Source organism: Paraburkholderia caledonica NBRC 102488 (genome assembly GCF_000685095.1).
GTDB classification, from domain to species: domain Bacteria; phylum Pseudomonadota; class Gammaproteobacteria; order Burkholderiales; family Burkholderiaceae; genus Paraburkholderia; species Paraburkholderia caledonica.
In genome coordinates this window covers 1-115,343 of the sequence record NZ_BAYE01000008.1, presented here as the reverse complement: position 1 = coordinate 115,343, position 115,343 = coordinate 1, and the positions used below count along the sequence as shown (strand labels likewise).

Sequence of the window (115,343 nt, the reverse complement as noted above, 5' to 3'; positions counted from 1 at the left end):
CATGCCATTGAACGACGCCGCGCCGCTGCTGCATGCAATTGCCGATGAGACGCTCGAGCGCGCCGGCGGCGTGCTCTTTTCAGGCTTCCGGGTTGATTCGATCGATGCATTTCAAGGTTTCGCGGCTTCGTTCGGGCATCCGCTGATCGGTTATGAATTCGCGTCTACGCCGCGCAGCCAGGTTGAGGGCGCGGTGTACACGTCGACGGAATATCCGCCGCATCGCTCGATCCCTTTGCATAACGAGCAGTCGTACACCCGCGAATGGCCGTTGCGGATCTGGTTTCACTGCGCGCTCGCCGCGCGTTCCGGCGGCGCGACGCCGATTGCGGACAGCCGCGCGATTTATCGCGCGCTCGACCCCGCGCTCGTCGAGCGTTTTGCGAGCCGCAAACTGCTTTACGTGCGCAACTTCGGTCAAGGGCTCGATTTGCCGTGGCAGCAGGCTTTCGGCTCGGACGATCCAGCCGTAGTCGAGCGTATTTGCCGCGCGCGCGGCATTGAATGCGTATGGCGCGACAGCGAAGACGGCGAGTTGCTTCTGCGCACCCGCGAGCGTTGCCAGGCGGTGGCGCGGCATCCGCGCACAGGCGAAAACGTGTGGTTCAACCAGGCGAACCTGTTCCATCTTTCGTCGCTCGATGAAGACATGCAGGACGCACTGACCGACTCCGTCGGTCTGGAAAACGTGCCGCGCAATGTGTATTACGGCGACGGCGCGCCGCTCGAAGCCGACGCCCTCGCACAGATTCGCGGCGTTCTTGACGAAGAGCGGGTCGTGTTCCCCTGGCGGACCGGCGACGTGCTGATGCTCGACAACATGTTGACGGCGCATGCACGCGACCCGTTCGAAGGGCCGCGCAAGGTGGTCGTCGCGATGGCACAGAGTTACCGTGAAGGCCAGACGGTGTAGCGCAGAAAGACAACCGCAGCGCCGTGGTCCGCACACAATTGCGCGGATGCGTTCGGCTCGGCGTTAATGCAAACTATTCGCATCTAACAAAATATCAGCGACCTGAGTCATCTATAAGACATATGTCTTCAGGCATAGGATAAATCGCTGAAAGCCTTGTCTGGTGGGCATCATCGCACTTTCGGCGGGTTCGCCGGCATGTTTGTTTAGCAGCGGATAGAGGAAAACGCGCATATACTCACGCTCGGGCCGTAAAAAGTAGTGCCGCGGGTCGCGCTGCGTTTTGCTGCTTCGTCGCAACTCGCTGGCTCAGCGCGTCCAACGCTCTGTCTCTCACTTCACCTAGCAAAGCATCAAACATGTCCACACCGCCGAAGATCATCTACACCCTCACCGACGAAGCGCCTGCTCTGGCGACTTACTCGCTGCTGCCGATCGTCAAGGCGTTCACGCGCTCGTCCGACGTGATCGTTGAAACGCGCGATATTTCGCTTGCTGGCCGGATCATCGCTGCATTTCCGGACTACCTGACCGCGGAACAGAAGGGTTCCGACGATCTGGCGGAGCTGGGTGGACTCACAACGCGCCCCGAAGCGAACATCATCAAGCTGCCGAACATCAGCGCTTCGGTGCCGCAACTGAAGGCCGCGATCACCGAATTGCGCGATCAGGGCTACAAGCTGCCGCCGTATCCGGACGTCGCCACGACGGAAACGGAAAAAGACGTCAAGGCACGCTACGACAAGATCAAGGGCAGCGCGGTCAACCCCGTGCTGCGCGAAGGCAACTCGGACCGCCGCGCGCCGCTGTCGGTGAAGAACTACGCACGCAAGCATCCGCACAAAATGGGCGCATGGGCTGCAGACTCCAAGTCGCATGTCGCTCACATGAGCGGCGGCGATTTTTACGGCAGTGAAAAATCGGCGCTGATCGCTGCGGCCGGTGCGGTCAAGATCGAACTGACGGTTGCCGACGGCACGAAGACGGTTCTGAAGGAAAAGACGCCGGTGCAGGCGGGCGAGATTATCGACGCGTCGGTGCTCAGCAAGAACGCGCTGCGCAGCTTCATCGAAGCGGAAATCGCCGACGCCAGGAGCAAGGGCGTGCTGTTCTCGGTGCACCTGAAAGCCACGATGATGAAAGTGTCCGATCCGATCATCTTCGGTCACGTGGTGTCGGTGTTCTACAAAGACGTGTTGACCAAGCACGCTGACGCGCTGGCGCAAGCGGGCTTCAATCCGAACAACGGTATCGGCGATCTGTACGCGCGCCTCAAAGACCTGCCGGCCGAAACGGCTGCGCAGGTCGAAGCCGACATCAAGGCTCAGTACGAACAGCGTCCGCAACTGGCCATGGTCAACTCGGACAAGGGCATTACGAGCCTGCACGTGCCGAGCGACGTGATCGTCGACGCGTCGATGCCGGCCATGATTCGCGAGTCGGGCAAGATGTGGGGCGCGGACGGCGCACTGCACGACGCCAAGGCCGTGATTCCGGACCGTTGCTACGCGGGCGTGTATCAGGCAGTGATCGAAGACTGCAAGAAGAATGGCGCATTCGATCCGGTCACCATGGGCACGGTGCCGAACGTCGGCCTGATGGCACAAGCCGCTGAAGAATACGGTTCACACGACAAGACGTTCCAGATTCCGGCGAACGGCGTGGTTCGTGTGACCGACGCAAGCGGCGCTGTGCTGATCGAGCAAACGGTGGAAGCGGGCGACATCTGGCGCATGTGCCAGACCAAAGACGCACCGGTGCAGGACTGGGTCAAACTCGCGGTGAACCGCGCGCGTGCCACCAGCACGCCGGCCGTGTTCTGGCTGGACGCGGCTCGTGCACACGACGCGCAGATCATCAAGAAGGTCGAGCAGTATCTGAAGGACCATGACACGAACGGTCTGGACATTCGCATCATGACGCCGGTCGAGGCAACGAAGTTCTCGGTCGAGCGCATCCGCGCCGGCAAGGACACGATCTCGGTCACCGGCAATGTGCTGCGTGACTACCTGACCGACCTGTTCCCGATCATGGAACTGGGTACCAGCGCGAAGATGCTGTCCATTGTCCCGCTCATGGCAGGCGGCGGCATGTTCGAAACGGGCGCGGGCGGTTCGGCGCCGAAGCATGTTCAGCAACTGGTCGAAGAAGGTTTCCTGCGTTGGGATTCGCTGGGTGAATTTCTGGCGCTGGCAGCGTCGCTCGAACATCTGAGCAGCGCTTATCACAACCCGAAGGCGCAAGTTCTGGCCAAGACGCTGGATCAGGCAACCGGCAAGTTCCTCGACAACGACAAGTCGCCGGCGCGCAAGGTCGGCGGTCTCGACAACCGTGGCAGCCACTTCTACCTCGCGATGTACTGGGCCGAAGCACTCGCCGCGCAAACGGAAGACGCCGCGTTGCAGGCGCAGTTCGCCGGCGTAGCCAAGGCGATGGCCGACAACGAAGCGAAGATCCTCGAGGAACTGCGTGCCGTGCAAGGCAAGCCGGTGGATATCGGCGGCTACTATCGTCCGAACGTCGAACTGACGAGCAAGGCTATGCGCCCGAGCGCCACGCTGAACGAAATCGTGGACTCGATCGCGTAAAGTGTTCAGCCATGTGCGGAAGCGTGAGAGGAGCGGCCCAGGTGACAAAGCACTTGTGCACGCTTTGAAAGACGCAGCCAGGCACACACCTGACGCGGCATAAAAGTAAGCGGTAATGTAAGCGGTAAGCACGACGATGGCGCTCTTGAGCGCCATCGTCGTTTCTGGCTGCATATCGCTGACGCGCGTAGTGCGATCCATCAAACGTGAACGATTTCCCAGTCGCTCAGTTTCTCCGGAATTTCCAGCGTCGAGGTGTCGACTTCGGACAGATGCGGACAGGTCAACCCGCGCGCGAGGTCGTCAGCCGCTTGTTGCGGGCTGGAAAACTCGCCAAGCTTGTCGTTGCCGTACGATGCTTCCCAGCCGCCCTGGCCCGGCAAAATGTAGAACGCTCCTTCGGTCGATCCAAAGCGAAAGCCTTTCATTTTTAATCTCCCAATTGCCAATAAAAACCGCTGTGCTCCGGCGGCTTCTTGCGTGGGATTCGGGGATTGTCCGAGACGGTTCTATCGCATCCAATCCACCGTACCGCATGAAGCGCCTGCTCTTGTAAAAGAGTCTATGTCAGCAGGCAGCGGAGCAAGCGGTCGTTGGGTGCTTAGTTATAGCGAAAAATATTCTTGAAAATCAGTGTGTTGTGTGTTTCATTTTGCGATGTGCAACGTGGGGCGGCATTGCGAAATGACGGGTTTGTGCCACGCACCACGATTTTTTACGAAGCAAGGCCGCGTGTCACATCGTGAAATTTTGCGTGTTTTGTAGATACACACCTGTATGCGTTCAGGAGCGGCCTCGCGACAGCACGCTCACGAACGCAATCATCGCCTTGTTGAACAGCGCCGGTTTTTGCAGCGGCGCGAAATGACTGACGCCGGGTAACACCTTCAATTCCGCACCGGGAATCGCGCCGGCCAGATATTCGGCGTGCTCCCGTTTGATGAACTCGTCGTGTTCGCTATGTGCGATGACAACCGGCACGCGGATTCGCGCGAGGTCGTCCGCGAAATAGTTAGGCTCGGTCTTCATCATTTCGCTCACCGCGGCGACGAATGCGTCGAAGTGGTCAGGCGTGGCGGAGAGGCGTTCGTAGTCTTGACGGTGCCGGCTGAAACAGCGGTCGATAACCGGCGTCGCTACAAATTCTTTGGTGCCGCTGGGGTCCATGTTGCAGCCGAAGAAGAACACGCCGGCGACGCGTTGCGGCGCCACCATGCCCAGCACCATCGCCACACACGCGCCGTCGCTCCATCCGACAATTGCCGCGCGTTCGAGCGCAAGCGCGTCCATTACGGCAAGCACGTCAGAAGCCATCAGTTCGTACTTATACGGCCGCGCGTCGCGTGTGCTGTGCCCGTGACCGCGGCTGTCGATCACCACTACGCGGTGTCCGGCAGCCAGGAGCGCCGGCACCTGGTAACCCCAGTTGCCGCTGTGACCAAGTCCGCCGTGCAACAGAATCACTGCCGTGCCGCTGCCGTGAGACGCGTACCAGATTCGCGCGCCTTCGTGCTCGACCCAGCCCGACTCGTTCGACGCAGGCAGCGGCGGCGCGCCGTGTGCTTCGAAGCGTTCAAGCGAGTCATCATCCGGTACCTGGAAAGCTGCCATCGCCGTTGTCTCCTCTTTGATTGCCAATACTGTCATCGCAAGCGACAGCGTGCCAGCACAGCAGCCCGCATCGCAACGAACCTACGAGATTCTGCTGCCTCTTGCCGCTTCGCCGATTCTCGGAAACACACCGCCAGCGCCCAACCGCCGTTCACTCCGAATCGAGCTTCTCGATCAGCATCGCGACGAACGTCTCCGTGACGCCGGGACGCACCACGAGTTCAGGTTCCGCCCTCACTTCGCGCGCCGACGCCGGCAGTATCGTCACGCCGAGCCCTGCACGAACCATGGCTACGGCGCTCATCATGTAGGTCGGCTCGCAGGCAATTTCCGGCACGCACCGCGCGTTCGAAAACGCGCTATCGACAACCGCCCTCACACTCGTGCCTTGCGCCGTCAACACCAGCGGCGTCGCCGCAAGGTCGCCAAGCGTGATGCGCCGCCGCTTCGCTAGCGGGTGCCGCTTCGGACAAACCACCACCAGCCTGTCGATGCCCGCATGTAGCACTTCCAGGTTCGCGTCGTCGAGAGCGCCGCCGGTCAATCCGATATCGGCCTCTTCATTACGCACCAACGCATTGACCATGCTAGCGACGACATCGCGCACCTCGAAACTCACGCGCGGCACACTTTTCTTCAGGTCTTGAACGAGTTCGGGCAGCGAGCTTGCCGCGAAAGTCGGCAGGCAGGCGATTCGCACGGTGCCGCTCGCGCCGTCGCCGAGTGCGCGAGCGTCGATCAGCACATGCTCCATGTCGTGCAGCGACTTTTGCAGAAGCGGCAGCAAATCCCGCCCCGTCGGCGTGAGCGCGACATTTCGGCTGTTGCGGTCGAAAAGCCGCAGGCCAAGGGTTCCCTCCAGGCGCCTGATCTGCACCGTCAATGCCGGTTGCGAAAGGTGCAGGCGCGCTGCAGCTTGCGTGAAGCTGCCCGTTTGCGCGACCGCGATAAACGCGCGAATGTCCCGAAGATTCAGATCCATGATCGTTTGTAATTGCTGCAATCAATTCATTTCAATTGATTTATCAGTGGGCTGAACTGACGCTGGATCGCAGTAAAAAACAACATTGGAGACAAGCACATGCTGCCATTACTGGGGCTGGCCACCATCGTCGTGCTGCTCGGCGCCATCCTGTCGAAACGCATGTCGCCTTTGGTGGCGCTCATCATCGTGCCGATTGCCGCGTCGTTGATCGGCGGGTTCGGCTTTCAAACGAGCAAGTTCGTGATCGACGGGCTCAAGGGGCTCGCGCCGGTCGTCGGCATGTTCGTGTTCGCGATTCTCTATTTCGGCACCATTACCGACGCGGGCACGCTCGATCCGATCATCGACCGCATTCTCCGCGCGGTCGGCACGCGGCCCACGCGCATCGTGATGGGCACCACGCTGCTCGCTCTGCTGATCCATCTGGACGGCTCCGGCGCGGTCTGCTTTCTCGTCACGATTCCCGCGATGCTGCCGCTCTATGACCGTCTCAAGATGGACCGGCGCGTCTTGGCGGCGGCCGTTTCGATGGCGGCCGGCATCAATTTCCTGCCATGGACCGGACCGATGATTCGCGCGTCCGCTTCGCTGCATCTGCCGATCTCGGCGCTGTTCAATCCGCTGATTCCGGTGCAGGCAATCGGGCTCGTTTTCGTGTTCGGCGTTGCATTCTGGCTTGGACGTCGCGAGGAAAAGCGGCTCGGTCTCGGCGCTGCGAGCGGTGCCGTGCCGATGCCGAAACGCGAACTGACGCCGGAAGAACAGGCGTTGCGGCGACCGAAGAATTTCTGGTTCAACATCGTGCTCACGATCGTCGTGCTCGGCACGATGGTCGTGATGGGCGAAAAAATTCCGCCCGCGATCATGTTCATGGTCGGCCTGTGTGTCGCGTTGATGGTCAATTATCCGAACGTGGACATGCAGCGCAAACGGATCGACGCGCATGCCCGCGCTGCATTGATGATGGCCGGCATTCTTCTCGCAGCCGGCGTGTTCACGGGCGTCATGCAGGGTAGCGGCATGCTCAAGGCGATGGCGCAAGCCGCAGTTGGCTTCGTGCCGCCTGCGATGGCGAGCCATATTCCGGTCGCGCTCGGCATCATGTCCATGCCGCTTAGCATGCTGTTCGATCCCGATTCGTTTTACTTCGGGGTACTGCCGGTTATCGCCGAAGTGGCGGGCCAGCTCGGCGTGCCTGCGGTGCAGGTCGGCCAGGCCGCGTTGCTCGGTCAAATGACGACGGGCTTTCCGGTCAGCCCATTGACGCCGGCCACCTTTCTCGTGGTCGGCTTGTGCGGGATCGAACTCGCCGATCATCAGCGGTTCACGTTCCCCCTGTTGTTCGGCGCATCCATCGTGATGACGATTGCGTGTGTCGGGTTGGGGATATTTTCACTGTGACTTTTACGGAAACAGGTGTGAGCAGCATGACAGCCACTCAGCATGGACGCCTCGTGCGAATCGGCGCGGGCGCGGGCTATTCGGGCGATCGTATCGAGCCCGCAGTCGAACTCGCGGAAGACGGCGTGCTCGATTACCTCGTGTTCGAATGTCTCGCCGAACGCACGATTGCGATTGCGCAGCAGGCGCGCAGCAAAGACCCCGAACTCGGCTACGACCCGCTGCTCGAGACGCGCATGAAGGCGGTGTTGCCAGCCGCGCTACGCAATGGCGTGCGCATCGTCTCGAACATGGGCGCGGCCAATCCGCTTGCGGCGGCGCACAAGACAGCGGAGATTGCGCGCTCGCTTGGTCTCGGCGACGTCAAGATTGCGGCGGTTACCGGCGACGACGTGCTCGATGCGGTGCGTGACGGCGCCTTCCGCTTCGAGGAATCCGGCGAGCTGGTAGCGGACTACCAGTCGCGTCTCGTCTCCGCGAATGCGTATCTCGGCGCGAGCGCAATCGTCGACGCGCTCGCGGCGGGCGCACAAATCATCCTCACAGGACGTGTGGCCGATCCGTCGTTGTTCGTGGCGCCACTGATCCATGAATTCGGCTGGCGCATGGACGACTGGCAGACGCTGGGTCAGGCGACGCTGATCGGCCATCTGCTCGAATGCGCGGGGCAAATCACCGGTGGCTATTTCTCGGACCCTGGGTTCAAGGATATTCCCGCGCTGGCGAGGCTCGGCTTTCCCATCGCGGAAGTCGGCGAAGACGGCGCCGTGGTCATCACCAAGCTCGCGCAGGCTGGCGGACGCGTGACCGAGGCGACGTGCAAGGAGCAGCTGCTGTACGAGATCCACGATCCGCAGCGCTATTTGCAGCCAGACGTGGTTGCTGATTTCTCGCGCGTGCACGTCGAGGAAGAAGCGCCAGACCGCGTTCGCGTGAGCGGCGGCGGTGGCGCGCCGCGCACGGGCACGCTCAAGGTCTCGGTGGCGTATTTCGACGGTTTTATCGGCGAGGGGCAAATTTCTTATGCGGGCCCCGGTGCGCTGACGCGTGCCCGTCTCGCACTCGATATCGTGCGCGAGCGGCTTGCGCTGACCGGAGTTCAGACCGAAGAGTTACGCTTCGACCTGATCGGCGTGAACGCCTTGCATGGCGAGACCCTTGCCGATAGTTCCGCGGAGCCGTACGAAGTGCGCGCGCGCGTGGCGGGGCGCACTGCGTCGTTGGAGCAAGCTGTGCGCGTCGCCAACGAAGTCGAGACTTTATACACGAACGGCCCGGCGGGCGGCGGCGGAGTCACGAAGTCAGCGCGCGAAGTCGTCGCGGTGCAATCGGTGCTGTTGCCGCGCGAGCTTGTGAAGCCGACGTTCACGATGGTGGAGGCGTGAGATGAAACTACGTGAGCTGGCCCATTCGCGAACCGGCGACAAGGGCAATACGCTGAATATCTCGGTGATCTGTTACGACGTACGGCACTACGAGCATTTGCTGGCCGTATTGACACCGCAGCGCGTGAAGGCGCATCTCGCGGATGTCGTGCGCGGCAATGTCGCGCGCTATGAACTGCCGGCCATTGCGGCGCTCAACTTCGTGCTCGGCGAGGCGCTGGGCGGAGGCGTGACGCGCTCGCTCGCGCTCGACGCGCACGGCAAGTCGCTCAGTTCCGCGTTGATGAGCCTTGAAGTCGAAGCGCCGCCGTCGCTATGAATTCGCCGGCGGCAATGCACCGCCGTTCGAGCTGTGCTACTCGCTTCGCGCACTCGACTCATGCGCGCGTCGCAGCCTCTCGCGGCTGTTGCTCAGATGCATGCGCATCGCGGCGCGGGCGTCGTCGGGGTCCTGGCGCTCAATCGCAAGGTAGATGAGTTGGTGCTCGTTGAGCACGTGGCGCAAGGTCTCGATCTGATCGAGTTCTGCAATTTCCGCTGAGCCGAGGCGCGTGCGCGGACTGACCGCGCTCCCCAACTGGCTCAGCACGTCGAAAAAATAGCGGTTGCCGCTTGCGCGCGCGATCTGCAAGTGAAACTCGACGTCGTGCGCGAGCGTGTCGGTGCTGCCGCGTTCGAGTTCGGACTCGAAGCGTGCGAGCGCCGCGCGCATCTGTCTCAGGCTCTGCTCCGTGCGCCGCGCAGCGGCGAGCGCTGCCGACGCCGCTTCCACATCGATACGGAATTCGATGATCGCCATCACGTCGAGCATGCTCGACAGGTCGGCGGCGGGCAGTTGCATGCTTTTTTCAGCGGCCGGCGCGAGCACGAACGTGCCGATGCCATGACGCGTTTCTACCACCCTGGCCGCCTGCAGCCGCGAGATGGCTTCGCGCACGACCGAGCGGCTGACAGAAAGCTGCTTCATCATCGCGACTTCAGTGGGTATGCGGTCTCCTGGTCTCAGGACGCCGCGGCGGATTTCATCGGAAAGGGTGGCCACCACTTTCTCAGTTAGGCTGCTCATTGCTGTGGCTTGTTGACTAATCGGCTGGAAACGCGCGGGTTGAGGGCGCGCGGGACGTCTGGTGACGTCTGGACATTAGCCATCATAGCGTCTGTCGTAAAAATTCATGGCTCGACGATGATGAAGAGGCGTTGGTCAGCGCAGCCGATTCTCGCCGCAGTCTTTCATGTCATCGGACGTCTTATTTTAACGGCTTTGCGGGCATGAAGCGCTGCCGGTGCGCCTTGACTTTCGTCCATGTAAGTTAGTTGTAGCCGAAAATAAAGGGTAAACACCACATTGGAAACCGCTGCAGATCGGCAGTAGACTGTCATCAGACAACATATCTGTGCATCGCCGTTCGACTGCTGACTATGCCAGCCGCACATGACGCCCAGATCAAGGCCGCTAGTCGGTCGCCACTGGAGACTCTCTTGACCTCTGCTCTCACCGCCGCACTCGATCCACTGGGGTCCGCCGTCTTGAAGGTGAAGCGGCACGTGTTGCCGCTTTTCCTGATCATGTTCATCGCGAACTACATCGACCGCGTGAACATCGGCTTCGTCAACACCCACATGAAAACCGACCTGGGCATCGGCGCGGCGGCGTATGGACTGGGGAGCGGGCTGTTCTTCATCGGCTACGCGCTGTTCGAAGTGCCGTCGAACGTATTGATGCAGAAGTACGGCGCGCGCGCGTGGCTGACGCGGATCATGGGCACGTGGGGCGTCGTTGCCGCGGCCATGGCGTTCGTGTCGAACGAAACGTCGTTTTACGTGTTGCGATTCCTGCTCGGCGTCGCGGAGGCGGGTTTCTTTCCGGGCGTGGTGTTCTATTTCACGCAGTGGCTGCCGCAAAAAGAACGCGGCAAGGCTGTGGCGATTTTTCTCTCGGGCTCTGCCATCGCTTCGGTGGTGTCGGGACCGATCACGGGGAGCCTGCTGTCCATTCGCGGACTCGGCCTGCACGGCTGGCAATGGATGTTCCTGATAGAAGGCGGCTTTTCTATCGTGCTGTGCGCGGTCAGCTGGATGTTCCTCAAATCGCGCATTCGCGATGCTTCCTGGCTCACAGCCGAAGAACAAGGCGTTCTCGAAAGCACGATCGCCGCTGAACAGGCGGAGCGCGTGGCGCACGGCGGCGCGCATCTGCCGGCAGTGAAGCTGTTGAAGGATCCGCAGATCGTGCTGTTCTGCCTGCTCTACTTTGCAATCCAGTTGACGATCTACGCGGCTACATTCTGGCTGCCGACCATCATCCGCAAGATCGGCGGCCTGTCGGATTTCGAAGTCGGCATGCTCAACGCGATTCCGTGGCTCATCGCAATGGTCGCGATGTACTGCTTTGCATTGCTTTCGGCTAAGTGGCGTTTTCAGCAGGCGTGGCTCGCTGTCGCGCTCGTGATTGCGGCGTGTGGCCTCTTTGCGTCGACCTCGGGTAACCCGCTTCTGTCGTTCGTCGCGATCTGCTTTTCGGCGATCGGTTTCAAGGCGGCGGCCTCGCTGTTCTGGCCGATTCCGCAGGGTTATCTCGATGCACGCGTCGCCGCGGCGGTGATCGCGCTGATCAATTCCATCGGTAATCTGGGCGGTTTCTTCGCGCCCGCCACGTTCGGGTATTTGCAGCAACATACCGGTTCGATCACCGGCGGACTTTACGGTCTTGGCGTGGCTTCGCTGATTGCGGCCGCAGCGGCTTTCCTCACGCGTAATCGGCGCGGCGACGGCAACCTGTTGCGCGATCCGCTGCAAGGCAGCGCACACTGACCGTTGTTTCTCTGGCTGCCTCTCATGAGCCATGCGCGCAAACAGTTTTCGTCCGGTACGGGTGGTGAGCGTATTTGCATATCGCGTTGCTCGCCACCGTCCGGCTCACTATCTCAATCGGTCTAGTTCATATGTCCACGAAGCCATCCATTTCTAACGATACGCCTACCGTTACTGAACTGCGCGTCGTGCCGGTTGCCGGCCGCGACAGCATGTTGCTGAACCTGAGCGGCGCGCATGGTCCGTACTTCACGCGCAACATTGTGATTCTGCGCGACAGCGCCGGTCATGTCGGTGTGGGCGAAGTGCCGGGCGGCGAGAATATTCGCAAGACGATCGACGACGCGCGTCCGTTCGTTGTCGGTCAATCGATCGGCAATCTGCAAGCTATCCTGAACAAGGTGCGCACGCAGTTCGCCGACCGCGATGCCGGCGGCCGCGGCCTGCAGACATTCGATCTGCGCACCACGATTCACGCCGTAACCGCGCTCGAAGCTGCGTTGCTGGATTTGCTCGGACAGCATCTCGGCGTGCCCGTTGCTGCGCTGCTTGGCGAAGGTCAGCAACGCGATGCAGTGGAAATGCTGGGCTACCTCTTTTACATCGGCGATCGCAACAAGACCGACCTGCCCTATGCAAGCGGCGCCGATGGACGCGACGACTGGGACCGCGTGCGCACCGAAGAAGCGTTGACGCCCGAAGCCGTGGTTCGTCTCGCCGAAGCCGCGCAAGCCCGCTATGGATTCAACGACTTCAAGCTGAAGGGCGGCGTGCTGCCCGGCGACGCTGAAATCGAAGCGGTGACCGCGCTTGCCGAACGCTTCCCGAATGCGCGCGTGACGCTCGATCCGAACGGCGCATGGTCGCTTGCGGAAGCGGTCCGCCTCTGTCGCGACAAGCACGACGTGCTCGCGTATGCGGAAGACCCGTGCGGCGCCGAGAACGGCTACTCAGGCCGCGAAGTGATGGCGGAGTTCCGCCGCGCGACCGGTTTGCCAACGGCGACCAACATGATCGCGACTGACTGGCGCCAGATGGGCCACGCGATCCAGTTGCAGTCCGTGGATATTCCGCTCGCCGATCCGCACTTCTGGACCATGCAAGGTTCGGTGCGCGTCGCGCAGATGTGCAATGACTGGGGCCTCACGTGGGGCTCGCATTCGAACAATCACTTCGACATCTCGCTCGCGATGTTCACGCATGTGGCAGCGGCCGCGCCCGGCAAGATCACGGCGATCGACACGCATTGGATCTGGCAGGACGGCCAGCGTTTGACGCGCGAACCGTTGCAGATCGTCGGCGGCAAGGTGAAGGTGCCGCAAAAGCCGGGACTCGGCGTCGAACTGGATATGGACGAGATCGAGAAGGCGCACGCGCTCTACCAGCAGCACGGCCTCGGCGCGCGCGACGACGGTGTCGCGATGCAGTACCTGATTCCCAACTGGAAGTTCGACAACAAGCGCCCGTGCCTCGTGCGTTGATTGCTTGCGACGCAGCTTATCGCCCGCTCATTCACATTTGACGATATTCACGCATATACAAATGACTTCACCGCAAGAACTCAAAGCGATCGTATCCGAAGGTCTGTTGTCGTTTCCCGTGACCGACTTCGACGCGCAAGGCGACTTCCGCGCCGACACTTACGCGCAACGGCTCGAATGGCTCGCACCGTATGGCGCGACCGCACTGTTTGCCGCAGGCGGCACAGGCGAATTTTTCTCGCTGACCAAAAGCGACTATACGAACGTGATTCGCACAGCGACTGAAACGTGCAAGGGCAAGGTACCGATTCTGGCGGGCGCGGGCGGTCCGACGCGCGTCGCAATCGAATATGCGCGGGAAGCAGAGCGCCTTGGCGCAAGCGGCGTCCTGCTAATGCCGCACTATCTGACCGAGGCTTCGCAGGAAGGGATTGCCGCGCACGTCGAACAGGTGTGCAACGCGGTGAAGAACATCGGCGTCATTGTGTATAACCGCGCGAATTCAAAGCTCAATGCCGATATGCTGGAACGGCTCGCGGATCGCTGCCCGAATCTGATCGGCTTCAAAGACGGCGTCGGCGAAATCGAGGCAATGGTGACCATTCGCCGGCGCCTCGGCGACCGTTTCTCGTATCTCGGCGGCCTGCCGACCGCAGAAGTTTATGCGGCGGCGTACAAGGCGCTGGGTGTGCCTGTGTATTCGTCGGCGGTATTCAACTTTATTCCGAAGACCGCGATGGAGTTCTATCGTGCGATTGCCGCAGACGATCATCCGACCACGTCACGGCTCATCGACGAGTTTTTCCTGCCGTATCTGGCGATTCGCAATCGTCGCGCAGGTTACGCCGTGAGCATCGTGAAGGCGGGCGCGAAACTGGTTGGTCGCGACGCCGGTCCGGTACGTGCGCCGCTGACCGATCTGACTGAAGAAGAGTGCGGGCAACTCGCTGCTCTGATCGCGAAACTCGGCCCGCAATAAGCGCGCTGCACCCGTTTTGCCGCGGGCCTGGTGCCTAGCCGCGGCGGAACACCACGTGCGAAATCCGCTGCACGAGCAAAGCAGCGGCGAGCGCCGCCACCGCGGTCAACCACACACCGATGTGAATGGACTGCACCAGCGCATCGCGCGCGGTGTCGATCAATGCGAGTGTGTTGAGTCCCGATGGCTTCATGTCCGCGATCAGCTTCAGGCGCGATGCTTCGTCGATCAGAATGCGCAGATCGACGAAGCGCGGCCGCCATTGCGACGCTGTGGGCTCACCGAGCACGCTCATCGTTCGCGTGACGACGTCGCGATAGTGGTGCTGCACGACGGTCGCTACGATGCTCGTGCCCAGCATGCCGCCCACCATGCGCGTCGATTGCAGCAGTGCGGTCGTGATGCCGAAGCGCTCGCGCCCCGCAATTTCCTGTCCGAACACGTTCAGATTGTTGAGAATGAAGCCGAGGCCGATACCGACCGCGGCCATCGGCAGTTCGATCCACAGGTGCGGTGTTTCCGGATTCGCAAATGCAAGGCCGATCGACGCAAACAGCAGCAATGCAAAGCCGATCGAGAGGATGCGCGTCGGCTTCTTCATGTGAATCACGATGCGCGTATTCAGCAGGCTGCCGAGTGCGATGCATGCGGCAATGGGCGTGGCGAGCAGGCCGGCCTGTTGCGGGGAAAGGCCGAAGCCGCCTTGCAGCAGCAGCGGCGCGAAGAAAATCAGCGAGAACATCACGAAGCCGGACAGCATGCCGAGCGTGAACAGCGTGACGAGCTGCGAGTCTTTGAACAGATCGAGCGGAATGATCGGATGCGTGGCGCGCTTCTCGCACACGAACAACGCAATGGCGCCGACGATCACACACACGGCAAGCGTGATGTTGGCGGCCGTCAAGCCGTCTTTCGGCACCGCTTCGATGAAAGCCTGCAGACCGCCGAGCACGGCGGCCACGAGCCCCGCACCGACCCAGTCGATTTTGACCTCGCCGTCGTGCGGCCGCTGAAAACTCGGCAGATGCACCCAGATGAAGTAGAGCGCCGCCGCACCGACCGGCAGGTTTATCAGGAACGTGGAGCGCCAGCCGAGGTGCTCGCTCATCCATCCTCCGAGCGAGGGACCCGCCGCCGTACCAATGCCGTAAGCCGCGGCCATCACGACTTGCCAGCGCACGCGGGCGCGCGGGTCGGGGAACAGGTCCGGTATCGACGCGAACGCGGTGCCGACCATCATGCCGCCCCCCACGCCTTGCAGCCCGCGCGCGATTACGAGAAACAGCATGTCGTTCGCGACGCCGCATAGGACCGAAGCTACCGTGAACGTGATCACAGCCGCAATCACGAAGCGCTTGCGACCGAAGTAGTCGCCAAGGCGTCCGAACACCGGCACGGTTACGACCGACGCCAGCAGATACGCACTGGCGATCCACGCGTAATACTCGAAGCCGTGCAGTTCCGCGACGATCGACGGCAGCGCGGTACTGACAACCGTTTGGTCGAGTGCCACGAGCATGTTGACGAGACCGATGCCGAGCATCGCGAAGAGGGCGTTCCGGAAAGGCAGCGCGGTAGCAGCGGCAGTGGAAGTCACGGATCTGGACTGAAAGGGCGATTAGGGTGAAGCACTAAGGGCGCGAGGTCTGGACAACCGACGTACTAAAGTTGTCTGACCACTTCTCGTCATTATACGGGTTTGCCCCTAGCTAAAACTATTCCTCTGCGCAAATGCCAATCGCTGCGGTTCAAGATCGCGAGCAATCCGCGCATTTCAGATGCAATCCGGCCTGGAGAGGGTTTGTCTCTACACATGCGGCCCGCATCGCTGCCGATAAATAAGCCGAGTGGTCGTGCGATGCTGCCGCGCCGCCTGAACGATTAGCGTGCGCGCAGCGGTCCCTCGGCCTCCTTCAACCGGACGAGACAGGAGCGAGCATGGATCGATTGAATTTCAGGCAGAAGCTCTGGGTGCCGCTTGTCGTCAGCCTGCTGGCGCTCCTCGCCGTGTCGGTGTCGGCGGCGTGGTTGTCGCGTCAGACGCGCGTTGAAGAGCGCAAGCACGACCTCGTGAATGTCGCGCACGTTGGACTCAGCATCGTGAAGGAATACGCGGCGCTTGCGCAGAGCGGCGCGCTAAGCGAGGCCGATGCGCGCAAGCAGGCACTCGAACGGCTGCGCGGCGTGCGCTACGGCGAGGACGGCTACTTCCTCGTGCTCGACTCCACGCCGCGCATGGTCATGCATGCGATGAAACCCGCCTTGGACGGCAAGGATCTCGCGGGCACTGCGGACGCAGACGGCCGCCACCATTACGTGACGTTTGCCGCGACGGCGCAGGCGCCGGAGGGCGGCTTCGTCGACTATGTGTTCCCGCATCCGGGCAGTCCACCGTCCGACGCAGTCGGCAAGATCGGCTACGTCGTGCGTTATGCACCGTGGGACTGGATCATCGCGACGGGGGCTTACGTCGACGATATCGACGCCGCGTTCAAAGATTCGCTTTACGTGCTCGGCAGCGTGGTAGGCGCGGTCGCGCTGTTACTGTCCGCGCTCGTCGCGTTCACCAATCGCAGCATCCAACGCACGATTGGCGGCGACCCGGCATACGTCGCGCAGGTCGCCGGCGAGATCACCAAGGGCAACCTCGTTATTCCGGTCGAGGCTCGTGAAGGCGATGAATCGAGTCTTCTGCATACCATGCGGCAGATGCGCGACGCCCTTGCAAAGACCATCGTGCAGATCGGCGGCGCGGCCGAGAAGGTCGCGACCGGCGCGCGGGAGATCGCGGAAGGCAACACGGATCTGTCCGCGCGTACCGAGAGCCAGGCCGCGTCGCTCGAAGAGACGGCGGCCAGCATGGAGCAGATGACTGCGATGGTCCGGCAAACATCGGAGAGCGCGCAGACGGCGAGTCAGTTGACGGCAAGCGCCGAGCAGATCGTCACGCAGGGCGGACAAATGGCGGCCGAGGCCGTTTCGACCATGCAGGAGATATCGACCGAATCGCACAAGATGGTCGAGATCATTGCAGTGATCGAAGGCATTGCGTTTCAGACCAACATTCTTGCGCTGAACGCGGCGGTAGAGGCGGCCCGTGCGGGAGACGAAGGGCGCGGCTTCGCCGTGGTGGCCGGCGAAGTGCGCACGCTTGCTCAGCGCAGCGCTTCCGCGGCGAAGGAAATCCGCACGCTGATCAGCCGCGCCGTGGGTCGCGTCGAAACCGGCGTTGAACTCGTCGACAAAACCGGTACGACGATTCAGGCGGCGAGCGACGCGATTGCGAAGTTGTCGGGCGTCATGCGCGACATCGCCGCGGCTGCCGCTGAGCAAAGCGCGGGCATCGATCAGGTCGGCGACGCCGTCACGCAGATGGACAGCGTCACGCAACAGAACGCCGCGCTCGTCGAAGAGGCCGCGGCGGTGGCGCAGACATTGACCGAGCAGGCGAGATTGCTGGAAGCGTCAATTCGTACTTTCCAGGTGCAAGACGATTCGCATGAGAGTGGCGTGGGGCGACCGGTACCGAAACACTCGCACCGGTTAGCCGTGGCAGTTTGAATGCGGGCTCCCACAGTGGCGCTATGCTAGCGGTTTCGTTCGGAGACCCGCATGCCACAAGCGACCCGCACCGCAGCCATTGCACTGCTATCGTGTCTTGCGTTGACTATCGGCACATCGGCGCAAGCCGACTCATCGTGCGATCCGGCATGCGGCGCTCGCGGCCAGCTTCTCGATCATCGGGTCACGTTGCGGCTCAGCGCTGCTGAATTGTCGGATCTGCTTGCGTCGAGCCCCTCGGGGCAGCACCTCATGCGAATGGCCGGTGCGCCCGCTTGCGGCGTCGAGGTCGTGTATTTCCGCTATCGGACTATTGGCGGCGCGGGTGAGCCGACCACTGCAAGCGGTGCATTGATGACCCCGCAAGGCGAATCCGCGGCGTGCGGGGGGCCGCGTCCGCTGATGTTGTATGCGCACGGCACCACCACCGACAGCAAATACAATCTCGCCGATATTGGGCGGACCGACGCGGACAACGAAGGGACCGGCGAAGGTCTCAGCGTGGCCGCGATGTACGCTGCTCACGGCTACATCGTGGCGGCCAGCAACTACGCGGGCTACGCCGGGTCCGATCTTCCGTACCATCCTTATCTGAACGCCGACCAGCAGTCCGCCGATATGATCGACGCGCTGCACGCGGCGCGGGCCATGTTGAACGGCGATGGTTCGCCCGCCGCCACGCGAGAGAACGGCAAGCTCTTCATTACGGGCTACTCGCAAGGCGGTTTCGTTGCGTTGGCGACGCATCGCGCGCTGCAAGCAGCAGGCGTGAAGGTGACCGCATCCGCTCCGGGCTCCGGGCCATACGCGCTTGCCGCTACCGCCGACGCCATCATTGCAGGCGAGGTCAGTCTCGGCTCGACGCTCTTCACGACGTTGGTCGTGACGGGCTATCAACATGCGTATAAGAACCTGTATCGCAAGCCGACGGAATTTTTCGAAGCCGCCTACGCGCACGATATCGAGCACGTGCTGCCCAGCGCACAACCTCTCGATACGCTTTTCTCGCAACGGAAATTGCCGTCAACGCACCTTTTCAGCAGTACGCCGCCGGCTGCGCGGTTCGCGTCGATGACACCGCCCGTCGCGCCGTTGCTTACGCCGCCCGCATTGACACCGCTATTCGCCGCAGGTTTCGGCGACGCCAACCTCGTGCGTAACGCCTACCGCCGCGCGCTTCTGGAAGACGCAGCCGCCAATCCCGACGGCGCTTTCCCCGATGCAAGCGCAAGCCTTGCGCCGGCGGCCGAGCCGCTGCATCCGCTGCGGCAGGCGTTCAAGCGCAACGATCTGCGCAACTGGGTTCCGAAGGCGCCGGTCCTGCTGTGCGGCGGCGGCTCGGACCCGATGGTGTTCTTCTTCAACGCCCGTATCGAGCAGGCTTATTGGCGCGGTGCCAATGTGCCTGCGGGGCTGACATCCGTGCTGGATGTGGACTCGTCCGCCACCGGACCCGACGATCCGTTCGCAACCGTCAAGCAAGGCTTTGCAAATGCGAAGGCATCGATCGCACGGCAGGCCATTGCCGGCGGCGCGACAGACGGGGGCGCCTCCGCTGTATTGCGTTCCTATCACGGAGGGCTCGTTGCGGGCTCATGCATGATTGCCGCACGAGCATTCTTTGCGAACTTCTGAGTGCGCCTGGCTTTAGGCCCTGCGACTACGCGAACGCCGTCAATTGCCGAACAACGAGCTTTGCGTGCCGCGGAGAGGCGCTGGACGTGTGCGCTTTGCGCCGACGTTGGCTGCGTCTGCGGGTGCTTGCGCCTGCCTGTCCGCGGCGGCTTCGAGCGACGTTTGCCCCGCTTCCAGCGACAGCAGCAACATCTTGTTCGCGAGGCCGCCCGCGAAGCCGGTTAGCTCGCCTGACGCGCCGATCACCCGGTGGCATGGCGCCACGATAGAAATCGGATTTCTGCCGTTGGCCGCGCCGACCGCCCGCACCGCGTTGATATTGCCGATCTGCGCAGCGATTTGTGCATAAGTGCGCGTCTGACCGAAAGGGATGGTCAGCAACGCGGCCCACACTTTCTTCTGAAACTCCGTCCCTTGAAACTGGAGCGCCAGATCGAATGCTTGCCTCTTGCCAGCGAAGTACTCATTCAACTGACGCTCGGCTTCGAGCAGAATCGGCCGATCGGCGGCTTGCATCGACTCTGCCAGGCGCACGCGGTTCGGCTTGTCGAATTCCCACAGAATGGCGGCTAGATGCTCGCCGTTGGCAACGAGCTTCAATTTGCCGACGGGAGAATCCATCAACTTGTAGGCGTAAGTCACTTATCTGCTCCTGCGAATTGAAGTGAGACAGCGCGGCACGCGAGTGGTGTCGCAATGACCCTAGTGTGGACTTCCCGCCTGCTGAAGACACTTCGGATCTTGCTGTCTGTTTCGTCGTCAAGTATGAAGGATTCGCGCGCGAGATGGTCAGTTATCGGGAAGCGGCAGCGTGGCTTCACGCTGCGCAACAGCACGTCACGATATGACTCAGTAGAATTGACCCTTCGTGCACGACGGGCGCGGACCACCGGATCTTCTTACGACTGTGACAACAACACTGGAACAACTGCGAGCGGGACAACTCTCGGGCGCACGCCGACTGAAACTCGCGTGCGGGCTCACTGAGTTTCCGCGCGAGATTTTCGAACTCGCCGACACGCTCGAAATTCTCGATCTCTCAGGCAATGCGATGTCAGCGTTGCCAGACGATTTCGCGCGGCTCCATAAGTTGCGCATTCTGTTCGCGTCCAACAATCCGTTCACCGAGTTGCCGGAAGTACTCGGGCAGTGCCGGCAATTGAGCATGGTTGGCTTCAAGGCGAATCGCATTGCTACGGTTGCCGGTAATGCGCTGCCGCCGCGGCTGCGTTGGTTGATTCTTACGGACAACCAGATCGACGCGTTGCCACCGCAAATCGGTGACTGCGCACATTTGCAGAAGTTGATGCTGGCGGGCAATCGTCTGCGCTTTCTTCCGGAAGAACTGGCCGCGTGTTCGCGGCTGGAGTTATTGCGGCTTGCGGCGAATCGGCTCGACGAATTGCCGGCGTGGCTGTTTCGCATGCCGCGGCTCGCGTGGCTCGCTTGTGCGGGCAATCCGTTCGGCGACGCATTGGAAGCGGCGGCGTTGACGGATACGCCGATCGCCGAAATCGACTGGGACGATCTGCGCCTGCAGGAGCAATTGGGCGAGGGCGCCTCGGGTGTGATCTACCGCGCCGAGCTACGTGAGCGGGATGGCGCATCGCGGCCCGTCGCGGTCAAACTGTTCAAAGGCGCGGTCACGAGCGACGGTTTGCCCGACTGCGAAATGGCGGCCTGCATCCGGGCCGGCGATCACGCGAACCTGATTGCGGTCGCGGGGAAAGTAAAAGATCATCCGGCAAACGCGCACGGCCTCGTGATGGAACTCATCGAACCGCAATTTCGCAACCTGGCGGGGCCGCCGAGCTTCGAGTCGTGCACGCGGGACATTTACGCGGTGGGCGCAAGCTTCAAAGCCGCCGACGTCGTGGATATGGCGCATGGCATTGCATCTGCCGCGTGTCATTTGCACCGGCGGGGCGTGATGCACGGCGACCTGTACGCGCACAACATTCTGCACGACGGTCGGGCACGTGTATTGTTAGGAGACTTCGGCGCCGCATCTTTCTATGCGACGGAAAACCGCGAACGCAGCGTTGCGCTTGAACGTCTCGAGGTGCGAGCGTTTGGTTGTCTGCTCGATGAATTGATCGAGCGTGTCGATGCGAGCGATTGTAGCGATCACGGTCATGGGCGCAATGAACTCGCCGTGTTGAGAGACAGTTGCCTGAGTGAAGACGTTCAAAGCCGGCCGCTATTCGAGCAGATCGCATCCGATCTCCGCGCGTTGAAGGCTCGGTGATGCTGAACTTGCAAGCCGCTTGCGGGCCGGTCAACCCGCATCCATCCGTTGGCGTCGATGCAGTTGTCGAGCGCTGCCAGCAAGGAGAGAAACCATGACGCAGGAAATGCGCCGCCGCGTGCTGATCGCCGGTGCTCTGGCTGCGGCCGGTCTCACACGAGCGGCCGGCGCGGCAACGGTGGAAGGCGGCGTGCCGAAAATCGCGCTCGTGCTGAAATCGATTAACGATCCTTTCACGGTCGCAATGGCTAACGCGGCAAAAAACTATCAGCAGCATTACGCGTCGCAATTCGCGTTGACGGTTCGCGGTACCGCGACCGAAGCCGACACGGCCGGACAGATCCGTATCGTCGACGATCTGATCAAGGCAAAGATGAACGCGATCGTGATTGCGCCGTCCGGCTCGAAACCACTGACGGCCGTGGTGGCGCGCGCAATCAAGGCGGGCATCATCGTGGTGAGCATCGACAATCCGCTCGACGACGCATCGCAGGACGCCGCGAAGATCTCCGTGCCGTTCGTCGGACCGGACAATCGCAAGGGTGCGACGCTGGTGGCGAACTATCTCGCCGAGCGGCTGCAGGCCGGCGACCAGGTGGGGATCATCGAGGGCATCGCCGCGGACCGCAACGCACAGGAACGCACGGCCGGCTACAGGGACGTCATGAGCACGGCGGGCATGCAAGTAGTGGCGAGCCAAGCGGCGGATTGGGAGTATGGCAAGGGCCGTGACGTCGCGTCGAAAATGCTCGGCCAGCATCCGCAGATTCGCGGCTTTCTCTGCGCGAACGACAACATGGCAATGGGGGCGGCGGACGCTGTTCGCGACGCGGGCCGAACCGGCGGCGTTTATATCACCGGCTACAACGCGATTGAAGCGATCAAACCGTTGATCGCCGACGGCCGCGTGCTAGCCACGGTCAATCAGTTCGCAGACCGGCAGGCCGTGTTCGGCATGGACGTCGCGTTGAAAGCCGTGACCGAGCAGAGAAAGCAGCGCGAGTTGTCGCGGACGATAGAAACGCCGCTGCAACTGGTGACGGCAGCGACGCGGTAAACCCGTTTGCCGCCAGGCAACGAAACGGCGAATGCGCGGCGCTCTGACAAGGCGAACGGCAGGCCGAAGGCTGCCGTTCGCCTCCACAGGCGCTCAACGCGGGATCAGGGTTAGAAAGTATTCCAGCCGTCCGTTCGGGTTGCAGCCGCAGCCCCAGCTCCAATGCTAGCCGTAGCAGCGATGGTGGGGCGCAAGGTGGCCGCCGCAGTGCGCCTGTTCGAGATCGCGCCGTTGTTCGCAGAGGCGCTTCGCGCGCGAGGCGCAGCGGAGGACGCGTGCGTTGCCGACAACGCGGCGCCTTCGAGACGGAAGAACGACACCGACTGATTCAACTGCCGGCCCTGATCTTCGAGCGATTTCGACGCGGCCGCCGCTTCTTCCACTAGCGCGGCATTCTGCTGCGTGACCTCGTCCATTTGCGTGATTGCCTGATTGACCTGCTCGATGCCGCGGCTTTGTTCCGCCGACGCCGACGCGATTTCGCCCATGATGTCGGTCACGCGTGCGACGGCCTGCGTAACTTCCGCCATTGTCATGCCTGCCTTGTCGGCGAGTGACGAACCGTCCTGGATCTTCTGCACGGACGTGCTGATCAGGTCTTTAATCTCTTTTGCCGCGCTCGACGAGCGCTGCGCGAGGTTGCGCACCTCGCTTGCCACCACCGCGAAGCCTCGCCCCTGTTCGCCCGCACGCGCCGCTTCGACGGCAGCATTGAGCGCGAGGATATTCGTCTGGAACGCAATGCCTTCGATCATGCCGGTGATCTCGGCGATACGCGTGGAGTTGGCGCTGATCTCGCCCATCGTCCCCACCATTTGCCCGACGACGCCGTTGCCCTTCAACGCGACTTCGGATGCATTGGCGGACAAGGTGCTCGCCTGCTGCGCATTCTCGGCGTTCTGTTTGACGGTGGCGGTCAACTCTTCCATGCTCGACGCGGTCTCCTGAAGAGACGACGCCTGCTGCTCCGTGCGCGACGACAGATCGACGTTGCCCGACGCGATCTGACTCGAGCCCGTTGCGATGCTGTCGGCCGCATTGCGAACATTGCCGATCAGACGAACGAGGCTTGACTGCATCTCGCCCATCGATGCAAGTACGCTGCCCGCCGGTGCAGTGCTCGCTCCGGGAACCGGGCGCAAGTCGCCCTCCGCGACGCGCCGCGTGACTTCCGCAAGCGCGACGGGCTCGGCGCCAAGCGCACGCAACAAGCCGCGCGTGATGATGATCCCGGCTCCGACAGCGAGGGCAATCGCACCGAAGCAGAAGACGATCAGCAGGTTGCGCTGATGCACGAACTGCTCCTCCGATTCCTGTGCCAACTGCATCGCACGTTCATGGGTGGCGTCGGCGTATGCATTCGAAGCCTTGATCAACGCGGCGAGTAACGGCCTGCACTTGACCGCGATCTCCGCGATTGCGGCGTCGCGTTGTCCGTCCACGGCGAGCCTGTCGATCTCCAGCGCAACCGGCCGGTAGAGCTGTTCGATCCGCGATATTTCGCCAGCCAGAGCACGGGCCTTGTCGGTCATGTCCGGTGCGCTCGCCACCATTGCATTGAATTTCTCGAGGTTGCTCTCCACTCGTTTCTCGGCATCGAGCACGGCGGCCTTTTCGAGTTCGAGGTCGGCAGATGAAGAGACCAGCACCAGATTGCGCACCGCCATCGCACGGTCGTCGACGGCGCTTCGCACCGACTCGGCCATCTGCGCGCGTGCATTGACGCCACTCATATAGCCGGTGAAGCGCTCGTTCGCATTGTTCAGCGCTTTCAGCGAAATGGCCGAGACGATCAACACGACGACGGCAAGGGAACCGAACGCAGCAGCCAGCTTTGCCTTTTCCGAGAGGTTATGAAAATTCATGATTTCTGGACTCCAGTCGACACTTTTCTGGCCGAGAACTAAGTAAGGCTTTCTATTTCCTTTAACGCGAGGGGCGGCAGCACTCGTCCCAATCAGTTGGCGCCGGTGCTAAACGCAATAACGGCCAGCAGTGCGCCGGCAATAGGGCGACTACTCTGCGCAATTCACGCGCAAAGGTTTGCGCATCATTGATATTCGCTATGAAGCGATTGCTCAATGAGAAATCGCGACGCTCGCGCTAGTTCCGAGGCAATATGACGCCCGCGTGACATGGTGACGGCGGCCATCGCGGCTTCATCTTCTGCTGGTAAATTGCGGGTTGTTAGAAACCGGAAGCGGAAGCAGGCAATGGACGACTTATGAAATCTGAACTTCTGCTGCAAACTTACGGCTCGGACTCGTCCGGCATCGTGTGCGGCTTTGTCTTCTCGTCGACGCAACCGGGCCGGCCCATCTCCGCCGATGACGCGCTCGAATGGCTACATGCGCAGCAAAGTTCGGATGCTGTGCCGCATACCGACGAATTCATATGGCTGCATTTCAACCTCGCACACAGCGCGAGTGAACGCTGGATGCGAGCGCAGCTCGATTTGCCCGAGACGTTTTTCGACGCGTTGCGGGAGGGTTCGCACTCGACACGTATCGAGCAGGCGGACGGCGCGCTGCGCGCGGTTGTCAACGACGTCATGTTCAACCTCGAGTTCATTCCGTCGGAGATCGCCACGTTATGGATTTACGCGCACCAGCGAATCATCGTGACGGCGCGTCTGAAGCCGCTGCGTTCCGTGGACCGGCTGCGCGCGTCAGTGAAAGAAGGGGAAGTTTTCCGCTCGCCGGTGGAACTGCTCGTCCATCTGATGCGCGACCAGGCCGACCTGCTCGTGCAGATTGTCCGCCGCACGAGCGCGGATATCGATCGTATCGAAGACCGCTTCCTCTCTCAGCGGCCCACGCAAAACCGGCTGGATCTGGGCGCGATGCGACGCATGCTGACCCGTTTGCAGCGGATGCTCGCGCCAGAACCTGGAGCGATTTTTCGCCTGCTCGCAAGACCGCCTCGCTGGCTTCACGCTGAAGACGTGCAGGATTTGCGCGAGTCGACGGAGGAGTTTTCAGTCGTGCTCTCCGACATGGCAGGTCTGATCGAACGCGTGAGACTGCTGCAGGAAGAGATCATTTCGCGGCTGGAAGAACAGAACAACCGTACCCTGTTCACGCTCACCTTGGTCACGGTTCTCGCCATGCCGATCAACATTGTCGCGGGGTTCTTCGGCATGAACGTGGGCGGCATTCCGTTTGCCGAGAATCGCCACGGCTTCTGGGTGATGGTGGTGCTCGTGGCCTGCTTCACGGGACTGACGGCGTGGTGGGCGTTTCGACGAAGAAAGGACCGATAGCGAGGCCCGCAAGCGCGACTTGCGCATACTCTTGCCGATGCACCGCTTGACGGCAGAGCGGCGGCATCGGAACGAAGTCTGTCCGTGCGGGGGCTGTGCCAACGGACGCTATAGAAAAATGAACGGCCGCACGCCGCATGTGCGGCGAACAATAATGCCAAAAGACCATGTCCAGTTCCCTTGCGCTGCTCGCCACCGTGTTCGTCTCGTGCCTTTCGAGCGCGGCCGTGCTGGGTTACCTTGCGCGATGTAAGGTCGCCGGATTACGCCGCTGGCTTGCCGCGCACTGCCTGTTCGCCGTCGCATCCGGAGTGCTGTTTCTCGTGCATGCCCGCCCTCCGGCGGCCGTGATGCTTGCATCGTGCATGCTCGTGCTTGGCGGCGCGCTGCTCATGCTGCAAGGTTGCCGCGCGTTCGTCGGCAAGCCGCCGTGCCTGACAGGCGAGCATCTCGCGTTAGGCGTGTGCGTGGGTGCCGTCATGTACTGGACGTGGGAGTCGCCGAACGTCAGCGCGAGAGCCGCGGTCATGTCGTTCGCGCTTGCGTATGCGCGCATCGCCGTAGGGTGGACGCTCTGGAGTTCGCGTGTGCGTGAGCGTCCGCAATACGGCCACTGGCTCGTGCTTTGCGCGGCGCTCGTCGGCGGAATCGTGTACTTCGCGCGCGGCGTTCTGAACACTTTCTTCGCCGATCCCGCGATAAGCTGGCCGACACACGTCGCTCCCGATTTCGCCTTTCTGGGCATCAGCATTCTTTCGTTGCCGCTCCTGTCGATTGGCCTCGTGATGGTGGCCAACGACCGGCTGATGCAACAGGTCGAAAAGCTGGCCACTTTCGACGAGTTGACCGGCGCCCTGGTGCGTCGCGCATTCATGATTCGCGGCACAACGCTCTCGCAGACGGCGTGCGCGGCGCTCACTGAATTGTGCGTCGCGATTATCGACATCGACGATTTCAAAACCATTAACGATCGACACGGGCATGCTACTGGCGACCGGGTTCTCGCCGATTTTGGCGCCGAAGTGCATCGGCACATGCGTGCCGGCGACGTGTTCGGTCGCCTGGGCGGCGAGGAGTTCGCGATACTTTTCCCGCAGACGTCGATGGCGGAAGCGGCTCGCCTGGTCGGCAGCATGCTCGCCGCGGTCAGCTGCCCGCAGCCGGCTACAAAAGGCAAGCTGGCGTATGCGTTCAGCGCCGGCATCAACGAATGCGCACAGGCGGAGAGTCTGAGCGACGCGCTGGCCGGCGCGGACGCCATGCTGTATCGCGCGAAACGAGCCGGCAAATGCCGGATCGAACTGGCGCGGACCGAACTCGCGAGCCAGCCTGCGGACGACATGGCGCGCTCGGCGTATTAGCGCCGTGCGTTGAATGTCTGCACGCGGCGCAGTGGGCCGCGCGCTGCGCTGCGTTGACGCGCTATCGCGAGTTTTCACGCTCCAGCGGCTCGCCCAACACGAACGGTCCACCTTGAAAGCGCTGCGCCGGGTCGTCGCGCGAGCCGTCAGGCGCCGTTGCGGGAAAGCGCTCTGCAAACGGCGCGGAGCTGTCGCGCGGATTGAAGCCAAGAAAACTGGCCTTGGTGTTGTCCCACCACTTGACCGGATTGTCCGACGCGCCGTAAACCACCACATGCCCCACGCGGTTCGTGAAAAGCGAGCAGCGCACGAGTTCGATGAAGTCGCGATAGCTCAGGTACGTGACGAGCATCCGCGGGTTCTTCGGCTCTTCGAACGACGAGCCGATGCGCATGCACACCGTCTCTATGCCGAAGCGATCGTAGTAGTAGCGCGAAAGCGCCTCGCCGAAGCATTTGGTCACACCGTATAAGGTGTCGGGTCGCTGCGGCGCATCGGCGTCGATTACTTCGGTTACCGGATGAAAACCGATCACGTGGTTCGAACTGGCGAACGCAATGCGCTTCACGCCGTGTTTGCGTGCCGCCTCATAGAGGTTGTACGTGCCGGCAATGTTTGCGCCGAGCAGGTCGTCGAAAGGGGCGTCGATTGAAATGCCGCCCAGATGCACGATTGCGTCCACTCCTTCCACCAGTTGCATGACGGCCTCCCGGTCCGCCAGATCCACCGCGCGCGTTTCCTCATGCGGCGCTGGCTCGCCCAGACTCGCAATGTCGGTCACACGAACCACATCGGCCCATTCTGCGAGCGCGCCGCGCAACTGGCGGCCGAGGTTGCCTGCGGCGCCCGTTAGAAGCAGGCGCCGGAACGGCTTGCGTGGTGCGGCATCGGGTTGGGTCATCGTTTGGCTCATCGGTGAAACTCCTGCAAGTAGCGTGGCTAGTTAGGTAAACGTTTTTGACAGCGAGCGAATCGACGCGAAGCCGAGCGTTCGTGAACGTCTCAGCGTGTCGGAAAGGCCCGCATATCAGGTCTTTTCTGCGACAATCGGTTAACAAAGAGAAAACGTTACCTTCGGGATGAAAAAACTTTCTCCGACCATTCGCGATGTCGCTGCCGCTGCGGGTGTCTCGGTCGCAACCGTGTCGAAGTACATGAACGGCGCGCAGCGCTTCTCCGCGCCGGTCGAGGCTCGACTGAAGTCCGCGATCGAAGAACTCGGCTACCGTTCGAACCCGCTCGCGCGATCCATGATCACCGGCCGCACGCGCGCAATCGGGCTGACGATTCTCGACATCAGTAATCCGCACTTCACCAACGTGGTGAAGGGCGCGAATCGCATTGCGCTGCGCCACGATTACACGCTGCTGCTCGTTGATACCGACGAGAACCAGGCGCGCGAACGGCCGTTGATCGAAGCCCTTGCGCAGCGCGTGGACGGGCTGATCCTCAGTTCGCGCATGTCCGACAGCGAGTCGCAATGGTTGCTCGATCTCGGCAAGCCACTCGTGCTGCTGCGGCACAGCGATACGTTGCCGATCCCGAGTGTGGGCATCGACAACCGGCTCGCCACCTACATGCTCGCGCGACATCTGCTAAATCTCGGACATCGACAAATTGCTTACCTCGGCTTTGGACAGGCACGCATCAACGACGAGCGGATTCGCGGCGCGCGCGAGTGTCTCGAAGAAGCGGGCCTGACGCTCGATGTCTACGACGCGCACGCGCCGACCTCTCATGCCGGCGAACATGCATGTTCGCGCGTCATGCTCGGCCCGCGCAGGCCGCATGCGGTGATCTGCTATAACGACCTGATCGCGCTTGGCTTCATGAAAGAGGCCGCGTCGCTGGGTATCAAGGTGCCGCAGGAGTTGTCCGTAACCGGCGTCGACAACGTTCCGTACGGCGAATACGCAGCGCCGGCGCTGACCACGGTCGATATCCAAAGCGAGAAGATGGGCGAGCTCGCGATGCAGAAACTGATCGACGCACTTGCGGGCCACGCCGACACAGGACATTCGATGTTCGAGCCGAGGCTCATCGTCCGTGAATCGACGGCGGCCTGCGGCTGACATGCGTCGCGCTCTCACTCGCGGTTTCACGCATTCACGCTTTCACGCCTCGAACTTCGCCGGCGCCATGCGCGGCGTCAGCATGTGCATCACGGCAAACGCGATGAGATAGGCGAGCGCGCCGATTGCGAACAGCACCCAGTAGTGACCGGTGCGTTGCAGCACCTGTCCGATCACTTCCGAAAACAGCACGCCGCCAATCGAACCAGCCATCCCGCCGATGCCGACGACCGCGCCAAGCGCGCGCTTCGGAAAGAGGTCCGACGCCGTGGTGAAGAGATTCGCGGACCAGCCCTGATGCGCTGCCGCCGCGAGGCCGACGATCGCAACCGCGCCCCATAGGTTGTCCACCTGCGAGACGAACGCGATGGGCAACACGCAACACGCGCAGATGAACATCGCCGTTTTGCGCGCGGCATTCACGCTCCAGCCTGCACGCAGCAACGCCGACGAAAGCCAGCCGCCGCCGATGCTGCCCACGGTCGTCATCGCGTAGATGCAAACGAGCGGCAGACCTATGTGCTGCATGTCCATGCCGCGCGACTCGTTGAGCCACTTCGGTAGCCAGAACAGATAAAACCACCACACCGGATCGGTCAAAAACTTGCCGATCAGGAACGCCCAGGTCTGCCGCTTGCGGATCAGCACGCCCCAACCGGGCGCACGGGCGTTGGCGTGGGCGGCATCGAGCGCTTCGACTTCGTCACGGGCTTCTTCGAGATCGTCGTCGTGCGAACTCGGTTCAGCCGAGCGGTAAAAAGCGAACCATACGGCGAGCCACACAATGCCCAGCGCGCCGATGATCACGAACGCCGAGCGCCAGCCGAACGCCAGTGCAAGCGGCGGGATGATCGCGGGCGCGAACACTGCGCCGATGTTCGCGCCTGAGTTGAAGATGCCGGTTGCCAGCGCGCGCTCGCGCCGCGGGAACCATTCGGCGGTGGTCTTGATCGCGGCCGGGAAGTTGCCGCCTTCGCCTATGCCCAGCAGCGCGCGCACCATTGCGAAGCCGGTTACCGAGCCTACCGCGGCGTGGAGCATCGCGGCGATGCTCCACACGAGCATGGCAAGCGCGTAGGAAATTCGCGTGCCGAGCCAGTCGACGATCCGGCCGAAGCACAGCAATCCCACTGCATAAAACGCCGAGAACGCGATCACGATGCGGCCGTACTGCACCTGGCTCCAGCCGATGTCGTGTTGCAGCAGCGGCGCGAGCAGACCGAGAATCTGCCGATCCATATAGTTGATGACCGTCGCGAAGAACAGCAGCGCGCACACCGTCCAGCGATAGCGGCTGGCAGTACGGGCTAGACCAAGTACAGCAGTTTGCATGGATGTCTCCGTCGCGCAGCCTCGCTCGTCGCGCCGCGCTTCATATGCCGGGCGACGAGCGCCCCAAGCCAGTCACGTGCGACGCAGTGCAACAGCGCCGAGTCGACGATTCGGACCTAATTAGGAAAACGTTTTTCTAAACATAGAAGCTTTGCGCGCTCTTTTCCAGTACTGAGTTTACCTAGGGTTGTGCGCAGTGGCGCAGTGGTGCGAGCATTTAGTCCTGACGAAAAGTTAATCGTTTTCGTAAGGTATTCGGAGGCCAGTTGTGCTCCATCCAATTCCAGTCAGGAGACAAACATGCGTTCCCCACTAGATCCGCGCGGCATGTGTGCCGCGAGTGCGCTGACACTTCTCATGACGGCCTGCGGAGGCGGCAGCGATACGATCCAGCCGCCTGCCGCCACGCCTACGCCTTCTCTTCATTCGATCGTCTACGGCGCGAGCGATACAAGCGTCCCAGCCGGGACCGATGTGCCCATTACGATGATGGGGCAGATGCGAGCGCTGTTCGACCTGATCAGGAAGGCGCCGGACTTTACGCAGGTCGTGACGGATCTCGGGGACGGCAGTCCGGTACACGTGCTCGACACCAACACCGGCGACAAGTTTCTGCCGGGCAAGCTGGCGCTCGGCCTTTCGTACATCCTGATCGATATGAAGGCCAAGGGCGACCCGAAGTACGCGGACTACCTGGCGACGTACCGGAAGATCACCACCGCGATGATGAGCCAGACGAGCGGCGCGGATTACCTGTATGCGAACACGTCCTGGGGCGAATATTATTACCTGGTTGCCCTGAACAATTTCAAGGCGCGCGGCATGTTGAATGAAGTATTCAGCGACGCCATGCTGGCTACGCTGCAAAACCGCCTGACGTTTTGCGACATGTTCGGCGCAGACTCCAGCGGCAAGACCAACACATGCCCTGCTGCCGGCGTGCCCATCGACGTTGCATCGCTCAACACCGCGCAGAATTATTACGCCGTCTCGTACGGTATTGCAGGACTACGGCAAAAGCTCGGGTGGAGCAATCCGACTTTCTCGTCTGCCACCGACCCGGCCGTTGCGACGATGAGCGCACGAGATGCCTTGTTGTACACGCTCGCCAACCATATTCGAAACGATTCGTCTGGCGGGTTTTCCGACGAAGCGTCGAACACGCACACGACCTATTACGACAAGGCGCGCTTCGACAGATACAGCACGTTGCTGATCGGCGAGGTGGTGGAGCGCACACTGGAAATGGGTAATGAGGCCAATCTCACGCCGGAATTGAAGGGCTATTTGAGAAAATCGGTGGATCTCATTCTTCCGCAACTGAATGCCGACGGCGAGGGCTTCAACTACGGGCGTTCAATCGGTCCTTATGGCGACTCGGCATTCATGGAAGTGCTCACGGCCGCGGCCAATGCGGGCGTGTTGACGCCGCAGGAAATGCAGATTGCCTATACGTTCATCTATAAGGCGGCTCGTCGCTACGAGACGTTCTGGTATGACCCGACGTTGCCGACTCCTTCGGTGAATATGTGGGTGAAAGGCCGTGGCACCGACACATACCGCGGCAAGCCGCGCGTAATGGGTGAGAACTTCAGCCTGCTGCATCAGTACATGTATGTGGATGCGTGGTGGAGCAAGCTCGGCTTCGGCGGCAAGGCGCCTATGCCGGATTCCGACTTCCAGGCCTGGCTCGATGCGAGGCCGCGTTACACGCTCACCTGGTACAACCAGCCTACCGATACCGCGCACCCGTACAGCGCGGCGCTTGTCACGGTACGCGACGGCAATCGGGTCATCAATCTGAACCTGAGCCAGGCCCCGGACTACAACTCGTACACGCCGTATTACCCTGTTCCTTTCTCCGACAAGCTCATTTACGGCACGACGGACCTCGGCTATGCACTGCTCATTCCGCAAGTGTCCTACAACGGCAAGACGTACATACCGGTCACGTACTATAAAAATCTGAGCGTCACGCAAAGCAATGGCCAGGTGATCGTGTCGTTCGACACCGCAAAGTTCAGACAAGCCACAAAGAACGCAGCGTTTTCCACTGACCTCGATTTGCAGGCTCACACCGTTCTCACATTCGGTCGCGGCACGCTGACGCGAACCGATACGCTAAGCTCGGCAACGCTGACCGGCAATCTGGCCGTCGAAACGGATTTCACTTCGTTCGCCGATTTCCAGAAGACGACAGCCAGCAGCGACGGCTTCTCGGTCAACTACGCCAACAGTAGCGCGACTGCTTACGGCACGACCGGCTTCGACGGTTGCGCGCTGTCGAACTTCGACACGGCGGGCGGCGTGACTAATCCATTGTCGACAACGCCAATCGGGCAGTTGCATTCGAAGTTTGCGTGTACCACGCAGCCCTTCACGCTGAACGCGGGCGGCAACCGTATGTTCACCTGGAGCCTGAAGTACACGAGCTAGTATCGTTCAGTGGGGCTGCTCGATCATCAGATAGCGAATCACCAGCGCAGGGTCGGCTATATCGAGTATCAGGCGCCGAAGGATGCGCTTGCGCATATGGTTCTCGTCGAGCAGCCACGGGCCGCCTGCGTCGCTCAGATAGCGGCACAGCGCGGCGGGCGTGTCGGCGTCGGAGGGCACGTTCAGGCGTACCGCGAGGAGCCCGGCGACCACGTCGTCGAGTTCCAGCGTCAGCGGACGCGAGTCGATGGTCAGCGTCAGTTCCATAGGTATTCGAACCTCACTCGAGGTGGCTGCGGCTGCTGCAAAAAGCGGCTCCGTCAGTCGCGAACCGACAGCGGAGCCGAACCGGAGCCGAACCGGAGCCGAACCGGATATAAACGCGGCAATGGCAGCCTGACTTTCTAGTAATCGAGTTCCGGCGCGGAGACCGCAGCCGTCGCCAGCATGCTGGCGGAAAGCGAAATAAGGATTTTCGGAGCGACTTCAAGAGGCTATTTGCGAGGGAGTTTGTAACAAGACTTTTCGACTGGCGAGATAGCCGGCGCGCGGGATCGTTGGCGAAACGCGTACTTGAAAAACCTTGGCCGTCGGCCTATTTTATTTTCGCTCAGCAGTCGCGTTGCACGCGCTGCGTGTTTCGATTTGTTTGTCAGTGGGTAGATTTCCCTGATCGGCGAGCTGGAGCGCGTGGTCCGGTTCGCCCCACAGGGCGAAGGAGCAACACCATGAGCGATAAGAAATGGAACCCGTTCAAGTTTCTGCGCGGCTCGGGCCGCAAGCCCGAGGCGGAGAATGCCTCGGCGAATACTTCGGCGCCGCCGTCGAGCGAGCAATGGCGGGCGGCGTGGCCTGACATTTCGCGGCTCTTTCCTCGCGATTCCTGGCGTGCCGTCGAGGAGTTCTTCCACGATCCATTCGCGGGCCGTGGCGCGCTCGAGCGATGGTTTGGCGACTTCAGTTCATCGCGCTTCCAGCCGCGTATCGACGTGGTCGACGAAGGCAAAATATTGCGCGTGACGGTCGAACTCCCCGGCATGGAGCGCGACGACCTGACGGTGAGCGCCGAGGACGGCGCACTCGTATTGCGCGGCGAGAAGAAGCAGGACGTGCATAGCGAGGAAGACGGCTGCTATCGGCTCGAACGTGCGTACGGAAGGTTCGTGCGCACCATCCCCATGCCGGAGAACGCCGATCCTGAGCGCACGCTGGCCAGGTTCGACAAAGGGGTGCTGACTCTAACGGTACCGAAGCAGGAGCCGACGCGGGCCGCGAGCTGCAACATTGAAATTGGCTAGCGCGATAGGAATCGCATCGCAGAGCGTCATACGCGCCTGGCGGCGGACAGGCGCGAGGGGACCGGGCCGTTAGCTCAGCTGGTAGAGCAGCGGACTTTTAATCCGTTGGTCGGCGGTTCGAATCCGCCACGGCCTACCATCCAGTTCCGGCTAACCGGACCGGAACCGGGCCGTTGCGCCCGAAAAGAGTGCGCGTTGGCGCATCGCAGTGCAGGTCGTCACCGCGCGAGGGCACAAAAGATGGCTGACACGCGGAAAAACAGCAACTTCTTCGTTGGCACGCTTCCCGCTTAAGAGAGTGGGCAAGGAGCCGGCGCATCAACCGGTTCGTCAAACAATTTGGAAATGGACGGCTAGGGTTCCGGCCTGCTTCGCGCAGGTGCTGGTCCGAGAGCTGTCGACCTCAGGCGAGGTTACACGGCGGGATAAAAGCCCGGGAGAGAACGCGATGTTTGCGCTGCTCCCTGCCGTCGCTAACCGTCCCCTCCGAGGTCAACCTCATGCGCAAGCTCGTTCGCTGTCTTGGCATTGCCGCCATCTCCCTCGCCACATTCGCCTCCAGTGCCGCGCTCGCCGCGGGTCGCAACGACTTCAAGGTTTGCTGGACCATCTACGCGGGCTGGATGCCGTGGGGTCAGGCGAAGACTCAAGGCATTGTCTCCAAGTGGGCCAAAAAATACGGCATCAACATCGATGTCGTGCAGTTGAACGACTATGTCGAGTCCATCAATCAGTACACCGCCGGCAAGTTCGACGGCTGTGCAATGACCAATATGGACGCGCTCACTATTCCCGCTTCGGGCGGTGTCGATTCGACAGCGTTGATCGTCAGTGACTACTCGAACGGCAACGACGGCGTGCTCATGAAGGGCAAAGGCAAACAGATTGCCGATCTGAAAGGACAGCAGGTCAATCTCGTGCAGTTCTCCGTGTCTCATTACCTGCTCGCCCGCGCATTGGAAAGCGCGCATATGAGCGAGCGCGACCTCAAGGTAGTGAATACATCCGACGCCGACATTTCAGGCGCTTTCGCGACGCCTGCCGTCCACAACGCGGTGACGTGGAACCCGATGCTCGCCGACCTGAGAGCACAGCCCAACGTGACCGAAGTCTTCGACTCCAGCAAGATTCCTGGCGAGATCATGGACATGATGGTCGTCAACACGAAGACGCTGCAGGCGAATCCCGCACTCGGAAAAGCACTGACCGGGGCATGGTTCGAAATGGTCGCGTTGATGCACAGCAACTCGGCAGAAAGCACCTCGGCTTTGACTGCAATGGCGAAAGCTTCCGGTACCGACCTCGCAAACTTCAGAGGTCAGCTTTCGACAACGGCGCTTTTCTACACGCCGAAGGCCGCACTGGATTTCGTAACCAGCCCTGACATGCCGAAGATCATGACGCGCGTCGCAAAGTTCTCCTTCGACCATGGTCTGCTCGGACAGGATGCCCGCAGCGCGGACGCCGTGGGAATGGCATTCGATAAAAACGTCGTGGTCGGCAACAAGAACAACGTCAAGCTTCGTTTTGACCCGACCTACGTCGAGATGGCTGCCGCAGGCAAGCTCTGACGCGGATATTCCCGGCTTAATGAGGCGGTCACCATGAGATTGATCAATCGACATCCGAGCCGGATCGGCGGCCTGATGCTACTTCTGCTGCCGTTCGTCGTGCTATTGGCTGTGTACTTCATGGGGTCCGCCGAGCGGCTCAAGCTCAATCCCGATGACAAGCTGCTGCCGGGCGTGGCGCAAATGAGCGATGCGGTGAAAGCAGTCGCATTCACCGAGGACAAGCGCACCGGTGAGTACCTGTTGTGGGCCGACACGCTGTCGAGCCTGAGACGACTTGGAATCGGCCTTCTCGTCAGTGCGGTGATTGCTCTTGTGGTAGCCGTGGCAACGGGCTCGTTTCCGGTGGTGAGTGCAACGCTCTCACCGTTCGTCACGGTGATCTCGATGGTGCCGCCGCTCGCGGTGCTGCCGATTCTCTTCATTGTGTTTGGACTCGATGAATTGTCGAAGGTGGTTCTCATCGTCATCGGTATCACGCCAATGATCATTCGGGACCTGCATGCTCGCGCGAGAGAGATTCCAGCGGAGTTGTGGGTCAAGGCTCAGACGCTTGGCGCAACGAGCTGGACGTTGATCTTGCGGCTCGTACTGCCGCAACTTCTGCCGCGGCTGCTTGCGGCGATGCGTCTTTCGCTCGGAGCCGCATGGCTCTTTCTCATCGCGGCTGAGGCGATTGCGTCGACCGATGGTTTGGGTTACCGCATTTTCCTCGTGCGGCGATATCTGTCGATGGACCTGATTCTGCCGTACGTCGCGTGGATTACGCTGCTTGCCTGGCTTACCGACGAACTGCTTCGCCGTATCACGCAGTGGTGCTTCCCCTGGTATGGCGGGGGCGCGCGATGATCGAAGTTCGCAACGTCTGGAAAGAGTATGGCGATCAGGTGGTGCTCGAGCGCCTGAACCTGACCGTCAAAGAGGGTGAGTTCTGTTCGATGGTCGGCGCGTCGGGATGCGGCAAATCAACCTTTCTGCGACTTCTGTTGGGGCAGGAGCAAGCGACGCGCGGCCAGATTCTGCTCGATGGACAACCGTTGCCGGGCGAGCCGGATGCACACCGTGGTGTGGTTTTTCAACGCTACTCGGTGTTCGATCATCTCACTGTGCTGCGCAACGTGACGCTCGGACTGGAGCTTTCACGAGCGAAGTTCACCGGGCGGCTCTTCGGCGCTCAACGACGTCGCGCCCGCGACGAAGCTGTCGCGATGCTCGAACGCGTGGGCCTTGGCGCCGCCGCTGACAAGTATCCGCAGCAACTCTCCGGCGGTATGCAGCAACGCCTTGCAATCGCTCAGGCGCTGATGATGAAGCCTCGCGTCCTGCTGCTCGACGAGCCGTTCGGCGCGCTCGATCCCGGCATTCGCCGGGACATGCACGAGTTGCTGTCTGATTTGTGGCGCGAATCGAAGCTCACCATCTTTATGGTCACGCATGACCTGAAGGAAGGGTTCACCTTGGGCAGCCGCGTACTCGTCTTCGACAAGGTTCGGGTGGACCCTCAAGCGCCCGGAGCTTACGGGGCACGCATTACCTACAACATTCCGCTCGACCGTAGCCGCGAATCCGTGTCCGCCGTTCACCTGGCCCAGGCGGCGGTGCAAGGCGCGTCGAGTTTCGAAGCAATCTCGGACTGAAGGGAACCCGGATATGAATCTGTTACTTGAAGAAACCGTGCCCGGCGGCGGTCATACGTCGCTCATCGTCAAACGCGGACAGTCGCTTCGCGTGACCGACCTGCACGGTGGCGCAAACGTCAGCGTCATGATGGTCAATGCAACGGAGAAGAGCGAGCGTCTCAACCTGCCCGATTCGCTGAAATGCCAGCACACCGCGAAGCTGACCGCCGGCCACTGCCTGTATTCGGACATGGGTCGCGTACTCGCCGCGATCGTGGCAGACACGTGCGGCTGGCATGACAGCATCGGCGGGGTGTCGAACGCCGACGAAGTCTTCGAGCGATACGGCAGCGGGCGCTACCAGGAATTGCGCAACGCTTTCTATCGCAACGGCACGGACAACCTGCTCGTCGAGATGAGCAAGTGGGGGCTCACCATCTCCGACTTGCTGATGACGCTGAACCTCTTCAGTCGCGTGGACGTTAGCGACGACGGAACACTGAGCTTCGTGAAGGGCAACTCGAAGACCGGCGATTACGTCGACCTGTATGCGCCGATGAACACGCTGGTCGTGCTCACTGCGATCCAGCATCCGCTCGACCCAAGCCCTGAATATTCACCGAGGCCTGTGAAGCTGGAATTGAGCGAGGCGGACCCGGGCGTGGCCGAAGCATGTCGCACCGCATGCGATGAGAACGTGCGCGGCTTTATCAACACCGAACGATTCTTTCTCTGAGCGGAGGGCTACTCATGACCAGCACACTCGTTGTCAGTGACAAACGTCCCGAAACGGCGGCTTTCCGTCAGACCGTTGCGGCGGGCGAACCCTGGCTTCACGAGGTGAAGGCCGGGCGCACATTGCGCATCGTCGATCTCGAAGGCAATCAGGCGGTCGACACGCTTTTCTATAGCCTTGCCGACCCTCGCGAGCGATTCGACCCGCAACGCACGCTGCGGCGTCAGAAAAACCTGTATCTGACGGCCGGTTCGGTTCTGTATTCGAATCGCGGCAACGCGATGTTGACCATCGTTGCCGACACCTGCGGCCGCCACGATACGCTCGGCGGTGCCTGTGCGCAGGAGAGCAACACCGTTCGTTATGCGCTCGAAAAGCGTTACATGCACAGCTGCCGCGACAACTTTCTGCGTGCTTGCGCGCATGACGGCCGTCTTTCCAAACAGGACGTCGGTGCGAACGTCAACTTCTTCATGAACGTGCCCGTCACTGCCGAAGGCGGTCTTACGTTTGAAGACGGCATTTCCGCGCCGGGCAAGTATGTCGAGATGCGCGCGGAGATGGACGTCATCGTGCTGATTTCGAACTGCCCGCAGTTGAATAACCCGTGCAACGCCTACAACCCTACGCCCGCGGAGGTGCTGATATGGGACTGAAGCGCGTTCGCAGTTTGATCTACTTCCTCTTGCTGGTTCGCTCCGGACGCTGCGTGACTTGCACTCGCGAACAACTGAATCTGGCAAATCGCTGATGCGACTTCGGCCGTGGACGACCGCGGCTGCAAATTCCCACGGCGGGACGGCCCGCCTTTGAATCCGGGTTCCTCCCATGTTTGAGAAGATCCTTATCGCCAATCGCGGTGCAATCGCTTGCCGCATCCTCAGAACGTTGCGCGAACTCAATGTGACCGGAGTCTCCGTCTTTTCGGAGGCCGACAGGGCGAGCCGTCATGTGAGCGAAGCGCCAATCGCGCACGAACTGGGCGACGGCCCCGCGGCGATGACCTACCTCGACTCGACGAAGATCCTCGAGATTGCTCGCCGCGAAGGCGTTCAGGCTATTCATCCAGGATATGGGTTCCTGTCCGAGAACGCAGCTTTCGGCGAAGCATGTGAAGCAGCGGGCATCGCTTTCATCGGCCCAACGCCCGCACAGTTGCGAGCATTCGGTCTCAAACATACGGCTCGGGAGATCGCGGGCAATCAGGGTGTGCCGATGCTCAACGGCACCGGTTTGCTGGAGGACTTGCCCGCAGCACTCAACGCAGCTGAAAGCATTGGCTATCCGGTGATGTTGAAAAGCACGGCCGGCGGTGGCGGTATCGGCATGCGAGTCTGTTGGCATGCGGATGAACTCGGTGCGCATTTCGATGCGGTCAAACGCCTTGGCGAGAACAACTTCAGCGATTCAGGCGTGTTTCTCGAGAAGTACATCGAAAGAGCCAGGCATCTCGAAGTGCAGGTTTTCGGCGATGGAAAGGGAGACGCGATTGCGCTCGGTGTCCGCGACTGCTCGGTGCAGCGGCGCAATCAGAAGGTGCTTGAGGAAACCCCTGCGCCTTGCTTGCCGGAAGGGATCGCACAGGCATTGTGTGACGCTGCCGTCAAGCTTGCAAAGGCGGTCGATTATCGTTCTGCCGGTACGGTGGAATTCGTGTACGACAGCGCTGCTCAGCAGTTTTACTTTCTGGAAGTGAATACGCGTCTGCAGGTCGAGCATGGTGTGACCGAGCAGGTTTGGGGCGTCGACCTCGTTCGCTGGATGATCGAGCTGGCAGCAGGAACGCTCGCGCCGCTGAATGAACTCGCCGCAGGTCTCACACCGCGAGGCCATGCGATTCAGGCTCGACTTTACGCTGAAGATCCGGGCCGCGATTTCATACCGAGTCCGGGCCTACTCACCGATGTAGCTTTTCCGCAGGCCGACGGAAGTACGCTGCGTATCGATACGTGGATTGAATCCGGTTGCGAAGTGCCGCCGTATTTCGATCCGATGCTCGCAAAGATCATCGCGTGGTCGCCGACGCGAGAAGAGGCGCGCCACGCGCTGAACGATGCGTTGCAGAACACACGTATCTTCGGGGTCGAGACAAACCGCGACTACTTGCGCCAGATTCTCGACGACGAGCCTTTTGCGTCTGGCGAACCGTGGACCCGCTGCCTGGAAGGCCTGAAGTATCGAGCGAGCACGATCGAAGTGGTGAGTGGCGGCACCCAGACCACGGTGCAGGATTTCCCCGGCCGACAGGGCTTCTGGGCAGTGGGCATACCGCCGTCCGGTCCCATGGACGACCGCGCGATGCGGCTCGGCAATCGCCTGCTCGGCAACGCGCCGGAAGCGGCTGCTCTTGAAATCACAATGAGCGGGCCGACGCTGAGATTCAACACCGACGCGGTTGTCGCGGTTACTGGTGCAGAGATTCCAGTGCTGCTGGACGACGTAACGCAACCTCTGAATACCAGCGTCTTTGTGCCAGCCGGTTCCGTGCTGGCACTCGGTACGATTCGGGGCGCCGGCGCGCGCGCATATCTGTGTGTGCGCGGCGGCCTCGACGTTGCGCTGTATCTGGGGAGTCGCAGTACCTTCACGCTGGGCCAGTTCGGTGGGCATGGTGGTCGCGCCGTTCGCGCGGGCGACGTGCTGCATCTTTATCCACTGCAGGATACGCAAGCTGGCGCGGCGCTCTCCAATGTGCCGACGCTGGAAAGCGTTCGCACAATACGGGTGATCTACGGGCCGCACGGCGCGCCGGAGTACTTCAGTGGCCGTTACATCGAGCAATTCCTCGATACGGAGTGGGAAATACATTTCAATTCGAGTCGCACCGGCGTGCGCCTCATCGGACCGAAGCCGGAGTGGGCGCGTGAAGACGGCGGAGAAGCCGGGCTGCATCCGTCCAACATTCACGACAATCCTTATGCAGTCGGTGCCGTCGATTTCACCGGCGACATGCCTGTGATTCTCGGGCCGGACGGTCCGAGTCTGGGCGGCTTTGTCTGTCCGGTCACGATTATCGAAGCGGACCTTTGGCACATTGGCCAACTCAAGGCAGGCGACAAGGTTCGTTTCGTTCCCGTGGAAATCGAACATGCACTCGAAGCTGCACGCGAGCGCATCCGCGAGCTGGAGAGCCTTGCGATTACGCAATGCGCGCCAGTCGAAAGACGCTCCGCGCTGACGTCTCCCATTGTTCTCGACTCGGGCGCTGCCGATGAAAGGCTCGTGGCACGCTTGTCCGGCGACACACATCTTCTTCTGGAGATTGGGCCGCCGGAACTCGACCTCGTATCGCGTTTTCGCGGGCATGCATTGATGCAGGCACTCGAAGCGAAAGCGCTGCCGGGCGTGATCGATCTCACGCCGGGAATACGCTCGCTTCAGATTCATTATCGGCCCGAGCATTTATCTCTTGCCCAACTGCTTGGCGTCGTAGGGGAGGCCTGGGAGCAAGTCCTGTTGATGAAGGACCTTCGCGTTCCGTCGCGCGTCGTCCACATTCCTCTTTCGTGGGACGACCCCGCGTGTCAACTCGCGATCGAAAAGTACATGACCACGGTGCGCAAAGACGCGCCGTGGTGTCCGAGCAATCTCGAATTCATTCGCCGTATCAACGATCTCGAGTCTATCGACGCAGTCAGGCGCATCGTCTTCGACGCGAATTATCTCGTGATGGGGCTAGGCGACGTGTATCTGGGCGCACCGGTCGCGACGCCACTCGATCCGCGTCACCGTCTCGTGACGACCAAGTACAACCCGGCGCGGACCTGGACCGCGGAGAATTCGGTGGGCATTGGCGGTGCGTATCTATGCGTCTATGGAATGGAAGGGCCCGGCGGCTATCAATTCGTGGGCCGCACGCTGCAAATGTGGAATCGCTATCGGAAGGTCGCGGACTTCGCCGGGCAGCCCTACCTGCTGCGCTTCTTCGACCAGATCCGCTTCTACGAAGTCTCGTCCGAAGAACTGCTGCGCATTCGCGCTGACTTTCCGCTCGGACGCTATCCGTTGCGGATCGAGGAGTCGGAGCTTTCTCTGCCGGACTATCAGGCGTTCCTTGCGAGCGAATCGGCCAGCATCGACGAGTTCCGGTCCCGACAACAGGCAGCATTCGAAGCCGAGCGTGAACGCTGGCGAGAAGCGGGTACATCGGAAGAGGCAATCGAGGCGCCCGTGGCCGAAGACGCTCAACTGGCGCCTCTGGAAGACGGCGAGGTGTCAGTGGACAGCGAGATCGCCGGGAGCCTCTGGCAGGTGAAGGTAAAGCCCGGCGACGTGGTTGCCGCAGACGACATACTGCTTGTTATCGAGTCAATGAAGATGGAAATATCGGTTTGTGCACCCTGCGCCGGAACCGTCGGCGAGATTTACGTGGGTCCGGGCTCGCCTGTGCGCGCCGGGCAGCGGATTGCAGTCATTGAACGTCACTGAATACGAGGACACACAGACATGTCGTCATTTGACCTGCGCCTTCCGGCACTGCGGAGTGCTTACCGTGCCGGAACCCTTGCGCCTCGTACTCTCGTCAATGAGCTTCTGCGGAAAGCGGCAGAGCTTAATGTAGAGTTCAACCTGTTCATCCATCTTCTGACCGAAGAAGAAGTCGCGCCATACCTCGATTGGCTCGATCGGCAGAACATCGAGAGCCTGCCGCTTTACGGCATTCCATTTGCCATCAAGGACAACATCGACCTCGCCGGTATTCAGACCACGGCTGCGTGCCCAGCTTTTGCGTACACGCCTACTGAGTCGGCGACGCTGGTCGCGCAACTGATTACACTCGGCGCGATCCCGCTCGGGAAGACCAATCTCGATCAGTTCGCTACCGGTCTCAACGGCACCCGCTCGCCTTATGGAAAGTGCCGCAACAGCGTGCATCCCGACTATCCCTCCGGCGGTTCGAGCGCTGGTTCGTCGTTGGCTGTTGCGCTCGGCGTCGCCAGTTTCGCGCTGGGCACCGACACGGCCGGTTCCGGCCGGGTGCCTGCGGGACTAAACAATCTCGTCGGACTCAAACCGACCAAAGGCATTCTGTCTACCGCGGGCGTAGTGCCCGCTTGCCGCACCCTCGATTGCGTCACGTTCTTCACCGCCACAGCAGAAGAAGCGAGCGAGCTGCTCTCGCTGACAGCGCTCACTGATCCTCGCGACGCATACAGTCGCAAGAATCCGCAATGGAATTCCGCGCGAGCCTTTGGCGCGCCGGCCGCTTTCCGATTCGGCGTTCCTTCGCAACTGGAATTTGCGGGATGTACAGAGAGTCCGGCGCTATTCGCCAAGGCTCGCGCGATGCTTGAAGCAGCAGGAGGCGAGGCTGTCGAGATCGACTTTGCGCCGTTCGTTGAAGCTGCAAATCTTCTTTATCAGGGGCCGTGGGTCGCGGAGCGTTACAGCGTGGTGGGCGAATTGATGTCGACGACGCCGGACGCGGTGCTTCCCGTCATTCGCGACGTGCTCGCCAAGGCGCCGGGCGCAACCGCTGTCGAATTGTTCCAGGCGCAATATCGCCTTCAGGCGTTGAAGGCTCGTTGCGATGCATTGATCGACACACTCGACTGCGTCCTCACGCCGACCTATCCGCGCCCTGTGACGCTTGCCGAACTGGAGCAGGATCCGATTGGGCCGAACTCACTGCTCGGTTACTACACGAACTTCATGAACCTGTTGGACTACGCGGCTGTCGCCACGCCGACGGCATTCATGAAGAATGGGCTTCCGTGGGGTGTGACCGTTTTTGGGCGCGCGTTTACCGATCAATACCTGCTGGGCGTTGCGGACCTGTTGCAACGGACGAGCGGCGTCGAATGCGTTGGTGGAAACACGATAGCGCTGTCGGAGGAGCGCAAGGCGACGAACGATCGAATGCTCGTCGCGGTATGCGGCGCGCACATGCAAGGCTTACCGCTGAATAAGGACATGCTTTCTCGCGGTGCGCTTTTGCAGCAGTCCACGCAGACGGCGCCGCGCTATCGGCTCGAGGCGTTGCCAGCATCGCCGGATGGCACGCGGCGTCCGGGGCTATGGAGAGTCGGCGATGGCGGCGTGAAAGTCGAGGTCGAAGTCTGGAAGATGCCTGCCTGGGAGTTTGGCTCATTCATCGCGACGGTTCCGTCGCCGCTGGCTCTCGGCAAGATCGAACTGGCAGATGGCTCGTGGGTGACCGGTTTCCTGTGCGAACCGTATGGCGTTCAGGCAGGCACCGACATCTCCGAATTTGGCGGATGGCGGGCATGGCTTGCCAATGAGCGCGCCCTCGACGCTTGAGCGTCGTTCTTTCATTCTGGGCTTGAACGGCGCATTACACGCGCACTAGTACAGGCGAGCGTTGCCCCAGCGGGGCGCGCTCGCTGCATCGTCCGCACCCGTCACGCGTTAAGACCGCGCACTCAAAGTCCCGCTTCCGCCACGAGTTGCAGCGCGGGCGCGAGCTTCATGCAGACTTCGGGCCGCTCCAGCGCGTACGCGAGATTCCTCTGCGCGATCTGCACGTGCTCTGTGGCCAGCGCGAGCGCCCGCGTACCCTCGCCGCGCTCCATCGCCTGAACCAGGCTGTGATGCTGCTGATGGGCCATGAAAAGCCATTGGCGGCCTTCCTGGATGGCCGATTGCATCGGCAGCATCGCGCTTGCGGCAGCGAACGGCAGCCGGTTGTTCATGTCGATGGCGCGAATAAGCGCTGCATTGCCGGAGCCATCGACCACCAGTTTGTGAAACCGGTTGTTCATGTCGGTATAGCCGGCATAGTCGTCGAGGTCGAGTTCCGACTTGGCCAGCAACCTGTCGCCCGCGCGCAGGCATTCGGCGAACGCATTCGACAGTTGGCGCGGTACGCCATGCTCCGCGACGAGGCGGGCCGCCATGCCTTCCAGATGGCCGCGCACGGCGATCGCGTCGGCGATTTCCGCCGCGGTGATACGCCGCATCACGTAACCGCCTGCGGGCGACGGCTCGACGAGTCCTTCCTGTTCCAGCGTGGTGAGCGCGAGCCGGACCGGCGTGCGCGACGCCTGCAGCCGCTCGGCAAGGGCCACCTCGCCCAGGCGCTCGCCAGGGGCGAACTCACCCTTGAGTATGAGGTCGCGCAGGTGCACCAGCACCCGCTCCTGTTGCGTCTCCATTTCTGTTTCTCCTTTCGCTTCGGGGGCGTCGTGCCGTCTTGCGCAGTGCCCGGTCTGCTTTTGCATTGTAGCTGAGCGCGCGATAAACGGCGGGGCGTATGAGGCATATTGTTCTTGAATGTATGCAGGATATCTAAAACGTCCCCATGAGCGGGAGAAGTGCCAAACCAGGGAAAGTAACTACTATCGCTGGAAAAAATCCAAAAAATCAATAGGATAAGCGCGATATCTGCACCCGAGCACTAGGTGGAAAAACCGTCGTCGTCCGCCATAAATGTATGCAACGCTTGCTTGGCCGGATTCAATAACCTATTCTTTGCATAAATTAAACGAGATGCTGCATGCAGCGAACGGTTGTTTGTATTCATCCAAGGAGACAGTGTCATGATGAGTTCCGCGCAAAACGACGCGATCACGCGCGTCGGCAAAGGCACGCCGGCAGGCGAACTGTTACGCAATTACTGGCAGCCGGTCGCGCTGCTGGAGGAGCTCCCCGACGTGCGGCCGGTACGCGCGGTGCGGCTGATGGGTCAGGACTTCGTCGTATTCAGGGGCGAACAGGGCCGCTATGGAATGCTCGACCGGGATTGCCCGCACCGCGGCGCGGATCTCGCCGCCGGCCGGCTCGAAGCAGGGGGCTTGCGTTGTGCCTTTCACGGCTGGCTTTTCGACGTCGACGGCCAGTGTCTGTCCACGCCCGGAGAACCGGTTGGCAGCTCGCTGTGCAAGCGGGTTCGTCAGAGCGCGTATCCGGTTATAGAGCGCAGCGGCATTCTGTTCGCCTACATCGGCAAAGGTGAGCCACCGGCGTTCCCCCACTTCGATTGTTTCGCGGCGCCGAACGAGTACACATTCGCGTTCAAGGGACTATTCGAATGCAACTGGTTGCAGGCGCTCGAGGTGGGCATCGACCCCGCGCACGCATCGTTTCTTCATCGCTTCTTTGAAGACGAAGATGTGAGCGCAAGCTATGGCAAGCAATTTCGCGGCGCGTCGGCGGACTCGAATATGCCGATTACCAAGGTGCTGCGCGAATATGAGTCACCTGAAGTTCTCGTCAGCCCGGCCGACTACGGTCTTCGGCTAATCGCAAAACGTCCGATCGATGACGAGCACACGCATGTGCGTGTGACGAACGTCGTGTTCCCTCAGGCCTTCGTGATCCCGATGAGCGCTGAGATGACCATTACGCAGTGGCACGTTCCCGTCGACGACGAGAACTGCTACTGGTACGCGATCTTCACGAGCTTCGGCGCGCCGACGAACAAGCAGCAGATGCGTGAACAGCGGCTCGAACTGTACGAATTGCCCGATTACATATCGCGCAGGAACAAGCGCAACCACTACGGCTTCGACGTGCACGAGCAATTGACGGAAACGTACACAGGTATGGGCTTCGACATCAACGTGCACGATCAGTGGGCGGTGGAGTCGCAAGGGCCCATTCAGGATCGCACGCGAGAGCATCTGGGCACGACTGACAAGGGAATCATGGCGTACCGGCGGCTGCTCGTCGACGCAATAGAAAAGACGCAAGCCGGCGAGAAGACATTGATGGTGATCGATGAAGAGGCGGCGGCACACCTGACCGGGCCGGCGTCGATCGACGGCATTGCTCCCGCTGAGCGTTGGGACGAGTACTGGAAGGAAGCGGATGCCAGTCGCCGCGCTGCCGCGCCCTGGCCCGCGCCCAAGGCTTAAGCCGCTATCCCAACCGGAACGGAGCGCGCGGCTTTCAGGCTGCGCGGAAGAGACATGTCTTTCGTTAAAACCCATGGTCTTTGGACCGACGCGCAGACCGCGGCCTTCATGCAGCTACTGGAGCGCCTGAAGGAAAGTGCCGTACAGGTCGTGCGATTTTCGTTTCCCGATCAGCATGGACTGCTGCGCGGCAAGACGCTGGTCGTCGACGATGCAATCAAGGCCTTCGAATGCGGCGTGACGCTGACGAGCACACTGCTTGCCAAGGATACGTCGCATCGCACCGTGTTTCCGGTGTTCACTGCGGGCGGTGGATTCGGCATGCCCGAGATGCAGGGAGCGTGCGACACGCTGATGATCGCCGATCCGCAGACGTTTCGGATTTTGCCTTGGGCACCGCATACAGGCTGGGTGCTGTGCGATCTCTACTTCCCTAACGGCAGGCCTGTGCCGTTCGGCACGCGGCATCTATTCCGCCGCGCGCTGGAGCGGCTCGCGAACCAGGGGTTCGAACTGGTCAGCGGCCTCGAAGTCGAGTTTCATGTGTTCAAGCTCACGAGCCCGAATATGAAGCCCGAGCATTCCGGCCAGCCCGGCTTGCCGCCCGATGTCGAACTGCTGTCGCACGGCTACCAGTACCTGACGGAGTTGCGATACGACGCCGTAGATCACGTCATGGAAATGCTGCGCAATGGGATCGATGGGCTTGAGCTTCCTGTGCGGTCACTCGAAGTCGAGTACGGTCCGAGTCAGTTCGAGTTCACCTTCGCGCCGACGAAGGGGATCAAAAGCGCCGACGACATGATCCTCTTTCGCAGCGCCGTCAAACAGATATGCCAGCGCAACGGCTATCACGCGACCTTCATGTGCAGGCCGCGTATTCCGAACGTGGTGTCGAGCGGATGGCATCTGCACCAGTCGCTCGTGCATATCGACAATGGCCGCAACGCGTTCATGCCGTCCGATGCGACTGCTCCGCTTTCGTCTGTGGGGCAAGGGTACCTTGCGGGGCTGCTCGCCCATGCGCAAGGGGCGACTGCTTTATCGACGCCCACAATCAACGGTTACAGGCGGTATCGGCCCTATTCGAATGCGCCCGACCGCGCGAACTGGGGATGTGACAACCGCGGCGTCATGCTGCGCGTGCTGGGCGGGCCGAACGATCCGGCGACGCGCGTGGAGAACCGCGTCGGCGAACCTACGGCGAACCCGTATCTGTATTTCGGCACGCAGGTGCTATCGGGGCTCGACGGGTTGCAGCGCAAGCTGGAATTGCCGCCTTCAGCGGATACGCCGTATGAGACTCAAGCGCAATCGTTGCCCCGTTCACTCGGCGACGCGCTCGACGCGCTGCGTGCCGACGAATGCATGCGCGAAGGCTTCGGCAGCGCCTTCATCGACTACTTCTGCAAGCTCAAGGAAGCGGAGATCAACCGCTTCAATCTCGAAGTAACCGACTGGGAACACCGCGAGTACTTCGAAACGTTCTGAATGCGCTCAATCATCAAGGAGACATGTGATGCCTATCGTCACTTATATTCTGCGCGACGGTAACCGCATTGAAATCGAAGTGCCCGTTGGTACCAGCGTGATGGAGGCCGCGATCCACAACAACGTGCGCGGCATCGAGGCCGAGTGTGGCGGGTGCCTGTCGTGCGCGACATGCCACGTCTATATCGACCCTTCTTCGACGGCCGAGCTTTCAGCGCCCGACGATGCCGAGCATGAACTGCTTGAGGGCGTAGCGGCCGAACGTCGTCCGGAAAGCCGGCTCAGTTGCCAGCTCGTCGTCGCATCGACGATGAGCGGACTTGTCGTGCGGATTCCCGAAAAGCAGGGATGAGATCATGAAACTCAGGCTTGTGATTGTCGGCGCGTCGTATGCGGGGCTGCAACTCGCGGCATCCGCGAGAGAGTCGGGTCACGACGGCGATATCGTGCTGATCGGCGACGAAGCTCACGCGCCATATCAGCGTCCGCCGTTATCCAAAGGTTTTCTGACGGGCAGCTTCGCGGAAGAACGTCTGCCGCTGCGCTCGCCGGCGTTTTACGGCGAAATGCGAATTCAGTGGATGCCTTCGACGCGCGCGCTGCGCATCGACCGCGAACGCAAAGAGCTCGAATTGCACGACGGCGCGCGGCTCGCCTACGACCATCTCGCGCTGACCACAGGCGCGCGTGTGCGCAAGCTCGATTGCAAAGGCGCGTCGCACGATGCGGTTCACTACTTGCGAGATCTGCGCGATGCAAGACGCCTCGTTGAGCGCGCGCAAACGGCGCGGCGTGCGGTCGTGGTGGGCGGCGGATACATCGGCCTCGAAGCGGCGGCTTCGCTGCGACAGAAAGGCCTCGACGTCACGGTCGTGGAGACCGAGGCGCGCGCGCTTGCGCGTGTTGCTTCGCCATCTATCTCCGTCATCATGCAGCGCGCCCACACAAGGCACGGCGTGTCGCTTGCGCTGGGACGGAAGGTAGTCGCTATTCATGACGTCGCAGACGGCGTCGCCGTCGAACTGGACGACGGTGCGCGGCTGTCGTGCGATCTCGTCGTGGTCGGCATTGGCGTGCTGCCGAATGCAGAACTCGCTGCGGGCTGCGGATTAGACGTGGCGGGCGGGATCGTCGTGGATGCGTGTGCGCGCACCAGCGACCCGTCGATCGTCGCCGCCGGCGATTGTGCGGCTTTTGTGCCGTACTGGGCGCCGGCGGGCAGCGCCGCCTGCCGCATCGAGTCGGTGCAGAACGCAAACGATATGGCGAGGACAGCAGCGGCATCGGTCCTCGGGCGACCCGAGCCCTATCGCGCGGTGCCCTGGTTCTGGTCGGATCAATACGATCTGAAGCTGCAAATGGCCGGCGTCAATACGGGGTTCACCGATTTCGCGGTGCGCGGCTCTGTGGGCGAAGGCAAGTTTTCGCTGTTCTACTTTCGCGACGACAGGCTCGTTGCTGTGGACAGCATCAACCGGCCACAAGACCATATGCTCGCACGCAAGCTGCTCTCAACCGGTACGCGGCTAAGCGTAGAAGACATCAACGATCCGCGGTTCGACCTCAAGGCATTCGCTAACCCCGACGTCAGCGTCGCGCACGGAGCGGCATCATGAGAGCGGGTGACAGCCATGTCCGCTAACCGCATCGACCTCAATTTGCTGCGCGTGTTCGACGCGGTATTCGAGGACCGCAACCTCGCGCTGGCGGGCAAGCGTCTGAACCTGAGCCAGTCAGCCATCAGCCATGCGCTCGCGCGCATGCGTGAGGTAGTCGGCGACGATCTGTTCGTGCGCACCGCGAGAGGCATGGAGCCGACCGTGCGCGCGCTACGCATGGCAGGCCAGGTGCGCGGCGCGTTACAGCAGATCGGGGCCGCTTTGGGCGTGGACGATTTCGATCCGCAGGTCGCGCAACGCAAGTTTGTCGTGGCCGCCAACGACTACATCACGTCTCTCGTATTGGGGCGGCTGAGTCAGCGCCTGTGCGCGGAGGCGCCGCTCGCGGACCTGGTCGTGCGGCCGTCTACGCGGCTCGATCTGGCAGGACAGATCGACGTCGGCCGAATCGATGTCGCAATCGGCATCTTTGCCGATGTACCACCGCGCTTTCGCTCGATGGCGCTGTGGGAGCAGACAGACGTGCTGCTGGTGAACCGCGACCATCCGATTGCCGAGCGGACGGTTACGCAGCAAGATCTTCTCGCGTATCCACTCGTGGCGATCTCGCAGGGCGGCTCAGAAGAGGGTGCCGTAAGCGGCTTTATTGTCGAACGTGGCCTGGCACGGCAGTCTGAGATGTTCGATCGCGATGCGCTCAACCGCGCGTTCGCCGATACGCCCGACATGCCGCGCATGCGCATGTCCGTCGCGCACTCTCTTGCGATTCCCGCACTGCTTCGCCATAGCGAGATGCTCGCGCTGGTTCCGTCGTCGCTCGCTCGGGAACTCGAACGTTATGGCGAACTGAAGATGCGCGCAACGCCCTATGAATGCCCCAACGTGACGGTGCGCGCCGTATGGCATGAGCGCAGTGACGCCGATCCAGCGCTGCAATGGCTGAGACAACAGCTTGCCGATGTTGCGCGGCAGGTTCGTACCGGCTAAACCCGTTTGTTCAAGATACCTATGCAAACAATTCACTGCTCGCGAGCCGGCGAGCAGTGCTGCGTCAACGTCGCCGAAACCCTGAAAAACGCGGCCGTTTTTAGCGCAACGCGCACACATCGCGCGAACGAGTCGGCGATACGCGTGCGTATTGATCGCCGTCTTTGCGCGATTTTCCGGGTTGTAGCGGCGTTTTGGCGATCCTAAGCTTGGTCCCCGTCGATACCTGCCATCTCAGCAGGTGTCGGCACTCTGGCGAACCGCGAGAGCGGATGGCTTTTCAATCAGACCGGCAAGCGTGACAACGTGCGGGCCGCGCCGACAGTTCAACCTCTGCGAGGACGCAATGGAAGAGACAACACCAGTCGATGTACAAGTGCTCATCAACGAGCATCCCTTTTCGCCATTTCAGCGGCTTATATTTGCAATGTGCTTCCTGATCGTGCTGATGGACGGATTCGATACGGCTGCGATCGGTTTTATCGCGCCTTCGCTACTGCAGGAATGGCACATCGGCAAAGCAGCGCTCGCCCCGGTGCTCAGTGCGGCGCTGTTCGGTCTCGCGGGCGGCGCGCTGCTTTCGGGGCCGCTGTCGGACAGATTGGGGCGGCGCGTCGTGTTGACCTCGGCGGTGCTGCTATTCGGCGTATCGTGCTTCGGGTCCGCCTTCGCATTCGATCTTACGCAACTGACAATACTTCGCTTCATTACGGGCGTCGGACTCGGCGCGGCAATGCCGAATGCCGTCACGCTGATGAGCGAGTTTTGTCCCGACAAGCGCCGGGCGACAATCGTCAATCTGATGTTCTGTGGATTCCCATTGGGCGCTGCACTCGGCGGCTTTCTAGCAGCGTGGATGATTCCGCATTTCGGCTGGCGTAGCGTACTGCTGTTCGGCGGCGCGGTGCCCTTGCTGTTGTGGGTGCTTCTCGTGCTCAGGTTGCCCGAGTCGATTCGCTATATGGTCGCGAAACGGCAACCGGCCATCAAGATTCGCAAAGTACTGGTTCAAATCAGCGCGAGTGCGCATGGCGCGGAGTCTTTCATCATGCGCGAAACCATCGAACACGCGGCAGGCAGCGGTGGCATTCGCATAGCGCTGTCGCGTTCGTTCCTCGTGGGTTCGTTGATGTTATGGCTGTGCTATTTCATGGGCCTCGTGATCTTCTATGGCCTTGTCAACTGGATGCCGGTTCTGCTCAAGGAAGCAGGGCTGAGCCCGCAGCGAGCGGCGCTGGTTTCCGCGCTGTTTCCGCTTGGCGGCGTAGGCACAGTGCTATGCGGGATGCTGATGGACCGCTTTAATCCCAATCGCGTCGTGGCCGCTGCATATGCGCTCGGCGCGGTCAGCGTGTACGCGATCGGCCAGGCGGTCGGCAATCTGGTGTTGCTCATGTGCGCGGTGTTTGTCGCGGGCGCGTTAGTGAATACGGCGCAAGCGTCGATGCCTGCGCTCGCCGCCGCCTTTTATCCTACAGCTGGCCGCGGCACAGGCGTTGCGTGGATGCTCGGTGTCGGGCGCTTCGGCGGAATTGCAGGTTCGTTTCTTGTCGCGGAGTTGTCCCGACAGCAAGTCGGTCTGGAAAGCATCTTTACGGTTGTCGCCATAGCGGGCGCGGTGTCGTGCGTCGCGTTGTTGATCAAGCAGGCGACGAGTTCGAGTACGACCGCAGTGGAATCATCGGAACGTGAATCGCTTGTGCATTGACGGCGGACAGTGAGCGGGAACAAACAGGCGAGCCTCCAGCGAGGCTCGCTTTACTTTCATTTCGCGGGCGCGTCGTAGTTGTATGAGATGCGGCCTGCCGGCAGGAAAAAGAGCGCAATCACGGCGCCGCCTTTCGCCTCGGGATAGTGATGACTGCCCGGCGCGGGCGCCGTCCAACCGCCATAGCACCAGCCGTTCGGCCCGGCGAGCGCGGCGCCTTCGTCGACTGGCACGACCATATTGAACTCGCCATAAGGGTGAGCGTGATAGTCGCCGCGGAAGCTGTTCTCCGGATTGTTTTGCGTGTTGCCGGTGCTATCCATCAGCACTGCGGTGATGCTGAAGAAAGAGGTCTCCGCGCACGGCTCGACGAGTCGAGCGCGCCGATATCGGGGGCCCGCGATTTCGACGTCGGCGGCCCAACCCTCTTGCACGCCGATCCTGATCAGCCGCGCAAGGTCCTTATACAAATCGCTATCGACTCCGTACTTCGAGTTCAGCCATTGCTCGACGTCCGTATTCGTCGTCATGTCTTTCACTTCCTCAAGAAAGGGCAGACAGCGCGCGACGAGTTGATCCTTATTGCTGATGGTTGCAGTTTGCGACATTCCAGTTTCTCCTTGAAGTGCATGCCATGTTCACGATGCCATAGGGGAGACGGCTAATGAAGCGAACTTTCTGCAACGCCGGATTGCACGGGATTCATATGAGGCCGAGTGTCTTGAACGTCGTGCGTCAGGCGCGGAATGCATCGATTCACGTTGTTCAATATTGGATTGAAGACATTTCAGCGCAGAACTGCACTTGAGGCGTCGTTGACGAATGTTCGTTTTTTCAATTGAGACTTTGTGAGTGTTTAGGACCATTGAGAGAAAACGTGGCTTGCCTGCTTGAATCGGAGAAGGATTTGCCCGACGCATTTTTCCCCTTCATTGCGGACGGCCTCTCGCTTTAGGGGTTTCCCCGTTGTCGTGTTCGTTGACCGACCTTAATCTCGCCGCCATGCATTCGTGACGAGCACTTCGTCATTCAAACAAACGAGACGCGGTCCAGGAGACTTCATGAAATATGGCAGGTCGGTGATATTGGCGGCGGGACTGTTCAGCGCTTCGGCGTTTGCACAAAGCAGCGTGACGCTCTACGGCGTGTTGGATACGGGCGTTGAATACGTGTCCCACGCGAATGCAGCAGGAGGTTATGTTGTGCGCATGCCTGGCATCACCGGGGAATTGCCGTCGCGCTGGGGGATGCGTGGTTCTGAAGATCTCGGCGGTGCACTCAAGGCGTCGTTCGTTCTTGAAAGCGGCTTCAACATGCGTGGCGGCGACTCGGGGCAGGGCGGCCGTCTGTTTGGACGACAGGCGTGGGTGGGACTGGAAGGGCCATGGGGCGCGCTGAGCTTCGGCCGCCAGTACACGATGACGTACTGGGCGATCTCCGATGCGGACATTCTCGGTCCCGACATCTATGGCATCGGCGCACTTGACGCGTATATACCGAACGCGAGAAGTGACAACACCATCGTCTACAAGGGCAAGTTCCGCGGTGTGACGATCGGCGCGTCATGGTCGTTTGGACGCGACAGCACAGGCACGGGCAATTCGCCAGGGCAAGGCACTTGCGCGGGTCAGGTGCCCGGCGACGTCAACCAGTGCCGCCAATGGAGCGCGATGCTCAAGTACGACGGCACCTACTTTGGCGTCGCCACCGCCTACGACGAGCAGCGTGGCGGCACCAATGCGGCGGCCAACTTCTTCGACGGCGTAGCGCCTTTCAAGACGTCTTCTAGCGGCGATAAGGACGCGCGTCTTCAGGCAAATGGCTATGTGAATGTTGCGGGCGTAAAGCTTGGCGCCGGATGGTTGGGTCGTCGCGTGGAAAGCGATGCGCCCGGTGGCGACGTGCACTCAGATCTTTTCTTTGTTGGGGCGCAGTACTACGTGACCCCCGCATTTGCGCTCGATGGAGAGGCGTATCGCGTGCTCGTCGAGCAGCACAATGCACGCGCAACCATGGCGAGCATGCGGGCGACTTACTTCCTGTCGAAGAGGACAGCGGTATACGGCAACGTCGCTTATCTGTGGAACAGCGCGCACGCGCGCTATTCGGTCAGCGCGGGCGGTGGCGGGACGACGCCTGCGCCGGGCGTCGGACAGCTAGGAGCAATCGTGGGTATGCGGCACACGTTCTGATCAAACACAGTACTTCAACTTTTTCACGGTATCGCGATGCGTTCAGTCGGGATGCCTTTTACGATGCGGATTCGCATCCATTTGTGCAGCCGCCACGCGCTTCGTTTTGCAAGTGGTGTTGGCGGCACTCTATCAATTGGCATTGACCTATGAGAACCGACCGTAACACCAACCCTGACGCGCGTGTGGTTGACTCGGTGATTCGATCACGCCGGGCCGTCAGGGCTTTTAGACCCGATCCAATTGCGCGAGACGTCATCGACCAGATTCTCGAGGTGGCAAGCTGCGCGCCGAGCAATTCGAACACCCAGCCCTGGCGGGTCGATATTCTCGCCGGACCGGCAAAGTCCGCTTTGAGCGATGTTCTGAAGCAGGCGCATGAAGAGAATCGCCATCCTCCGCTCACGCACATGCCCGAGGTTTTGCCGGAAGCGATGAGAAGAAGGCAGGAAGCGTTTGGCGCGACTTATTACGGTGTGCTCGGTGTGCCCAAGCACGATGTGCAACAGCGTGCGCGTGTGACTGCGAGAAACTTCGATTTCTTTGGCGCGCCTGTGGGCCTGATCTTTTCAATCGATTCAGCGCTGACAAAGTTCAGCTGGCTCGATTACGGCATCTTTATACAGACCGTCATGGTGGCAGCACAAGCGGTAGGTCTCGACACGTGTCCGCAGGTTTCGTTTGCAAGATTCCAGAACGTGATTGCGGAACACCTGGCGCTTCCTGCGGACTATGACGTGGTGTGCGGAATGAGCATGGGATTGTCTGACTGCGACTCCCCTGTCAGCCGTCTGGAAACCGGACGCGAACCCGTTGAAAATTTCGCACGGTTCCTAGGGTTCGACTCGTAGTAGCTGTTCGTCTCGTGTCGCGCATTCGCCTCGGATGAGGCCTGCGGCCTCTGCGTACGAGAGGCCGCAGTGCGCACACACCGGTTCAGCGATTTCAGCGTGAAGCGAGCGCGATACTGTGCCGCCCGTGTCTGCACCTGCGGCGCGCGGCTACTCAGCTGGCAAGCTTCTGCGCGGCCTTGGCGAGTGCGGCGCCTACACCTCGTACCAAGGCGTCTGTCTTGTCGTCCTTGAGCCTGTTGTTGCCATCAAATGCATCGTTTGCGTGACCCAATGCAATCTCCTGCGGAATCGGCAACATGCCCAGCCTGCCAAGAACGTGACGCAGGCTGATTTGCGCGCGAGCGCCGCCAAGCGGACCTGGCGAAGCCGAGACGACGGCGACGGGCTTGCCGGCGAAGTGCGTCTGGCCGGCGGTGCCGTCCTTGCCAGGTCGGCTCATCCAATCCAGTGTGTTTTTCAGCAATGCGCTGTACCCGCCGTTGTACTCCGGAGATGCAATCAACAGCGCGTCGCTGTCGCGGAGCATCTGCTGCAACGCGCGCGCGTTATCCGAAAGTCCCGTCTGACTTTCCAGGTCGCCATCGTAGATCGGCAGGGCATAGTCGCTCAGGCGAATACTGACGACTTGCGCGCCTGCGTGAGCCGCGCCTTCCGCGGCGATATCCAGAAGCTTTTGATTGACCGAACCGCTTCGTGTGCTGCCTGAGAATGCAAGGATTTTGATCGTCATGAGTAGCTCGATGATTGGATTTGGCTAACTAGCGATGGCTGCTATCGCGCGGCTCAATGAGATTCCGCTAATACGGTTAGCGCGCGTGTTGATCGATAAAGAAAAGCGGATGAAGACCATCACAAGCAGCCAGGTAGTTAGCGTGCGACTGTGGTTCCCGCGGCGCTCAAGATGCCACATGGTCAAACTGGTCACAAGCGATCAATCGTCAACACCGAAATGCACGGCATGCAACTCACGATGAATTGCAAAACCGTCTCGTGCAGCGTGACCACGTACTGTGTCCTCAAAATGAGCCGAGTTGGCGGACTTCGCCCTGCTTGTAGGCCGGCTAGGCCTGTACCCACCGGCCCTGGCAGAAAACACTGTTTTGTTGGCCGTGTTCCGGGCATCAATCGAATTGAAAGTCGGCTGTCGCAGACCGATACTTGGCTCTTGGTTTTCCTTTGACGAAGTACTCGGCGATAGACACACCGGCTGGACTAACGCAGTGAAAGACTGGCAATCCGAACTCCGGGGCAGGAATGTCCCGATTCTCAACATAGCTTGCTGAGCCGCTCGCAAGACGCGCGGTTCGACCAGGCGGATATTGGAGCAACGAACATGACGACGATCGCAGGAATCAAGATCCCCGACAGCAAATTGGCGCGCGCGGCCACCGAACTCGTTCGCGACACGGAGTCGGACCTGCTTTTCCATCACTCGACTCGCGTGTTTCTTTTCGGCGCTCTTACGGGTGAGCGCAAGCAATTGAAGTATGACCCGGAGCTTCTGTACATCGGCGCGATGTTCCACGACATGGGGCTTACCGAACAATTCAGGACGTCCCAGAACCGCTTCGAGGTGGATAGCGCAAATGCAGCGCGTAGCTTCCTCGAGCAGCACGGTATTCCCGAAGGAGATGTCGACCTCGTGTGGGACGCGATTGCGTTGCATACCACGCCGGGTATCCCGCCATTCAAGAAGCCGGTGGTTCAACTGGTGACGGCAGGCGTCGAGATGGACGTGCTCGGCTTTGCATTTGACGAGTTCACCGAGGAACAGCGCAAGGTGGTGGTCGCTGCCCACCCTCGCGGGGAGAACTTCAAGGAGCAGATCATCAACGCCTTTAACGATGGAATGAAGCACCGGCCGGACTCGACCTTTGGCACTGTCAACGACGACGTGCTTGCGCTGAAGGACGTGGGTTTCCGTCGGAAGAACTTCTGCAGCATCATTCTTGGGAATGCGTGGAACGACTCGAATTACGCGTGCACTTGCAACGATCCGGCACATAAGCACGGTTGAACACGCATGCATGACTAACGCGTAGCGCAAGCGTCAAAGCCAAACAGCCGACGAGGCGTGTCCCACAACACTCGTCGGCGCTCGTCGGCATCCGGAATGAGGCGCTCTACGAGCGTGAGCAGCGGAGCGTAATCAATCCGCACCGGCGAGCGCAGAAACGGCCAGTCGGAACCCCACACACAACGATCCGGCCCAAACATGCTGAGAAGCTGCGTCGCGAAGGTCTGCGCGTCTTCATATGGATATTCGAGCTGCGAGAATTTTTGCAACCCGGAGATTTTGACGACGATGCGATCCGTGTCGGCCAGACGGAGAAGCGTCTGGAAGCCCCGCTGCTTCATGCCGGCCCCAATGTCCGGCCGACCGCAGTGGTCGATTAGTATTCGCGTTGCCGTACGTTCGATTAGCGGCTCGAGTGCGACCAACTGATCGCCCGTTACCTGAATCTGCGCGAACATATCGAGGTCGGCCAGGATATTGAAGAGCGCGTGGGCATCACGCATTGCATCGACGCCCAGCATCGCCGGATTAAAGGCCGCGCCAACCACGCCCGCGCGTTTCATCTCGATCATGTCGTCGCGGCTCGCATGGTGGTCCACCACCGCGATGCCTTTGAAGCGGGTGCCATAACGCGAGAGCGCATCCAGCATACAGCGATTGTCGGTGCCATAGCCACTGGTCGGTCCTACGAGCAACGCATGTTGCACACCGCATGCGTCCATCACATGGGCAAACTGCGCAGCGGTGCCGATTTCCTGCATCGACGGCCTGTACGCGGTGTCGGCGCGATAGGGAAAGCGAGCGGGATCGAAAATATGGTTGTGACAGTCGATCTTTTTTTCGTCGAAGATAGTCATTGACGAGACGCTCCGCGAGATTCGCGTCGATGGCGCGCGGCATCGAGCATGTTGCGTGTGCTTCGATACGCGAGTTTGAGGCGGTCTCTCGCAGGCAGCGACGGCAACGGCATTTCCACACTAAAAGCCGTATCGGCAGACAGCGCGTCCAGCAATTCGCTTAGCGGCAGCGCCCCTTCGCCTGGCGGCAAGCGGCCTGTGCGCGCTTCGAGAATCGTCGCGTCGTCTCCTACCGGATCGTTCGGCGAGGCGTCGCACAGTTGCACCGCGCGCACCATGCCCGCGGGCAATGCGCGGACGTCGTCCGGACCGCCCCCCGAGCGCGTGAGATGCAACGCGTCGACGAGAATCGCGAGGTTTGCGCTTCCCACGCTCTCCACGATGGACCGCGCCTGATGCAAGGTAGCGACGTGGCGCCAGCGCATGAATTCCAGATCGACACGCAAGCCATATCGCGCCGCGAGTTCGCACAGAGCCGCCAGGTTGGCGGCGAGCCGCGACGCGTTGGGATCGTCGCCCGAGACCGTCACGCACCGGGCACCCAGGTCGGCCGCCGCATCGAACATAGGCGCATACGATGCCACGTCGATATCGGGCAACACTGGAATGAACTCGACGTCGTGCACAGCCATGCCTTCTTCGACAAGTACACGCCGCAGAGCGAGATGCGCCTGGCTGCCCACAGCCGAGGCATAGGCAATCGCACCGGCGGAAGTCGGATTGAGCCGGAGCCCAATTGCGTCGAATCCAGCGCGAGCGGCTTCGACCACCCATTCCGAAGGCGCCAGTTCAAGCGCGGTGAGATGCGCGACTGCGAGCTTCGGTGCTGCAATGATGGCGTTCAATACGTGGCCCTCCCACCTGTCAGATCGAAGGTAAAGCCGCTCGTAAAACTGCATTCGGGGCTGACGATCCAGCTTACCATCGCACCGACCTCGTCGATCTGCAGGAAACGGCCCATTGGGATCTTGGCCTTGCTCGCCTCGATATGAGCGTCGGACATCTCGCTCAAAAGCTCCGTTTCGACCATTGCGGGCGCGACACAGTTGATGAGTACATTGTCCTTTGCCAGTTCTTTGGCGGCCGCCTTGGTAAACGCTATGACACCTGCTTTCGCTGCCGAGTAGCCTGAGATGAACTGAACGCCTTCTTTGCCGGCAATCGACGCCACATTGACAATGCGGCCGCCGCCACGCGCGCGCATGTGCGGAATCGCGACCCTACAGCAGTAGAACACGCTGTTCAGATCCACTGCTATGACGCGCTGCCAGGCATCCACTGGATACTCCCAACACGGCGCTACCGGCCCATTGATCCCCGCGTTATTGACGAGAATATCGACCTGCCCAAGCGTGCCGAGCGTGGCCGCGAAAGCCTGTTCGACCGAACTGATGGAGGCGACGTCCACTTGTTGAATGTGATCAGGCTCAAACTGCAGCCGTTGCGCGCCGCAGTCGCTCACATCGAGATCCCACACCGCCACGCGTGCGCCGTCCGCTTTCAGTTTTTGCGCGATGCCCAGCCCGATGCCGCGCGCGGCGCCTGTGACGATGGCGACTTTCCCGTCGAGAGAGCGAGTCATATGGGGTTTTTTCCTTTGCTGAAAAATGTTGTTCACAACTGGATGCGTTTGATATCGCCAACCACGAAGATGTACGAAAGTGCCCCGGTTAGCGTGACGGCTGAAATGAAGCCCAACGCATAAACGAACGAACCCGTTGCGTTGACAATCACCCCGATCACGAGCGGCGTGACGATCCCCGCAGCATTCGCGAAGAGATTGAAAATGCCGCCACTCAAACCAAGCAATCCCTTTGGCGCAATGTCGGAAACGATCATCCAGGCGAGTGCGGACATGCCTTGTGCAAAGTAGGCGACGCAGAGAATCGCAATAACCGTTGCCGTCGATTCCACGTAGTTCGCGAGGACTATGCTCGATGCGGCGAGCAGGCCGGCGATAACGGGCAGCTTGCGCGACCAGTTGAGGGAAATACCCCGGCGCAGCATGGAGTCGGAGATCCAGCCGCCTGCAAGTGTGCCCACCGATGCGGCGATGAACGGAAGCACAGCAATCAACCCGACCTTCAACCACGGCATATGGCGCTCTGTCACGAGGTAGGTCGGGAACCATGTGAGAAAGAACACGTTGGTCGAGTTGCAAGCGAACTGGCCCACACAAATGCCGAGCATGCTTCGCCGTTTCAGGAGCGCACCAATGTCGGCCCAGCGGAAATGAGTAGCCTTCTGGCTGCCGTCTACGACGCCGCCCCCGTTCGCGATGTAGTCCAGCTCGGCCCGATTTGCGCTCTTCGATTGATGCGGCTCGTGAAAACGCATCAGCCAGATGCCGCCGAACAGCACCCCGACTGTTCCGACAATGCCGAATAGCGCGCGCCATCCATATTGCTGTTCGAGCCAGAACAGCAAGGGACTCAGGAAGGCCAGCCCGACGTATTCCGCGAACGTGTAAATGCCGGTTGCGCGGGCGCGCTCGCTTTGCGGGAACCAGATAGCGACTACCCGGCTGTTAGTCGGAAAGCACGGCGCTTCAGCAACGCCGATCAGTAGACGCATGATCAGCAGCGATATGAAGCCGGTCGCCAACCCCTGCAATCCCGTGAAGAGAGACCAGAGCGTGAGCGCGAAGAAATAGGTCCACCGTGTGCCGACGCGGTCCAGCATCACGCCGCCGGGAATCTGTGATGCCGTGTATGTCCAGGAGAACGCCGAAAAAATCACGCCCATTAGCGCTGGGTTAAGGCCGAGTTCGTGACTCATGCTCGGCGCGGCAATTCCGGCGACGCTACGGTCCAGATAGTTGATCATTGTGCCGACCGCGAGCAGCGCAAGTATGTGGAAGCGGGCTCTGGTTCTCCGCGTCGCGGTGGCAACGTTAATCGTCGCGTCTGCGGACTGCGTTGCGTCATTCATCGTGTCTCCATCCTGTTCTCTTTGGTGCGCTCCTCGCGGTGCCCGAGTCCGCTGGTGCGGCTTGCAGACTGCGGGCGTTATGCGTGTCGCGCAATGCGGGGAGTCAGGCTCCCGTTGAGCAGATACTAGGGATTTACCGCAAGCCTGTCGTATGCCGAGTTTCAGCTACCCTATAACTTTTTGTTAATAGGCCGGCTACACGGCACGGAGAACGCATGCGGTTCAAGCTCAGGCAGATGGAGGTATTTCGTGCAGTCATGCTGACGGGGTCGATCAATGCCGCGGCAAAAATGCTCTACGTGTCGCAGCCTGCTGTCAGTAAGCTCATCTCTCACACGGAGACGAACCTCGGCCTGCGGCTTTTTGAGCGGGCGAAAGGCCGGCTGATACCAACTGCGGAGGCGCAGGCGCTATTCAGGGAAGTCGAGCAGGTCTATCAGGCGGCACTCTCAGTCGACGAATTCGCGCGGGCGCTGTCGCTCGGGCCGGCCAGTTTGTTGCGGGTGTCCTGCAGCCCGTCGTTGGCAACGTCGATCGTTGCGCCCGCGATTGTCGAATTGAAACGGCAATTGCCAGGCTTGAGCGTGGACTGGCATACCACGCTTATGGCGGACATGCCGCTCGAGGTGCTGAGTAAAGCCGTGGATGTGGCGGTGACATCGATGCCGATCGAACATGAGCACCTCGACGTCGTGCCGTTCATGCGTGGCAGGATGGTCTGCGTTGTGCCGCCTCGTCACCGTCTGGCCGAACCGGAGCCCATTGCGCTCGCCGATCTCGTCGGTGAGCCGATGATTCTCTTCAGGCGCGACATTCCGTTCGGCACGATGATCGCGCGCGCATGCCAGCAAGCCAATGTAGAACTGCAATCCGTCGTAGATGTGACGCGCGCAGATCAGGCGCTGGCGCTGGTGAAGGGCGGTCTCGGATTGGCCATTGTCGACGAGTTTGCCGCAGACGATCACGGTCTGGTCATACGTCCGTTGATCGAGGAGCTGGAACTCGTTGCGACCTTTGTCTATTCGAAGTTCTCCCCTCCGTCTCGGAACACCACGCTGCTAATGCACGCGGTTTATAAGCAGGCGCATCGCCTTAGCCGTCATATTGCCGGTGTGCCGCTGCCGGCGTAGTCGGATGTTCGGCTTCGGTCTGAGTGATCTGGCATTCGCCTGGGGCGCGCTCACACGCGCGATTCGCGAGATGGAGCTCCGGTCTTTCGGCGAAGATACTAGAAAGAGATGCGGAGAACTGAGGTCCGCGCAAAGCGAACCTCAGTTTTTCCGAAAGCAGCCAATCAGCAGCCGGAGAACTTGCCGGGCTGCTGCGCCCCATAAACGGCTTACTGCTTCGTTACCTGGCCGTAGGCGATCACCGAGTTATCGGCTGCCTTGATCAGATAGACGATCGAACGTTGATACAGCGTCGTGCTGCCTGTAACGGGCAGGAACGTGATAGCTGCATTACCGGAGTAAGTCGTTCCGGAAGCCAGCAAGCAGGTACTCGTGGTGCCGCTCACCGTCATCGTGTAGAGGTTCTTGTTCGAGCCCGGAGTCGTCAATGTCAGCGTCCCGGTGACGCCGCAGCCGGAAAGGTTGCCGGTGAAGCCGCCGGCGGCGTCGATGGTGAGCGTCGTCCCGCTTTGCGTCCACGTTCCCGTTACGCTCGATTGCGTGACCGCAAGCGCGTTCGCCGGATCGTAGTTCAATGCCAGGTTCACCGTTTGGCCGTTGGAGACATAGCTGCCGTTCAAGGTTTGCTTCGCGCTGTACGTTCCGCTTCCCGACGTGGCCGTATAGCGGAAGCCACCCGTGCTCTCGAAGCCGCTCGTCAATGTCCAGTTCGGCTCCGCGGGCGCTGCGATGCCGAAGAAGGTCGATGTGACGACCGTGAAAATGCCGCTCAGGTAGGAAATGTTGTTCGCCGGGTCCACCATGGCGGTCGTCCGGGAGGACGAGGAAGTCGTCCAGATGCCCTCGAAGCCATTGCCCGTGGCGGCAGTCGAGCCGGCCTGCGGGGACGTCAGGCTGGGCAGCGACTCGCCCGCCACGACGGGCGCCGACGACGGCGCCGGTGCGCTGGCACTCGTGGCCGGCGCAGCGGTTTGAGCAGGCGGCGAACTGTCGCCTCCGCCACCGCCGCACGCAGCGAGCGTAAATGAACCGAACGCGGCAATGACTAAAGGTAGTTTTTTTTCATTTTCATTATGAGATTTTAGCGTGCGGACCGTTGTTTCCGCAAAATGATTGTTGAACTCTCGATATGCCCGCGCAGAATCGCGCACCGATTTAAACGGCAGCAAAAGAAAAATCTTTAGTGTTTTTTGAAGAAGCGTCTTTCAAATTCGAATGCTTTATTTGCGGTGGATATGTATGTGCGCGCTTTGAATGCATTGCGCATAAAACGATGGCCAAATTGTCTCGCTGTTCGGAAGAGAAGCGACTCGTGCCGTGCGCCAATTGAGTTTGTTTTGCGACGGAGATGAATGCCTCGACTTCAGGCATTCATTCGTCATTCAGGGGGTGAACGCAATAGTCCGCGCAAGCTTCGCAAAGCTATTCGGCGCCGGGAGGCATATCGCTAATGCGATGTTCCCGGAGCCGCCAGTTTCTTGACGTCGGAGTGCCAGTGCAGGCGGGGTAGCGATCTGGTCGACCGCTTGAAGGAAGAGTTGCTTACGCTGAAACGAATATCAGATGTTGCCGTCATGATAACGGCGAAAGAGTTCGTCTGAACTCCATTTGCGAGGCGCAGGCATTTCGCGGCCTGTTTCGCCGCGCTAAATATGCGTCAACCGCGTGTATCGACCCACTCGTGCGCCCAACGCGCGGAGTGCTGCAATGCCTGCTCTTCGTCGGTGAAGTAGTCGAGCGAATAAAACTGGTAAAGCCCTTCAGCGCGTGCGCTGTCGGCGCGCTCGAGCAAAAGGTTGGACGAGAATGTACCGTCGGGCAAGCGATGCGCCGATGGTTTGATGGCATAGCCGTTGTAAAGGTGAATTTGTTGGTTTTGCATTTTATATTTTAATAATGTGCGAGTGCGCCTGCCGTGCGAACTCCTATTGAGTCGCGCGGACGAGTCGATTCAAAGCCATTGCGAGCCGAATCAGAACGCAGTCGGAAAGCTAAAGAGGGCGTTCAAGCCGAGGGGAGAATGAGGAGCAACGAGGCGATTGGCGCTTGAGCGAGCTGCCTGATATATGCAACTCAAAAGCGATTTGCGCCAACTGTGGGAGACAAAGCTCCGCGAGGATGTCGCTGCAGCCCGATGTCCGTTGCCGGACACCGAGCCCTTCAAACTAGCTTACAGCGGCGTGATGTTGGCCGCTTGCAGACCCTTCGGGCCTTGCTTCGTTTCGAAGCTCACCTTCTGATTTTCAGCGAGCGTCTTGAAGCCGTTGCCACTGATTTCGGAGAAGTGCGCGAACAGGTCGTCGCCGCCCTTGTCCGGGGTGATGAAGCCAAAGCCTTTGCTGTCGTTGAACCACTTAACGGTACCGGTATCCATGAAGAATCCTTGAGGAAATAAAATTGAAAATGTGCTCTGTTAAGGAGCGTTAGAAGCGTCAAGGAGGGAGAGGACAACGAATACCGCTGAGAGAGCGAGACATTGATGAACAGCAATCGAACTTCTTGAACTTCGGGTGCCACATTAACCGCTCCGGCACAGCAGCGTCAACAGTTATCTTGTAACTGTCCTTCCGGGCGGCTCCACTGAGTTGCGCGAAGGCGCCGCAATGCGACCCCGTTAGCGGCTTGCCAATCCCTTCACTTCGTCGCCGCGACCATCAGAACGCGGCTGACGCGAGGATGGTTTAGATGCCGACCTTGTGCGCGGTCACAATCAGACGCAAGCCAAGCGCTGCCACTGCGCTTGCGGCGACACGATCGATCCACGCCTTCCATTGCAAGTAGATCTCGCGCGGACGCCTGCTCGAAAAGCACAGCGCGACGACCGTGTACCAGCCTGCTTCGATCGCGAAGATCGCGGGCGGTAATGCAAAGTAGCACCACATCGGCGGATGTTGCGGCAACAGCGCCGCGAAGATACTGCCGTAATAGACCGCCGTCTTCGGATTGCTCAGTTGGGTACTAAGGCCGATCCAGAAAGATTTGCGCGGATTCGTGGTAACGGTTTGCGTGGCGTCGAACGCGAGCGGTTTGGCGGCGCCGCGCCAGATCTTCGAGGCCAGATAGATCAGATAAAGGCCGCCGGCTACTTTGAGCCCGATGTAAAGCCATTCGACGGTGGCGAGCAACGTATATAAGCCGAGCAGCGCAATGCCGCTAAAGAAGACCCCGCCAATGCCCATGCCGAGCGCCGTCGCAAGACCGTCGCCGCGAGACAGACCGATCGCATTGCGCGCGACGATGACAAAGCTCGGTCCCGGACTCATTGCGCCTAATAACAGCGCGGCGAGAATGGTGAGAATAGCGGTCGATGCTGGCATGGCAGTGTCTCCGTCGGTTGCATATGAATAGCGCGTTTTGTCCAAACATAGCATGAGAGCGCTGGCTCTCATCTAACAAGCAGTACGAGCAGTGTAAAGACATACGCATTCGCTGCAAGCAACATTATGCGAATGCTAGAATCGGCTTCGATATGTTGACGCTGCCTTAGAACACTGAGGCAGGCGGACGCAATTCCTGCTATCGCGACGAATTCCGCTTCATACAGGCGCCTTTGATCGTGCAAGCGATCTTCCATGATATCTACGAGTCGTTGTTGACTGTGCGCCAATTCCGTTCTCCGAATAACCGGCGCACGCGGCACAGAACCTGAAGTTGCATGCCATACCGCCCACAAACTCCTACATTTGCTTTTGGTTCTTCTGCCTGGCTCCGTTATATCGCGATATTTGGCCTCTTGTGGCTGAGCGTCGGATGGACATTTGGCGCGACTCACGAGTCTCCACGGCATTCTTCGCTTAGCTATTCGCGTAAGGTGAGAAAAGTCACGACTGGCGAGACGCGGCGGCGCGTCACACGCAGGCGCAAGCATGTCACCGACGACGAGCGTTCACAGCACGCGAGCAAGCTCACGCCCAAGTCGCGCCGTCAGGCATCGCGCACCGCACGCGAGCCGCGCGCTTCCAGACACCCTGCCAAACTGGCTGCGCATCGCAACCGGCGGCCTGCGTCGGCCGCACGCGTAATCGCTAATGCAACGCTTTCGGCTCGTACGAAGCATGCGGGCCTTCGTCTTTTGCCTCGTTGCGGATATACGCCCAGGTCGCGCGCATTGCTACGGTCGCGTTCAGTCTTCGTTGTCGATGAAAGAACGCACACGGTGCTCACCGAAAAGCAGGCCGATCGCGTCATGCCAATTGCTTCGATATCCAAACTAATGACGGCCGTCGTGTCGCTCGATGCAAGGCGCTCACTGAATGAGCCGCTCAACGTTACTGTTCAGGATCAGGACTTCGACAAGTTCACAGGATCACGGCTTAGCGTTGGTTCGGTGCTGCCGCGCGATGACATGCTGCATATCGCGCTGATGTCGTCGGAGAATCGCGCTGCCGCGGCGTTGAGCCGCGATTACTCGGGTGGCCGGCCGAGCTTTGTCGCCGCGATGAATGCAAAGGCGCGCGCACTCGGCATGCGGCACACGCGGTTCGTAAATGGCACGGGGCTGTCACCGCAAAACGTATCGACGGCGCGAGATCTTGCTCGCCTCGTGGCTGCCGCTAGCCGCTATCCGCTGATCCGCGCTTATTCGACCGACCGGGACCAGTTAGTGTTTCCCGGCGGCCCGCGCACGCGGCTGAATTATCACAACTCGAATGCGCTCGTGCGGGGCGGCGACCGGTCGATTGTGTTGCAGAAAACAGGGTTCATTAACGAAGCGGGGCACTGCGTCGTCGTGCGAATGATCGTGCATGGCAGGCCGACCGACATTGTCGTGCTGGGTGCGCCAGGCCCGCGCGATCATATCGCGGACGTGATCACGATTCGCCGCTGGCTGCGTTGCTCATTGCACTGACTAATGACTCATGCCCGCACTTCTGCAGGCGCAAAAAAAGCCCGCGCAAGGCGGGCTCAACTACTCGGAGTTTCGCGATCCAGTCGCTAGACGGATCACTTTCAGTCTAGGTGAAAGCTTTGCGAAAGTGTAGGAGATTCGCGTTACAGGTCGAAAAAAACCGTTTCCTTGTCGCCTTGCATATAGATGTCGAAGCGATACACGTTGGCGGTGTTCGGCTCGCGGCGCGCGATCAGGGTTTCACTCCTGTCGGCCGGAACCGCCGCCAGCACGGAGTCGCGCTCGTTGGCTTGCGCTTCGTCCTCGAAATAAATGCGCGTGAACGTGTGAAGCAGCATGCCGCGCATCGTCACGATGACGTTTAAATGGGGCGCCTCGTCGGGGCTCACGCGGCCCGGTTTCACCGTCTCGACAACAAAGCGCTTTTGCGGGTCCGTGCCCGTGCCGACGCGTGCAAAGCCGCGAAAGCCGGTCTTGAGAATTTCCTCGCGCGATTCCGGATAATGACCGTCGGCATCGACTTGGGACACTTCCAGCATGGCGTCGCCGATCACTTTGCCGTCGCCGTCGAACACCTGTCCCACGATCGTGATGTGCTCGCCCGCCGCTTCGCGGTCGGCCACCACTGGGGTGAACAGGCTCTTGAAGTCGAAATCATATTGCTGCGGGCACAGGCCGTACGCGAAATACGGTCCCACCGTCTGCGAGGGCGTTTGCTTAAGAGTGGTCATGGCTTAGCGCTCCATCGGAGTTTCGTTACGGCCGCGCAGCACGATGTCGAAGTCGTAGCCGAGCGCGTAGGCCTCTTGCGTGGTATCGAGCGAAAATTTCGCAATCAGACGATCACGGGCCTGCTCAGGCGTGCCCTGGAAAATCGGATCAAACGCCAGCAGCGGGTCGCCGGGAAAATACATCTGCGTGACGAGGCGCGAGCCGAAATGCTCGCCAAACAGCGAGAAGTGAATGTGATTCGGGCGCCACGCGTTCGGATGATTGCCCCACGGATATGCGCCCGGCTTGATCGTCAGAAAACGATAGCGGCCTTCGTTGTCCGTGATGCAGCGCCCCGCCCCCAGGAAGTTCGGATCGAGCGGCGCGTCGTGCTGATCCATTTTATGCACGTAGCGGCCGGCCGCATTCGCCTGCCAGATTTCCACGAGCGTATTGCGCACCGGGCGTCCGCCCTCGTCCAGCACACGTCCCGTCACGATGATGCGTTCGCCAAGCGGTTCGCCGTTACGGACCGCGTTGCGCGTCAGATCGCTGTCGAGCGCGCCGAGGTCTTCGGTGCCGTAGACGGGCACGCGCTGATCGCGCAGCTTCTCCTTCAGCGGAATCAGCGGACGTGTCGGGCCGCGTTTAACCGAGGAACCGTAACCGGGATAGATGTATTCGGGATGCGACGCGAAATCGCGCGCGCTGAGAAAGGAATCGTCCATCAGTGTCTCCTTCGGGATTTGTGGGATACGGCTTATCAACGGACTTTATCCAAACTGGACGGTTATGAAAAATGACGTTTTGGCGCTTTTCGTATAACCTTCCGTTATGCAACGCAGTCTCGCGGACAGCCGCGTCAAATTCCGTCATCTACAGTGCTTTCTGGCCGTGGCCCAATTCGGCAGCGTCCAGCGGGCCGCTGACAGCCTTTCGATTACGCAGCCGGCCGTCTCGAAGACGGTCGCGGAACTCGAAACCATTCTGGGCGTAAAACTCTTTGAGCGCGGCCGCCATGGAGCCGTGCCGACGCGGGAGGGGCAACTCTTCATGCCCCATGCGAGCGCCTGCGTCAGTGCGTTGCGGCAGGGCGTCGATCTGCTCGCGCGCGCGGAAGGCGCGGCCGCGGCCACGCTCGAAGTCGGGATTCTGCCGACCGTCGCGGCTGCACTGATACCGCCCGTGCTCAAGCGTTTCGCGTCTCTCTGGCCGCGCGTGATCGTGCGCCTTGCGACCGGCGCAAATCCCGAATTGCTCGAGCGCCTGAAAGCGGGCACGATCGAATTTGCCATCGGGCGACTAGCCGATCCCGAACGAATGGTGGGGCTCAGCTTCGAGCAGTTGTTCACCGAACCGCTGATTGCGGTCGTGCGCGCGGGGCATCCGCTCGATGCAGCGCCCGGTTTGCCTTCGGCCGCATTGCAGGGTTTCCCCGTCGTGTTGCCGCCGTTCGGAACGCTGATCCGGCAGTCGGCTGAAAGTTTGTTGAGCGCGTGGGGTGTGCCGCCGCTGTCGGCGTTCGTGGAAGTGTTGTCGGTCTCGACCGGCCGTGCGCTGACGCTCGAGAACGACGCCGTGTGGTTTGTGCCGCTCAGCGCGGTGGAGTACGAACTGGCGCACGGCATGCTTGTGCGTCTTCCGTTGCCGTTCGCGGGCACTGGCGAGCCGGTTGGCTTGATCCGGCGCTCGGACACGCAGCCGTCAGCAGTGGGAAGGGCTTTTATCGACGCTGTGCGGGAAGTTGCTCAGTTGCGAATGGCGGCTAGCGCAAGCAGGCCCGCGCGTAACGCTGCACGCAAGCGTGTGCGCCGCACAACGCCGACAACTTGATGTACAAAGCGCAGCGAACGGTGCTACGCGATTAGCTGCGCGTGGACCGGGCCGCGGCTCTGTGAACCAGTCAGTACAAAATGAAGTTGCGAACGTCACGCTAGCCGGTGTACAAACACGTTGCAAAAGCCGTCGCCGACCGCGCGATGCAGCGCCACCCTACGCAGCTACTGTCGCGCTGCGAGTCGAGACGGGTTGCACAGATATCGGAAACACTGGAAACAGCGTCGTAAGACGTACAAGGAGATTGCCATGCCTAGCGACTTGCCCACTCCAGACGCCGCGCTTCGCGCCGTGTCGGCGCCTGAGCACAATCCGCTCGGCACAGCCGGACTGGAATTCGTGGAGTTTGCCTCGCGCGATCCGCAGGCGCTGGGCGAGACCTTCACCAAGCTCGGCTTCAAGGCAATCGCACGCCACATCAGCAAGGACGTCACTCTGTTCCGGCAGGGCGAAATGAATTTTCTGATCAACGCGGAGCCTGATTCATTTGCTGCGCGCTATGCTGAAGAGTACGGCGCGGGCATTTGCGCGATCGGCATTCGTGTGGCCGACGCGCAACGCGCTTTCGACCGCGCGATCGAACTCGGCGCGTGGGCGTTCGAAGGCGAGAGGATTGGCGCCGGCGAGTTGCTGATCCCAGCAATTCAAGGCATTGGCGATTCGCATATCTATTTTGTCGACCGTTGGCGTGGACGCGGCGGGCAACGCGGCGGCCTTGGCGATATCTCGATCTTCGACATCGACTTCCGTCCGATCCAGATCGACACTGCGCACGCGGACCTTAGCCATGCAGGCACGGGCCTCGTCGCTGTGGATCATCTGACGCAAACGGTCGGCGAGGGTCGCATGCAGGAATGGCTCGACTTCTACCGCGACTTGCTCAACTTCCGCGAGATTCATGAGCTGCACGCGAACTGGCATGTGTCGGCCGAATCGCGCGTAATGGTGTCGCCGTGCGGCGCGATCCGTATCCCGCTGTATGAGGAGGGCACGCGCCGGACGGACCTGATGCACGAGTATTTGCCGGATCATCCCGGCGAGGGCGTGCAGCACTTGGCGCTTGCCACGGACGATATTTTCGCGTGCGTCGAGCAGTTGATCGCAAACGGCGTGGAATTCGTCGAGCCGCCTCCGCGCTATTACGAGCAGCTGGACGCGCGGTTGCCCGGACACGGCCTCGGCGTCGAGCGGCTAAAGCGCACGCACGTTCTGGTGGATGGCGAGATCGGCCCGGACGGTGTGCCGCTGCTGTTTTTTCAGACCTTCGTGCGTCGCGGTGCCGGCGAGATTTTCTTCGAGATCGTGCAACGCCAGGGACATCATGGATTCGGCGAGGGGAACCTCAGCGCGCTCGCGCGGGCGCGCGAGCAAGCCGGCGCCTGAGGTCAGATTTCGCGCTGCTTCTTCGGCGACTCGTTGACGGCCGGTGCTTGCGGAATGTCGGCGCTGGTCGCCATCCATAGTACTTCGGCATCCTCTTCACTTGTCGAGACCGCGGCGTGGCCGGTGCGGCTGTCGAAGTACAGGCTGTCGCCGGCGTTCAGATGTGTCGGGGCGTACAGCTCCGAGTGAAGGCACACGCTGCCGCTGATCACGTACAAAAACTCTTCGCCTTCATGGCGCCCCCAGTCGTCGAACGCGTCCAGCGTGTGCGCCGAGATGCGGATTCGGAACGGCAGCATCGCTTTGTGCGCGAGGTCAGTCGCAAGCAACTCCATCTGATAGCCGCGATACGCGTGACGCTGCCCTTCGCCTTTGCGCGTCAGCGCGCGACGTCCGCTTGCGCTCACTTTGGGCATCGATCCGAACAACTCCCCGATTTCGATCTTCAACCCGAGAACGATCTTTTGCAGGACGTCGAACGTGGGGGACATGAGGCCGTTTTCCACTTTCGATAGGGTCGAGCGAGAAACGCCGCAAAGGCGGCTCGCCGTTTCGAGCGTCAAAACCTGCGACTGGCGGGCAGCGCGGACGCGACGGCCAAGATCGGTCGTCGAGGGTTCAGCGGGCTTGGTGATCTGGGTGTCCATGGGGTCTGCTGCTTTCGTTGCTACCTGAGCGGTGGATTTCTGTTTCCGATAATAACATTCAGCGCGGATCGTGAAGTTTGCGCCGCGGCTGCCGATTCGGCTGTCGGCGCAATGCGGATGGTGGTTGCACTTTCTGATTGGAAACAGGGAGTGAGCGCTCGTTCAGCGCTTAATGCGCTCCGCTCCGCAGCATTTCGGCCGTTATTGCCAAAAAGCTGTTTAAAAGCCCTTCGATGACATAAAACTGACTCAGCGCGATTTGATGTGCCGTCGTCATGTGCATTAACTTAGGTTAAAACACGCATGCGTGGATTGATTTATTACTCCAATGTATTACGATGCTCAAACTAAAAATAGCATCAAGAAGATAACCCTCATGTCGCAGGATCGGAAGAAACGCCAATCGGGGAATAAGGCACGCAGAAGGCCCTTGGGCAAAGCGCAGTTGTTGCCGCACACGGCCGCGTACGTGCGTGAACAGTCGCTCTGCTGGCATCTGGCGTTGGCTGCTTTCAAAACCGGGAAGGGTAATGGGGATTTGCTCGCCAAAATCGTCAAGGCGCTTTATCTCGCCTGGTACCTTCAGGAGGCAGGTTTTGGTGCGGTGGAGCGCGAGGTTTATCTCGAGGCAGAACGTATTCTCGATGTCGCAGCTTCGTGCGCAAGTCAGGGTGTTTGGGTTATCGAAAGCGCGAATTGTCCGCCTATTATCCAAATTCTCGATCTACATGAACGGCAATTGCTTTGTGCGCCTGTGTTTGCTGTCACTGAGGCTGAATCATGCGTCGTGCGTTTTGGCAAAAGCGAGAAAAGGGCGCCGTGGTGATGCAGTCCGGTAAATTGCACAGTTCTTCGCGACAATCCATCAGCTCGGAGCGAACATGACGCCCACCGCTGACCTTGGCGCACCGCTTGCTCATACAGTGCAGACCCCAAATGCACGGAGCGCGGAAATGGCGAACAACAATTCAGACGAAATGGACGACCAGGGCAACGCTTCGAAGGCCACCGGAGCTTCAGGGGGCGGCTCGTTCGGTAATCAGCGCGGCGCACCAGTCACAGGTGGCGCGCCCGAGAACGGACAGAGAGGCGAAGGCGAGGTGCACCCTGCGCCAGACACCAATCCGCGAGCCAATCGCGGCCACGAGGCAACCGAGGGGAAGGACAACGAGCAGGACAAGGCATAAGCCAAAGCACAGGCGGAGCGTTGACGGCGGTATGCATAGCAACACGGTCGGTGGCGTTGCCGCGCAGCCAGGCAACTCCCGGATAGATGACAGCGCCCGGCCGTACGGTTAGACGTCGAGCGATAGCAACTGCCGCGGTACAACGCGCGGTTCGTGACGACGGTGTGCGGACGTAATGGGTGCTGCAAACCTCGAACGGGGGGCAACAATGACGGACTTCGACGCATGGCCACAATTCGATTCCCGACGACGACCCTGAACGATTCTGGCCAACACGAGTTGGCACGCTGACACGTGGCCCGACGCAAAGCTCCGCTCTTTGCGAAGCAACGAAGGGTAGATCCGCACTAGAAAGTCGACGGTCATTGGGACGGGCAGTCTTCCCGATCGCCTGGGAGACGTCTATGAACCGCAACAAGTGCCTGCACAAATGTGCGCTGTCCTGGCGCCGGGTGGTGTCGACCGGCCTGCTTGCCATCTTCTGTATTGCCTGTAGCGGCGGCTCGGGCGGCGACTCCAGCACAAGCAGTTCGAGCGGCGGGACCGGGTCCGGCGGAACGGGCACCGGCGGGACCGGCTCGGGTGGTTCGGGTGGGTCGGGCTCCGGTGCAACGTCTTCTGCGAGCGACGTTCTGACGTATCACAACGACCTCGCCCGTACAGGACAGTACCTTGCAGAGACGACGCTGACGCCCGCCAACGTTACCCCGACCGGATTTGGCAAGGTTGCCTTCCTCGCGGCAGACGGCAAGGTGGATGCTCAACCGCTCTACGTTAGCAATCTCCCCATTGGCGGCACGGCGCACAACGTCGTCTATGTCGTGACCGAGCACGCCAGCGTTTACGCATTCGACGCCGACACCAATACGCAGCTGTGGCAGCGCTCCCTGCTTGGCTCCGGTGAGACGACGAGCGACGATCGTCATTGCGGCCAGATCACACCGGAAATCGGCATCACGTCCACGCCGGTTATCGACCGCACGCGCGGCACAGCGGGCGTCCTGTACGCGGTCGCAATGAGTAAGGATGCGAGCGGAGGCATTCATCAGCGCCTGCATGCAATAGATCTCGTGACAGGATCGGAGACGCTCGGTGGTCCTACCGAGATCACGGCCACCTACCCTGGAACGGGCGCGAACAGCAGCAACGGTGTCACCGCTTTCGATCCTCAGCAATACGCGGAGCGCCAGGCGCTAACCCTCGTCAACGGCAATGTCTATCTTGCATGGACGTCGCACTGCGACCAGGGCACTTACGGCGGTTGGGTGATCGCCTACAGCGCGGATACGCTTTCGCAGACCAGCGCGCTGAACCTCACTCCAAACGGAAGTGAAGGCTCGGTCTGGATGAGCGGTGCGGGTATGGCATCCGACGGCGCATTCCTGTACCTCCTCGACGCGAACGGCACCTTCGACGCAACGCTGAATGCGCAGGGTTTTCCCATTGCAGGCGACTATGGGAACGCCTTCCTTAAGCTGTCGACCTCGCCGAGGCTCGGTGTGGCCGACTATTTCGCGACTTTCGACACTGTCGTGCAATCAGCGAGGGACGCAGATCTCGGATCGGGAGGCGCGTTGGTACTACCGGACCAGGCTGATGCAAGCGGCACGACCCGGCATCTCGCCCTGGGAGCCGGCAAGGATTCGAAGATCTACGTGGTTAATCGCGATGCGATGGGCAAGTTCAACACGAGCGCCAACCAGATCTGGCAGGAGATCGACGGGCAACTGCCAGGAGGCGTTTTCGGCATGCCCGCCTATTACAACCATGTCGTATATTTCGGCTCCGTGGGCGACAATCTCAAGGCATTCCCGGTGACCGCTGCGCTCCTGGCAACGACTCCCGCATCGCACAGTCCGGGCACTTTCCCTTACCCAGGTGCAACGCCTAGCGTTTCGGCGAATGGCTCGTCGAACGGGATTGTCTGGGCCGCCGAGAACGGCGCCGTTGGCGCGCTGCATGCCTTTAACGCCAGCGATCTGAGCCAGGAACTCTACAACAGTAACCAGTCCGGTCCGCGAGACACATTCGGCGCGGGAAACAAGTTCATTACGCCAATGATCGCGCACGGGCACGTGTACGTGGGCACGACCAACGGCGTGGCGGTGTTCGGTTTGCTGAAATAGGAAAGAAGCTGAAGCTCGCGGCGTCCGGCAAGCGCGGCGAGCATCAACTGCCGATCACCCTCTTTGCCTTTCTTTTCCTGACTCCGGGCTCGACTCCCACGCGCAGATCTCGCCGCTTAACCGCGTCGACAACAGCGCGAGCGACCTGCTCGAATTCCTCCTCCCGCTGTGACAAATAAAGCCATTTGCCGAGCATGGGATGCGGGGCGAGCTGCACAAACTCGTCAGTGAGATCTGCATGCCGATCACGCGACGTGCACACCAGCAGTCCATTCCAGGGCTCCTCGCCGTCGCCGACCGCAAGGCAGAGTAAGCCATCTACATAAGCCGCTTCGAAGCCGAATAAGCGCTTCCTCAGAAAGCCGGGATCGTCCTCGAAAGGTTCGAAGATCCACAGCAAAGAATTCTTAACGGATGAACCCATGACCGCTCCTGTTAGCGAGCGATCATCTTAAAGCGAAGAGACTGCACAGAGGGGCGCACAGTCCCACAACGCCTTGCGCGTTAGCAACCCAGGCCGGCAACCGGCCACAGCGCAAAAGCGCAACGCTCACTTAGCCGACGCGGCAGCCCCTGCTTGCGACGAACCCGTCGCCGTAGGACCGTAGCCGGTGGTATCGCTTTGAGCGATCGCATTTTGCGCAGCAATGCGAGCTTCGGCTGCTTGAATGTCCGCGGGATAAGTCGCATCAACAGCAACGGCCGGGTTGTATCCCGCCTGCTCGATCTGCTTCAACTGAGCCTTGACTTCCGCGCGCGTGAGCGGCTGCTCCGACTGTGCAAACGAGACAACTGGCACGGCCAGAACAACAACCAGTGCGACTGCTTTGATAAGCGATTTCATGATGCTTCCCTCCGGGAATGATGTTCTCCGGTGCCGCAGCGGATCCTCGGCACCATTCGCGGATTCTAGGAAGCCCTTATTCCAGGGAAAACCCCCAATGCTGTAATTCACTCTTGCAGCAAATGACAAGTCGGCGTGCTGTAATGGATGGCGTAAACAATGAAGGCACTTCGTCAAACGCCGTGGCGCACGTCGACCTTGTACGCGGTGACTTGCCGGTAGGTATCTCCTGCCCGAACGATTACATCGCTCTGTTCCGCCGGCATGTTCACCTGGTTCGGAAAACCGCCTGCTTCGAGGCAAAGCCCTGCATGTGCCTGATAAACCACGCCGCCGCGACCCGCGTCTCCTTTCAACCAGTTGCCGCTGTAAAACTGCAAGCCACGCTGGTCGGTTGACACGGTCAATTCCCGTCCGCTCCCCGGATCGTAAAGACACGCGACTTCGCGCATATGGCCGGCTTGATTGGCGCCACCGGCCGTATCGCGCAGCACGTAGCAATGATCGAAGCCGCCCGCTTGCACGAGTTGTCCGTGCGGCCAGTCGAGGCGGGCGCCAATCGGCGCGCTCTGCCGGAAGTCGAATGCATTGCCCGCTACGTCCGCGAGCCTGCATGGAATCATTGCTGCATCGACTTCGAAGAATTGATCGGCGTCGATCGACAGCATGTGTCCGCGAATATCCGCGCCTGCGCGGCCAGTCAGATTGAAGTACGCATGACTTGTCAGATTCAGCGGCGTGGCGGCGTCGGTAATGGCTTCGTATTCGATGGTCAACGTGCCGTCGTCGTCGAGCGTGTAGCGCACTTGCGTGGTCACGTTGCCTGGAAAGCCCGCGTCGCCTTCCGGCGACTCGAGCCGCATGAGCAGCGATCCGTTGTCCTCGCTGACATCCCACATCGCACGATGGAAACCTACGCTTCCTCCGTGCAGCAGGTTCGCGCCCTCGTTGCGGTCGAGCGTGTACCCGATGCCATCGAGCGTAAAACGGGCGTCGGCAATGCGGTTCGCCCAGCGGCCGATCAGCCCGCCCATATAGGTCGTGGCCGCGACGTAATCGGCCGGCGTGTCATGCCCGAGCAGAATATCGCCGAGGCGTCCGGTGCGATCCGGCGCATGCCACGAAACGAGCGTCGCGCCCAGGTCGCTGATGGCGATCTTCATGCCGTGCGCGTTGCGCAGCGTGAAGAGCCGTACCGGATCGCCGCCATTGAGCGCGCCCCACGGCTCGGATGAAAGTTGTGCGATGCTGATCATGTCGTCGATAAAAATTTGAGAATTAAAGGCATGCTCAGCCTGGCGTGGAAGCCTGAGTCGAGTTCACGCGATCCTGGTACTCACGCGGCGTGCAACCGAGTTCACGCCGGAAAACCGCATACATGTATTGCAGCGACGTGAAGCCGCAACGTATCGCCACTTCCGCACTCGATGCATCGCGCTTCGCAAGCAGCGCCTTCGCGACATCGAGTTTATGGCGCAGGATTTCCTGATGCACGGTGCATTTGCGTTCGCGTCGAAAGTACTCTTCCAGCGACGAGCGCGACACGCCCACATAATCGGCCACCTGTTCGGTGCGAATGCCCTGGCACGCGTACTGACGGATGAAATGCCGCGCGCGCATCACATACGGACTCGCGAGCGGTTCGTGTCGTGTCGACTCGAGCACGTTGATCCCGACGGGCGGCACGAGAATGCGCCGCCCAGGAAAGCGCGCACCGCGCAGCATCTGATGCAAAAGGTGAGCGGCGGTGCGCCCCATTTCTTCGGTGCCCTGTATCACGGAGGAAAGCGGAATGCGTGTGAGCGTCCGCGTTAGCGGGTCGTTGTCGATGCCGATAATCGCGACTTCTTCCGGTACCGGAATGCCCGCGATCAAGCACGCTTGCAGCAGATGGCGCGCGCGGGCATCGGTCACGGCGATAATGCCGACGGGCTTCGGCAACTCGCGCAGCCACGCAGTCAGTTGTTCGGTCGCCTGGTTCCATGAAGGCGCGCTGGTGGACAGTCCGCGATAAATCTCGCCTTGGATCTGCTCGGCGCTGTGTCCGTCCGTGCTGCGAAGATGAGCGAACGAAAGTTCGCGCTGCTGCGCCCAGCGGTTCTCTTGCGCTTGCGGCAAGCTGTAAAGCGCAAAGTGTTCGAGCCCGGCGCCAATTAAATGCGTGTAAGCCAGTGAAACGAGCTTGCTGTTATCGGTCGCGATATAGGGTAAATCCGGGGGATACTGTGACGGGTCTTCGAACGACGATCCCACCGCGACGACCGGCAATGGGCAGTCGCGCAATGCTTCACTCACGGCAGGATCGTCGAAATCCGCAATGATTCCGTCGCCGTCAAAGCGCTCTATACCCGTCAAGCGACAACGAAAATCTTCTTCCAGAAAGAGGTCCCACGCCACGCGTGTGGACAGCAGGTAGTTACCAATGCCGGTAATGATCTCGCGATCGTAGACCTTGTTCGCGTTGAACAGCAGCGCGATCCGATGGGTCGTCTGTGGAGTTTGCGGACGGGTCATGGCGGTGCTGGGCATGCGGATAATTAAACCCGCAAAGCCTTCGTCTCCTATGTCGACAGAGTAGGCGCTATAGCGTCTTTCTCTGGTTCGATGTTTTTAAGCGTCCGGTTATTCTAGGCCGCGAATCGCGCACCGGTGCAAAACAAAATCGCGGGCGGTGAGAAACATCAAGCACGCTGCGCAATTTCGCAATTGCCGATGCTTGCGGCAAGCGGCAGCATGGCGTCACCTTATTGACCGGCGCGGCCATGTCCGCACGGGTTGCAGTGCAACAAATACTGGAGACGCTGATGTCCTACTTCGAACACATTCCCGAGATCCGTTATGAAGGCCGGCAATCGGACAACCCGCTTGCGTACCGTCACTACGACAAGAACAGGAAGGTACTCGGTAAAACGCTCGAAGAACATCTGCGCATTGCGGTGTGCTACTGGCATACGTTCGTCTGGCCGGGTGTCGACATCTTCGGTCAGGGCACATTCAAGCGCCCATGGCAGCAGTCCGGCGACGCAATGGAAATGGCGCATCTGAAAGCGGATGCCGCGTTCGAATTTTTCTCGAAGCTGAGCACGCCGTATTACACGTTCCACGATACCGACGTCGCGCCTGAAGGCAGCAACCTGAAAGAATACAGCGAGAACTTTTCCCGCATAGTGGACTATCTCGCACGCAAACAGCAGGACACCGGTATCAAGCTGCTGTGGGGCACGGCCAACCTGTTCTCGCATCCGCGTTATGCTGCGGGCGCGGCCACGAGTCCCGATCCAGAAGTATTCGCGTTCGCTGCGACACAGGTACGTCATGCACTGGACGCCACACAACGGCTAGGCGGCGAGAACTACGTGTTGTGGGGCGGGCGCGAAGGCTACGACACGTTGCTCAATACCGATCTCGTGCGCGAACGCGATCAACTCGCGCGCTTCCTGCATATGGTCGTGGATCACGCGCATAAGATCGGCTTCAAAGGCTCACTGCTGATCGAGCCGAAACCGCAGGAGCCGACCAAGCATCAATACGATTACGATGTCGCGACCGTGCACGGATTCCTGCTGCAATACGGGCTTGCGAAAGACATTCGCGTGAACATCGAGGCGAATCATGCAACGCTTGCCGGTCACTCGTTTCATCACGAGATCGCAACGGCTTTTGCACTCGATATCTTCGGTAGCGTAGATGCGAATCGCGGCGACCCGCAAAACGGCTGGGATACCGATCAATTCCCAAATAGTGTGGAAGAACTGACGCTCGCGTTTTATGAAATCCTCAAGCACGGCGGGTTCACCACGGGCGGCATGAACTTCGATTCGAAAGTGCGGCGGCAAAGTGTCGATCCGGAAGATCTGTTTTACGGTCACATTGGCGCCATCGACAACCTCGCGCTCGCCGTGGAACGCGCGGCTGTGCTGATCGAAAACGACCGTCTCGACCAGTTCAAACGCCAGCGTTATGCGGGCTGGGACGCCGAATTTGGACGCAAGATCCTGTCGGGCGACTTCTCGCTGTCGGCGCTCGCCACCGAAGCGCTGTCGCGCGATCTGAACCCGCGGCACGCGAGCGGCCAGCAGGAGCGCATGGAAAACATCGTCAATCAGGCAATTTATAGCGGACGCTGAAGAGCACTGTTGCACGTGAATAAAACGCGCGGACACATACCGCGCGAATAAAAAAGCTTTGGGTTGTCGCTTGTCCGGACCTGCGGCTCGCAGCGCAGGCCGTCCAATCCGGAATTCCGGCTATCAAAAGAAGGAGACAGAAATGAAATTCGCAACACGTCGTACTGTACTGGGTTCGCTCGTATGTGGAGCGGTGCTGGCCAGCCTGTCACTGGCGGCGCCGCTTGCGCATGCCAGCAAGGATCACCCGGAGATCGGCTTCTGTATCGACGACCTGCGCGTCGAACGCTGGTCTCGCGACCGTGACTATTTCGTCGCGGCTGCGGAAAAACTCGGCGCGAAAGTATCCGTTCAATCCGCCGATGCCAGCGAGGCGCGGCAAATCTCGCAGATTGAAAACCTGATCTCGCGCGGCGTCGATGTCATCGTGATCGTGCCGTTCAATTCCAAGACGCTCGGCAACGTAGTCGCCGAAGCCAGAAAGGCAGGCATCAAGGTGGTTTCATATGACCGCCTGATTCTCGATGCCGACGTTGACGCCTATATCTCGTTCGACAACGAGAAGGTGGGAGAACTGCAGGCGGAAGGTGTTTATAAAGCGCAACCGAAGGGTAACTACTTCCTGCTTGGCGGCGCGCCGACCGACAACAACGCGAAGATGCTGCGCGAAGGGCAGCTCAAGGTACTGAAGCCCGCCATCGACAAGGGCGATATCAAGCTAGTTGGGCAGCAATGGGTGCCGGAGTGGAGCGCGTCCACGGCGCTGCGCATCGTGGAAGATGCACTGACCGCCAACAACAACAAGATCGACGCAATCGTTGCGTCGAACGACGGAACCGCTGGCGGCGCGATCCAGGCACTGGCCGCTCAGCACATGGCCGGGAAGGTGCCCGTTTCGGGTCAGGACGCTGACCTCGCGGCGGTCAAGCGGCTGATTGCGGGCACGCAGACCATGACCGTCTACAAACCGCTGAAGCTCATTGCGGGCGAAGCGGCAAAGCTCTCGGTGGCGCTGGCCAAGGGTGAGAAGCCTGCCTTCAATGCGCAATACGACAACGGAAAGAAGAAGGTCGACACGGTGCTGCTGCAGCCTACGTTGCTCACGAAGAGCAACGTGGATGTGGTCATCAAGGACGGCTTCTACACCCAGGCCCAGCTCGCGAGCCAATGAGCGTAACGTGCGCGCGGTTCATGTCGATACATGCAGCAGCGTATCGGCATGAACGCGCGCCCTGCAGCGAGGCATAGCGAATGACGCAACCGTTACTGACGATGCGCGGCATCGTCAAAGCGTTTTCAGGTGTGAAAGCACTCGACGGCATTGACCTGACGGTCTCGCCGGGCGAGTGCGTCGGCTTGTGCGGCGAGAACGGCGCAGGCAAATCCACGCTGATGAAGGTACTGTCCGGCGTGTATCCGCACGGTACCTGGGATGGCGAAATAACCTGGGAAGGCAAGCCGCTCAAGGCAACGAGCATACGCGACACCGAGCGAGCGGGCATTATCATCATTCACCAGGAGTTGATGCTGGTGCCCGAGTTGTCGGTGGCGGAGAACATCTTTCTCGGCAATGAAATCACCCTGCCGGGCGGCCGCATGAACTACGCGGCAATGTACCAGCGCGCTGACGAATTGCTGCGCGAACTCGGCATTAGCGGAATAAACGCGGCGCAACCCGTCATGAATTATGGCGGCGGCCATCAGCAGTTGATAGAGATTGCCAAGGCGCTGAACAAGCAGGCGAAACTGCTGATTCTCGATGAACCGTCCTCTTCGCTAACCTCGTCCGAGATTGCGATTTTGCTCGACATCGTGCGCGATCTGAAGCGGCGCGGCGTGGCCTGCGTCTACATCTCGCACAAGCTCGACGAGGTCGCCGCGGTTTGCGACACGATTAGCGTGATTCGCGACGGACGGCATGTCGCCACCGAACCAATGCACGCGCTTACCACGGACCGCATTATTTCGTTGATGGTCGGCCGCGAGATCAAGAACCTGTTCCCCCGCGAACCGCATCCGATCGGCGACGTCATTTTCGAAGCGCGCAACGTAACCTGTTTCGACGTAACGAATCCGCGCCGCAAGCGCGTAAGCGATGTGTCGTTCGCATTGCGGCGCGGCGAGATTCTCGGCGTGGCAGGTCTGGTCGGCGCTGGTCGCACGGAATTGATGCAGGCGATCTTCGGCGCTTATCCTGGCGTGAGCGAGGCGACGGTTGTAGTGGAAGGCAAGACCGTAAAGATTCGCGCGCCGATCGACTCGATTCGCGCGGGCATCGGCATGGTGCCTGAAGACCGCAAGCGGCATGGCATCGTGCCTGGTCTAAGTGTCGGCCATAACATTACGCTCGCGGTTCTGCAGCGCTTTTCTTCTGGAGGACGTATCGATTCGGCCGCCGAACTCGACACGATTCACACGGAAATGAAGCGACTCTCCGTGCGCGCCGCGCATCCGATGTTGTCCATCGCGAGTCTTTCGGGCGGCAATCAGCAAAAGGCGGTACTCACGCGAATGCTATTGACCGACCCGAAAGTACTGATCCTCGACGAACCCACGCGCGGGGTCGATGTTGGCGCTAAATTCGAAATCTACAAACTCATCTTTCAACTGGCGCAGCGCGGCATGTCGATCGTGATGGTGTCGTCCGAATTGCCGGAAGTACTCGGCATCAGCGATCGTGTGCTGGTGATCGGCGAGGGCGAATTGCGTGGCGATTTCGTCAACGACGGCCTCACGCAGGAAGACATTCTCAGCGCCGCTATCCGTCCCGTGCAGCGAGTCCCGAACCCAACCGCAGCGAGTGCCGCATGACGCCCGACGTTACTTCACAACGCGCCGACGATACCGCGCCGCGAGGCGCATTCGGCGGCTCACAGCGTATCCAGCAACTGTTCGCGCGTTACAAGATTCTCGCGTTGCTGATCGCCGTGGCCGCGATCTGGATTTTCTTCTCGGTTCTAACGCATGGCGCATTCGTGACGCCGCGCAATCTGTCGAACCTGCTGCGGCAAATGTCGATTACCGGCATGCTCGCATGCGGCATGGTCTTCGTGATCATTGCGGGTGAGATCGATCTGTCGGTCGGTTCGCTGCTCGGTTTGCTCGGCGGCGTAGCCGCGATACTCGACGTGAACCGCCATTGGCCGATAGGCGTCACGTTGCCGGTGGTGATGCTGCTCGGCGTGCTCGTCGGCGTGTTCAACGGATGGTGGTCCACATACCGGCGCGTACCTTCGTTCATTGTCGGCCTGGGCGGCATGCTCGCCTATCGCGGCATTCTGCTCGGCGTGACGGGCGGCTCGACCATCGCGCCGGTGTCCGACGGTTTCGTGTTCGTCGGGCAAGGCTATTTGCCGACGCTCGCGGGCGATACGCTCGCCGTTGTGTTGTTCGTACTGCTCGCGTTTCTGACCCTACGTCAGCGCCGCAATCGCGAGCGCTACCAGTTGAGCGTGGTGCCGGTCTGGCAGGACGTCGCGAAGGTGATCGGCGCAGGTGTGATCCTGGCGGGCTTCGTTGCGACGCTCGATCGTTATGGCGGCATCCCGGTGCCCGTTCTGTTGCTGCTTGCGTTACTCGGCATTTTTACGTGGATTGCCACGCAGACCGTGTTCGGGCGACGCATCTACGCCGTCGGATCGAACCTCGAAGCGACGCGTCTTTCCGGCGTCAACACGAATCGCGTGAAGCTCGCCATTTTCGCGTTGATGGGCCTGATGTGCGCGTTCGCGGGGATTGTGAATACGGCGCGGCTGGCAGCAGGTTCGCCATCGGCGGGCTCGATGGGCGAACTCGACGCGATTGCGGCGTGCTTTATCGGCGGCACGTCGATGCGCGGCGGTTCCGGCACCGTGTACGGCGCATTGATCGGCGCGCTCGTGATGGCAAGCCTCGACAACGGCATGTCGATGCTCGATGTCGACGCCTATTGGCAGATGATCGTGAAAGGTAGCATTCTCGTGCTGGCCGTCTGGATCGACGTGGTGTCGGGCTCGAACAGGCGGTAAGGTGGTTGGCTATGGGGCGGCCACGCCCCAAGTCACCACCGGTCATCCACAATTAATGAAGCACCCCACGACTCCCGGCCAACCCCGCGCTTTGGACGAAAGCCACGAATCGGCGCCTCCATCGCTTGATCCGACGAATTTAAGTTCGCGCCCGCTCCCCCGTCTTACTACTATTGCGGGGAACGCAGGGCGCGAAGTGGCGCCTTCACAGCTTGTTACCGGCGGCAAGCGGATAGGCAATCGTCATGAAGCGCAGAACCTTCCTTGTTGGCGGCGCGGGTGCATTCGGCGCGTTGCTGGTCGGCTGGTCTGTGCTGCCCGTGCGGCAACGCCTCACCACGGCCGCGCCCCTGCCCGTCGAGGGCACGCAAGCGGCGCTCAACGGCTGGGTCAAGATCGCGTCGGACAATACCGTCACGATCATGATGTGCAAAGCGGAAATGGGGCAGGGCATCCATACCGGCCTCGCGATGATCCTCGCGGAAGAACTGGACGCCGACTGGTCGCGCGTGCGAGTCGAAGACGCGCCGATCGACAACATCTACAACAGCGTGCAAAGCGTCATTGACGATCTGCCGTTTCGTCCCGATCACGACAGCGTCACGAAGCGCACGATCGTCTGGTACACGCGCAAACTGATGCGCGAGGCCGGCACGATGATGACGGGCGGATCATCGAGCATTAACGACCTGTGGACGCCGATGCGCGAAGCGGGCGCATCGGCGCGCGCGATGCTGATCGCGGCTGCGGCGGCGCAATGGCACGTGCCGGCCGGCGAGTGTGCCGCGCAGGGCGGCTACGTGAGTCATCGGTCGGGTCGTAAGGCGAGTTTTGGCGAGTTGTCGTCGATGGCGGCTCAGCAAGCTTTGCCCGACAAGGTCGCGTTGAAAGACCCTGCTGGTTTCAGGCTGATTGGCAAGCCGCTGCCTCGTATCGAGGCCGCTTCGAAGCTGAACGGCACCGCGCGTTTCGGCATTGACGCGTTGCCCGACGGCCTGCTCTACGCGAGCGTCGTAATGTGTCCCACGCTCGGCGGCACGGTCGCGAGCTTCGACGCCGCATCGGCGGCGAAAATGCCGGGCTGCATCAAGGCGCTCCCCTTCCCGCCGTACAACGGCGGCACGGGCGGCGTTGCGGTGATTGCAAACAACCCGTTTCGCGCGATGAACGCGGTCGACGCCATCAACGTAACGTGGCAGCACGGCGCCGCGGCATCGCTCTCGAGCGCGGAAGTGGAGCACCGCCTCGCGCTCGCACTCGACGACGGCGACGGCCACGCGTACTACCATCGCGGCGACATTAACGACGCGTTGAGCCGCGCGGCACATACCGTCAGCGCCGAATATCACGCGCCGTATCTCGCGCACGGCGCAGTCGAACCGCTCAATTGCACGGTGCAGGTCGCGGACGGCGCGGCGACCGTATGGGTGTCGACGCAAGTGCCGGCGCTCGCGCGACATCACGTAGCCAAGGTTTTGCATATCGACGACGACAAGGTCACCGTGCATGCGCAGTTGCTCGGCGGCGCGTTCGGGCGGCGCCTCGAACTCGATTACATTGCACAGGCCGCGGTGATTGCGCGCGAGGCGGACGGCCATCCGGTTCAAACGTTGTGGTCGCGCACGCAAGACTTCACGCATGATTTCTATAGGCCGGCATGCGTAGCCCGGTTGAGGGGCGGGCTCGACAACAACGGCAAACTGATTGTGTGGCACAGCGCATCCGCGAGTCAGGCGATCGTGCCCGAAGCGCTCTCGCGCTATTACGGCGTGCCGCGCATTCCGATCGACAAAACCACTTCTGAAGGCGCATTCGATCAGCCATACGAGTGGCCCGTAGTGCGAGTGGCGCACAAGATCGTGGAGTTGCCGGTGCCGGTCGGCTTCTGGCGCTCGGTCGGACACTCGCATCAGGCCTTCTTCACCGAAAGCTTCACCGACGAACTCGCTGCCGCCGCGGGCCAGGATCCCGTGGCGTTTCGCGCTGCGCTACTGGCGCAGCACCCGAGGCATCTGGCGGTGCTGCAGCGAGTGGCCGCGCTGTCGGAGTGGCACGAGCCGTTGACCCATGCCGCCGATGGCGCGCCGCGTGCGCGCGGCGTCGCGCTTCACGAAGCGTTCGGCAGTGTGGTGGCGCAAGTCGCGGAAGTATCGATCGGGCCGCGCGGGCGAATCCGCGTGCATCGCGTGGTGTGTGTGATCGATTGCGGCTTGCCTGTGAACCCCAATCTGATCCGTCAGCAGATGGAGAGCGGAATCGTATTCGGTCTCTCCGCCGCATTGCAGGACGAGATCACGATTGTGAATGGGCAGGTGGAACAGAAGAACTTCGTCGACTTTCCGGTGGTGCGGATCAACGATTGCCCGGTGATCGAAACCGACATCATGCCGAGTCGCCTGCATCCGCAGGGTGTCGGCGAACCGGGTGTGCCGCCGGTCGCGCCCGCCGTGGCAAATGCGGTGTTCGCGCTGACCGGCAAGCGGCTGCGCACATTGCCCTTAAAGCTCACGTAAAGCGGGAGACACGCATGCGATCGCTGAACATCAACGGCCGCGCGGTGGCAGTGCAAGCGGAACCCGATATGCCGCTATTGTGGGTGCTGCGTTGCGAACTCGGCATGACCGGCACCAAGTTCGGCTGTGGCGTCGGCATTTGCGGGGCGTGCACGGTGCACCTGAACGACAAGCCGTGCCTGTCGTGTCAGACAACCATGTCGACCCTGAATACACAGAAGATAACGACCATTGAAGGGATGCAAGGCGCCGAGGCGCAAGCGTTGAAGGCCGCCTGGATTGATCTCGATGTGGTGCAGTGCGGCTATTGCCAAAGTGCGCAATTGATGGCCGCCTGCGCGTTGTTAAAACAGAAGCCGCACCCGACTGACGCCGACATTGACGCGGCAATGAGCAACATCGTATGTCGCTGTGGCACGTATCCCCGAGTGCGCGCCGCGATTCACGAAGCGGCGAAGCGCCGGCCGGCGTAATAGCCGGCGCTTCGCGGGCGATGGAGTTAGCCTGCCAGCAACTCGACCACGGCCACGACGGCCGTGAAGATACCAATGCATCCGCCCAGTGCTGCTGCGCTTTTCATGAACGACGACATAGCTTGGCCTCGTAACGTGTTGTGGTTGGTGGCACGTATTTAACCGCAATTGAAAGGCAAAAGAAATGTCGCCAAAAATAAATCGTAAGCTTGCGCGTCGGTATTACGGAGCCTTGGTCACCGGGGTTGCCTGCTGTGATCTGACGGGCGTCGCCCCCGATGATGTCGGCACATGCGGTGCCGCTGCCGGTGTCTCCTCCCAACCGCCGCCGAGAGCAAGGAACAGATTGACCTGGTCGATAGCCACCTGGCCTTCCGCGACGGCCACCTGAGATTTCGTCGACGTTAGCGTGCGGGTAGCGTCCAGATCCGAGATGAACGACTCGCGGCCCGCGCGATAGAGCCGATGCGTTTCGTCAGCGGATTGCGTCGCCGACTTCAGCGCGGCGCGCAATGCGTCAGCGCGGGCGTAGTCGGAGGCATACGTGGCGAGGCTCGTTTCGGTTTCGCGCAATGCGGTCAGCACGACGCCGTCGAAGCGCGCGAGCGCGACCTGACTCGACGCCTGCGCTTCCCGTACGCGGCCACGCGCACCGTTCGCCGGGAACGTCCAGCTGATCAGTGGACCGAAACCCCAGCGCGCGGTCGGCGAAGTGCCGAGGTCTTCCAGAACGCCCGTCAAGCCCGCCGATGCGCCGATGCTCACAGTCGGATACAGCGCGCCGGTGGCCACGCCGATGCGCGCCGTGGATGCCGCTAGCTGACGCTCGGCCTCGCGCACGTCGGGTCGACGCTTGAGCAGCGCGGCGCCGTCGCCCACCGGAATCGGCTGACTGATCTGCGGCAGCTTTTCGCAAGCGAGAACGGCGAGCGGCAGGTCCGACGGCGCACGCGCGAGCAAAGCCGCGAGCCGGTACTGCGCAATCTTGCGGCGCGCGGTGTAGCGCGGAATATCCGCGAACAACGTATCGACCTGCGTCTGGCCGCGCGTGACTTCTGTTTGATTGCCACGGCCGGCATCGCGCAGACGGCGCGATACATCCACGCGTTGTCTCTGCAATGCGAGTGACTGCTGCGCGATCTTCAGTTCCTCGGCCGCCGAGCATTGTTCGACGTAGGCGCGCACCACGTCCGCGACCACCGTGATTCGCGCGAGATCGGCCGCGGCCTGCACGGCCTCGGCGTCGGCTTGCGCCGCTTCCACGCCGCGCCGAAGTTTGCCGAACAGATCGATTTCGTACGCAACGCTGATGCCGATGTCGCCTTCATTCACGACCGGCAGTTTTTCAGTCAGCAAGTATTGTTCGGCCGATTCCTGCGCGCGTTCGATCACCGCCGACGCCTTGCCGGAAAACCCGCCCTGCGCCTGCGCGACGCCCAGCGCCTCGCGCGAGCGCGCGAGATTGGCGGCGGCCACGCGCAAGTCGGTATTCGATTGAAGCGCTTCGTCGACGAGACCGTTCAGCACGGGGTCGTCGTACAGTTTCCACCACACAGCCGGTACGTTGCCGCGCGAGGTGAGCGTTGCGTCCGCGCCTTCGATCTGCGCATTCGCGAGCGGCGCGTTGACGAGTGCGTCTTTCGGCAGCGAGTAGTTGGGGCCGACGTTCATGCAGCCATTGAGCGCCGCCGTCAAAGGCAGCAGCGGCAGCAGCGGCAGCAGCGGCAGCAGCGGCAACAGCGGCAATAGTCGCAGTTGGCGTTGCAGTTGCAATTGCGGTCGAGGCAGCCCGAGCGAACGCAAAAACGGCACGGTGCGCGGCAGTTTCATTGCGAGGCGCCCGAAGCGGTGGCCGCAGCACTCGCAGGCGGCGCAGCGGATGCGCTCGAAACTCCTGCGGCATGCGAAGCGCGCGCATTCGCCAGGTCGCGCACCGACACCGTAGCGGTGCGCCCGGCGATCATGCGGAAATCGGCGGGCACTTCATCGAGCGCGACACGCACCGGAATGCGCTGCGCGAGCCGCACCCAGCTGAAGGCGGGATTCACATTCGGCAGCAGATTGGAGCCTTGCGTGCGGTCGCGATCCTCAATGCCCGCGACGATGCTTTGCACGTGTCCGCGCAGCAAATGCGGCTCGCCCATCACGTTGATATCAACCGGCTGGCCGATGTTGATACCGCCCAGCTTGGTTTCCTCGAAGTAGCCGTCGACACGAAACGAATGCATATCGACCACCGAAAGCACCGCCCGCCCGGCAGCAACGAATTCGCCGGCACGCGGCGCGCGGTCGTTCAGGTAACCGTCCACTGGGCTCATGATCGTCGCGCGTTGCAGGTTCAGTTTTGCGGTGTCGATTGCGACGTTGGCGTCCGCGAGCGCCGCTTCCGCCTGGTCCACGCGCGAGCGGCTTTCTTCCGCGACTTCGGCGGCGACCAGATTGCCGAGTTTTCGATTGCGCACGTCCTCGCGGCGCGCCTGATCGAGCGTGGCGCGGCGTTGCTGCGCGGTGGCCTGGGCCTGACGCAGCGCGAGCGTGTAACGCGCCTGGTCGATGACGAACAGCACCTGGCCTTGCCTGACCTGCTGGTTGTCCACCACTTGAACCGATGAGATCAGCCCCGACACGTCTGGCGCGACCTGGATCACGTCGGCGCGCACGTGCCCGTCGCGGGTCCACGGCGCGAACATGTAGTAGTCGACCAGCTTCCACAGCACGAGTGCCGCGGCCACGACGACGATCAGGGTCAGCACGATCTGACCGACGGAGAACCAGGTTTTTTTCACGTTGATTTCACGAAACGAGTCTGTGCGAAACGACGACGACAACGCCCAGCACCAGCACATAGATGCCGAGGTCGAAAATGGAGCGATGCCACACGAAGCGGTAAAAGCCGACGCGCGCGAGCGCCGTGCGAATGGCGAGGTTGATCAGATAGGCGACCAGCATCAGCACGAGCACGGCCGGCACGAACACGCCGAAGATATCTATTTCACCGATCATCGCGGGAAGGGAGCAGAGGTGTTGAGCGGCGGCATTACGCGTTCGCCTCCGCTGCGGGCGGCGTGGGTGTTTGCAGCGTGGCCGGAAATAGCGAAAGACGCAAGCCGACAAGCGCATGCAGCGCTTCGCGCAAATGACGTGCCGGAGCCTGCGAGTTCGCGCCCGGCGCGCCGGCATTGGCGAGTCCTTGTGAAATGACGCGCGCAACAGCCGAATCGATCGACGACATCAGGCTGTCCGGCACCGGTTCGCGCGAGCGACGGTTCACGCAGTTTTCATAATAGGCGCGCACGCCGTCGAGCGCGTGGTCGATCGCGGCCGGCGCTTCGCCGCCGAGCTTGCGCGTGAGACGTCGCAGATCGAGTGCATTGAACGCAATGCGCAGGTCGCGAAAGCTTTCGATGGAAGGATGACGATGGTCGTCGGTCGCCGCAAGCCGCGGGATCAATTGCATCAAACGGTCGAGCATGCGGGCCGCGTGATTGCGCGGGTCTTCAATTGTCCGCGTGGACGCGGTCAACGCGACGTCGGTCCAACTCGAACGCAACAGGCGCGCTGCGGCAAGTTCAGCGCCGAACGGGCGCGTGACTCGCGTCCACAGATACGCATACAGCAGCCCCGCGAGGCCCGCGAGATTGCTGTTCAGGAAGGTCAGAAAGTTGGCGTCGTACGCGTCCTGAATGCTGATGAACGTGGCGGTGTTCACGGCGACGAGCACCGTGGCCAGGTTGAACTGCGGGCGCGGAATCAGCGTGCCCACGAGAATGAACGGCGCGGCGAACAGGACCACCAGCATCGGAAAGTCATGCACGTGCGGCAGTACCGCGAACAGATAGACGCCTGCCGCCACCACGGCGACAGCTGTAGCGACAAAAAAGCGGAAGACCATTGGCGCGGGTTCGTCGAGCGCGGCAAAAAAGCAGCAGGCTACCGCGGCAAGTGTCACGGCGCTGGCGCCGTCTGCCCAACCCGAGCCGATCCACAGACTGCACGCGAGAATGACGGCCGCCGCCGCCGAGCCGGTAGAGAACAACATCATGCCGCGATCGTAGAAGCGCTCGGTGCCACCGAGCCGCCAATGACGAAAACGAGGCCGCCATGAGCCCTCTTCACGCGTGATGATGATGCGCAGAGAGCGGCAGTCCTGCCATACGTCGATGACCTGCGTCATGCGCCATAACGCATTGGACAGCAGTGCGCCGTCCCATGTCGCGAGCGCGGCGGGCGGCGGCTGCATCGCTGCAATGCGCTCACGCAGCGCATCTGCGGCGGCGTCCGGATGATTGCCCGCGCTGGCTGCCGGCAGAGGCGCGTTGAACCACTTGATGACGTCGGCGAGCAGCGCCTCCAGACCGTCCGGCCACTTATGGCTACCACTGTTGTACAGCGCGAGCAGCGGATCGGCGAGCGACGACATGATAGGTAGCAGCAGTTGCATGCGTCCACGAAGTTCCTGCGCGCGTGTGAGGATGTCGGGGCGTGTGTGGTCGTAGGCCAGTTGGCTCAACAGCAATTCCAGGCCGTTGATGGTGGTCGCGAGCCGCTGCCGCGCGCCGGAAATCGCCGCGCCCGCGATGCGGCCCGACAGCGTTTCGGTGGCGTAGAACGCGGCGTCGCGAAACCATGCGTCGGTCCGTTCGATGATGGTCGGCGCGAGCCGGCTCGGAAACAGCACGCTGCCCACGATGCTCGCGCAGACAATGCCGAGGGTGATCTCTTCTGTGCGGCTAACGGCAAGATCGAACACGCCGGCCGGATTCGTGACCGCGGGCAGCGCGATGATCGGCATCGTGTAGCTCGCGAGCAGGAACACGTAGCTGCGCGCAGTCCGGTCCGATACGGCGAGATAGAGCAGCGTGCCGACCCATAGCGCGAGAATCACGCTGAACAGGTACGGAGATTCGACGAAAGGCGGCACGAGCAGTACAGCCGCCGACGCGCCGAGTGCGGTGCCGAGCGCGCGATAGATCGCCTTTGAACGCGTCGCGCCGACGAACGGATTCGACACGATATAGACGGTCGCCATTGCCCAGTAAGGCCGTGGTAACTGGAGCGCCAGACCGATGTACAGCGCGATCATCGCGGCGGCAAACGTCTTGACCGAGAACAGCCAGTCGCGAACGGAGGGGTAGATCATGACGCGTTACGCCGATCTGTTGACGTTGCGTGGCGCAGTTGTGCGGCTGGGGCGGCTCGGATTTTTGGCCGGGCTCGCGGACCGCGTTGCCTTCGCGGCGCTGGCGCTTTCGGACTCTTCCGCGGAATCGGCTGTGAACGCGGCAAGCACGCGCAAGGTTGCTTCGAGATCGCTGCGTGAAACGCCCTTGAGCGCCTGCGCGCGCAGTGTGACCAGTTCTTCTTCCATTTTCTCGGTCACCGCGCGGCCCGCTCTTGTCAGCACCACCGTTTTGGCGCGGCGGTCTTCGGGATCTTCGTCGCGACGCATCAGGCCCGCGGCACACAGTTGGTCTAGCAGGCGCACGAGCGAAGGTCCTTCGATGCCGATGTAATCGGCCAGCGTGACCTGACGAACCGCCTCGCCGAGCCGGCTCGCGGTGAGCAGCGGCGTGGCGCAGGCCTCGGAGACGTTGAACGCGGACAGCACGCCATGACTCGTGCGCCGCCACTTTCTGGCAGCGATCACGAGTGTGCTGCTCACTTTGCGGCGTAAGGCGTCGAGATTCGTCATGGCCGGTATTGTATTTCCAAAACAATCGTTAGCAAACTATCGAATTGGAATTTTTAGCGGCGCATGTCGACGCACGAGCGTCACGCGATCAGTCCGAGCCGGATCGTCCTCGCAAGATCGTCGAGCTGAAAAGGTTTGCGCAGTATCGTGCAGCGTTCTACCGCAAGACCCGAAATGTCGATGTCGGCATAACCGGTTGCGAGAATCACCGGCAAATCGCTGCGCATCTTGCGCGCCTCGGCGATCACGTCGATGCCGTTCATGCCGGGCATCGCGAAGTCGACCATCAGCAGGTCGGGGTTGTCGTCCCGCAGGCGGTTGAGTCCGGCTCGCCCGTCAGCGGCTTCCGTCACGTGGTAGCCGAGCATTTTCAGCGACTCGACGAGCATGGCGCGTACTTCGCTGTCGTCTTCGATCACCAGCACGCGCTTTTCGCCCACGGCGTTCGCTTCGATATTGGACGCCTCCGCAGCCTGCGGCGCGACGGGGTCGCGTAGCGGCAACCACACCTCGACCGTCGTACCGGCGCCTTCCTCGCTGAAGAGTCTCGCGGTGCCGCCTGCTTGCCGCGCGATGCCGTACACCTGGCTGAGGCCCAGTCCCGTGCCTTTGCCGATCGGCTTCGTCGTGAAGAACGGATCGAACACGCGCGACACGATGTCGGGCGGTATGCCCGAGCCCGTATCGGTGACCTCGATCACGACATAGCGGCCTTCGGCAAGCGTCTGATCGGGCGCCGTGCGCTGCTTCACTCGGACACTGAGCTGGCCGCCGCCGGGCATTGCATCGCGCGCGTTGATGGCCAGGTTGAGCACGGCCAGTTCCAGCTGATTGGCGTCGGCCTGCGTCCACATCTCATCGCTTTCGAAGTCGTTGCTGTAGCTGATACCCGATCCCAGCGACACGGTGATGATGTCGCGCATGCCTTGCAGCAACGCGACGACGTCGACGGCCTTGAGGTCGAGGTTGCTATTGCGCGAGAACGTCAGCAACTGGCCGGTCAGTTTCGCGCCGCGTTCGGTCGCGCGCTTGACCGTCGCCGCCATACCGCGAATGCGCTCGTCACTGCTCACCCGGGAGATCAGTTCCGAGTTGACCATGATGACGTTCAGCAAATTGTTGAAGTCGTGTGCGATGCCGCCGGTGAGCTGCCCGAGCGCTTCCATCTTCTGCGATTGCACGAGCACGGCCTGCACTTTGGCGCGCTCATGAATCTCCATCATCAGCCGGTTGTTGGCTGAGGCGAGCTCGTGCGTACGTTCGGCGATGCGGCCTTCGAGCGAGTCGTTCAGTTGCACCAGCGCTTCCTGCGCTTCGATCCGCTCGGCCAGATGGCGGCGCGATTCATACTGCCGCGCACGGGCGCGCAGCGCCGAGGCTACGGCTCGGCGCAACGTCTCGGAGTTCAGCGGACGTTCGAGCACGACCACGTTCCCCAAGCGCTCCAGCACTTCGATCCCGTGCGCCGACCGGTGCCCCACGCGCGTGGCCGCGAGCAGAATGAACGGAAAGTCGGACCACGCCGGCTGCTGCTCCAGCCAACGGAACAGACGCGTCGCATGCTCGCCGGCGAGTGCTTCTTCAGCGATAAGCGCGCTACCCGCGCCAGCGTCGAGGGCCTCGGTGAGGGCGTCCGCGTCGCGGCACGGCACGCATACACGATGATCCTTGTGCAGGACCTCGGCAATGACATCGGCGTCGCGGCCAAAAGGCGCGAGAATCAGGACCCGTTGCTCCATGACGTTACTGCCGCGACGTGTCGATGACACGCTCCGTCGAGCCAAGTAGCGCCGTGGCGCCGCGGTAAGACGGCAAGCCGGAAAGCACGCCTTCGAAGTCGCGCAGCGCTTCACCCACTTCGACGCCGTGGCTCGTGAGCCGGAACTGGCGGATCGAGCGTTCATGGGCGCTAGCGCGGCTCTTTACCGCCGTCGCGGCGGTCAGCACTTCACCGTGGTGTTCGAAATAGCGGAACAGAATGACGACGTCGCTCAGGTAGCTGATATCGATATCGCTCTGAACCTCGCCGATAATCCCGTGCTGTCCCAGCACGAGCATCGTCATGACGCCTTGCTGGTTCAGATACCCGAGCAATTCGTGCATCTGCAACAGCAGGTAGCGCTCACCTGGCATTGCTTGCAGGTATGCGTTGAGACTGTCGATCGCGACATATTTCACGCCTCTTTTCTCGACGGAGGTGCGAACGTCGCTCGCGAATTCGCCGGGCGAGATCTCGGCGGGATCGATCTGACGCAGCGTCAATAGTCCATTGTCGACGTAGGGCTGCAGATTCATGCCGACCGTGGCGCAACGCGCGACGAGGGTGACCAGCGTTTCGTCGAAGACATAGTAGACGCAGCGTTCGCCACGTTCGAGAGCCGCAATAAGGCACGAAACCACGGTGGTGGTTTTGCCGACACCCGAAGGGCCGATCAACAGTGCATTGGTGCCGGGTATCAGGCCGCCGCCAAGCAGCGCGTCGAGGCCTGCAGTGCCAGTGCTCACCACATGTGTATCGAATTGCGTGTGATGTTCAGCCGCGACGAGGCGCGGATAGACATGGATGCCGCCGGTGTCGAGCGTGAAGTCGTGGTATCCCTCGCGGAACTTGATGCCGCGCATCTTGGCAATGCGCAGGCGCCGGCGATTGCCGCCGTAGTCGTGCACGACGTTGTCGAGCGCGATCACGCCGTGAGCGATGCTGTGCAGTTGCACGTCGCCCGGGTCGGACGTATTGTCGTCGAGCAGCAAGACCGTGCATGCGCGCGTGGCGAAATAGCGTTTCAACGCGAGGATTTGCCGCCGGTAGCGCAGTGCGTTCTGGGACAGCAGACGCAACTCGGACAGACTGTCGAGCACGATCCGCACAGGCTTGATCTCGTCGACTTGCTGGATGACATTTCGCACCGTTTCGCCGAGTTCGACCTCGGCCGGATGCAGCACTGTCTGCTCGAATTGCGGATCCAGACCTTCGTCGGAGAGCAGTTCCAAAATGTGGAACTGGCTCAAATCCCAGCCATGGCTATCAGCTACCGAGATGAGTTCCGAACGCGTCTCGGACAGCGTAATGTACAGACCTGCCTGACCTTCCTCAGCGCCCTGAAGTAAAAATTGCAATGCCAGGGTGGTTTTACCCGTGCCCGGCGCACCCTCGACGAGGTACATGCGGTGCGGGGTGAGGCCGCCTCCCAGGATGTCATCGATTCCCTCGATTCCTGAGCAAAGGCGGTTGGGCTTGTGAGTGGCAGCGTCTTTTGACATAGCGTGGTTATAGCATTGAATAATTGGCCAGGTCCGTCAGCCGGTATCGCCAGAATGCAAGTTGCATGCCCGTTGAGAAAGAACAGTAGTTGGACAGTGTGCGGCGGCACAAAAGCGTGGTCAGCGCCTTGTCAGTTCGCGTGGGCACTGCGCCTCTAGGCGAGGCGTCTGTCGGTCTCGGATAAATGAGCCTTGACTGTTCCCAGAGTCACGACGACGCCGGCCGCCATGTCCAGCCCCGTCGTTGCGAGCGCTGCAGTTCGACGACCGCAAGCGGTGGGATTTCAATGCGCGAAAACACCTCTGGCGATGTGCCCAACACATGGACGATCGCCGCGCGGACCAGCGGCGCATGCGTCACGGCGACCACATCGTGAACAGCGTGCGATGCGCCATCTGGCGCAACGTCTATTGCGTCGAGCCACTTGCCGATCCGCTTTACCGCTTGACTGAACGATTCGCCGCCGTGAGGAGTGGCGTCGGGGTCGCGCGTCCAGGCTGCCAGTGCGTCGGGCGTTTGCGCGGCGAGATCGTTGAGGCGTTGGCCGCGCCACTTGCCGTAGTCGATATCCGAGAGCGCGGCGTCCACCTTCGCGGCGAAGCCGAGCGCCAAGGCCGTTTCGCGCGCGCAGGCGGCGGGGCTGACGAATGCGCTTGCATTGTCCGCGAACGACCGGCGCGCTCGCGCAGCCTGCGCTTCGCCCAGGCCGCGAGCGTCGAGCGGATCGTCGGCGGGAAAGCGGCCCGCGCGCATGGCCGCGGTCGGCGCGTGGCTGACCAGTAACAGCCGCAGCTTCATTTTTGAGTTCCCGTCAATATGCGCTCGTGTCGCCGTGTGATAGCTGGCGCGGAAGTTTAGCGCGTAGAATAGCCGCACTGCGAAGCGCGGAAGCCGGTGAAAGCCCGGCGCGGTCGCGCCACTGTAATCGGCATCACAAGCCGAAAGCCAGACCTGAGCTTCGCATCATTCCTCTGCAATCGACTACGGGGCGCGCTACCCCAGGAGATGTCCATCATGACTGAAGCTGTTTTCGATACCGCCGGCCAGCCCACCATTCAGCCCACGCCGATTCCGTTGCGTGAACTGCTGCCTTGGGCCGTGTTCGGGGGATTGCTGCTGTTGCTCGCGCTGTATTTCGTCGGTGCGGAACAGGGCGCCACGTCTTTAGTGCCTGGCATGTACGTGCATGAGTTCGTGCACGACGGCCGCCATCTGCTCGGCTTCCCCTGCCACTAACGGAGCAGAACATGGTCGGTAAGTTGTTGTTGCGCGGGATGCTTGCAGGCATCGCCGCGGGGCTGCTCACGTTCGCGTTTGCGCGAGTGGCGGGCGAGCCGCAGGTCAATCAGGCGATTGCCTTCGAAGAGAAAGCTGGGAACGGTGGAGTGCATGAGCATGAGCACGCCAGTGCGGGTGCGGGTGCGGACGCGCACGAGCACGCGCATGAGCAGGAGTTAGTCAGTCGCGATACACAAGCCGGATTGGGATTGCTGACCGGCGTGGTGACCTACGGCGCGGCATTCGGCGGGCTGTTCTCTCTGGTGTTTGCCTATGCGTACGGGCGAGTGGGCGCGATGAGCGCGCGTGCGTTGTCGGCTTGGTTCGCGCTCGGCGCTTTCGTCGCACTGGTGATCGTTCCTAACATCAAGTACCCGGCGAACCCGCCGGCGGTCGGCGACCCGGAGACGCTCGGAACGCGCACGGGTCTGTTTTTTCTGATGATCGCCATCTCGCTGACTGCACTGGTTTTCTCGCTGAAGGTCCGTCGCCGCGCAGCGATGAAACTCGGTGCATGGAACGGCTCGATCGTGGCCGGACTTGTGTTCATCGCCATCATTGCCGCCGTGCAGATGTCGATGCCCGTGATCGACGAAACGCCGGCCGGGTTTCCCGCGGCGCTGCTGTGGAAATTCCGTGTGGCTGCACTCGGCATGCAGGCGATCATGTGGACGACGATTGGGCTGCTGTTCGGCGCGATCGTTGAGCGGAGTTCGTTCATGCGTGTCGGGAATCGGACAGCGACCGGGTCGGCTTGAGGTCTTTTGGCGGCTTGCGCTGAGCGGCTGGCTGATTGACTGGTCATGGCTGTGGGCGTTGAGCGTGCGCGATGGTATGACACGGGCCGGGAAATCATAGGTGTGATTTTTTGGCCCTGTCACCGCCGCCAATCGCGAGCACGCTCAACAACTACATGTTGACGACGCCTTCGGACGACGACGCCATCGCATCATGGAAAATAACGCCCAACGTATGCCTTCGTCCCGACCTCAAACGGCTCACTCCGTGCCGCAGATTCACGCGATATGCACCACGCGTGCCTTGCACCGGCCGTTGATGAACCGCGAACACCACGGCGTCTCCCTTGCGCAGCGGCACGACCTCCGTGCGTGATTGCATCCGCGGACGCTGCTCGGTCATGACGAATTCGCCGCCGGTGAAATCTTCGCCGGGTTCCGACAGCAAAATTGCGACCTGTAGCGGAAACACGTGCTCGCCGTAGAGATCTTGATGCAGACAGTTGTAGTCGTCGGTCACGTACTGGAGCATCAGCGGTGTCGGGCGCGTCTGGCCCGCGGCGTGGCAGCGCTCGATAAACTCCGCGTGTCCGGCCGGATAGCGGATGTCGATGCCCATCACCTCGTTCCAGCGATTCGCTACCGGCACGAGATGCGGATACAACTCGCGGCGCAACTGTCCGATCAACGGCGGCAACGGATAAGCGAAATACTTGTATTCACCACGGCCGAAGCCATGCCGCGCCATCACCACGCGGCTGCGGTATAAGTCCTCTCGGGGATACAACCCAGTGAGGGCATCGCATTCGCGCGCATTAAGCAGCCCGTGCAGCATCGCGCAGGCATAGCCGTTCAGTTCTTCTTCGACGTTGAACCAGTCAGCGGCCTCGATGCGCGCCGTCAGTGAACTCGCATGAGTGCGGTTCTGCGACGGCTTCAATTCAGTTTTGCGATCCTGTTCCGGCGATTGCGCGCGGGCATCTTTCGCCACCGTATTCATGAGAGTCTCCCTCAACGATTTTCGAACGATGATTGAGTGTAAGCGCGTCTTTCAGGCCGCGCACTCCGACTCTTGCGCTGCAATTCCCCAGGTTGGAGGCGCGCGGATCAACCGGCGACGTGTCCGGCAAAACGGTGAGGTCCGAGCAGGAAAAAGTCACAGCACCCAACGATAACCTTTGCGAAGCGCGTCGCGTCGTTCATAGTAGGTGCTGTCAACTGGTCGCTCCACCGGAGGCTTGTCCATGTCGGATTCCCACCAGAAACTCGATGATTGGCTCGGCACCGAGCGAGTCGCCAAAGATCACATTACCGCGTTTCCGCTCGCGGCTCTCGCGGCGACGCTCGATCGCGAGCAAAGCGGCGACACCGTTCCGCCGCTTTGGCACTGGCTCTACTTCTTGCCGATCGCGCCGATGTCCGAAACTGGCCCGGACGGTCATCCGAAACGTGGCGATTTCCTGCCGCCGGTGCCGCTGCCGCGCCGCATGTGGGCCGGCGGGCGCATCACTTTTCATGCGCCGCTAAAAGTGGGTGAGCGCGCCACGCAAACATCGACCATTGCGAACATTGAAGACAAGACAGGCCGCTCGGGGCGCCTCGTGTTCGTCACGGTGCAGCACTCGATTGAAGCCGGCGGCGAACTGAAGCTCGAAGAAGAGCACGACATCGTCTACCGCGACGCACCGCTAGCAGACGCGCGGCCTCAGCAGCCGCAACTCGCGCCGCAGGGCGAACGTTGGAGCCGCGTTATCGAGGCCGATCCCGTCATGCTGTTTCGCTATTCGGCGCTCACCTTCAACAGCCATCGCATTCACTACGACTATCCCTATGCGACGCAAGTCGAGGCTTATCCTGGCCTCGTGGTCCACGGGCCGTTGATTGCCACGCTGCTGGTCGATCTCGTTCGCCGCCAGCAACCCGACGCAACGCTGCAGAGCTTTGCGTTCAAGGCGCTTCGACCGACGTTTTCAGGCCAGGCTTTCATGGTGTGCGGCGCGCCCTCGGCGGATGGAAAAACCATCGATTTATGGGCAAAAGATCATGAAGGCTATTTGACGATGCGAGCGACAGCGGGGATTGAGTAATTTCGCGAACCCAAGGTGTCAACCATTATATATGGCTGAAACCTCAACCCGCACGCGATGAAAAGCCCGGTCGGCCGAAGGTTTCAGTGTGGGAATCAAAGTAATATTTCTCTGAATGTGTAGGAGCAAGTCCCGCATTAACCGGCGACTTCGCAGGATCACGGTCGTTTATGCGCATAATGCATTGTTGCCTACCTGCATGAGATGATCGGGGCGCCGCTCGCAATTGGCTTGCACGTGCCATGTAGTTAAGCGGCAGCCCGCACACACAGGCGCTTAGCGGTATAGCGCCTGAACGAACGACCTTTTAACCGCGGTGACTGCGGAAAAAATCTCTAACCTTTTCCGACGCATTAATCAAGTGCAAACTCTTGTCACCGAACGCGTGAAACCTCTCTGATTGTTAAATGCAATGCCGAGTGGTTTGCTGTTAAAAATATCGGTTATCATCGCTGCCTTCAGCGATCGGTCACGGCGACTTAATCCGGCCGGCATCAAAGTTAATATCGTCGCATCGAACCAGAAAAACTCAGATGAAGATGTCGCGTAAAAAGATTGCAATTCTCGTGGCCGCGCTTCTGATCGTGGCCGGCATCGTCATTCAGGCCGTGTGGCGTCCGTTCGCACATCGCAAGGCGACTAACGCGGGCGAAGTGGTTCTGGACATTCATCATCCCGACGCGGTGATCGACAGCGAAGCGCTGGCGAGTTTACCGCGCGACATGTTGCGCGTGCCGCTGCTTCACGACGTGCTCACGCAAGACTTCGTCGACTACTACGAATCGGCGAATACGCGCCTTTCCGCTGAAGGTGCATTGCGGCGTCTCGCGTTCGAACATCAGCTTGACTGGCGCGATGAATTGATCCGCCGCGTGTTCGACGAACCCGCGCACGTGTTGCTCTGGCGTTCGCCGGATGGCCGCCTCGGCTATTGGATCATGTCGATGCGCCGCAATGGTCTTGCGAAGCTGTTGCAGGGCTTGGGCAACGTCGCCGCAAGCGACACACAACTGAGTCAGGTCGCCAGGCTCTCCGGCGATGTACCGGTCTATGCGTTGAAGCTCGCAGTTGGCCGAACGCTGCTGTTCGCGACGAAAGACGATCGCCTCGTCGTGCTGTCCGCGCCCGGCGTTCTGCTCGACGAAAAGGGCGGCCTGTTGGGCGAACGCGCCGACGCTGTGTCCGACATGCTGTCGTCCGGTCGCGACGCCGCCGCACGCGCATATCAACTGGATGCTTCGGGAGACGCGCCGAAGGGGCATCGTCTGGTGGTGTCGGCGAATTACCTGTCGTTCGGTTATCAGGCGTTCTTTTCGGGCATCGACGCGCTGCGGTTCGACTTCTCGCCGAATGGCAGCGCGCCTGCGACCTGGCGGACCTCGGCCTTGATCGAGCCGGGCAAACTGCCGCAGCAGTGGAACAGCGCGGCCTTGTGGCACGCATTGCCGGCGAACGCCGCAGCGTGCGCGAGCCTGCCCGCGGATTGGAAGGAGGCATCGGCACTGCTTGGCAAGGTGGCCAATGGGGCGGACGCCGCTGGGGCAATCGGCGATCGTCTGACGGGGCCCGCAGCGGTGTGCTGGTATGCGAAATCCACGCTGGTCGCGCCGGTTTTCATCGCTCAAGTTAAAACGCAGGACAAGACACAGGACGCGGCCTCGCTCATTGCGCTAAAGACCGCCCTCGACAAAACATTCGGTGACGTGATTGGTGCGTATGAGGCAAAGGCCGCAAAGACGGACGGCAACGACGCCGGCTATCGCCGTCTGCCGGTCACGAGGCGCGACCTGGGTGCAGACGTCACCGTCTGGCAGCGGCCGGTCAGCGCGCGTTCGGGCACGGCGTCGAGCAGTAGAGCGTCGTTCGCGTCGCAGCTATCGGCCGAGCGCTATTTCCCGGTGACGCTTGCGCTCGCGCACGGCTATCTGATCTTCTCGCCCGACTCACGTCTCGTCGACGACACGCTGGCAGTGCTCGACAAGCGTTACCCAGCGCTTGCAGACACGCTTGCTCCTGAGCGTTTGCCGCGCACCATTCTGACGCTGACGCCTTCGTCCGCTGCAGCACTGATCGAACGCGAAGCTGGCGCCGCACTGCCCGCCGATCAGGAGGCTGTGTTCCGCAACGCCTCGCGTACGCATCTCACGCCAAAGCTGCGCGCGCTCGCACACTATCCACCGGTTTCGCTGACGCTGCCGCAAACCTTGCCAGGCTCGACCGGCTGGGTACCGGTGGAGTGGTGGTTCGATCGCGCGAAAGGCGATGCGGGTTCGGCTAACGACTCGCCGCAAGCATCCGCAGATCAGCCTGGCACAGAGGGCGATTAATGCGTCGCCTTCGCTTAGCCGGCGCGACTTCAAGCGTTGCGGCGACTTCACGCGTCGTGGCGGCTTCACGCCGTGCATGGCTGTTGCGCATGACCGCGACGTTTGCAGCAGCGAGCGTCGCGCCTTATGCCCACGCGCTGAGTCCAGGCGCTACCGGTCCCGAGGCCGACGCGCTCACCGCGCAGCAATCGGCTGTGTTTCGCGCGTGGTTCACCCGCATCGTCGACCAGCAGATGCGCCGCGGGCCAACGCCGCGTTGGACGCAACGCGATTGTGCGGGGCTAGTGCGCTTTGCCGTCGGCGAGACGCTGCGAGCACACGACAGCAAATGGCTGCACGCCAACGGCATGACCGGCCTTGCCGACACGAGCAGCCTGCCGCCCGAACTGCAGTTGTCCGCGGCGCAGCGCATGATCGCGAATCGCTGGACGCAACTCGACGGTTCCACTGGCGCATACGCGTCGGCCATCGCGCTGATTCAACGCAATAGCCGCTTCGTTTCGAAAGACGTCAACCAGGCACTGCCCGGCGACCTGCTGTTCTTCGACCAGGGCGACGACCAGCATCTGATGATCTGGCTCGATCGCTACATCGCTTATCACACAGGCACCGTCACGCCGACCGATACCGGTCTGCGCGCGGTCGCCGTTTCCGACCTGATGCAATGGAAAGATTCCCGCTGGCAGCCGCTCGACGGCAATCCGAATTTTGTCGGCGTGTTTCGTTTGGACTTTTTGACACCATGACCCGAATGAGCTCTGTGATCGCGACTTGCAAATGGCTGAAGCCTATGCGCGGTCGCGCGACCGTTGCCAAGGCCGCGCTGTTTGTGGCGATTGCGCTGGCCACCGCAAGCGGCACCGCGCGCGCGGGCGACGACGCGTTGGCAGCGTCGGCGGCATCGGCAGATGCCAGCATCGCCGCGAATCCGACGCTCAATCCAGCGCCGTCGAGCAACTTCGCCTCGCAGAAAGTGGACGGTCAACCCTTCTTTCTCCTCTCGGATGCGAGCTTCGGCAGCAATCAGCTTGCGCAGGTCCGGCTTGAGGCGCCCGGCCGCGATTTCAAGGACGCATTGCAGGCATACGGCGGTGCGGACATCGTCGTGTATCGGGTGCCAAAGCCGCTCGAGTTTCTGAAGGCGCAAAAGAATCTGCATCGGCTGAATGTCGCGCCGAATTATCAGGGCGAAGGCCTCGCGAACACGCTGGCTTATCTGTGGGACCGCTGGTTCACCGAGGCGCGCCGCGCATGGCAGCGTGTGCTCTCGTTCGCCACCCGCAGCAAGGCAACCCAAGCCGCGCCGCAATTCAAGCTCGGCGAACAGACCGGCAAGCAGACGCAGTTCGAGCAGAACTCGCAGTTCGCCCCGCTGAAAGGCTATGACATGGTCGCGCGTTTTCGCTATCCGATCTGGGACGCGAAAGTGATCGAGCCGCCCAAGGGCGTGAACCTCGCGGGCAGCAGCAGTAACTTTATCGAGACGAGCTCCGGTAACGTAATGATTCCGGTCGGCAAGCTGCCGCCGGGCCTCTATATCGTCGAGTCGGTGATCGGCAACTATCGCGCTCATACGTTGCTGTTCGTGTCGGATACAGTGGCGGTCGTGAAAGCGGCATCGAGCGGAATGCTGGTGTGGACCACGCGGCGCGATAGCGGCAAGCCGGTCGCTAACACGCAAGTGAACTGGACCGACGGCGTAGGTGTGTTGCAAAGCGGCACGACGGGCAACGACGGCGCGCTCGTGCTGCAACACGTGAGCCCGGAGCGCAGCTATGTACTCGGTGTCGATCCGCAGGGCGGCGTGTTCGTCTCGGAGAATTTCTATTACGACAGCGAGATCTACAACACCAAAATCTACGCCGTTACGGATCGGCCGATGTACCGGCCAGGCGATCCGGTCCATGTGAAATTTATTGGTCGAACGTTTCAGAACGCGACTCAATCGTCGGCGCCTGCCGAGGCCGACATCAAGCTCGAAGTGCTCGACCCGAACGGCTCGCCGGTTGCAACGGCGAAGACGCATTTCGCTTCGGATACCGGCGCGGACACGTCGTTTTCGCTGCCCGCAGACGCAAGCGCTGGCGGCTATACGCTGCGGTTCGACTACAACGGCGATGTGTATGGCAGCGCGTTTCGCGTTGCTGAATATGTGAAGCCGCACTTCGACGTCAATCTTTCAATGGACAAAGCCGACTACGCGACCGGCGAGCCGTTGAAGGGCAAGATCCAGCTGCGCTATCCGGACGGCAAGCCGGTGCGCGACAGCAAGATCTCAGTCACGCTGCGCGCGCAGAAAGTGACGATTGTCGATGGTGAACTGCACTATGCGGGACTCTTCCCGGTCAAGCTCGAACAGCAGGAACTCAAGACGGATAGCGAAGGCAACGCGAGCCTGACGCTGCCCGCAGCGACCGAACCGAGCCGGTATGCGCTGACGCTGTTCGCGCAAGACCGCGCCGCATACAAGGTGCGAGTGACGCGCGAAGTCTTGATCGCGCGCGGCGCGACGCCGTACCGGTTGACTACGTCGAAGTCGTTTTCGCAGCCGAAGGAATCGGTGAGCTTCGACTTGCAGGCGCTGGCCGCGGTCGACCCGGCCGCGCATGTGCCGGCGAAATGGGAATGGACGCGCCTCGAATCGCAGACGCAAGCCGAAGGCGCGTTGAAAAGCGCGCCGAACGGCGCTGGCGGCAAGCTGTCGTTCGCGGTGCCATTCGATCAGCCGGGTTCGTACATGTTGTCGGTCAAGGACGACGCGGGCAACCTGCTCGCCGCCGTTAGCCATTGGGTCGCGGGCGACGGCCTGAAGGCGATTCCAGGTAGCGTCGAGATCGTGTTCGATCGCGACCGGTACAAGATTGGCGACACGGCGGAAGCGCTGATCACATTCCCGCTGCCCGTCGACGATGCGTTGCTGACGCTCGAACGCGACAACGTCGAACGACGCGCGCTGTTGAGCACGGGCGGCGACTGGTTGCAACTGCAGCGCGTGACGCCGTCTCAATGGAAGGCGCGTATCAAGGTCGGCGAAGACTTCGCGCCCAACATGACCTTCTCAGTGCTGTACGTGCATGCAGGCGAATACGCATTCCAGAACGCGGGCATCGTGGTGGCACAGCCGCAAATCGAATTGAACGTGAACAGCGACAAGCCTGTGTACGGTCCAGGCGATACCGTCACCCTGAATTTCGACAGCACGTTGAACGGCAAACCGGAAGCGGCGAATCTGACGGTGAGCGTGGTCGATGAAATGGTCTATGTGCTGCAGCCGGAGATTGCGCCGAACATCGTCGACTTTTTCTATCACCCGCGGCGTAATAACGTGCGGACGTCGTCAAGTCTGTCGTTCATCACTTACGACCTGGCGCGTTCGCCGCTCAAGGGTGCGCCGGGCGGGCCGCAACGGGCGAATTTCAACGAGCGCGGCGTGAAAGTGCTCGAACGCCCGCGCCGTGACGATCAGGATACGGCCGCCTGGGAAGGCAATCTGAAAACCGACGCCAATGGTCACGCCACCATGACGTTCAAAATGCCCGACTCGCTCGCGCGCTGGCGCATCACCGTGCGCGCGGCCGCGCCCGATGGCATGGTCGGCCAGCGCACCGCATACGTGCGCTCCGACAAGGCGCTGTATCTGAAGTGGAGCGGGCCGTCGCATTTCCGCATCAACGACCAGCCGGCTATCGACATGATCGCCTTCAACCAGACCGATGCGGACATGGACGCGCAGTGGCTGGTAGAAGGCGGCGGCCTGTCGCTCAATCAGAAGGTCACGCTTAAGCGTGGCGCGAATTATCTGCGTCTGCCGAGCGGCGCGCTGAAGGCCGGCGTGGTCAACGCGACCTTGCGCAAGGGCGACAAGGATGTGGACCGCTTGCAGACCACGATTCGTCTCGACGCGAGCGGCTGGCTCGATGTTCATCAGAACACTGTCGCGCTTGACGGCTCGGGCAAGCCGCTCAACCTGCCGCAAGACGCGCAGGACGTGAGCGTGCGTTTCGTCGGCAGCGCAGCGAGCCAGTTCTTGCGCGTGGCCGACGACCTGATCAACTACCCGTATGGCTGCGCCGAACAGACATCGAGCCGCTTGATTCCGCTCGCGCTCGCGCACGACGCGATCGGGCGCGGCGACAACGCGAGTTCGACGCAAGGAATCGAAGCGCTGTTGCGCAACCAGCGGCAACGTCTGGCTATGCTTGCGGGCGTCGGCGGCACGTTCGGCTGGTGGGGCGATACGACCGGCGGCAGCGCGCTGATCACGGCCTACGCGTATTACGCGGACTGGCTCGCGAGCCGCAGCCTCGGCATCAGCCTGCCGGCCGCGAACTGGCAACACGCGATGGAGGTTTATCGCGACGCCGGCGCTAAAGAGCCACTGCTTCATCGCGCGTTGGCGCTGTGGTTCATGCAGCAGATGGGCTTGCCGATCGCGACGCCGGTCTCGGGCGTGGCCGCCGACCTGATGAGCGACGCGGCGGCCACCGCCGCCGCGCCGGCTCGCAACGCCGCTAATGCTACGTATGGCGCGTCGGACAGCATCGTCTTTGCACAGGCCGATTCGCCGCGCGGCAAGGAGATGACGATGCTGCTGATCGCGAACATGGCGCGCGCGACGGGCGCGCAGACGCCGGACGGTTTCGATGCTGCATCGAGCGCCGCGCGTGTCTCGTTGAGCAACGATCCTGCGCCGCTCGTGCAAAGCCTGCTTGCCATGTCCGGCGAAGGCGCGAGCGTCGATGCATCTGCATTGCTTGCAAGAAGCAGCGCCGATTACCCGACGCTCGACCGCGCACTGACGCTGCTATGGCTGCGCAAGGCGCTCGGCGGCGATGTGGCGGCTGGTTCGTTGCCGTCGCTGCAAGGCCCGGGCTGGACGCGCGCCGCAACGCCGACCGGCACAACACTCTGGAAATGGACCGCTGCTGGTGTGCCGTCCACACTCGACGCAGGAGTCGCACGCACGGACGTCAGCGCAATCGTCTCGTTCCGCAGTCATACGAGCGAAGACAGCCGCTTGAACATCGGCGTCGCCCGCCGCTTGTACAAGCTCGAACCGGTCGAGGTAAAACCCGCTCCTAAAAAGCAGGGCGCAGGCGAGAGCAATGTGGGGCGCTCCGCGTTCACAGCGCGTCTCGTGAAATCGGGCGACGCGATCGACAGCAATGCACTGTACGTCGACGAAGTCACGCTCACGCCGCGCTCGGGCAACGCGTATCACTACGGCCTGCTCGATGTGCCGCTGCCGCCGGGCGCGAGCGTCGAAGCGACGAGTTGGGGCGTGTCGATCGAGGGCTTGCCTGGCGAGAAGGAAGGCGAGAGCGGCCCGCAACCGTTCGCGCGTGCTGCATCGTATGAAATGGGTGAGCTCTCGTATCACCAGCCGGTGCCGTTGCTCGATCGGCCAGTCGCGTTGCGGCAACTGGTGCGCTTCGCATTGCCGGGCACATTCGCATTGCCGCCCGCGCGCTATTTCCGCATGTATCAACCGGACGCGAAGGCGTTCGAAGGCGGCAAGAGCGATCGCGTGACTTCGTTGCGCATCCAGTAAGCGACACAGACCATGTTCCACGCGCTTTTCCGGACTGTCCGCGATCTTCTTGCAGCGATGATGCTGCGGATCGCGGTCGCCGTGGGCACGGTGGCTGCCGTGTGCGCGGTGTGCATGAGCTGCGGCGTCACACTCGAACGCGCGTATGCGGCCGGGCCGGCTTCATTTCAGCCGGCGTCGAAACAGACATTGCGCTTCGCGTGGTTGCGCGATGGGCAAAGCCAGCTGTGGCAAGCCGACGTCGACGGCGCCGTTAGCGGCCTGTCTCCGCAATCCGCGCTGCCGTTGCCCGCCACGCTGGAAACGCCGCTTGGCAGCGTGTGGAAGCTGTTTGTCTACGGCTATCTGGTGGATCGAAATATCGCAACGCCAGACTACACATGCAGCGGCGGCGATCCCGAAGAAGTGTATTGCTGCATGACGGGCGGTCACGTCGATCGCGAGCATGCGCTCGTGAAATCGTGCGGTCTCTTTTTCGAACCGGGGCGTCTGCAACTCGATCCCGCCGACTGGCGCAAGTATTGGACAGCGGTACACGCACCCGCCTGGCTGCGCGACCTTCGCGCGATGACGCCGACGTATCGTGTGCCCGTCGTGCAACTGCTTGCCGCATTGCAGGCGATGCCCGCACGCCCACGCGAAGCGGCGGCCAGCACGCTGGTCTCGGTGCTGACGAGCGGGCGCGGCGAAGGAACGGTGTCGCTCTACGGCAGCCTGCTGCGCGCGAAAACCTGGACGATGCCCGATACGGCCCGGCCAGGGGCATCGGTGGGCGGCGCCGCAGGCTGGCTAGCGGATGGCACGCCGGTCTGGCTCGGCGGTCCCGGCGGCAGCGCACGCGTGCTCGCGTTGGCTGCACCGCGCATTGCGCCGCTTCTCACGCGAGTCACCGTGCCCGATGACGGCGCATGTGTCGTCGTCGATTTCTTCAGCCGCTATCCGATTCGAGAAGTGCTCGGCCAGAAAGGACCCACGACGGTGGCTGACGGGCTGCTGAACGGCGAGTTTCGCGTTGGCTTTGTGAACGGCAACTGGACGCGACTGACGAGCCGCGGCGAGTTGCGGCTCGACCATAGCGCTGCGGGAGCGCCGCAAGTGATCGGCCGCTTTGGCATGAACGACTATGTGGCGCGCGTAGTCGAGCGCGAAGGCGATACGGCGCAGCCGGAAGCGGCCAAGGCGCTCGCCGTGGCGGCGCGCACTTACGCCGTGCAGCACGGCGTACACGATCACGGCTGTTTGCGTATCGACGATAGCAGCAACACCCAGCGCGTTCTGCCTCGCGCGCCGACTGCGGCGGCGCGTGGTGCCGCTGATATGACCGACGCGCTCGTGCTGACCGGCGTGCCTGTCCAGTATCACCACGACAAGGCCGCGGCAGGGCAAATGAGCTGGCTTGCCGCGAAAGCATCCGCGCAAACTGGCCTGACGTTCGATGCGATCCTTGCCCGCACATGGCCGCAAGCCACGCTGACTTCGTTTCAAAGTCCCTTGTCCGGCGATTGCATCGCGGTGACCGGCGCGCGCGAGTGGCTGGAGCGCAATGCGCCTTCCTGGGCGCGGCGCATGGATGGTGCGGCTGGATACGAGACGCCCGACCTGCCGGCCGTGTGTGCCGTTCGCGAAGGGCGTCCGTACGCGGACGCGCAGCGCAATCGCGTCTATGTGTATCGCTTGCAAACGGAAGAGGATCGCATCGCGTTGGCGCATGAATATGTTCACCTCGCGTTTCAGCATCATCCGCGTGGGCTCGACGAAGATTTTGTCGAGCGCACCGCCCGCATGCTGATTCGTACCGACAATCCGATCCAATGAACCACGTCACCTCCTTATTTTCGTTGAGCCGGCCTTCAGTGCTGCGGCGGGTTCGCCTGCGCGCCGTGCTGCTCGTTGCTGTCACTGCATTCGGCGTGTTCGGCACAGGCGTCGTGACACCGGCCCGCGCTGCTAGTACCGACGGCGGCGTCGCCGATCTCACCGGTTCGTTCGGCGGCTGGCGTCATAGCGGGCTGACGAATGAGGGCGAGCAATACGTCGCGGCGTATCCGCGGCCGCCGGTCGATCGTGGCGCACAGCGTTACCGCACATTGATCGAGGGACGCCTGAAGCGTATCGACAAACACGCGCGCAAGCCGCCGACGCTCGTGGTCAACGGCAATCCGACGCCGCTCTACACCGACGACGAAGGCGCATTCGCGCGGCCGTGGGCGTTCGGTGCGGGCTCGAACAGTATCGAACTCATTTCTGCCGACGGCAGGCAGCATCAGCGCATGCAGTTCTATGAAGCGGACACCAGCAAGCCGCAGGCGAAGCTGCGCGCAATCGTCACGTGGGACGATCCTCACGCTCAGGTCGATTTGCATGTGATCACGCCGGGCGGCCTGCACGCTTTCTTCGCCAATCCGACGCTCGAGGACGGCAGCGGCTTCGACGTCGACTCGGTGGACGGCGCGGGGCCGGGGATATTTTCATCGGCGGCGCCTGAGCGTGGCACGTGGCTGTTCTTTCTCAATTACTGGGGCAACTTTGATACGACCGGCTACAACTTTGACGCGTCCGCGCACGACCGCGACGTAATCACGGCGACGTTGACGCTGGTCTTCAACGAAAATACGCCGAACGAGCGGCGTGAAACCATGGTTGTGCCGCTGCGCAAAATCGGCGACCTCATGCTCGTGAAGAGCGAGCGACTATGAAAGCGGGGCGGGAGCAGTCACGATGAAGCCCAAAACGACGGGATGGATGAACGCGGCTGGCCGCAGCTTGCTGGTTCTCGCCTGCTTGCTTGGCGCGTCGGCCGCGCATGCAAGCGATATCGACTTCGCTGCGCCGCTAAACGGCTGGCGCAATACGAGCGGCGACAGCGAACGCTATACGCAAGACGTGCATTATCCGGCGGTGTCCGTAGCGGCGCCGGAAGGGCAGTCGAAGCTTGCGCTGATCGAAGGGCAGATTCGTAATGCACCGAAAAGAAAGGGCAAGACCGTGGGCACGCTGGTGGTCGACGGCACGCCGTTGCCGCAGCGTGTAGAGGAGGACGGCAAGTTCTCGCGGCCCTATGCGTTTCCTGCGGGCAGCAATGGAGTTGAATTGCGCGCGCCGGACGGCAGCCGCAAGCGCGTTCAGTTCTATGACGCCTATGGCGGCAAGACGCAGCCGAAGCTGCGCGTATTGCTCGCGTGGGACACGGACGGCACGGATCTCGACCTGCACGTGGTATCGCCGGACGGCGCGCATGCGTGGTACGGCGAGCGCGTCGTGGCGAACGGCGGCGCGCTCGACGTCGACGTTACGACGGGTTATGGGCCGGAGATTTATTCATCGGCCGCGCCGCTGAAGGGCACCTATCTTGTCTTCGTAAATTACTACGGCAGAGGTAGCGACCGAAGCGACATGACCGTCGCTCAAGTGACGATCATCACCAATGAAAACACGCCGAACGAAAAGAGCGAGACGATCCGCGTGCCGATGCGCAAAGCCGGCGAACTGACGCTAGTGAAGACGTTTGTGATGCCTTGAGCGCAGCCGCGTTGCCGTTCGTTTCTGACTCCAGACTTGCCGCGTGCAGAGGACGAAAACTGTGCGCGCTCAGGCACTTGGACTACTCTTGCGCAGGATATCCACAGCCTTCTGAACAGTTTCTGTGGACAACATCATGCGGGGCGGAACGCATCGTTGCTGGCACGCGCGTCTGCGCTTACCGTGCCTTACAGGACTTCAAGTTTCAACCGGTCCCGGTCGATAGAGCCTGTATCCGGCGCTACGCCGAACGCCTAGAAGAAACGAACGGAGGTTGCAATGCAAATCGACAGTGCGTTGCCGTCAACACGACAAGCAACTGACCGCACTACACGGAGTGCGTCGTCAACGCCCGTCACTGGCGACAGTGACGCCACCGCGCGGTCTGCTACCTCGAATGCGTCGGAGCAGGACGAGGCTGTGCGTATCTCCACGGAAGGCGCTGCTGCGGCGGCTCACGACACGAATGTAGTTGCTGGCACGAGCGCGGCCGGTGCGGAAGGCGAGGGCGCATCGGCGACGGATTCGTCCGCTGTGAAGTCGTTTGCGTATGGCACGCTCGGGCTGGAACGGCCAGATCAGCCGCACGAAGCGCGCAACGCTTTCTACACGGCGGGACGCTGGCTGGCGGCGGGCATCACCCTTGGCGGGATCATCTCGCTGCTTATTTGAGTTGAGAACGGTGGGATTCTGAAGCTTGAGGCGGGAAGTGCGCTTGCCGTGCATGGCGCACGGCAAGGGCGGTGAAACAGAGTCAGGCTTGCTGGATCAGCGGTCGAGGAACGACTTGAGTCGATCGGCACGGCTCGGATGCATCAGCTTGCGCATGGCCTTGCTTTCGATCTGGCGGATGCGCTCACGCGTGACGTCGAACTGCTTGCCCACTTCTTCCAGCGTGTGGTCCGACTTCGTGTTGATGCCGTAGCGCATACGCAGCACCTTCGCTTCGCGCGGCGACAGCGAATCGAGCGCATCGTCGATTGCGGCGCGAAGGTCGGCCTGCATTGCAGCGTCTGCCGGCGACGATGCCGCCGAGTCTTCGATCATGTCGCCGAGCGTGGCGTCGCCGTCGTCGCCAACCGGCGTTTCCATCGACACCGGCTGCTTGGCGATCTTGAGGATGCCGCGCACTTTCTCTTCCGACAGGTCCATGCGCTCGGCCAGCACCGACGGGTGCGCTTCCTGACCGGTCTGCTGCAGGATTTCACGCGAGATGCGGTTCAGCTTGTTGATCGTTTCGATCATGTGCACCGGCACGCGGATCGTGCGCGCCTGATCGGCGAGCGAACGCGTCACGGCCTGACGGACCCACCACGTTGCGTACGTGGAAAACTTCCAGCCGCGGCGGTATTCGAACTTGTCCACCGCTTTCATCAGGCCGATGTTGCCTTCCTGAATCAGGTCGAGGAAAAGCATGCCGCGATTCACGTACTTCTTCGCGATGGAAATGACGAGACGCAGGTTCGCCTCGATCATTTCGCTCTTGGCTTTGCGCATCTTCGATTCAGCCGCGACCATCTGGCGGTTGATCTCTTTCAGGTGCTTGAGCGGCAGCGAGACGGTGGCTTCGATGTCGATCAGCTTTTGCTGTTCCGACTGAATTGCCGGCAGGTGACGCTCGAGCGCGGCGCCGTACGAGGTCGTGCCGCGTGCTGCGCGCTCGGTCCAGCCGAGATCGGCTTCATGACCCGCGAACGATTCGATGAACTTCTCGCGCGGCATGCCGCTCTTCGTCACGACGATCTGCAGAATGTTGCGTTCGATTGCGCGAACCTGCGCGACCTGATGCTGCACGTCGCCGCACAGACGGTCGATGGTGCGCGCCGTGAAGCGGATTTTCGCGAGATGTTGCTGAATTTCTTCGCGCGCGCGCTGATATGCCTTGGAGCTGACGTCGCCGCGAGTGTGCGACGCGTTCATCTGGTCGTACAGAATGCCGACTTGCGCGAAGATCTCCAGGCAGTCGCTCGTAAGCTGCTTCAGACGCGCTTCGTCTGCTGCAGACGAATCGGCCGGGCCGACGTCGTCGTCGCTATCGCTGTCGTCGTCTTCTTCCGCGTCCGAGTCCACGTCTGCTGTGGCTTCGGCGCTCACGGTCTCTTCTTCCGCCGCGATGTTGTCTTCGTTGAGACCGTCGACCAGTTCGTCGATTCGCAACTCGCCGTCCGCAACCTGCTGGGCGCTTGCCAGGATCGCGGAAATTGCGAGCGGGCATGCGGCAATGGCCTGCACCATTTCATGCAGACCGTCTTCGATACGCTTCGCAATCGCGATCTCGCCCGCGCGCGTCAATAACTCGGTCGCGCCCATTTCGCGCATGTACATGCGCACGGGGTCGGTCGTGCGGCCGAACTCGGAGTCTACGGTCGACAACGCGACTTCGGTTTCTTCGTCCGCCTGATCGTCGGAAACGACTGCCGGGGCGTTCGAGTTCAGCAGCAGCGTTTCCGCGTCGGGGGCCTGCTCGTAGACCTGCACGCCCATGTCGTTGAACGCGCTGACGATGCTGTCGATCGCCGCGGTTTGCGCGAAGTTATCGGGCAGGTGGTCATTGATCTGCGCGTGGGTCAGGTAACCTTGCTCCTTGCCCAGCTGGATCAGCGCGCGCATCTGGCGCTGACGTTCTTCGGCTTGCTGCGGCAGCAGCTCGGCCGCGACGGGGATCGCTTTGCCCGCGCCTTTGCCCTTGGGCGTACGGCCCGACGGAGCCTTCGTGTAGGCTGCGGTTTCGTGTTGCGAATCTTCGCGATCAAAAGGGTTCACGTATTCTCCTCGAGAGGCTTCGCTATGAGACGCAAGACGCGACCGTCAGGCGTTTCGAGCATGGCTCAACATCACCTGAGTGACTCAACGCGGTTATATGGCTGTGTGCTCTGGGGAGCAAAAAGATGAGCCCGCTTGGAGCGGGCCGATAGAAATGTGCGAAATTCGCGCGGCTCGCATTATATACGAGCTTGCGCCTTCGCGCGCATTGTGCGCAGCAATTCGTCGCACGCTGTTGCCGCAGATCCGTGCACTGTCCGCCAGTGGGGCGCGAAGCGGCGTGCAAAAAGTTTGCTGCAACAACGAGCAGTTCTCTCCCGACGGACGGCAGACTCCCGACTATAGACCAACTTGTTCGTGTTCACACGACTGCGTTCCTCTGCGGACCGAAGGCCTATATGTAGGGCGAACGCTTTGCGCGCCGATTGGCGCTTCTGTGAAAGAAAATTCGTCGAAGGGGGTTGACGACCTGTCACTCGC

General features: G+C 61.3%; 95 protein-coding genes, 1 tRNA gene and 2 riboswitches (1 of these 98 running past the window's edge). Of the genes, 58 read left to right on the top strand and 38 right to left on the bottom strand.

Features of this window, described 5'->3' with window-relative positions:
- Both BCA01S_RS18120 and BCA01S_RS18115 read left to right on the top strand, forming a co-directional pair.
- Positions 1–913 carry the 3' portion of a TauD/TfdA family dioxygenase gene (locus BCA01S_RS18120; RefSeq protein ID WP_027778120.1) on the top strand. It extends 92 nt beyond the left edge of the window, so only the last 913 of its 1,005 coding nucleotides appear in the window; its start codon lies off the left edge, out of view; its stop codon occupies positions 911–913.
- 359 nt (positions 914–1,272) lie between these two features.
- Positions 1,273–3,501, top strand: coding sequence for an NADP-dependent isocitrate dehydrogenase (locus BCA01S_RS18115; protein WP_027778119.1), 2,229 nt, complete (start codon positions 1,273–1,275; stop codon positions 3,499–3,501).
- Positions 3,502–3,701: 200 nt separating this feature from the next.
- Here the strand turns inward: BCA01S_RS18115 and BCA01S_RS18110 are convergent, their stop codons facing one another.
- The 3 genes from BCA01S_RS18110 to BCA01S_RS18100 form a co-directional block, all read right to left on the bottom strand.
- The gene (locus BCA01S_RS18110) at positions 3,702–3,929 is read right to left on the bottom strand and encodes a hypothetical protein (RefSeq protein WP_027778118.1); all 228 of its coding nucleotides are present in this window, start codon (positions 3,927–3,929) and stop codon (positions 3,702–3,704) included.
- Between the two features lie 355 nt (positions 3,930–4,284).
- Entirely contained in the window at positions 4,285–5,112 is an 828-nt protein-coding gene (locus BCA01S_RS18105; protein ID WP_027778117.1) for an alpha/beta fold hydrolase, read from the bottom strand.
- 151 nt (positions 5,113–5,263) lie between these two features.
- Positions 5,264–6,094: a LysR family transcriptional regulator gene (locus tag BCA01S_RS18100; protein WP_084166882.1), complete on the bottom strand. Its 831-nt coding sequence runs from the start codon at positions 6,092–6,094 to the stop codon at positions 5,264–5,266.
- Between the two features lie 99 nt (positions 6,095–6,193).
- Between BCA01S_RS18100 and BCA01S_RS18095 the strand changes: the two genes are divergently transcribed.
- Genes BCA01S_RS18095 through BCA01S_RS18085 form a run of 3 tightly spaced genes read left to right on the top strand, consistent with a single transcriptional unit; the run spans position 6,194 to position 9,202 of the window.
- A complete protein-coding gene (locus tag BCA01S_RS18095; RefSeq protein ID WP_027778115.1) occupies positions 6,194–7,498 on the top strand; it encodes a CitMHS family transporter in 1,305 nt (434 codons plus the stop codon).
- 26 nt (positions 7,499–7,524) lie between these two features.
- On the top strand, positions 7,525–8,883 hold the full coding sequence (locus BCA01S_RS18090; protein WP_027778114.1) for an acyclic terpene utilization AtuA family protein: 1,359 nt from the start codon (positions 7,525–7,527) through the stop codon (positions 8,881–8,883).
- Between the two features lies 1 nt (position 8,884).
- Complete coding sequence (locus tag BCA01S_RS18085; protein WP_027778113.1) at positions 8,885–9,202, top strand: AtuA-related protein; 318 nt, start codon at positions 8,885–8,887, stop codon at positions 9,200–9,202.
- A gap of 36 nt (positions 9,203–9,238) precedes the next feature.
- On the opposite strand, the gene BCA01S_RS18080 is transcribed toward BCA01S_RS18085, so the two are convergent.
- A complete protein-coding gene (locus BCA01S_RS18080) occupies positions 9,239–9,949 on the bottom strand; it encodes a FadR/GntR family transcriptional regulator (RefSeq protein WP_027778112.1) in 711 nt (236 codons plus the stop codon).
- A 413-nt stretch (positions 9,950–10,362) separates the two neighbouring features.
- Between BCA01S_RS18080 and BCA01S_RS18075 the strand changes: the two genes are divergently transcribed.
- From BCA01S_RS18075 to kdgD, 3 genes are all read left to right on the top strand, one after another.
- Positions 10,363–11,694: an MFS transporter gene (locus tag BCA01S_RS18075; protein WP_027778111.1), complete on the top strand. Its 1,332-nt coding sequence runs from the start codon at positions 10,363–10,365 to the stop codon at positions 11,692–11,694.
- Between the two features lie 131 nt (positions 11,695–11,825).
- Entirely contained in the window at positions 11,826–13,175 is a 1,350-nt protein-coding gene (gudD, locus tag BCA01S_RS18070; RefSeq protein ID WP_027778110.1) for a glucarate dehydratase, read from the top strand.
- 61 nt (positions 13,176–13,236) lie between these two features.
- Positions 13,237–14,154, top strand: a complete 918-nt coding sequence (gene kdgD / locus BCA01S_RS18065) for a 5-dehydro-4-deoxyglucarate dehydratase (RefSeq protein WP_027778109.1) — start codon at positions 13,237–13,239, stop codon at positions 14,152–14,154.
- Positions 14,155–14,188: 34 nt separating this feature from the next.
- Here kdgD and BCA01S_RS18060 read toward each other — a convergent pair whose 3' ends face one another.
- Positions 14,189–15,697, bottom strand: a complete 1,509-nt coding sequence (locus tag BCA01S_RS18060) for an MFS transporter (RefSeq protein ID WP_027778108.1) — start codon at positions 15,695–15,697, stop codon at positions 14,189–14,191.
- Between the two features lie 395 nt (positions 15,698–16,092).
- Between BCA01S_RS18060 and BCA01S_RS18055 the strand changes: the two genes are divergently transcribed.
- Positions 16,093–17,715: a methyl-accepting chemotaxis protein gene (locus tag BCA01S_RS18055; RefSeq protein ID WP_027778107.1), complete on the top strand. Its 1,623-nt coding sequence runs from the start codon at positions 16,093–16,095 to the stop codon at positions 17,713–17,715.
- A 51-nt stretch (positions 17,716–17,766) separates the two neighbouring features.
- The gene (locus BCA01S_RS18050) at positions 17,767–19,350 is read left to right on the top strand and encodes an alpha/beta hydrolase family protein (protein WP_027778106.1); all 1,584 of its coding nucleotides are present in this window, start codon (positions 17,767–17,769) and stop codon (positions 19,348–19,350) included.
- A gap of 39 nt (positions 19,351–19,389) precedes the next feature.
- On the opposite strand, the gene BCA01S_RS18045 is transcribed toward BCA01S_RS18050, so the two are convergent.
- Positions 19,390–19,992 (bottom strand): methylated-DNA--[protein]-cysteine S-methyltransferase, encoded by a 603-nt coding sequence (locus BCA01S_RS18045; protein ID WP_027778105.1) that lies wholly within the window; start codon positions 19,990–19,992, stop codon positions 19,390–19,392.
- 265 nt (positions 19,993–20,257) lie between these two features.
- On the opposite strand from BCA01S_RS18045, the gene BCA01S_RS18035 reads away from it, so the two are divergent.
- Together BCA01S_RS18035 and BCA01S_RS18030 are read left to right on the top strand one after the other, a co-directional pair.
- Entirely contained in the window at positions 20,258–21,598 is a 1,341-nt protein-coding gene (locus BCA01S_RS18035) for a leucine-rich repeat-containing protein kinase family protein (protein ID WP_027778104.1), read from the top strand.
- Between the two features lie 94 nt (positions 21,599–21,692).
- A complete protein-coding gene (locus BCA01S_RS18030; protein ID WP_027778103.1) occupies positions 21,693–22,655 on the top strand; it encodes a substrate-binding domain-containing protein in 963 nt (320 codons plus the stop codon).
- A 110-nt stretch (positions 22,656–22,765) separates the two neighbouring features.
- Here BCA01S_RS18030 and BCA01S_RS18025 read toward each other — a convergent pair whose 3' ends face one another.
- Complete coding sequence (locus BCA01S_RS18025) at positions 22,766–24,520, bottom strand: methyl-accepting chemotaxis protein (protein ID WP_027778102.1); 1,755 nt, start codon at positions 24,518–24,520, stop codon at positions 22,766–22,768.
- 359 nt (positions 24,521–24,879) lie between these two features.
- Between BCA01S_RS18025 and BCA01S_RS18020 the strand changes: the two genes are divergently transcribed.
- Together BCA01S_RS18020 and BCA01S_RS18015 are read left to right on the top strand one after the other, a co-directional pair.
- Entirely contained in the window at positions 24,880–25,917 is a 1,038-nt protein-coding gene (locus tag BCA01S_RS18020) for a transporter (protein WP_027778101.1), read from the top strand.
- Between the two features lie 167 nt (positions 25,918–26,084).
- The gene (locus BCA01S_RS18015; protein ID WP_027778100.1) at positions 26,085–27,278 is read left to right on the top strand and encodes a GGDEF domain-containing protein; all 1,194 of its coding nucleotides are present in this window, start codon (positions 26,085–26,087) and stop codon (positions 27,276–27,278) included.
- Positions 27,279–27,339: 61 nt separating this feature from the next.
- Here BCA01S_RS18015 and BCA01S_RS18010 read toward each other — a convergent pair whose 3' ends face one another.
- The gene (locus BCA01S_RS18010; protein ID WP_244146044.1) at positions 27,340–28,191 is read right to left on the bottom strand and encodes an NAD-dependent epimerase/dehydratase family protein; all 852 of its coding nucleotides are present in this window, start codon (positions 28,189–28,191) and stop codon (positions 27,340–27,342) included.
- 166 nt (positions 28,192–28,357) lie between these two features.
- On the opposite strand from BCA01S_RS18010, the gene BCA01S_RS18005 reads away from it, so the two are divergent.
- On the top strand, positions 28,358–29,350 hold the full coding sequence (locus tag BCA01S_RS18005) for a LacI family DNA-binding transcriptional regulator (protein WP_027778098.1): 993 nt from the start codon (positions 28,358–28,360) through the stop codon (positions 29,348–29,350).
- Between the two features lie 42 nt (positions 29,351–29,392).
- Here BCA01S_RS18005 and BCA01S_RS18000 read toward each other — a convergent pair whose 3' ends face one another.
- Entirely contained in the window at positions 29,393–30,682 is a 1,290-nt protein-coding gene (locus tag BCA01S_RS18000) for an MFS transporter (RefSeq protein WP_027778097.1), read from the bottom strand.
- Between the two features lie 300 nt (positions 30,683–30,982).
- Here BCA01S_RS18000 and BCA01S_RS17995 point away from each other — a divergent pair, with 300 nt between their 5' ends.
- Positions 30,983–33,118, top strand: coding sequence for a hypothetical protein (locus tag BCA01S_RS17995; protein ID WP_027778096.1), 2,136 nt, complete (start codon positions 30,983–30,985; stop codon positions 33,116–33,118).
- A 6-nt stretch (positions 33,119–33,124) separates the two neighbouring features.
- Here BCA01S_RS17995 and BCA01S_RS17990 read toward each other — a convergent pair whose 3' ends face one another.
- Positions 33,125–33,385: a hypothetical protein gene (locus BCA01S_RS17990; protein ID WP_027778095.1), complete on the bottom strand. Its 261-nt coding sequence runs from the start codon at positions 33,383–33,385 to the stop codon at positions 33,125–33,127.
- 461 nt (positions 33,386–33,846) lie between these two features.
- On the opposite strand from BCA01S_RS17990, the gene BCA01S_RS17985 reads away from it, so the two are divergent.
- The 9 genes from BCA01S_RS17985 (at position 33,847) to atzF (ending at position 44,603) form a co-directional block, all read left to right on the top strand.
- On the top strand, positions 33,847–34,416 hold the full coding sequence (locus BCA01S_RS17985; protein ID WP_027778094.1) for an Hsp20/alpha crystallin family protein: 570 nt from the start codon (positions 33,847–33,849) through the stop codon (positions 34,414–34,416).
- Between the two features lie 63 nt (positions 34,417–34,479).
- Positions 34,480–34,555 (top strand) — tRNA-Lys (locus BCA01S_RS17980).
- 203 nt (positions 34,556–34,758) lie between these two features.
- Positions 34,759–34,858, top strand: a riboswitch (guanidine-I (ykkC/yxkD leader).
- 58 nt (positions 34,859–34,916) lie between these two features.
- Positions 34,917–35,987: a putative urea ABC transporter substrate-binding protein gene (locus tag BCA01S_RS17975; protein WP_027778093.1), complete on the top strand. Its 1,071-nt coding sequence runs from the start codon at positions 34,917–34,919 to the stop codon at positions 35,985–35,987.
- Between the two features lie 33 nt (positions 35,988–36,020).
- A complete protein-coding gene (locus tag BCA01S_RS17970) occupies positions 36,021–36,836 on the top strand; it encodes an ABC transporter permease (RefSeq protein ID WP_027778092.1) in 816 nt (271 codons plus the stop codon).
- Positions 36,833–37,624: an ABC transporter ATP-binding protein gene (locus tag BCA01S_RS17965; protein ID WP_027778091.1), complete on the top strand. Its 792-nt coding sequence runs from the start codon at positions 36,833–36,835 to the stop codon at positions 37,622–37,624. Before BCA01S_RS17970 ends, BCA01S_RS17965 begins: the two co-directional genes overlap by 4 nt.
- 13 nt (positions 37,625–37,637) lie before the next feature.
- Positions 37,638–38,342, top strand: a complete 705-nt coding sequence (locus tag BCA01S_RS17960; RefSeq protein WP_027778090.1) for an urea amidolyase associated protein UAAP1 — start codon at positions 37,638–37,640, stop codon at positions 38,340–38,342.
- 14 nt (positions 38,343–38,356) lie between these two features.
- Entirely contained in the window at positions 38,357–38,998 is a 642-nt protein-coding gene (locus BCA01S_RS17955; RefSeq protein WP_027778089.1) for an urea amidolyase associated protein UAAP2, read from the top strand.
- 172 nt (positions 38,999–39,170) lie between these two features.
- The gene (gene uca, locus BCA01S_RS17950) at positions 39,171–42,770 is read left to right on the top strand and encodes an urea carboxylase (RefSeq protein WP_027778088.1); all 3,600 of its coding nucleotides are present in this window, start codon (positions 39,171–39,173) and stop codon (positions 42,768–42,770) included.
- A gap of 18 nt (positions 42,771–42,788) precedes the next feature.
- Entirely contained in the window at positions 42,789–44,603 is a 1,815-nt protein-coding gene (atzF, locus tag BCA01S_RS17945) for an allophanate hydrolase (protein WP_027778087.1), read from the top strand.
- A gap of 122 nt (positions 44,604–44,725) precedes the next feature.
- On the opposite strand, the gene BCA01S_RS17940 is transcribed toward atzF, so the two are convergent.
- The gene (locus BCA01S_RS17940; RefSeq protein WP_027778086.1) at positions 44,726–45,457 is read right to left on the bottom strand and encodes a GntR family transcriptional regulator; all 732 of its coding nucleotides are present in this window, start codon (positions 45,455–45,457) and stop codon (positions 44,726–44,728) included.
- A gap of 384 nt (positions 45,458–45,841) precedes the next feature.
- Here BCA01S_RS17940 and BCA01S_RS17935 point away from each other — a divergent pair, with 384 nt between their 5' ends.
- From BCA01S_RS17935 to BCA01S_RS17910, 6 genes are all read left to right on the top strand, one after another.
- Positions 45,842–47,158, top strand: a complete 1,317-nt coding sequence (locus tag BCA01S_RS17935) for a Rieske 2Fe-2S domain-containing protein (RefSeq protein ID WP_027778085.1) — start codon at positions 45,842–45,844, stop codon at positions 47,156–47,158.
- Between the two features lie 54 nt (positions 47,159–47,212).
- Positions 47,213–48,649 (top strand): glutamine synthetase family protein, encoded by a 1,437-nt coding sequence (locus tag BCA01S_RS17930; protein WP_027778084.1) that lies wholly within the window; start codon positions 47,213–47,215, stop codon positions 48,647–48,649.
- A gap of 28 nt (positions 48,650–48,677) precedes the next feature.
- Positions 48,678–49,001 (top strand): 2Fe-2S iron-sulfur cluster-binding protein, encoded by a 324-nt coding sequence (locus BCA01S_RS17925; protein WP_027778083.1) that lies wholly within the window; start codon positions 48,678–48,680, stop codon positions 48,999–49,001.
- 4 nt (positions 49,002–49,005) lie between these two features.
- Positions 49,006–50,265: an NAD(P)/FAD-dependent oxidoreductase gene (locus BCA01S_RS17920; protein WP_027778082.1), complete on the top strand. Its 1,260-nt coding sequence runs from the start codon at positions 49,006–49,008 to the stop codon at positions 50,263–50,265.
- A 15-nt stretch (positions 50,266–50,280) separates the two neighbouring features.
- On the top strand, positions 50,281–51,255 hold the full coding sequence (locus tag BCA01S_RS17915) for a LysR family transcriptional regulator (protein ID WP_027778081.1): 975 nt from the start codon (positions 50,281–50,283) through the stop codon (positions 51,253–51,255).
- 346 nt (positions 51,256–51,601) lie between these two features.
- A complete protein-coding gene (locus tag BCA01S_RS17910; protein WP_027778080.1) occupies positions 51,602–52,963 on the top strand; it encodes an MFS transporter in 1,362 nt (453 codons plus the stop codon).
- Between the two features lie 56 nt (positions 52,964–53,019).
- Here the strand turns inward: BCA01S_RS17910 and BCA01S_RS17905 are convergent, their stop codons facing one another.
- Positions 53,020–53,571, bottom strand: a complete 552-nt coding sequence (locus BCA01S_RS17905; protein WP_027778079.1) for a 4-hydroxylaminobenzoate lyase — start codon at positions 53,569–53,571, stop codon at positions 53,020–53,022.
- Between the two features lie 453 nt (positions 53,572–54,024).
- Here BCA01S_RS17905 and BCA01S_RS17900 point away from each other — a divergent pair, with 453 nt between their 5' ends.
- Entirely contained in the window at positions 54,025–55,155 is a 1,131-nt protein-coding gene (locus tag BCA01S_RS17900) for a porin (protein WP_027778078.1), read from the top strand.
- Positions 55,156–55,304: 149 nt separating this feature from the next.
- Complete coding sequence (locus tag BCA01S_RS17895) at positions 55,305–56,006, top strand: nitroreductase (protein ID WP_027778077.1); 702 nt, start codon at positions 55,305–55,307, stop codon at positions 56,004–56,006.
- Between the two features lie 154 nt (positions 56,007–56,160).
- On the opposite strand, the gene BCA01S_RS17890 is transcribed toward BCA01S_RS17895, so the two are convergent.
- Complete coding sequence (locus BCA01S_RS17890; RefSeq protein WP_027778076.1) at positions 56,161–56,739, bottom strand: NADPH-dependent FMN reductase; 579 nt, start codon at positions 56,737–56,739, stop codon at positions 56,161–56,163.
- Positions 56,740–57,342: 603 nt separating this feature from the next.
- Between BCA01S_RS17890 and BCA01S_RS17880 the strand changes: the two genes are divergently transcribed.
- On the top strand, positions 57,343–58,026 hold the full coding sequence (locus BCA01S_RS17880; RefSeq protein WP_027778075.1) for an HD domain-containing protein: 684 nt from the start codon (positions 57,343–57,345) through the stop codon (positions 58,024–58,026).
- A gap of 14 nt (positions 58,027–58,040) precedes the next feature.
- Here the strand turns inward: BCA01S_RS17880 and BCA01S_RS17875 are convergent, their stop codons facing one another.
- The 4 genes from BCA01S_RS17875 to BCA01S_RS17860 are packed head-to-tail and all read right to left on the bottom strand — an operon-like array spanning position 58,041 to position 61,814.
- On the bottom strand, positions 58,041–58,883 hold the full coding sequence (locus BCA01S_RS17875; RefSeq protein ID WP_027778074.1) for an amidohydrolase family protein: 843 nt from the start codon (positions 58,881–58,883) through the stop codon (positions 58,041–58,043).
- Complete coding sequence (locus BCA01S_RS17870; protein WP_027778073.1) at positions 58,880–59,728, bottom strand: sugar phosphate isomerase/epimerase family protein; 849 nt, start codon at positions 59,726–59,728, stop codon at positions 58,880–58,882. Before BCA01S_RS17870 ends, BCA01S_RS17875 begins: the two co-directional genes overlap by 4 nt.
- Complete coding sequence (locus BCA01S_RS17865) at positions 59,725–60,465, bottom strand: SDR family NAD(P)-dependent oxidoreductase (RefSeq protein WP_027778072.1); 741 nt, start codon at positions 60,463–60,465, stop codon at positions 59,725–59,727. Before BCA01S_RS17865 ends, BCA01S_RS17870 begins: the two co-directional genes overlap by 4 nt.
- A 32-nt stretch (positions 60,466–60,497) precedes the next feature.
- The gene (locus BCA01S_RS17860; RefSeq protein ID WP_027778071.1) at positions 60,498–61,814 is read right to left on the bottom strand and encodes an MFS transporter; all 1,317 of its coding nucleotides are present in this window, start codon (positions 61,812–61,814) and stop codon (positions 60,498–60,500) included.
- A 215-nt stretch (positions 61,815–62,029) separates the two neighbouring features.
- Between BCA01S_RS17860 and BCA01S_RS17855 the strand changes: the two genes are divergently transcribed.
- A complete protein-coding gene (locus BCA01S_RS17855; protein ID WP_027778070.1) occupies positions 62,030–62,944 on the top strand; it encodes a LysR family transcriptional regulator in 915 nt (304 codons plus the stop codon).
- Between the two features lie 209 nt (positions 62,945–63,153).
- Here the strand turns inward: BCA01S_RS17855 and BCA01S_RS17850 are convergent, their stop codons facing one another.
- Positions 63,154–63,747, bottom strand: a complete 594-nt coding sequence (locus tag BCA01S_RS17850; protein ID WP_341807751.1) for a hypothetical protein — start codon at positions 63,745–63,747, stop codon at positions 63,154–63,156.
- Between the two features lie 34 nt (positions 63,748–63,781).
- On the opposite strand from BCA01S_RS17850, the gene BCA01S_RS39525 reads away from it, so the two are divergent.
- Positions 63,782–63,919 (top strand): hypothetical protein, encoded by a 138-nt coding sequence (locus BCA01S_RS39525; protein ID WP_341807752.1) that lies wholly within the window; start codon positions 63,782–63,784, stop codon positions 63,917–63,919.
- A gap of 682 nt (positions 63,920–64,601) precedes the next feature.
- Here BCA01S_RS39525 and BCA01S_RS17845 read toward each other — a convergent pair.
- The 3 genes from BCA01S_RS17845 to BCA01S_RS17835 form a co-directional block, all read right to left on the bottom strand.
- A complete protein-coding gene (locus BCA01S_RS17845; RefSeq protein WP_020068912.1) occupies positions 64,602–64,826 on the bottom strand; it encodes a hypothetical protein in 225 nt (74 codons plus the stop codon).
- Between the two features lie 288 nt (positions 64,827–65,114).
- Positions 65,115–65,318, bottom strand: a complete 204-nt coding sequence (locus tag BCA01S_RS17840) for a cold-shock protein (RefSeq protein ID WP_006047703.1) — start codon at positions 65,316–65,318, stop codon at positions 65,115–65,117.
- A gap of 307 nt (positions 65,319–65,625) precedes the next feature.
- Positions 65,626–66,261, bottom strand: a complete 636-nt coding sequence (locus BCA01S_RS17835) for a LysE family translocator (RefSeq protein WP_027778068.1) — start codon at positions 66,259–66,261, stop codon at positions 65,626–65,628.
- 338 nt (positions 66,262–66,599) lie between these two features.
- Between BCA01S_RS17835 and BCA01S_RS17825 the strand changes: the two genes are divergently transcribed.
- Positions 66,600–67,793: a serine hydrolase gene (locus BCA01S_RS17825; RefSeq protein ID WP_027778066.1), complete on the top strand. Its 1,194-nt coding sequence runs from the start codon at positions 66,600–66,602 to the stop codon at positions 67,791–67,793.
- Positions 67,794–67,936: 143 nt separating this feature from the next.
- Here the strand turns inward: BCA01S_RS17825 and pcaG are convergent, their stop codons facing one another.
- Positions 67,937–68,524, bottom strand: a complete 588-nt coding sequence (gene pcaG, locus BCA01S_RS17820; protein ID WP_027778065.1) for a protocatechuate 3,4-dioxygenase subunit alpha — start codon at positions 68,522–68,524, stop codon at positions 67,937–67,939.
- Positions 68,525–68,527: 3 nt separating this feature from the next.
- Positions 68,528–69,232, bottom strand: a complete 705-nt coding sequence (gene pcaH, locus BCA01S_RS17815) for a protocatechuate 3,4-dioxygenase subunit beta (RefSeq protein ID WP_020068917.1) — start codon at positions 69,230–69,232, stop codon at positions 68,528–68,530.
- A 106-nt stretch (positions 69,233–69,338) separates the two neighbouring features.
- Here pcaH and pcaQ point away from each other — a divergent pair, with 106 nt between their 5' ends.
- Both pcaQ and BCA01S_RS17805 read left to right on the top strand, forming a co-directional pair.
- Positions 69,339–70,337 carry a pca operon transcription factor PcaQ gene (gene pcaQ / locus BCA01S_RS17810; RefSeq protein WP_027778064.1) on the top strand — a complete coding sequence of 333 codons (999 nt, stop codon included), beginning with the start codon at positions 69,339–69,341 and terminating at the stop codon, positions 70,335–70,337.
- Positions 70,338–70,589: 252 nt separating this feature from the next.
- On the top strand, positions 70,590–71,723 hold the full coding sequence (locus tag BCA01S_RS17805) for a 4-hydroxyphenylpyruvate dioxygenase family protein (RefSeq protein ID WP_027778063.1): 1,134 nt from the start codon (positions 70,590–70,592) through the stop codon (positions 71,721–71,723).
- A gap of 2 nt (positions 71,724–71,725) precedes the next feature.
- Here the strand turns inward: BCA01S_RS17805 and BCA01S_RS17800 are convergent, their stop codons facing one another.
- Positions 71,726–72,370 carry a helix-turn-helix domain-containing protein gene (locus BCA01S_RS17800; protein WP_027778062.1) on the bottom strand — a complete coding sequence of 215 codons (645 nt, stop codon included), beginning with the start codon at positions 72,368–72,370 and terminating at the stop codon, positions 71,726–71,728.
- Positions 72,371–72,698: 328 nt separating this feature from the next.
- Between BCA01S_RS17800 and BCA01S_RS17790 the strand changes: the two genes are divergently transcribed.
- The 3 genes from BCA01S_RS17790 (at position 72,699) to BCA01S_RS17780 (ending at position 75,683) form a co-directional block, all read left to right on the top strand.
- Positions 72,699–73,196 (top strand): hypothetical protein, encoded by a 498-nt coding sequence (locus tag BCA01S_RS17790; RefSeq protein ID WP_244146045.1) that lies wholly within the window; start codon positions 72,699–72,701, stop codon positions 73,194–73,196.
- 127 nt (positions 73,197–73,323) lie between these two features.
- Positions 73,324–73,557 carry a hypothetical protein gene (locus BCA01S_RS17785; protein WP_027778060.1) on the top strand — a complete coding sequence of 78 codons (234 nt, stop codon included), beginning with the start codon at positions 73,324–73,326 and terminating at the stop codon, positions 73,555–73,557.
- Positions 73,558–73,961: 404 nt separating this feature from the next.
- Positions 73,962–75,683, top strand: a complete 1,722-nt coding sequence (locus BCA01S_RS17780) for a PQQ-binding-like beta-propeller repeat protein (protein WP_027778059.1) — start codon at positions 73,962–73,964, stop codon at positions 75,681–75,683.
- A gap of 43 nt (positions 75,684–75,726) precedes the next feature.
- Here BCA01S_RS17780 and BCA01S_RS17775 read toward each other — a convergent pair whose 3' ends face one another.
- From BCA01S_RS17775 to BCA01S_RS17760, 4 genes are all read right to left on the bottom strand, one after another.
- Positions 75,727–76,107: a hypothetical protein gene (locus tag BCA01S_RS17775; protein ID WP_027778058.1), complete on the bottom strand. Its 381-nt coding sequence runs from the start codon at positions 76,105–76,107 to the stop codon at positions 75,727–75,729.
- Between the two features lie 126 nt (positions 76,108–76,233).
- Positions 76,234–76,527, bottom strand: a complete 294-nt coding sequence (locus BCA01S_RS17770) for a DUF4148 domain-containing protein (protein ID WP_027778057.1) — start codon at positions 76,525–76,527, stop codon at positions 76,234–76,236.
- A 173-nt stretch (positions 76,528–76,700) separates the two neighbouring features.
- Positions 76,701–77,783, bottom strand: a complete 1,083-nt coding sequence (locus tag BCA01S_RS17765; RefSeq protein WP_027778056.1) for an aldose epimerase family protein — start codon at positions 77,781–77,783, stop codon at positions 76,701–76,703.
- Positions 77,784–77,817: 34 nt separating this feature from the next.
- On the bottom strand, positions 77,818–79,041 hold the full coding sequence (locus BCA01S_RS17760; RefSeq protein ID WP_027778055.1) for a XylR family transcriptional regulator: 1,224 nt from the start codon (positions 79,039–79,041) through the stop codon (positions 77,818–77,820).
- Between the two features lie 290 nt (positions 79,042–79,331).
- Here BCA01S_RS17760 and xylA point away from each other — a divergent pair, with 290 nt between their 5' ends.
- The 6 genes from xylA (at position 79,332) to BCA01S_RS17725 (ending at position 87,647) form a co-directional block, all read left to right on the top strand.
- Complete coding sequence (gene xylA, locus BCA01S_RS17750) at positions 79,332–80,654, top strand: xylose isomerase (RefSeq protein WP_027778054.1); 1,323 nt, start codon at positions 79,332–79,334, stop codon at positions 80,652–80,654.
- Between the two features lie 142 nt (positions 80,655–80,796).
- The gene (xylF, locus tag BCA01S_RS17745; RefSeq protein ID WP_020068929.1) at positions 80,797–81,825 is read left to right on the top strand and encodes a D-xylose ABC transporter substrate-binding protein; all 1,029 of its coding nucleotides are present in this window, start codon (positions 80,797–80,799) and stop codon (positions 81,823–81,825) included.
- Between the two features lie 80 nt (positions 81,826–81,905).
- Positions 81,906–83,465 carry a D-xylose ABC transporter ATP-binding protein gene (gene xylG, locus BCA01S_RS17740; protein WP_027778053.1) on the top strand — a complete coding sequence of 520 codons (1,560 nt, stop codon included), beginning with the start codon at positions 81,906–81,908 and terminating at the stop codon, positions 83,463–83,465.
- Positions 83,462–84,661: a sugar ABC transporter permease gene (locus BCA01S_RS17735; RefSeq protein WP_027778052.1), complete on the top strand. Its 1,200-nt coding sequence runs from the start codon at positions 83,462–83,464 to the stop codon at positions 84,659–84,661. Before xylG ends, BCA01S_RS17735 begins: the two co-directional genes overlap by 4 nt.
- Positions 84,662–84,906: 245 nt before the next feature.
- Entirely contained in the window at positions 84,907–87,174 is a 2,268-nt protein-coding gene (locus BCA01S_RS17730; protein WP_027778051.1) for a xanthine dehydrogenase family protein molybdopterin-binding subunit, read from the top strand.
- 14 nt (positions 87,175–87,188) lie between these two features.
- Positions 87,189–87,647, top strand: coding sequence for a (2Fe-2S)-binding protein (locus tag BCA01S_RS17725; RefSeq protein WP_027778050.1), 459 nt, complete (start codon positions 87,189–87,191; stop codon positions 87,645–87,647).
- Between the two features lie 222 nt (positions 87,648–87,869).
- Here BCA01S_RS17725 and BCA01S_RS17715 read toward each other — a convergent pair whose 3' ends face one another.
- The 8 genes from BCA01S_RS17715 to BCA01S_RS17680 all read right to left on the bottom strand — a co-directional run bounded on the left by BCA01S_RS17715 (position 87,870) and on the right by BCA01S_RS17680 (position 97,399).
- Entirely contained in the window at positions 87,870–89,477 is a 1,608-nt protein-coding gene (locus tag BCA01S_RS17715; RefSeq protein WP_244146046.1) for an efflux transporter outer membrane subunit, read from the bottom strand.
- Positions 89,474–90,433, bottom strand: coding sequence for an efflux RND transporter periplasmic adaptor subunit (locus BCA01S_RS17710; RefSeq protein WP_027778048.1), 960 nt, complete (start codon positions 90,431–90,433; stop codon positions 89,474–89,476). The genes BCA01S_RS17715 and BCA01S_RS17710 overlap by 4 nt, the downstream gene beginning before the upstream one ends.
- Positions 90,434–90,440: 7 nt before the next feature.
- Positions 90,441–90,650, bottom strand: a complete 210-nt coding sequence (locus BCA01S_RS17705) for a DUF1656 domain-containing protein (RefSeq protein WP_027778047.1) — start codon at positions 90,648–90,650, stop codon at positions 90,441–90,443.
- Positions 90,651–90,684: 34 nt separating this feature from the next.
- Positions 90,685–92,787, bottom strand: coding sequence for an FUSC family protein (locus tag BCA01S_RS17700; protein ID WP_027778046.1), 2,103 nt, complete (start codon positions 92,785–92,787; stop codon positions 90,685–90,687).
- Between the two features lie 6 nt (positions 92,788–92,793).
- The gene (locus BCA01S_RS17695) at positions 92,794–93,339 is read right to left on the bottom strand and encodes a MarR family winged helix-turn-helix transcriptional regulator (RefSeq protein WP_027778045.1); all 546 of its coding nucleotides are present in this window, start codon (positions 93,337–93,339) and stop codon (positions 92,794–92,796) included.
- 80 nt (positions 93,340–93,419) lie between these two features.
- Positions 93,420–95,078, bottom strand: a complete 1,659-nt coding sequence (locus BCA01S_RS17690) for an ATP-binding protein (protein WP_027778044.1) — start codon at positions 95,076–95,078, stop codon at positions 93,420–93,422.
- 4 nt (positions 95,079–95,082) lie between these two features.
- The gene (locus BCA01S_RS17685; protein WP_027778043.1) at positions 95,083–96,600 is read right to left on the bottom strand and encodes an ATPase domain-containing protein; all 1,518 of its coding nucleotides are present in this window, start codon (positions 96,598–96,600) and stop codon (positions 95,083–95,085) included.
- Between the two features lie 208 nt (positions 96,601–96,808).
- Positions 96,809–97,399: a histidine phosphatase family protein gene (locus tag BCA01S_RS17680; protein ID WP_027778042.1), complete on the bottom strand. Its 591-nt coding sequence runs from the start codon at positions 97,397–97,399 to the stop codon at positions 96,809–96,811.
- A 78-nt stretch (positions 97,400–97,477) separates the two neighbouring features.
- Positions 97,478–97,564: riboswitch (adenosylcobalamin (AdoCbl) riboswitch) on the top strand.
- Between the two features lie 51 nt (positions 97,565–97,615).
- On the opposite strand from BCA01S_RS17680, the gene BCA01S_RS17675 reads away from it, so the two are divergent.
- Together BCA01S_RS17675 and BCA01S_RS17670 are read left to right on the top strand one after the other, a co-directional pair.
- The gene (locus BCA01S_RS17675; protein WP_027778041.1) at positions 97,616–97,837 is read left to right on the top strand and encodes a CbtB domain-containing protein; all 222 of its coding nucleotides are present in this window, start codon (positions 97,616–97,618) and stop codon (positions 97,835–97,837) included.
- Between the two features lie 11 nt (positions 97,838–97,848).
- Positions 97,849–98,637, top strand: a complete 789-nt coding sequence (locus tag BCA01S_RS17670) for a CbtA family protein (RefSeq protein ID WP_027778040.1) — start codon at positions 97,849–97,851, stop codon at positions 98,635–98,637.
- 151 nt (positions 98,638–98,788) lie between these two features.
- Here the strand turns inward: BCA01S_RS17670 and BCA01S_RS17665 are convergent, their stop codons facing one another.
- Complete coding sequence (locus BCA01S_RS17665; RefSeq protein WP_027778039.1) at positions 98,789–99,616, bottom strand: 2OG-Fe(II) oxygenase; 828 nt, start codon at positions 99,614–99,616, stop codon at positions 98,789–98,791.
- A gap of 244 nt (positions 99,617–99,860) precedes the next feature.
- Between BCA01S_RS17665 and BCA01S_RS17660 the strand changes: the two genes are divergently transcribed.
- The 8 genes from BCA01S_RS17660 to BCA01S_RS17625 all read left to right on the top strand — a co-directional run bounded on the left by BCA01S_RS17660 (position 99,861) and on the right by BCA01S_RS17625 (position 112,772).
- Positions 99,861–100,703 (top strand): HTD2 family dehydratase, encoded by an 843-nt coding sequence (locus BCA01S_RS17660; RefSeq protein WP_027778038.1) that lies wholly within the window; start codon positions 99,861–99,863, stop codon positions 100,701–100,703.
- A 533-nt stretch (positions 100,704–101,236) separates the two neighbouring features.
- On the top strand, positions 101,237–103,030 hold the full coding sequence (locus tag BCA01S_RS17655; RefSeq protein ID WP_027778037.1) for a DUF2138 domain-containing protein: 1,794 nt from the start codon (positions 101,237–101,239) through the stop codon (positions 103,028–103,030).
- Positions 103,030–103,776 carry a DUF1175 domain-containing protein gene (locus BCA01S_RS17650; RefSeq protein WP_042318869.1) on the top strand — a complete coding sequence of 249 codons (747 nt, stop codon included), beginning with the start codon at positions 103,030–103,032 and terminating at the stop codon, positions 103,774–103,776. Before BCA01S_RS17655 ends, BCA01S_RS17650 begins: the two co-directional genes overlap by 1 nt.
- Entirely contained in the window at positions 103,773–108,581 is a 4,809-nt protein-coding gene (locus BCA01S_RS17645; RefSeq protein WP_027778035.1) for an alpha-2-macroglobulin family protein, read from the top strand. Before BCA01S_RS17650 ends, BCA01S_RS17645 begins: the two co-directional genes overlap by 4 nt.
- Positions 108,582–108,593: 12 nt before the next feature.
- Positions 108,594–110,396 (top strand): DUF2300 domain-containing protein, encoded by a 1,803-nt coding sequence (locus BCA01S_RS17640; RefSeq protein ID WP_027778034.1) that lies wholly within the window; start codon positions 108,594–108,596, stop codon positions 110,394–110,396.
- Positions 110,393–111,277, top strand: coding sequence for a YfaP family protein (locus tag BCA01S_RS17635; protein ID WP_027778033.1), 885 nt, complete (start codon positions 110,393–110,395; stop codon positions 111,275–111,277). The genes BCA01S_RS17640 and BCA01S_RS17635 overlap by 4 nt, the downstream gene beginning before the upstream one ends.
- Positions 111,278–111,299: 22 nt before the next feature.
- Positions 111,300–112,100 (top strand): YfaP family protein, encoded by an 801-nt coding sequence (locus tag BCA01S_RS17630; RefSeq protein WP_027778032.1) that lies wholly within the window; start codon positions 111,300–111,302, stop codon positions 112,098–112,100.
- 279 nt (positions 112,101–112,379) lie between these two features.
- Positions 112,380–112,772, top strand: a complete 393-nt coding sequence (locus tag BCA01S_RS17625; RefSeq protein ID WP_027778031.1) for a hypothetical protein — start codon at positions 112,380–112,382, stop codon at positions 112,770–112,772.
- A 96-nt stretch (positions 112,773–112,868) separates the two neighbouring features.
- On the opposite strand, the gene rpoD is transcribed toward BCA01S_RS17625, so the two are convergent.
- Positions 112,869–114,863: an RNA polymerase sigma factor RpoD gene (gene rpoD, locus BCA01S_RS17620; protein WP_027778030.1), complete on the bottom strand. Its 1,995-nt coding sequence runs from the start codon at positions 114,861–114,863 to the stop codon at positions 112,869–112,871.
- Positions 114,864–115,343 lie beyond the last annotated feature (480 nt).

Excerpts from the sequence above, each read along its gene's own strand:
- BCA01S_RS17895 (WP_027778077.1), top strand. The coding sequence starts at position 55,305 with ATGAGAACCGACCGTAACACCAACCCTGACGCGCGTGTGGTTGACTCG.
- pcaQ (WP_027778064.1), top strand. The coding sequence starts at position 69,339 with ATGCAACGCAGTCTCGCGGACAGCCGCGTCAAATTCCGTCATCTACAG.
- BCA01S_RS17865 (WP_027778072.1), bottom strand. The coding sequence starts at position 60,465 with ATGACTCGCTCTCTCGACGGGAAAGTCGCCATCGTCACAGGCGCCGCG.
- BCA01S_RS17835 (WP_027778068.1), bottom strand. The coding sequence starts at position 66,261 with ATGCCAGCATCGACCGCTATTCTCACCATTCTCGCCGCGCTGTTATTA.
- BCA01S_RS17925 (WP_027778083.1), top strand. The coding sequence starts at position 48,678 with ATGCCTATCGTCACTTATATTCTGCGCGACGGTAACCGCATTGAAATC.
- pcaG (WP_027778065.1), bottom strand. The coding sequence starts at position 68,524 with ATGACCACTCTTAAGCAAACGCCCTCGCAGACGGTGGGACCGTATTTC.
- xylA (WP_027778054.1), top strand. The coding sequence starts at position 79,332 with ATGTCCTACTTCGAACACATTCCCGAGATCCGTTATGAAGGCCGGCAA.
- BCA01S_RS18010 (WP_244146044.1), bottom strand. The coding sequence starts at position 28,191 with ATGAGCCAAACGATGACCCAACCCGATGCCGCACCACGCAAGCCGTTC.
- BCA01S_RS17855 (WP_027778070.1), top strand. The coding sequence starts at position 62,030 with ATGCGGTTCAAGCTCAGGCAGATGGAGGTATTTCGTGCAGTCATGCTG.
- BCA01S_RS17715 (WP_244146046.1), bottom strand. The coding sequence starts at position 89,477 with ATGAAACTGCCGCGCACCGTGCCGTTTTTGCGTTCGCTCGGGCTGCCT.
- BCA01S_RS17825 (WP_027778066.1), top strand. The coding sequence starts at position 66,600 with ATGCCATACCGCCCACAAACTCCTACATTTGCTTTTGGTTCTTCTGCC.
- BCA01S_RS18015 (WP_027778100.1), top strand. The coding sequence starts at position 26,085 with ATGTCCAGTTCCCTTGCGCTGCTCGCCACCGTGTTCGTCTCGTGCCTT.
- BCA01S_RS17850 (WP_341807751.1), bottom strand. The coding sequence starts at position 63,747 with ATGGTGGACCCGGCGAACAACATTTCCTACCTGAGCGGCATTTTCACG.
- BCA01S_RS17670 (WP_027778040.1), top strand. The coding sequence starts at position 97,849 with ATGGTCGGTAAGTTGTTGTTGCGCGGGATGCTTGCAGGCATCGCCGCG.
- BCA01S_RS18030 (WP_027778103.1), top strand. The coding sequence starts at position 21,693 with ATGACGCAGGAAATGCGCCGCCGCGTGCTGATCGCCGGTGCTCTGGCT.
- BCA01S_RS17930 (WP_027778084.1), top strand. The coding sequence starts at position 47,213 with ATGTCTTTCGTTAAAACCCATGGTCTTTGGACCGACGCGCAGACCGCG.
- BCA01S_RS17910 (WP_027778080.1), top strand. The coding sequence starts at position 51,602 with ATGGAAGAGACAACACCAGTCGATGTACAAGTGCTCATCAACGAGCAT.
- BCA01S_RS18000 (WP_027778097.1), bottom strand. The coding sequence starts at position 30,682 with ATGCAAACTGCTGTACTTGGTCTAGCCCGTACTGCCAGCCGCTATCGC.
- BCA01S_RS17965 (WP_027778091.1), top strand. The coding sequence starts at position 36,833 with ATGATCGAAGTTCGCAACGTCTGGAAAGAGTATGGCGATCAGGTGGTG.
- BCA01S_RS17935 (WP_027778085.1), top strand. The coding sequence starts at position 45,842 with ATGATGAGTTCCGCGCAAAACGACGCGATCACGCGCGTCGGCAAAGGC.
- BCA01S_RS18025 (WP_027778102.1), bottom strand. The coding sequence starts at position 24,520 with ATGAATTTTCATAACCTCTCGGAAAAGGCAAAGCTGGCTGCTGCGTTC.
- BCA01S_RS17665 (WP_027778039.1), bottom strand. The coding sequence starts at position 99,616 with ATGAATACGGTGGCGAAAGATGCCCGCGCGCAATCGCCGGAACAGGAT.
- BCA01S_RS17640 (WP_027778034.1), top strand. The coding sequence starts at position 108,594 with ATGTTCCACGCGCTTTTCCGGACTGTCCGCGATCTTCTTGCAGCGATG.
- BCA01S_RS17975 (WP_027778093.1), top strand. The coding sequence starts at position 34,917 with ATGCGCAAGCTCGTTCGCTGTCTTGGCATTGCCGCCATCTCCCTCGCC.
- uca (WP_027778088.1), top strand. The coding sequence starts at position 39,171 with ATGTTTGAGAAGATCCTTATCGCCAATCGCGGTGCAATCGCTTGCCGC.
- BCA01S_RS17915 (WP_027778081.1), top strand. The coding sequence starts at position 50,281 with ATGTCCGCTAACCGCATCGACCTCAATTTGCTGCGCGTGTTCGACGCG.
- BCA01S_RS17985 (WP_027778094.1), top strand. The coding sequence starts at position 33,847 with ATGAGCGATAAGAAATGGAACCCGTTCAAGTTTCTGCGCGGCTCGGGC.
- kdgD (WP_027778109.1), top strand. The coding sequence starts at position 13,237 with ATGACTTCACCGCAAGAACTCAAAGCGATCGTATCCGAAGGTCTGTTG.
- BCA01S_RS17955 (WP_027778089.1), top strand. The coding sequence starts at position 38,357 with ATGACCAGCACACTCGTTGTCAGTGACAAACGTCCCGAAACGGCGGCT.
- BCA01S_RS17990 (WP_027778095.1), bottom strand. The coding sequence starts at position 33,385 with ATGGAACTGACGCTGACCATCGACTCGCGTCCGCTGACGCTGGAACTC.
- BCA01S_RS17705 (WP_027778047.1), bottom strand. The coding sequence starts at position 90,650 with ATGATCGGTGAAATAGATATCTTCGGCGTGTTCGTGCCGGCCGTGCTC.
- BCA01S_RS17920 (WP_027778082.1), top strand. The coding sequence starts at position 49,006 with ATGAAACTCAGGCTTGTGATTGTCGGCGCGTCGTATGCGGGGCTGCAA.
- BCA01S_RS17845 (WP_020068912.1), bottom strand. The coding sequence starts at position 64,826 with ATGCAAAACCAACAAATTCACCTTTACAACGGCTATGCCATCAAACCA.
- BCA01S_RS17840 (WP_006047703.1), bottom strand. The coding sequence starts at position 65,318 with ATGGATACCGGTACCGTTAAGTGGTTCAACGACAGCAAAGGCTTTGGC.
- BCA01S_RS17905 (WP_027778079.1), bottom strand. The coding sequence starts at position 53,571 with ATGTCGCAAACTGCAACCATCAGCAATAAGGATCAACTCGTCGCGCGC.
- BCA01S_RS17765 (WP_027778056.1), bottom strand. The coding sequence starts at position 77,783 with ATGATCAGCATCGCACAACTTTCATCCGAGCCGTGGGGCGCGCTCAAT.
- BCA01S_RS39525 (WP_341807752.1), top strand. The coding sequence starts at position 63,782 with ATGCCCTCGAAGCCATTGCCCGTGGCGGCAGTCGAGCCGGCCTGCGGG.
- BCA01S_RS17695 (WP_027778045.1), bottom strand. The coding sequence starts at position 93,339 with ATGACGAATCTCGACGCCTTACGCCGCAAAGTGAGCAGCACACTCGTG.
- BCA01S_RS18050 (WP_027778106.1), top strand. The coding sequence starts at position 17,767 with ATGCCACAAGCGACCCGCACCGCAGCCATTGCACTGCTATCGTGTCTT.
- BCA01S_RS17655 (WP_027778037.1), top strand. The coding sequence starts at position 101,237 with ATGAAGATGTCGCGTAAAAAGATTGCAATTCTCGTGGCCGCGCTTCTG.
- BCA01S_RS17635 (WP_027778033.1), top strand. The coding sequence starts at position 110,393 with ATGAACCACGTCACCTCCTTATTTTCGTTGAGCCGGCCTTCAGTGCTG.
- BCA01S_RS17675 (WP_027778041.1), top strand. The coding sequence starts at position 97,616 with ATGACTGAAGCTGTTTTCGATACCGCCGGCCAGCCCACCATTCAGCCC.
- BCA01S_RS17785 (WP_027778060.1), top strand. The coding sequence starts at position 73,324 with ATGGCGAACAACAATTCAGACGAAATGGACGACCAGGGCAACGCTTCG.
- BCA01S_RS17650 (WP_042318869.1), top strand. The coding sequence starts at position 103,030 with ATGCGTCGCCTTCGCTTAGCCGGCGCGACTTCAAGCGTTGCGGCGACT.
- BCA01S_RS18020 (WP_027778101.1), top strand. The coding sequence starts at position 24,880 with ATGAAATCTGAACTTCTGCTGCAAACTTACGGCTCGGACTCGTCCGGC.
- BCA01S_RS17760 (WP_027778055.1), bottom strand. The coding sequence starts at position 79,041 with ATGACCCGTCCGCAAACTCCACAGACGACCCATCGGATCGCGCTGCTG.
- pcaH (WP_020068917.1), bottom strand. The coding sequence starts at position 69,232 with ATGGACGATTCCTTTCTCAGCGCGCGCGATTTCGCGTCGCATCCCGAA.
- BCA01S_RS17805 (WP_027778063.1), top strand. The coding sequence starts at position 70,590 with ATGCCTAGCGACTTGCCCACTCCAGACGCCGCGCTTCGCGCCGTGTCG.
- BCA01S_RS17700 (WP_027778046.1), bottom strand. The coding sequence starts at position 92,787 with ATGATCTACCCCTCCGTTCGCGACTGGCTGTTCTCGGTCAAGACGTTT.
- BCA01S_RS17900 (WP_027778078.1), top strand. The coding sequence starts at position 54,025 with ATGAAATATGGCAGGTCGGTGATATTGGCGGCGGGACTGTTCAGCGCT.
- BCA01S_RS17680 (WP_027778042.1), bottom strand. The coding sequence starts at position 97,399 with ATGAAGCTGCGGCTGTTACTGGTCAGCCACGCGCCGACCGCGGCCATG.
- BCA01S_RS17730 (WP_027778051.1), top strand. The coding sequence starts at position 84,907 with ATGAAGCGCAGAACCTTCCTTGTTGGCGGCGCGGGTGCATTCGGCGCG.
- BCA01S_RS17940 (WP_027778086.1), bottom strand. The coding sequence starts at position 45,457 with ATGGAGACGCAACAGGAGCGGGTGCTGGTGCACCTGCGCGACCTCATA.
- BCA01S_RS18100 (WP_084166882.1), bottom strand. The coding sequence starts at position 6,094 with ATGGATCTGAATCTTCGGGACATTCGCGCGTTTATCGCGGTCGCGCAA.
- BCA01S_RS17860 (WP_027778071.1), bottom strand. The coding sequence starts at position 61,814 with ATGAATGACGCAACGCAGTCCGCAGACGCGACGATTAACGTTGCCACC.
- BCA01S_RS17625 (WP_027778031.1), top strand. The coding sequence starts at position 112,380 with ATGCAAATCGACAGTGCGTTGCCGTCAACACGACAAGCAACTGACCGC.
- xylG (WP_027778053.1), top strand. The coding sequence starts at position 81,906 with ATGACGCAACCGTTACTGACGATGCGCGGCATCGTCAAAGCGTTTTCA.
- BCA01S_RS18055 (WP_027778107.1), top strand. The coding sequence starts at position 16,093 with ATGGATCGATTGAATTTCAGGCAGAAGCTCTGGGTGCCGCTTGTCGTC.
- BCA01S_RS18110 (WP_027778118.1), bottom strand. The coding sequence starts at position 3,929 with ATGAAAGGCTTTCGCTTTGGATCGACCGAAGGAGCGTTCTACATTTTG.
- gudD (WP_027778110.1), top strand. The coding sequence starts at position 11,826 with ATGTCCACGAAGCCATCCATTTCTAACGATACGCCTACCGTTACTGAA.
- BCA01S_RS17775 (WP_027778058.1), bottom strand. The coding sequence starts at position 76,107 with ATGGGTTCATCCGTTAAGAATTCTTTGCTGTGGATCTTCGAACCTTTC.
- xylF (WP_020068929.1), top strand. The coding sequence starts at position 80,797 with ATGAAATTCGCAACACGTCGTACTGTACTGGGTTCGCTCGTATGTGGA.
- BCA01S_RS17880 (WP_027778075.1), top strand. The coding sequence starts at position 57,343 with ATGACGACGATCGCAGGAATCAAGATCCCCGACAGCAAATTGGCGCGC.
- BCA01S_RS17890 (WP_027778076.1), bottom strand. The coding sequence starts at position 56,739 with ATGACGATCAAAATCCTTGCATTCTCAGGCAGCACACGAAGCGGTTCG.
- BCA01S_RS17735 (WP_027778052.1), top strand. The coding sequence starts at position 83,462 with ATGACGCCCGACGTTACTTCACAACGCGCCGACGATACCGCGCCGCGA.
- BCA01S_RS18080 (WP_027778112.1), bottom strand. The coding sequence starts at position 9,949 with ATGAGCAGCCTAACTGAGAAAGTGGTGGCCACCCTTTCCGATGAAATC.
- BCA01S_RS17685 (WP_027778043.1), bottom strand. The coding sequence starts at position 96,600 with ATGTCAAAAGACGCTGCCACTCACAAGCCCAACCGCCTTTGCTCAGGA.
- BCA01S_RS18105 (WP_027778117.1), bottom strand. The coding sequence starts at position 5,112 with ATGGCAGCTTTCCAGGTACCGGATGATGACTCGCTTGAACGCTTCGAA.
- BCA01S_RS17800 (WP_027778062.1), bottom strand. The coding sequence starts at position 72,370 with ATGGACACCCAGATCACCAAGCCCGCTGAACCCTCGACGACCGATCTT.
- BCA01S_RS17995 (WP_027778096.1), top strand. The coding sequence starts at position 30,983 with ATGCGTTCCCCACTAGATCCGCGCGGCATGTGTGCCGCGAGTGCGCTG.
- BCA01S_RS17780 (WP_027778059.1), top strand. The coding sequence starts at position 73,962 with ATGAACCGCAACAAGTGCCTGCACAAATGTGCGCTGTCCTGGCGCCGG.
- BCA01S_RS18005 (WP_027778098.1), top strand. The coding sequence starts at position 28,358 with ATGAAAAAACTTTCTCCGACCATTCGCGATGTCGCTGCCGCTGCGGGT.
- BCA01S_RS18090 (WP_027778114.1), top strand. The coding sequence starts at position 7,525 with ATGACAGCCACTCAGCATGGACGCCTCGTGCGAATCGGCGCGGGCGCG.
- BCA01S_RS18095 (WP_027778115.1), top strand. The coding sequence starts at position 6,194 with ATGCTGCCATTACTGGGGCTGGCCACCATCGTCGTGCTGCTCGGCGCC.
- BCA01S_RS18115 (WP_027778119.1), top strand. The coding sequence starts at position 1,273 with ATGTCCACACCGCCGAAGATCATCTACACCCTCACCGACGAAGCGCCT.
- BCA01S_RS17725 (WP_027778050.1), top strand. The coding sequence starts at position 87,189 with ATGCGATCGCTGAACATCAACGGCCGCGCGGTGGCAGTGCAAGCGGAA.
- BCA01S_RS18060 (WP_027778108.1), bottom strand. The coding sequence starts at position 15,697 with ATGCTCGGCATCGGTCTCGTCAACATGCTCGTGGCACTCGACCAAACG.
- atzF (WP_027778087.1), top strand. The coding sequence starts at position 42,789 with ATGTCGTCATTTGACCTGCGCCTTCCGGCACTGCGGAGTGCTTACCGT.
- BCA01S_RS17970 (WP_027778092.1), top strand. The coding sequence starts at position 36,021 with ATGAGATTGATCAATCGACATCCGAGCCGGATCGGCGGCCTGATGCTA.
- BCA01S_RS17660 (WP_027778038.1), top strand. The coding sequence starts at position 99,861 with ATGTCGGATTCCCACCAGAAACTCGATGATTGGCTCGGCACCGAGCGA.
- BCA01S_RS17690 (WP_027778044.1), bottom strand. The coding sequence starts at position 95,078 with ATGGAGCAACGGGTCCTGATTCTCGCGCCTTTTGGCCGCGACGCCGAT.
- BCA01S_RS17770 (WP_027778057.1), bottom strand. The coding sequence starts at position 76,527 with ATGAAATCGCTTATCAAAGCAGTCGCACTGGTTGTTGTTCTGGCCGTG.
- BCA01S_RS17630 (WP_027778032.1), top strand. The coding sequence starts at position 111,300 with ATGAAGCCCAAAACGACGGGATGGATGAACGCGGCTGGCCGCAGCTTG.
- BCA01S_RS18085 (WP_027778113.1), top strand. The coding sequence starts at position 8,885 with ATGAAACTACGTGAGCTGGCCCATTCGCGAACCGGCGACAAGGGCAAT.
- BCA01S_RS17875 (WP_027778074.1), bottom strand. The coding sequence starts at position 58,883 with ATGACTATCTTCGACGAAAAAAAGATCGACTGTCACAACCATATTTTC.
- BCA01S_RS17645 (WP_027778035.1), top strand. The coding sequence starts at position 103,773 with ATGACCCGAATGAGCTCTGTGATCGCGACTTGCAAATGGCTGAAGCCT.
- BCA01S_RS17960 (WP_027778090.1), top strand. The coding sequence starts at position 37,638 with ATGAATCTGTTACTTGAAGAAACCGTGCCCGGCGGCGGTCATACGTCG.
- BCA01S_RS17790 (WP_244146045.1), top strand. The coding sequence starts at position 72,699 with ATGTATTACGATGCTCAAACTAAAAATAGCATCAAGAAGATAACCCTC.